Origin of the sequence: Castellaniella sp., assembly GCF_049651205.1 — a bacterium.
Taxonomy (GTDB): Bacteria; Pseudomonadota; Gammaproteobacteria; order Burkholderiales; family Burkholderiaceae_B; genus Castellaniella.
In genome coordinates, this window is record NZ_JBASBR010000007.1 from 228536 (window position 1) to 343878 (window position 115343).

Genomic DNA, 115343 nt, shown 5'->3' on the forward strand with positions numbered 1-115343 from the left:
CAGGCGCGGTTTATTGCCTGCTGCTGATCCTGCCCATTATCTTCCATGCCTCCCCCTGCGAACATACTATCTTCCCCGCGCCACCACGGCGCCAGGGAATCATAGCCCTTGAACCTCGCCATTAATATGCAGAAATTATGTTTTCTGCCAAGTCATGCAGCTCCTTCGACTGCTTGGCGCACGTAGATAAGATTTCCATTCCCTCGTGCGCCACCTTTGCCGTTGTCAGGATGTTGTCAATATGAGCGCATAGCGCCCACGCGTATGAAACGGCATTCGATGTTCGCCCATCCGCCTCTTCTAGAACATGGAATTTCCCCATAAGCGGCAGCATAAAACTTGGGTCAATCATCTTTCTTGCAAGCTCGATCATGTATTTATCGTCTCGAGAGAATGGCTTGCCAATCTCTGTCTTCGCCAACATATCAAAGTGCTTGGACAAGAGATACGATCCGGTTTTGACGCTTCCGGCCCATCTGCACGTCGCCCATTTCAGTGATGTTGCTTGCTGTCTTTTTTCTTTTAGAAGGCGCATCTCTGTTTGGCTGGCAATTACCACTGCGGCAATCACAGCACCAACAGTCCCTACGGCTGTAGCGATGCTCCACCAATGCTCATAGCTTGATGCATGCATCCATCCTGGCGCAGTGGAGATAACCCATCCGCCAGCCAGTCCGATTGCCAACATCACCCACTTATCGACTTTGTCTGTCACGGCACCCTCCTTTTTGGAGGAATGATACGCCGCCCAACAAAACTTATCCCCACCCTCTGTGAATAACCCCTGTTGTTATCCGCAGAACATCCTCCCAAACCCTAATAGCGACGCCATTTGATCGGTCATGGTCAAGGTGCGCGCACCCAATTGGAGATCAAATGAAAGGAATCGCACTGGCCGCCATCACTGCAATCTTCCTGGCGGGCTGCAACGACGCCGACATTGCATCCAGCAACCTGTCAAAGGCCGCCGACAACTTCGAGATCAATCGTCGAGTCGCTTTCTACAACGGCATCACTGGCGAATACATGCTGTCGATCGAGGGCCTGTGCGCCCTGGGTAACCGAGACGACCCGCGCCAGCGCACCATCACATGCAAGATCAGGCCGGACACGTACAAAAAGCACTTCCTCGGGCTATCGGACAACGTGACGTACTTCGTCGAGCAGATCGACGGTGCGTACGCAAACGCCTATCACTATCGCGTCATCATCAAGCCTCAGACCATCCTGCCCGACATTGATTTTCGAGGTAGCGTGGGTGCGGCGACGGATGCTGTGACGCCGGATTCACGGGACTGACAAGGCAAGCGGCGGATGGTTGTCTCCGCCAACTTTCAGCTCATTACCTCACGAAGGCGTGAAGCGCGATCACAACCATCAGCGCAACACAAACCGCCTGCGGGCCGCCCAGTCCTGCGGACAAAACGGCACTACAGACAATCGCAAAGCCTTTGCACGCGTCAAACAAGTTGACCGTGCCGGAGCTGCCTGTCTTTTTGGATTGCATAAATGCCACCTCCAAAAATCGCTCGGGGACCCTTGATGAGCCTGGGTTCCGAGCACAGGCCTTCCCTCTCTATTGCAGTGTCAATGTCCAGCCACTGTAGGCGAGAGAGAACCAGGCTGGTAGGTACGGGCTTTCGCCCAAATCCTAATGGAACCAAATACTACATCAATAACGGCGCTTGGCCTACATGCGCCCGCCCACCAGATAAGGAAATGACATGCGAGGTGCACGAAACCTACAAGTGCGCGCGCTGTGGCGCCCCTTTTGTGGCCCTCGTAGCCGACCGCAAGCGCGACTGGACGCGGTTTTGCAGCAAGGCCTGCAAGGCCCGCCGTCAAGAGCAGCGAACTGGGCAGTATTCGGCCCATCTGCGACGGCAAGACGGAGACGAAGAGCCGACATTTGCCACCGCCCACCTTTTCAGCAATGAGGAATGACATGGACATCAACAAAGCAATCTCAACTGTGGAAGCGCTGCGCCGCCAGATAGACGACTTGGACAAAGCCCTGGCCGCATCGGAGAAAACTGAGTACGGCAGCCCCGTCAGGGTAGAAACCACTGTGCGCATCTATTCCCACGGCTCACAAGCCGTGCACCTGGATCGGGAGGCCGCTATCTAACTGCTGCGGATCACAAAGGCCCGCGCCGAAGCGAGGCTGGCCACCCTGCAGCCGGTTATCGACATGGCGAATGCCGCACTCAAGGGGATTGGAGCATGAACACATACAAGATCAAGCTGGAGCGCAACACGGTCAAGACCGAAGTCACGACCATCGAAATCAAGGCCGATAACGAGGCAGATACTCGGGTGCTGGTGAAGTACCTCGGGATTAATGAGTGGAGTTGGGCGGGCGACGGCCCCGAGAAGACGAACAACCACATTATCCGGTCAATTGAAGTTGATCACCACGAAGCCGATGGCGGGGAGCAGATCACCGGCAAGACGAAATACAAGGCGCAACTGAGGGCCCTACGAGAAATGAGCATCCCACACATGGCCCGCAGCACTGACGGCAGCCCGCTGGTGGCCGTCGCGGTTGTCGAAGCCATGCGGGGAGTTAGAGTGGCCAGTCGTGGCACACCTGCGCCGCAATTGCTACGGCCCGCGGCACTGAAAGGATCAGGCTATGAGGCCACGCAAAAAGGATAGTCAGGCGTGTAAAAAGGACTTCACGAGCACCCAGTGTGCCCCTGCCCTGCCAGCCCGCCTATTCGCAGTTTCCGCCCTGGATAAATCAGGCCTGGACGATCGTGACACGCAATGTGCCAAGGCCCTGTATCTGTGCCTCAAGCTGATCGCCAGATACCACAGCACCTACACCTGCTGGTGTACCGGTAAAAATCAGATCGCCTGCACGCAACTCGAACAGTGTGGACAGATAAGCGATGGCTTCAGGCACCGACCAGATCATGTCGGACAAATCGCCCGTCTGGCGCTGTGCCCCGTTGATGGTCAAGCCAATATGGCCCTTGGTGAGGTCTCCGGTGGCTGCCACCGGGTGCACGGGGCCGATGGGTGCGCTGTGGTCAAAGCCCTTGGCGGTTTCCCAGGGGCGCCCCTGCTTCTTGGCCTCAGCCTGCAAGTCGCGGCGTGTCATGTCCAGGCCAATGGCATAGCCCCACACGGCGCGTGCAGCTTGCTCGGGGCTCAGGTTATGCCCGCCCGCACCCAAGGCCGCCACCAGCTCTACCTCGTGGTGCAGATTATGCGTCTGTGGTGGGTAAGGCATCTGGCCTTCGGTGCCTTCTGCCACATTCAGTACGGCATCGGCCGGCTTGCCAAAGAAAAAGGGCAGCTCTCGGCCGGTAGCGCCCATCTCACGTGCATGATCCGCATAATTGCGGCCCACGCAATAGATGCGGCGCACCGGAAACCGGGCGGATGAGCCTTGCACCGCCAGGGTAACCGGCTCGGGGCGGGGAATAACAGTTTCTTGCATAAGTACCTCGAGAAAAAATCCGGCGTAAAGCCGGATTTATGGGTGTGCCTGATTAAAAACGCACCTGCACACCCAAAGGGTTAAGCCTTCTTGCCTGCTTGATAACGGGTGACGGAGTCGCGGATTTCTTGCTTGGCGGCATCAATGCCCGACCAGCCTTGCACCTTGACCCATTTGCCTTTTTCAAGATCTTTGTAGTGCTCGAAAAAGTGCTGAATGCGCTGGAGTTCTTCAGCCGGAAGATCGGCGGTGGACTCGATGTGACGATAGGGAGGATAGAGCTTGTCTACGGGGCGAGCCAGCAGCTTGGCATCCTTGCCCGCTTCGTCTTCCATGTTCATCACACCCAGGGCGCGGCAGCGGATGACGCTGCCCACCTGTACAGGGAAAGGAGCCAGCACCAACACATCAACCGGATCACCGTCTTCGGAGAGGGTTTCAGGGATGTAACCGTAATTGCAAGGGTAATGCATGGCCGTCAACATGAAACGATCGACAAACACAGCACCGCTGGTCTTGTCGACCTCGTATTTCACGGGATCCGCATTCATGGGGATTTCGATGACGACGTTGAATTCTTCTGGCAGCTTGTCGCCGGCCGGGACACGATCTAGGCTCATGAGGTTCCTTGGAGAGTGAATCTGAAAATATGCATTTATTTTGAACGGCTGTGATCCGAGGTGAGCGACATGTCCACCCCCGGGATCGGGGCCGTATCGAAGTAATCGTCCTCTGGGCCGGACACCGGGCGAGCCGGCCGGGCCTTGTCCGTCTTGACTTGAGGCACCGGACGATTATCTTCAGGGGAGTCTGGAAGATATACACCACTGGCGGCTTCTGGCACTTGCACCGATTGATGATCACCCTCTGTTCTTAGCATGCCAAAGCTTTCGGCCTCGTGACGTATGAAATCGGGGTCGCCGCGGGTATCTGCCGCCGGCAGCGGCCGCTGAATCAGGGGCAGCTCGACATCTGCGGCTTCGCACGCCTTACGCCAGTGCGACAACGCTTGCTCTGGGTGGCCCAGTGCGTCATGCAAATTGCCCAACAAAGCGTGGATATGGATATCGGCACGAAGATCCAGGCTGCGCTCCAGATAGTGCGCACCCTGTCCCCACAGCTGGGCGGCCAGGCACAATTGCCCCAAGGCGGCCAGCAAGCCGGGATGATCCGGGTTGGATTTGAGCCAAAGCTCGGCGTGCCCCAAACGTTGGCGTGCCTGATCGGCATCGCACTGCGCATAGGCACGCAACAGGCGATCGTCAAGCCCACGATTAAGCGCCGCCTCGAGGATACGGGCAGATTCTGCTGGCCGGCCAAACCTGAGCTGCGCGCGAGCACCCGCCAGAGCCACCTCGGGAGACAGGCGTTCATCGGCCTGCAAATCACTCCATAAGCTGTTCCAGTCTTTGGCCTCGACGACATCCAGCTGATGGGCGGCAGACTCCGCAATAAACACTTTGGCCTGCGTCTCGTCGATGGCGCCACGGCGCAACAACAGGCGCGTAAGCTGGTAGACCTGACGATAATGACCTAATTGACGATGAGCCCGCAAACTCAGCCGGTTGGCATGCAAAAACCGCGTTGACGTATCTTGCAGCGGCTCGAGCAGCTCGAGCGCTTCTTCGGCTCGATTTTGATCGAGATACATCTCGGCGGTGACAACATCCACTGCCTGACGCAGGCGGCCGTCCTCGCCTGCGCTTTCTTGCACCAGCTGCAGGGTTTGGTCGCGACGGGGGTATTCACCCAGAAGATGCAGAGCCCTGGCGGCACTGAGTCCGGCCAACACCTTGCGGTCGGTGGATCGGGTACGGGACAGCAGCTTGGAAAGTTCTTTTTCGGCCTGCACATAGCGGCCTTCAAGTACATTAATCCAGCCACGCTCGAGAAGCTCTATATCGCGACGCTGGGCACGCCGCCCACGCCAGTTGCGAAACCGCCCGGGGCTGTTACTCATCCAGTGCAGCAGGCGCAACAACCAGTGGAATACCAGAAAAGCCAGTATCCCCAGCACGATCGCCAGCGGCAAGGAGAGCTCTACGCGCCACGGTTGCGCAAGAATGATGACGTTTCCGCTGTGCTCTTGTACGGTTAAAGCCAGCGCCACAGCCACCGCCAGCACAATCAAGGTCCAGATCCAGGATCGCATAAGGCCTCCTAGACGGTGCCGTCAGTTGCAGGTGACTGCACTGCCGGCGGGGTCGTATCTTCGGAAGGATCTGGCGCGGTATCAGGGGCAACCTCTTGGGCGGCTTCAGCATCCCGGGCGGCGGCAATGGCTGCCAGGCTGTTATCTACCGTGGGCAGAGAGATTTCGATGGCGGTGTCGTGCAGCGAACGGGCCAGCTTTAATGCCTGGCGGGCGGTCTCGGCCCGCATGTCATAACGCTGATCGAGTGCCTGGGCAATACGGGCGAGCTCTGATTTCCAGATTTTTGACTGGTGCATCATGAGCGCCAGCTGTGCCGTAATTGCCCGCTGTTTGAGCCCCTCGCGAAAACGCTGGGCCTGATCCGGAGACATCAGTAAGGCGGCAGAATCATCCACCCGCCGGATATCGAACAGTTTTTTGAGATCGTGAACCACCTGCTGCCCAGCCCCTTGAACCCATGTCCAGGAATCCTGCAAGGCAGCTTGCCAGCCGCTGTTGGAGTGAGCAGATGCGGCCGGTGCCACTGTGCTTGCCTGAACGGGTGAGGATGTGGTGGGGGCAGTAGCCACGGCGGTTGCCGTATCAGGCATCAACAGAGGCGCTGAACCCAGCCAGTCGGAGAGCTGATCGAGCTGTGCCGACAGCGCCGCGACATTGATGGTGGCCACCGCCCGGAGACGATCGATGTCGCCATTGATGGATTGCTGCAACGCAGCCAGGCCAGGCCGATTGGCGCGTGCCAGCTGTGCCTGAGCGGCCTCCAGCGAGATGATGGCATTGGCCACGTTGCCACCCAGGCTGAGCTGCTGCTGAGCGATGGTAACCAGGTGGTCAATGTCATTGAGCAGTAAAAGATCCGAGCCACTGTCTGTCATCAGTTGCAAAGCCTGGTCGAGCTCTTGCACCTGACTGCTGGTGTCGTCCAGTGCGCTGCGGAGGTCTTCGACCTGTGCGGCCTGAGCACGGGCAAGAGACAGGGCTTGCTCGGCTTGCTGGCTGGTTTCCTGGGCCAGCTGAGCATTTTGGCTATGCTGCTGCTCAAAATCCGCCTTGAGAACCCGGTACTGGCGGTTTTGCTCGTATAAGCCAACCCCCAAAGCAATGGCCAGCAGCAACACCACGACCAGCAAGATGCGCCCTAACCTGCCAGACGACCGAGAGGCCGACTGTGCATCCGCCAGAGCGGAAGTGGGTGCTGCAGAGGGTGCAGAAACAGTAGAGGTGCTTTGATCAGATTCACTCATGACGGCGTTCGGATCCTTCGGGAAAGCAGTCGGATGCTGCCACTATAGCGTGAAACAAGGCAGCTTCTTGGGGGCTGCTCAGGGTAACGTGCAAGTGCATGTCAGCCTGGGCTGCGTAGCGACATTGTAAACGCCGCACGATGCGTTCGTGCAGCGATACCACACCAAGCCGGCGTGGCCAGGGCAACCGGTGATGCACCAGGCTGCTCTCGATGGCGGCCAGCGCCTGGCCGCTTGTCAGGAGAAGAATTGTGGCCGGGCCGGCAGACAAGTCCTGGCAGGTGGCGAGATCCCATAGACAGGCAAGCCGGCGATAAAGGGCGTGACACTGTACCTGCCAGCCTCGCTGCGACAGTTGATCCGCCAGCCATTGACGGCCCTCAGTGGCGCGCAGGATATGGGCCTGTGCGGGGGGCAAACCCCGCGCATCCCAGGCAGCCAGCAGCGCTTCTGAATCAGGCGCCTGCTCTGACGAGGGGGCAAGGATTTGATTCTTGGGTACAAAGGCCTCAAGTGCCTGCGCCGTCGCTGACCCCACTGCAGCGGCCCAGGCGCCCTCAGGCCATGCGGATCGGCCAGGATGAAAGAGGCTCAGGGTATCGGCGCCGCTGCCGTCAGCGGTGCCGGGCCCACCAAAATAGGCCTCCACTGCCTGCCTGCTGACAAATACCAGCACGTCTCCGCACCGGGCCACCGGGCGAACCGCATCCAGTGCCTCAATCTGCAGGGCCGGCGCGTCAAGCACTGGATAGCCATGCCGTTCAAGTGTGCGCGCCAAGGCGCCATTGCGCCCTTTGGGCCGGGTCAGGATCACCTGAGGCATCATGCCAGCACCCAATAGAGAGACAGCTCAGGACACTGAAAGCCGGGAAAGAATGTCATCGGCACCCTGCCCAAGCAAATCTTGCGCCACCGTTACGCCCAGGCTTTCTGCCTGTGCAACCACACCGCGAATCCCGGCCTGCAGCACACGGCTGCCATCGGGCTCGGCCACCAGTGCACGCAGGTAAAGCTGGCCTTCATCAATGACGGCATACGCGGCCAAGGGCACCTGGCACGAGCCTCCCAGTGCTTTGGAAACTGCGCGCTCAGCCAAGGTGCAAGCGGTGGTCTCGGGGCTGGCCAGTGGCGCCAGCCATTGCTGAAGATCGGTTCGCGAATCCAGGGTTTCGATTCCCAAGGCACCCTGCCCAGCGGCCGGTAAGCTGAGATCTGCGGGCAAAATGGCCCGAATACGCTCTGCAAGGCCCAGCCGCTGCAAGCCTGCGGCAGCCAGCACGATGGCCGAATAATCGCCACGATCCAGCTTGGCCAGACGCGTATCCAGATTGCCGCGCAGGGGTTTTACTTCGAGATGCGGGTAACGGGTTCTCAGCTGCGCTTCACGACGCAAGCTGGAGGTGCCCACCACCGCGCCGGCAGCCAGCTCGCCGAGGCTAGACACCGTATTGGAGACCAGGGCGTCGTGGGGATCTGCGCGCTCAAGCACCGCTGCCAGCGCAAAGGGCTGCTGCATGTCCACCGGCACGTCTTTTAGCGAATGCACGGCCAGGTCGGCCCGGCCATCCAGCAAGGCGGTTTCAAGCTCTTTGATAAACAGGCCCTTGCCGCCCACCTTGGACAGCGTGCGATCCAGGATCTGGTCGCCCCGGGTAGTCATTTCGAGAAGCTCGACCTGGCATTGCGGGTAAAGGGCAAGCAGCCGCGCCTGTACATGACGCGCCTGCCACAAAGCGAGACGGCTGGCGCGGGTGGCAATGACCAGCTTTTTGGGGTGAGATGCAGACATCAGAGGGTCATCCTGGAAAGCACTAGACGGGCAATCAAGCCCACGGCAGCCAACACCATTAGGGCTTGAAGCAAAGATGGACGTTTGATTTTCATGCCGGATATCCATGAAAAAGGCCCGTTTGGCGGGCCTTTTTTGAGACTGGGGGCCAGCCGCGCCAGCCCCCCGCCATACACACGATATTACAACACGGTCTTGAGCAGCTTGCCCATTTCCGAGGGATTGCGTGTGGTACGGATCCCGCAGGCTTCCATGACTTCCAGCTTGGCGTCCGCCGTATCGGCACCACCGGAGATCAGGGCACCTGCATGGCCCATGCGCTTGCCGGCCGGTGCGGTAACGCCCGCAATAAAGCCCACAACCGGTTTCTTCATGTTGTCCTTGGCCCAGCGTGCAGCATCGACTTCATCGGGGCCACCGATTTCGCCAATCATGATGACGGCGTCTGTGTCGGGGTCGTCGTTGAACATCTTGAGGATGTCGATGTGCTTCAGACCATTGATGGGATCGCCACCGATACCCACGGCGCTGGATTGCCCCAAACCAAGCTCGGTAACCTGAGCCACGGCCTCGTAGGTAAGCGTGCCGGAGCGGCTGACGATACCAATACGACCCTTGCGGTGGATATGGCCAGGCATGATGCCGATCTTGATTTCATCAGGGGTAATCAGGCCCGGGCAGTTGGGGCCCAACAGCAGGGTTTTACGGTTTTCAGCGCGCATGCGATTGCGTACTTCGAGCATATCGCGCACAGGGATGCCTTCGGTAATGCAGATCGCCAGATCGAGATCGGCTTCGACTGCTTCCCAGATTGCAGCGGCTGCGCCTGCCGGCGGCACATAGATGACGGACACGGTGGCGCCGGTGGCGGCCTTGGCATCTTTCACCGAGCTGTAGATTGGGATGCCTTCGAAATCCTGGCCTGCTTTCTTGGGGTGAACCCCGGCGACAAAGGCCGCTTTGCCATTGGCGTACTCACGGCACATGCGGGTATGGAACTGACCGGTCTTGCCGGTGATCCCCTGGGTGATGACCTTGGTGTCCTTGTTGATCAGAATAGACATGTCTTTTTCCTGTGATGCTTATTTAGCAGCAGCGACAGCAGCGGTCGCGGCCTCGGCCATGGTGTCAGCGCTGATGATGGGCAGGCCCGAAGCCGCCAGCATCTGCTTGCCTTGTTCTTCGTTGGTACCGCGCATGCGCACCACCAGCGGCACGCTGAGGTTGACGGCCTTGCACGCTGCAATCACGCCTTCTGCAATCACATCGCAGCGCATGATGCCACCAAAGATATTGACCAGAATGGCCTTGACGCCTTTGTTCTTGAGCATGATCTTGAAGGCTTCAGTCACTTTCTCGGCTGTGGCGCCACCGCCGACGTCGAGGAAGTTGGCGGGTTCGCCACCAAAGAGCTTGATGGTGTCCATTGTGGCCATGGCCAGCCCGGCACCGTTGACCAGGCAACCGATGTTGCCGTCCAGCTGGATGTAGGCCAGGTCGAACTTGCTGGCTTCGATCTCGGACGGATCTTCCTCGGCGAGGTCGCGGTATTCGACGATTTCAGGATGACGGAACAAAGCGTTGGCGTCGAAGTTGAACTTGGCGTCCAGTGCCTTGATATTGCCGTTGCCTTCGAGGATCAAGGGGTTGATCTCAGCCAGAGAGGCATCGGTTTCCCAGTATGCCTGATACAGCTTTTGAAACTCGGCAGCCGCCTTGGCCACCGACGCGTCGGGCACACCAATGCCGCGCGCCAGCTGCGCGGCGTCTGCGTCGTTCAGGCCCGTGGCCGGATCGACAAATACTTTAAGGATTTTCTCGGGTGTTTTCTCGGCAACGACTTCGATCTCCATGCCGCCCTCGCTGGACGCCATGACGCACACACGCTGTGAAGCGCGGTCGGTGACAATGCCGACGTAATATTCTTTCTTGATGTCCGCGCCTTCTTCGATGAGCAGGCGTCCCACCTTCTGGCCTTCTGGGCCGGTTTGGTGTGTGACCAGTTGCATGCCCAGAATCTCGGACGACAACTGGCGGACTTCTTCGATGGAACGTGCCAACTTGACGCCGCCACCTTTTCCACGACCACCAGCATGGATCTGCGCCTTGACCACCCACACAGGGCCGCCCAGTTTCTCGGCGGCTGCCACTGCTTCGTCGACCGAAAACGCGGGGATGCCGCGCGGGACAGTCACGCCAAACTTCTTCAGCAATTCCTTGCCTTGATATTCGTGAATTTTCATGAGTTACCTGTCATTGAAGAAAAAAGAAAACCACCCGTAGCCCGTTTCGGACCACAGGCCTGGGCCAGGCCCGGAAGTCTAGCCTTCATGTTGCGCATCCGGAGGAACATACCAGGGTGCGTAATGGGCTTGCACAACAGGCCCATCGACCCGCAATGCATGGCAGCCGTCCAGCTGAAAAGGCCGCTGGCCGTCTGTTTGCTGCCGGCGCTCACCAGCCATTGTCTGGATGGCAACCGTCGGTAATACATTAGTGAGCTCGGTGACATGCGTGCAGCCGGCCGTGCGGCCAAAGCGCTCGCGCACCTGATGGCGAAACTGCTTGAGAAGATTAAGGCCCACCAGCCGTTTGTAGTCGGGTGCAATCGCACTGCAGAATTCGCCGTAAGGCGCCGCGTCGTAAGCAACTTCTGCGTCGGTGATGGTGTAGTGCGCATCGATGGTGACACGCAGATGCATGTGGTGAACAGGCACACCCGTTTTATGGGTGCGCCCGCTATGCATGGGGAAATCGTAGGCCTTGGTGTCGATCAGCTGGGCTTCGAGATCCCACAGCCCGTCCTCCCGTGCATAGGTTTGCACGCGAATAGTACGCGTATGCACGGGTTGACGGGGACACGCCGGGTCGGACAAAGCCATGGAAATGCAATCGACTAAAAACTGGTTAATCTTTCGATTATAACGTGCATACCATTTTGCTTATGTCCGTGCCCCTTAAGCTGCCTGACGCAAGGTCTTGGCGGCGTGCACCATGGATTCCAAGGCCGCCCTGGTTTCCGGCCAGCCCCGGGTTTTCAGGCCGCAGTCCGGATTTACCCATAGGCGCTCGGCCGGCAAACGCTGCGCTGCCTTGCGGATCAGCTCCACCATCCATGCTTCTTTGGGAACATTGGGCGAGTGAATATCGTAGACCCCTGGCCCGATGTCGTTGGGATAAGCAAATGCCTCGAAAGCGCCCAAAAGCTCCATATTGGACCGTGACGTTTCGATCGTGATGACATCGGCATCCATGGCGGCGATTGCTTTGATGATGTCATTGAACTCGGAATAGCACATATGCGTGTGAATCTGAGTGTCGTCCCGTACACCACTGGTGGCCAGCCGGAAGCTGTCCACCGCCCACGCCAAATAGGCGGCCCAATCACCGTGCCGCAGGGGCAAGCCCTCCCGAAACGCCGGCTCATCAATCTGGATCACGGTGATGCCTGCCTGTTCCAGATCATGCACCTCATCACGTAATGCCAGGGCAATCTGCCGGCAGGTTTCCTCACGCGGCTGATCGTCGCGCACAAAAGACCATTGCAGGATGGTTACCGGGCCCGTCAGCATCCCCTTGACCGGTTTGTCGGTAAGCGACTGGGCATATGCAGACCAGGCGACCGTCATGGGTGCCAGGCGGGCAATATCCCCAAAAATAAGAGGTGGTTTCACACAACGCGAGCCATAGCTTTGCACCCAACCATAGGCGGTAAACGCAAACCCGGCTAGCAACTCGCCAAAGTATTCCACCATGTCGTTGCGCTCGGGCTCGCCATGTACCAGCACATCCAGCCCGATCGATTCCTGGAAGCGGATGACCTTCTCGATTTCTTCGCGGATGGACTTCTCATAGGCAGCATCTCCCAGCGTGCCTGCCCGCCAGTCACGGCGCAGGGCACGGATATCGGGCGTCTGCGGGAACGAGCCGATGGTGGTGGTTGGAAACCGGGGCAAGCCCAGGCGTTGTTGTTGCACACGAATCCGCTCATCAAACGGCGCACGTGCGCGGCTGATGGTGTCTGATGTCGCCAGACGGCGCGCAACATCTTCACGGTGAATACGGCGCGATCCGGCACGATCCTTCAGCGCTTGCCTGGCCACCTGCAGCGTCGCCTGCTCGGAGGCGTCTGCACCGCCACTAAGCAAAGCCTTGAGCAATTTGAGCTCATCAAGCTTCTGGATTGCAAAGGACAGCCAGCTGCGCAATTCGGCATCCAGGCCTGTTTCCAGGGCCAGATCAATTGGCGTGTGCAGCAACGAGCACGATGGCGCCAACCAAAGCCGCTCGCCCAACTGGTCCCGCGCATCAGAGATTTGCACCTGAATACCGTCAAGATCCGCACGCCAGACATTGCGGCCATCCACAACCCCCACCGAAAGGATCTGTTGCGGCTGCAAAGCAGCCAGAACCGGGGCCAGTTGCCCCGGAGCCCTGACCAGATCAATATGCACACCCTGCACGGGCGCCGCACGCAATGCGTCGAGATTGCCTTCGATGCTGCCAAAGTATGTGGCCAGCAGCAGCTTGGGCCCTTTCTGAGCAAGGCGTTGATAGACGTCGGCAAAGGCGTGCTTCCAGCTGGGCGGCAGATCCAGCACGAGAATCGGCTCATCGATCTGCACCCAGTCCACACCCTGCTTTGCCAGACGCTGCAACACTTCTTCATAGACCGGCAGCAGCGCAGACAGCAGCTCAAGCTTACGGCTGTCGGCAACCCCTTCGGTATAAGCATCGCCCTTACCCAGCCACAACCAGGTCAGGGGCCCCGGAATAACGGGCCGCGCCTGATAGCCCAGGGCCTGAGCCTCGGCCACCTGATCAAAGAGGGATTCCCGGGCAATGCGATACGTCTGGTTCGGGTGTAGCTCGGGCACGATGTAGTGATAGTTAGTATCAAACCATTTGGTCATTTCGCAGGCGGCTGCAGGCGTACCGGATGGCGCCCGGCCACGAGCCATCCGAAACAAGGTATCGAGCGTCACAGGGGCATCATCGGCCTGACCAAAACGGGCTGGCACTGCGCCCAGCAAGGTCGTCCACTCGAGAATGTGGTCGTACCAGGCGAAATCACCCACCGGCACCCATTGCATGCCTGCTTGCGCCTGGGCTTCCCAATGGCGGGCCCGCAAGGCGCTCCCGGTATCCAGCAAGCTCTGCTGGTCTGCTCGCCCTGCCCAATAGGCTTCCTGGGCGCGCTTGAGTTCGCGCTGTGCGCCAATACGCGGAAAGCCAAGATTATGAATAACTGTCATGTTTATCGCTCATTTGATTTAGAATTCTTCAACCAATGATATTTTGCCTATGGTTCAAGGAAATAAAAAACTAAATCCTGCACTCTTAACATGAGAAAAATTCATGATAGAAGTTAGACATCTGGAAACCTTGCTAGCCATCCGCGACGGCGGCAGCCTGCAGGAGGCCGCCGAACGCCTGCATCTCACCCAATCCGCCTTATCCCATCAGTTGCGCGATCTTGAAGTGCGACTAAAGACACCTTTGTTGAATCGCCGCACCCGTCCGGCAGGGCTTACCACGGCCGGCCTGCGGCTGGTGGCTCTGGCTCAGGATGTGCTGCCGCGGATTCGAGCCACGGAGCTTGAGCTGCGACGCCTGGCGGCCGGACGAGCGGGCCGCCTGCATGTGGCCATCGATTGCCATTCGTGCTTTCAGTGGCTGATGCCCACGCTGGACACCTTTCGCAAAGACTGGCCGGAGGTCTCTCTGGATCTGTCTGCCGCGTTTTCATTTGCGCCGCTGCCTGCGTTGACCCGAGGTGATCTGGACATTGTGATCACCTCCGACCCCCAGACGCTGGATGCAGTGGATTACACACCGCTCTTTACCTACGAACTGGTGCTGGCAGTGCCCAGACAAAGCGACATCGGCCAAGCACGCCCGGTAGAGCCGGAAGATCTGGCCACACAGGTACTGATTACCTACCCGGTTGAACGCAGCCGATTGGATATCTTCACTACCTTTCTGGATCCCGCCGGCATCGACCCGGTGGGCATCCGTACAGCAGAGCTGACCCCTATGATCGTGCAGCTCGTGGCCAGTGGTCGTGGGGTAGCCGCCCTGCCCAGCTGGGCACTGGATGAATACAAAAACCTGCCAGGCTTGAGAATCTGCCGTCTGGGCCAGGGCATCTGGCGCACTCTGCAAGCAGGCCGGCGAACCGAGGACAACGACACACCCTATATGCAAGCGTTTGTGGAGCAGGCCAGACGCACCTGCTTTGAGACATTGCCGGGCATCCGGCAGGCACGCCAGTAAGGCAGGCACGCCAGTAATTTTGGTGGGCCGCTGGCAGAGAAAGGCAGGCGTCAGGACGGGAGCCAGGGCAATTGCAGCAAACCCTCGCGCAGCAGACGTACGCGCAAGAGGTTAATAATCGCCCGGCTCGTCAAGGATGACGTCGTCGGGGCTGCTGCCAGAGTGCCCGGTGAAATCACCATCCATGTCACGGCCAGACAGCAGCCTGGAGATGACACCAGACGAAAACCCCCGGCCGGCCAGGAAACGGTACTGCCGCGCGTAGTCTCGGGCATCGGCCGGCAAGGCGCCAAACTTGCGTTGCCACACTTCTTGGGCGCGCTGGGGCTCGGTGGCTTGTAAGTTTTCTTGGATATCGGCCAGCTGCGTGTCTGAGAGGCCCTGCTGACGCAGGGCACCCATGATGCGGCGGGCTCCCTGACGCGCAGCCGTACGGTGTGCGTAGGCCTGCGCATACCGGGCATCGGATTGCCAATGCTGGTGTTCGAGTTCGTCGAGAACAGCCTGGATTTCGGTGGGGTCATCGGAATAAGCAGACAGCTTGCGCTGGAGCTCCAGACGAGAGTGCTCTCGCCTGGATAGATAGCCGATAGCCCGGGCCTTGAGGCTAAGCGCAGGACGGGATGCCTTAATCGGCATCTGCCTTGGCCGCAACGTCGCCGGCAGGGGTGGCCCGAAGCGAAATGCCCATGTGCTCTCGAACACGGTTTTCGATATCGAAGGCCATGTCGGGGTGCTCTTTAAGGTACTCGCGCACGTTATCCTTGCCCTGACCGATGCGCTCGCCGTTGTAGCTGTACCAGGCACCGGATTTATCGACTAGGCCCGCCTGCACACCGAGGTCGATGATCTCGCCTTCTCGGGAGATGCCCGTACCATACATGATGTCGAACTCGACCTGCTTGAACGGCGGCGCCACCTTGTTTTTGACAACCTTGACGCGGGTTTCATTGCCCACGACTTCGTCGCCCTTTTTGATGGAGCCAATGCGGCGAATATCCAGACGCACTGAAGAATAGAACTTGAGTGCATTGCCGCCGGTGGTGGTTTCGGGGTTGCCAAACATCACGCCAATTTTCATGCGGATTTGGTTGATGAAGATCACCATGCAATTGGCACGTTTGATATTGGCTGTGAGCTTGCGCAGCGCCTGGCTCATCAGACGGGCTTGCAGGCCGGGAAGGGAATCGCCCATATCGCCTTCGATTTCGGCCTTGGGCACCAATGCAGCGACGGAATCGATGACGATAAGATCGACCGACCCCGAGCGCACCAGCGCATCGGTGATTTCGAGGGCTTGCTCGCCAGTGTCGGGCTGAGAAATGAGGAGGTCTTCGAGGTTGACCCCAAGGCGGGACGCATATTGCACGTCGAGTGCGTGCTCGGCATCGACAAATGCGCAGGTACCGCCAATTTTTTGCATTTCGGCAATGACCTGCAGGGTAAGCGTGGTTTTACCTGAGGACTCGGGGCCGTAGATTTCGACGACCCGGCCGCGCGGCAGGCCGCCAACACCCAATGCGATATCCAGCCCCATGGAACCGGTAGAGACCACCTGGATGTCGTGCTCGATCTGATTATCGCCGTAGCGCATGATCGAGCCCTTGCCGAATTGCTTTTCGATCTGTGACAGCGCGGCAGCCAGCGCTTTGGCGCGTTCGGGGTTGGCCTTGCTGGTGCGTTCGTCCATGGGTGGGTTCCTTTTACGTAAAACAGGTTTGGCTGCAGTCATGAGAGAAATTATTGCATTAAATTATACTGGATAAAACACCAGTTATGACACTGTTGTCCAGAATCCGCTGTATAAACGGCCATCGTTAACCCTAAATGACGCAGGGTCGGGGCCCATGCGACAATCCGAAACAACCGGGTGCCTGGCACCCCAACCCTTCCAATCGATGTCATCTCCGCCATGCGTATCCTGATTGCCGAGGACGACAGCATTCTTGCGGACGGGCTGTCCAGATCGCTGCGCTACGACGGCTATGCCGTGGACGTGGTCCACGACGGCTCCAGCGCCGACTCCGCCCTGCAGCTGCAAACCTTCGACCTCCTGATTCTTGATCTCGGGCTCCCAAGACTCAACGGCTTGGCGGTGCTGCGCAAATTGCGCCAGCGAGGCACCCCTTTACCGGTACTGATCCTGACTGCAGCGGATTCCATCGAACAACGGGTCGAAGGCCTGGATCTGGGCGCCGACGACTACATGTCCAAGCCCTTCGCGCTCACCGAGCTCGAAGCCCGCGTGCGCGCCCTGATCCGCCGCCATGGCGGGGGCCGGGCCTCGGTGCTGCGTCACGGGCGCCTGCAATTCGACCTTAATGGCCGGATCGCCACCATCAACAACGTCCCCATCGAGCTCTCCGCCCGCGAAACCAGCCTACTGGAAATCTTTTTATCGCGCAGCGGCCGCATGATCAGCAAACACCAGTTGGTAGACCTGCTATGCGAATGGGGCGAAGAAGTCACCACCAACGCCATCGAAGTCTACATTCATCGGCTACGCAAAAAAATCGAGCCTGCCGATCTCCATATCCTTACTGTGCGAGGCCTGGGATACTGCCTCGAGCCTGAAAGCCGTCACCAAACGGCAGACGCCACGGCGGTCGACTGACGTCGCCCATGTTCGCGTCCTCCCCCAACAGCCGCCGCTGGCGCCGCACCGGCCGGCACCCCACCCTGCTGGGACGCATCCTGCTGTGGATGATTGTGCCCTTGTTTGTGATGTGGTCCATCGGCATCGTCATCACCTACTTTATTTCTCTCAATATCGCCAACTCACCCTACGACCGCACACTGGCCAGCCATTTGCGCCTGCTGCGACACGAAGTTGAGCAACAACGCCTGAGCAAGCCAATTACGCTGTCAGAATCCGCCCGAACCGTACTGGCCGGCAGTGGTGAAGACAGCCCCACCACCTGGCAGATCCTGGATGCCAACGGCCACCTGATGGCCGGAGACCCCCTCATCCCGACCCCCGAGAACTGGGCCTACGATATCGACCAGATCCGCTACCGAAACGCCACGCTCAACCACCAATCATTGCGTCTGGCCTATCTATGGGGCGGGCGCGACCAGGACGGCCTGGGGTTTCTCGCGGTTGTGGCCGAGCCAGCCGAAGCACGCGCCACCTTGCAGCAAGAAATTCTCACCGGCATGCTTACCCCGCAGCTGATCATCCTGCCATTGGCGGCGATGCTGGCAGGGCTTGGCCTCACCCAAGGCCTCGAGCCCCTCAGCCTGTTGCAAGAGCACATGCGCAGGCGCAAGCCCAGCGACCTCTCCCCCATCCGCGACGACCTCGCCCCGGCAGAAATCGTGCCCCTGATTGCTGCCATGAACAATGTGCTGCATCGCCTCTCCGCGTCTATCGAATCCCAACGACGTTTTGTGGCCAACGCGGCACATCAGTTAAAAACGCCACTGGCGGGTATCCGCACGCAGTGCGAAATCGCCTTGCGCGAGCACGAGCCTGATCGCATGCGCGCAAGTCTCAGTCAACTGATCACGGGCTCCCAGCGCGCCACCCGCCTGGTTAACCAGTTGCTGCTGCTGGCGCGCGCCGAATCCCTCGACCCCAATCAGTCGCGCACCACAGAACAACTGGATCTTGGGGCGCTAGCCGAGGAAGCCACTGGCCAATGGGTTGAAACGGCCATCGGCCGCGGGCTCGATCTGGGCTTTGAAACCGACGGCGAGGCCCTGCCCGTCTTTGGCAATCCGGTGATGATTCGCGAGCTTATCAACAACCTGGTCGACAATGCCCTGCTGTACACCCCGGCAGGCGGCCAGGTAACGGTTCGCACCCAGGCCGACAAAGACTGGGTGTGTCTCGAAGTGCAGGATAACGGTCCGGGCATCCCACAAGAAGAACAAAGCCGCGTCTTCGACCGCTTCTATCGTATTTTGGGCCACGAGGCCGAAGGCAGTGGCCTGGGGCTGGCCATCGTCCGCGAAGTTGCAGATCACCACCAGGCACGTATCGACTTCCTTCCCCCGGGCAACCATCGGGACCCCTACAGCGCAGGCACCCGGCTGCGTGTGTCGTTTCCACGAGACTATGTTCCCCAGGTTCGCACATGAACTTTTCCCAAACCCTGGATCCCGACCCAACGGAGGATGACCGCCGCCCCATGACGCATGAAGAGCGTCGGGTGATTCTCGCATCCTCCATGGGTACGGTCTTCGAGTGGTATGACTTCTACGTCTACGGCTCTCTGGCCGCCATCATTGCCCAGCATTTTTTCTCGGGGGTCAACCCCACTGCAGGCTTTATTTTTGCCCTCCTCACCTTTGCCGCCGGGTTTGCCGTCCGTCCGTTTGGGGCACTGATCTTTGGCCGACTGGGCGATATGGTGGGGCGCAAATACGCGTTTGTCGTGTCGATCCTGATCATGGGTCTATCCACTTTTCTAGTGGGCGTACTGCCAGCATCTACCTCCATTGGCATCGCGGCACCCATGATCTTGCTGTTGTTGCGGCTGTTGCAGGGGCTGGCCCTGGGTGGTGAGTACGGCGGCGCAGCCGTTTACGTTGCAGAACACGCACCCAACCACCGACGCGGCTTCTTTACCAGCTGGATTCAGACCACTGCCACCACCGGGATGTTTCTGTCGTTGGTGGTGGTGCTGGGCACCCGGGCCACCCTGGGGCAAGAAGCCTTTGAGTCCTGGGGCTGGCGCGTGCCTTTCCTGATCTCCGTCCTGCTGCTGGTCATTTCGGTGTGGATCCGGCTGCGCCTACACGAGTCGCCCGCCTTTACCCGAATGAAATCTGAAGGACGGGTATCGCGCGCCCCAATCAAAGAGGCCTTTGGTCAGTGGCGCAATCTGCGCCTGATCCTGCTGGCTCTGATCGGCCTGACCGCCGGGCAAGCGGTGGTGTGGTACACAGGACAGTTTTACGCACTTTATTTTTTAACTGAAAGCCTGCGAGTAGATGCCAACCTGGCCAATATCCTGGTGGCTTTATCCTTACTGCTGGCCTGCCCGTTTTTCCTGGTGTTTGGAGCATTGTCCGACCGCATCGGCCGCAAACCCATCATTATGGCCGGCTGCCTGATCGCCTGCCTGAGCTACTTCCCGGTGTTCAAGGGGCTAACGCACTATGCCAACCCGGCACTCGAGCGTGCCCAGCAGCAAGCCCCCGTGTATGTGGTCTCCGACCCCAATGCGTGCTCGCTGCAATTCAATCCAGTGGGAATCGCGTCGTTTACCAACTCCTGCGATCTCCTGAAGGCCTTTATGGCCAGCCATTCGGTGCATTACATCAATCAGCCGGCGCCGCCTGGCTCGGTGGCCTACGCGATGGTGGGCGACCAACGCATTGATTCATTTGAAGGCACCGGATTGTCACGTGCCGAATTTGCCTTGCGAGAATCCGTGCTGCAAGCCAGCCTGCGAGAAGCCATCCGCAGCCACGGCTATCCAGCGCACGCAGACCCCTCGCAAATCAATTACATCATGGTACTGTTGCTGCTGTTCTTTTTGGTATTGCAGGTAACCATGGTGTATGGGCCCATTGCAGCGATGCTGGTAGAGATGTTTCCCACCCGCATCCGCTATACCTCGATGAGCGTGCCTTATCACATTGGCAACGGCTGGTTTGGCGGCTTTTTACCGCCGGTGGCTTTTGCTACGGTAGCAACCACCGGCGATATGTACGACGGCCTGTGGTACCCGGTGATCGTGTGCGCCATGACGCTGGTCGTGGGGATGCTCTTTATTCGCGAAACACGCCATAACGATCTCAACGCCCATTGATACACACCAAAACCCGCGCGTTGATTCAGAGTTTCGTCAGGCACTCTTCATTAAACTGCGCCTGTGCAACAAGCCTGTGCCCTGGTTCTCTTGTTCCCCCTTGCGTCCCAGGCCAGATCCCGCTTGTTGCACCGCTGTCCTGGCACCCCCCGCGAGCCTTTTTGTGTCAGGACTTTGCTTCTCAGGGCCCGGTCTCGACCGGGCCACTTTTTTGTGCCGGCATTGCATGATCCATGCCCGCACACGCTTGCGGCAGCCAACCGCACCCATCGCGTACAATCAGGGCCCTGTTTCCAACGCCCTCTCTTGCTGACTGCCATGTGGTTTAAGAATCTGAAGCTGTATCGTCTTGCCCCCAATGCCTCACTGTCCCTGACAGACCTGGACACCGCCCTGGAGCCCCTGGCGTTTCGTCCTGGCAGCAGCCAGGATAGCCAGGTATCCGGCTGGATGCCGCCGCGCGATGACAGTGGCCTGGCCTATGGTCAGCACGGCCAGATCTTGCTGCGACTGCAAACAGAAAAAAAACTTCTGCCTACTACCGTTATCAACCAGGCCAGCCGTGCCCGGGCTCAACAAATCGAAGAGCAGCAAGGCTACAAGCCCGGCCGCAAGCAAATGAAGGACATCAAGGAGCAGATGACCATGGAGCTGCTCCCGCGCGCTTTTGTGATCGCGCACGACACCCATGTGTGGATCGATACCATCAACCATTGGGTTGCCATCGACGCGGCTGCAGTGGCCCGCAGCGATGAGGTCCTGAGCCTGTTGGCCAAAACCCTGACACCTTTTCCCATTTTGCCTTTGCATGTGCAGACCTCGCCTGGGGCTGCCATGACGCGCTGGCTCAGCGAAAACGAAGCTCCGGACGGCTTTACCATCGATCAGGACACCGAGCTGCGATCCAGCGGAGAATCCCGCGCGACAGTTCGTTACGTGCGGCAAACCGTAGACCCCGACGAAGTGCGACGCCACATTGAAGCCGGCAAACAGTGCACGCGCCTGGCCATGACATGGAATGATCGCGTCTCGTTTGTGCTGACCGACACACTGGACATCAAGCGCGTGGCGCCCCTGGACGTACTGAAAGAGCACCAGGATGCCCAGACAGCGAACGAAGCCGAGCAATTTGATGCCGATTTTTCCCTGATGACGGGAGAGTTGGCCCGTTTGCTGGACGATCTGGTGACCAGCCTGGACGGCTTTCGGACAGACGGCCAGTAAGCCTGGCCGTCCATCTGCAGCGCCACAAAATGATTGTGGCGTTAGTCCAGGCCGTGAAACACGCTGTCGTCGGGTCCGATATGAGAGGGCGGCAACCAAGTGACATCCCTTAGCGAGTGCTGCACCAGCCCCTCGACACCCAGCAGGACTGCAAAAATGGCCATCCGCAAAGGGATGCCATTATCCGTCTGACGGAAAATCGCCAGGCGGGAGTCGTGATTGAGATCGGTACTGAGATCATTGGCACCTTCACGGCTATCCCGTGGCAAAGGGTGCATGACAATCACATCCGGCCCACAACACGCGTCGACAATCGCCTTGTTTACCTGAAACTCGGCCGAATACCCCTCCAGGCTCTCACCCGTGAAGCGCTCTTTTTGCACCCGCGTGGCGTAGATCACATCCGCCCCTTTCAGGCCGGACGCCAGATCATGTGTCTGCTCGATCACATGGCCATTGCGGCTGGCTTTCTCAAGCAGATAGTCGGGCATCTCCAGCCCCGGCGGCGATACCAGGGTGAACTTCAGCCCCCGATACAAAGCCAGCAACTTAATAAGCGAGTGCACGGTGCGGCCGTATTTGAGGTCGCCCGCCATGACGATATGTGCGCCATCCAACAGCTTGCCCAAACGCGAGAACTCGGTCAGGATAGTGTAGAGATCCAGCAGTGCCTGGCTGGGGTGCTCGCCGGCGCCATCACCGCCATTCACCACAGGGATATTGGTGGCAGCCGCGAATTCTGCAACCGAGCCCTTCTCTGGGTGGCGGATCACCATGGCATCCACGTACCCACTCATCACCCGGCTGGTGTCATATATAGACTCGCCCTTGGCCATCGACGAAAACGTAAACCCGGTGGTATCGCACACCGAGCCGCCCAGGCGGCAAAATGCGGCCCCAAAGCTTACTCGCGTGCGGGTGCTGGCCTCAAAAAACAAATTGCCCAGTACAGCGCCCTCAAGGACACGAGACACTTTGTGCCGCCGGGCGATGGGCTGCATCAGATCGGCCACACGGAACAGGTCTTCCACCGACTCGCGGCTGAACTGATCCACAGACAGCAACTGATGTTTATTGTCTACAGCAATGCGGTCGCGCAAAGAGCCACTTTGTGCGCTTTGCGCATACTTTTGCATCAGGGTTTCGTTTTCAACGATTTCCGTCACAAACCGCGAGACCACCTCGGGCATGCTACGGGCTTCTTGAGAACCTTCGGGTAGAAGCCAGGTATCCAGTGCACGGCGCTTGACGCCAATGCGTCCGGCAAAGACATCCCGGGTGAGGTTCAGGCGACGCATGGCATCGCGCAGAAAAACTTGTTGGGAAACGGCCATGATGAGTTCCTATATACGCAATGCGTAGATTTTCACTGATCACACGCCATTCAGGCAAGCAAAATTTGGGCCGATCCCGGCCGAGTTGGGGTAGAAGCAACAAAACAGGCTGGCGGAAACAACACGCCAGCCCGGAATTGTCAGCACAACCCTATATGTGCAGATGAAAAGGCATCTGCACTTTTACCGAAAACCGCTTAGGGCTGCTGAAGCCCGGCAATGGATCGCGCAGCCAACTCGGCGTTATGAACGGATCCAACCCCAAATGCCACCTGCTGCTGGGTAATGGGCGATGTGTATTGCGGTGCAGCCAGCATCACCTGCCCCACCACAAGGGCCAGATGCAAGCCTGGGTGAGCCTTGGTTTGCGCATTAAGCTTCTGCAAGCCATCGTTGCTGAGGATCAGAACCAGCACGCCACCACCGGCCTGATCTGCAGCTGATTGCACGCCCATGAGATCACTGCGATCGACGATGGCATCTGTGCGCACATACAACAGCCCGGAGGGCTTGAGCGGTACGGGGGTCCACCCCGGATGCGCATGCGTATCGGCTAAAAACACCCTGACATCCGTTGCCTGCGAATTTGCCGCAAGCGTTTGTACTGGCCCTATTTTGCGGGTTGTAGGAGCGTTCAGGCCGGAGGCAGGGGCTGTTGGGGCCGTAGACACCGCAGAACCAGAGGTGGCTGCCTGCTGATGCTGCGGCACGGCCTGGCATGCTGCCAGCAAAGCCACCAAAGCGGCCATCCCCGCTGCCCGGACAATGCGGGCGGACACGGTTGCAGACGACATCAAGATTCTCATTTCCCAGTTCTCCCATCTACTTCTCATGGCCTTGATGATGACACATTTTGGCCGAAAAGCCGGATCAAGATGCCGGCGCACCCGGCGGCGCTATCGCGCAGCCCTCATCCAGCAGATGATCCTGTGCGATAATTGCCGCTTTCCAGGCAGGCCAGATTGGCTGTCCAATCCGCGCCTCCAAGGCCCTCTAGCTCATGCTTGGTTAGAGCAGCGGACTCATAATCCGTTGGTGCCGTGTTCGACTCACGGGGGGGCCACCAATAGAATCAAGCACTTACGCCAATCCCTAGGGGTTGGCGTTTTTGCTTTCCGGCTCTATGCAAGCACTATGTAAATACTTTTGACAAATGCCGCACTGACTGCACATAAATAAAAACCCCACTAGGGGGCGCAAAATGATCGCTTGATGGTGTCCAGCAATTTGGCCTACCGTTTGCGGCGCTCGGGTGTCCCAGGGTTCCGAGAATGGCTACTCGAACGGTCATATGGAACTAGCTACTGCGCAGGGTAAGCGATTCCCGCCAGTCACCGGTATAGTCAAACGTGGGGGCATCGAAACTCTCCTGCACCCAGTCAAGCGAGAAGTCGTCGGCTCTAGGCCCGCACAGCCAATAAGCATAGCCTTCCCCGTCTACCGCCCACCATTGCGCAGCCTCGGGGGCATCAGACCAATCAACCTTGTCATAACTCATAAGCATCTCCTTGTAGATGTGAAAAACATCTTACCTTAACCACCATGAGGCGCCCGGCCCAAGCAGCCGGGCACTGCAGCCACATGAGCAACCCACATCGTAAAGCAGCCAAGGACAAGTCCCAAGGCCGATACGTCCCGCCAACCATATCCATCAATACATTCACTACTACAATCACGAACGCGTCAGGACAAAACCAAAAGGCCTGAGTCCCGTGGCAATACCGAACTCAGGCCTTGGCCAACCAACCTGTGACCGTCCAACTTCCGGAGGTCAGTTCATCAAAGGCGAGGCGCATTTGTCACTTGCCGATCACTACCTCTGGGCGTGCTTGAATGCCGCCACGGTTAGCTGGGCGGCGACCTCGTCGAGGTCATCAATCTCATCGCCGCCCGCTGCAGCTTGTTTCAGGCTGGCTCTGATCGCAAGGAACTGCCCCACAACATCCGCTGCTCGAGCACGATGCTTACGGCTGATCTTGCTTTCTTGAATCTTGCTTTGCGCGTCTGACATACAGACCTCCGATGAGTTGATCGGAGCCAGTATGCCAGAAACAAAAAACCACCTCATCGGGCAGATCGGGAAATCGAGGATACACAGCACGCTGTTCCATGCCTCTCTGCCGATCAGCGTCCGTCGCCCCGCCGACGCTGCCAGAAAAGCTCGTCAGACCAGCGCTGCTGCTGCGCATAATAAAAATTGCGCTGCAGCACATAGTGGTTCCAGCGTTGCGCCTGGCCGGCCAGATAATGTTGTATCTGGATCTGCGCATGGCCTGCAGGCACAGCTGCCTGCAACTGATAATGCACCTGATGGCCGGCTTCGCTGCCACTGTCCAGGGCCTTCCAGATACCCTGGGATGACAGAGGGTCATAGGCCTGGGCCGCATCCCCCACAGCCAGCCAGTCCTGTCCGCCAAAATCCTGCAAGCGCTGGCTGCCTGCCGATGCCCCCCGGATCGGGGTGTCGTCCGCCACATACCCTTTGGCCTGCAGCAGAGGGCGCAAATGGGTGGAGGCCTGCAACACGGCATCAAAACCCGTTTGCTGCACAGCCAGGTGGGCGGCAGGCAAATCATGATCCGTATGAAACACCAGCAAACGCCGGGATTTTTCACCGGGCAGCCGATTGCTGTACCACCAGCCCGAAGGGCCGGATTCTATTCGGGTGAACCTATCCTCATCCGGTTCAGCGGTGTCATACCACCGGGCGTAGGCAAACAGGCTGTCCAAGGAATGAAACGCCACCCCTAGGGCACGGCCCACGACAGCGGCACGCCCGGAAGCATCTACCAGAAAGCGAGCCTCATGCATGGACTCTCCGTCAGCCTGGGCCAGCTTCACCCGCCAGCGCAGCGTACCCCCCACTTGCAGGGCACATGTTATAAAGCGCCCACCCATCATTAGGGTCGCCCCGGCAGCAACCGCCTGGTCGCGCAGAGATTGATCAAAAGCCAGGCGGTCGACACACAGGCCGTGGCCGCTGGCGGTATAGAAAAAATCCGTGGTGTCAGGCTGTGTCTCGACCCATACAGACACATTGCCAGCTGTCTCAAAACTACCGGAGGCACCTCCAAGTGCCTCCATCGACGCCCCCAAAAACTGCCGCACCAAGCCCATGGCCCCGGGGGCAATGGACTCCCCCAGCTTGAAACGCGGCGCGACACGGGCTTCTACCAACAGTACACGCCAGCCAAAGCGTGCCAGCGTGACAGCGCTGGCGCAGCCTGCGGGCCCCGCCCCTACGATGACGACATCCCAGGGCGTGCCCGCCACTGAGGCCTCTGGGGCCATCAGCTCGCTTTGCCGGGTGGCCGATCCAGAGCCGGGTCGCGCTCTTGCTCGATAAAGACAACTTCGCCGTTATCACGCATCAGTTCACCATCGGCGGATTTCAGCGGCAGCACCATCCCCAGCTTGGGCCAGGCATACAGCATCTGGTCATACCCGTCAGTGGACGACAGTGGTTCACCGGTTTCGTCATAACCCCTGAACCACTCACGGTGCGTACGTTCTTGGGTTTTGCTGTCGTACTGGAACACGACATCAGGCCGCTGCGTGGGCCACCAGGCCGTATTGCAAGACCAGAAGTCTCCCTGCCAGGGGCTGGACATATAGGCACTGAGTGCGCCGGGCTCGATATCTCCCGCCACGCGGAAGGCAGCGGCAAATTTCTCGCGGTAGATGATCAGGTAGGGAAACTCGATACCCGGGTGGAACCCCCCACCAATGGTGGGTTCGAGCGCGGCAGCATCCAGGGCATGTGGTTGTTGAGCCAGTGGCAACTTATCCAAAGCCGCCGGGGCCTGTAGGGTGCCGGTTTCAAAATTGCCTTCGGCCCAGTCTTGCAAATGGCGCAACTGCCAATCGGTTAGGCTCAGAAACTGATTGGGGAAATTGTCCCCCAGTTGCTTGTTTTGCGCAGGCTTCCCACCCGACCCCCACAACTTGGGCATCTGATGCTCATCTTCGTTGCGGGAGAATTGCGGATCCTGCCAACTGTCGGGTCGCATCGGCGGCGCAGGTAACAGAGAGTCGACCAACCGGTGACGCGTGCCGGCAGAATGTCGCATCAAAGTATAAATACGCTGGCGCAACGCTTTGAAGTCTTCGCCAGGATTGGACAACACCTTGATGTAATCCGGGCTAAGCAGATTGCCGGGCTGTTTGGGGCCATGCGCCAGGTTCTTGGTGCTGGGGTCTACCCCTGCCGCCTGGGCACTCACCCAGCCGTAATTTACCGCCTTGGCAAACACAGGATAGACGTCCCGGTAAAAATTGGTTTTCTGGCCCATATACGGATAGACCTCCGGAAAGGCTTCGTAGACGCGATCCAGAATGGACACCACATGCATCATATGTGGCGCATATTTGGGCGGTGCGGTCACAACCCAGGCACCGCGCACAGGATTGCGGCTGCCCTCATCCGTCGCAGCGGTCACGCCATCGCGCGTGCTAAGCACTGTACCGTCGGCCAAAGTAACCGTGACATCGATTTCGCCGCCACAGGTATCATCCCACCAACCGGGAATATTGAAATACGCAAACTGGTTGGTCAGCGGGTCTTTGCCGCCCTCCGGGCCATTGGGCGGGTTATGGAATTCACTGGGATTGGAAAGAGCCACCTTGGGGGTGGTGACACATTCACCCCCGCCAGGCGACGCGATAAACAGTAAGCGGTCGGCTTCGTCCAATCGTAGCTGGCCAAGCTCGATATCATGCACCGGGGTATAAGTAACCTCTACATCCTGGGTGACATCGGCAGGTGTATATCCTTCATACCGCAAGGTGCCAGGCAGCATGCCCTTTTTGATGCCAGTGAAGACATCCCCCTTCAACACCACCGCATCACGCTGCCCGGAGGCGATCGTCTGCACACCAGGATCAATGATCAGTTGATCACGTTCGCTGGGTTTCAAGCCCGGCTGAATGCCCGGATTACGCAACTGGTCGGGGTCAAACAGATAAGCCCCCTGAAACGCATAATTGGCCGCTTTCATGTTGCGCACATGGACGCGCCAATGCAGCGACTTCACTTGATCGGAAGCAGTGGAAAGCTCACCTATGACCTTGTCATCGGAATCATAGGCATACACACGATAGCGCTGGGCCTGACGCTTCAGGCGCATATCGGCATCGCGATAGCTACCGCCATCGGGCCCAGGCCCGCCCTTGCCACCGGGATCCACCACTACCCCAGGTGCCTCGGGGCCAATGAAGAACTCGTCGCTGTTGCCCATCCGGGCCATGCCGATACCGGGATGAATGCGTATGCTTTTAATGGATGTAGACATAAGCCCCTCAATCATTTGCTGGACACGACGGCCCAATCGAGCAGGTTATTGGATACCACGACATAACGACGGCTGCCATGGCCAATGGTGGCCTGTATGGTGCCCTTGCCCCGGGCCTGCTGATACACCGTGAAGCCTCCCCCAAACCCGGCTTTGATGGATTTTTCTACCTGATCAGGGCTGCTGTTTGCCAAAACCGGCATCAATCGGCCTTCAGGCCAGGCCGCTGCCATTCCTGGCACCAGCGATACCCCGGCCGCACCTGCGCACACCTGCATAAACGTTCTGCGTCTACTGTTCATCCTGAACCTCCTGTGTTGGCAACAACGACAGTCCAATAGGTATGGATAGTATGGACTTCAACCAATGTTATCGCAGATCAGGCGGAACCTTTGAAGCCTTTCGATTCCATGCGATGAAAAAACCATACTCGTCATGATACTAATTTATCCAACAAATAAATATTTTAGTGATATTTAGACTTGAATCATATATTAGGAATACAAATAAATAAATTAGCTTAGCTCATAATTAATTGCTCGTTTACCCGTATATCTGTTAGATATTAGCCATCTTGTATTGATCTGCTAAATCATTTCCTCTACATTTTTATAGATACAAAACATCATTATTTTTCAATAAATTTGTAATATAAAAGGGCATCTGGCGGATCACGCTCTTCCCCAGCCCCGTAGGAGACTCTCGTGCAAGCAGAATTTCTGCAGTTCCTGTTTTCAGGGCTCACTGTTGGGGCAACCTATGCCTTGGCTGCCCTGGGCTTTAATCTGATCTATAACGCCAGCAACGTTATCAACTTCGCCCAAGGCGAGTTCATCATGCTGGGTGGCATGCTGGCCGTGTATTTCACACAATCAGGGATGCACTGGGCGCCCGCTTTTGCGTTAGCGGTTTTTCTGCCCGCGATTGTTGGGGTACTGATGGAAAAGCTGACCATTGAGCCCATCAAAAACGCTGATACCGTCACCCTGATCATCATCACCATCGGGGCATCACTTGTGATTCGCGGGCTTACCCAGGTATGGCTTGGCAAGAACGCCCACAGCCTGCCGCCTTTTTCGGATCATGCCCCCTTGAACGCTTTAGGCGCTGTCTTGCTACCCCAAAGCCTATGGGTGTTCGGAATTACGGCCATTGCCGTGGCACTGCTGTGGTATTTCTTCACCCGCACCCTGGCAGGCAAGGCCATGTTAGCCACCGCCATCAACCAAGCTGCGGCGCAGTTGGTAGGCATCAGCACCGGCTGGGTACTGCTCATGAGCTTTGCCCTGGCGGCTGCCCTGGGCGCTCTGGGTGGCATCCTGATCACCCCAATCACATTAACGTCCTACGACGTCGGCATCATGCTGGGCCTAAAAGGCTTTGTTGCGGCGGTGGTTGGCGGGCTGGGCAACGGCCTGGGAGCTGTGGTTGGTGGGCTGCTGGTGGGTATCCTCGAAGCAATGGGCGCAGGGTACATCTCGTCGGCCTACAAAGACGCAATCCCTTTTGTACTGATTCTGCTGATCCTCTTCTTCATGCCGCGCGGTCTGTTCGGCGGTCGCTCAACCGATCGGGTGTAAGCACATGAACCGTCGTTCTGTTATCGGCCTGGCCATATTGGTTGCTGTTCTGTTCGTTGTGCCTTTTCTGGTACCCAACAGCTTCTACCTCGACATTGCCATCCGCATGGCTATCAATGCCATCATCGTATTGAGCCTTAACTTACTAGTGGGCTACGCCGGGCAAATCAGCTTGGGCCATGCCGGCTTCGTAGGTCTGGGCGCGTATGCCAGTGCCGTGCTGCCTACGCACTTTGCAATGCACCCACTGCTGGCCCTACTGGTAGGGGCCGTGGGTTCGGGCATCCTGGCATTGTTGGTAGCCCGCCCCATTCTGCGCTTGAAAGGCCATTATCTGGCCATGGCCACCCTTGGGCTAGGCATCATTATTTACATAGTCATCACCAACGAAGCCGCTCATACGGGCGGGCCAGACGGAATGCCCGTACCCACCATGGAGATCCCGGGTTTCTCCCTCATGCTCGACCGCCAATGGTACTGGGTAGTGGCAACCTTGTTGGTGTTAAGCGTCTGGGGTGCTCTGAATCTGATCAACTCACCCTTTGGCCGAGCTTTGCGGGGCCTGCACGGCTCGGAGGTCGCGTCCCAGGTGGTGGGTATCGACGTCCCTCGTTATAAAACAACCATCTTTGTCCTCTCGGCAGTCGTAGCCAGCATTATGGGCAGCATTTTGGCTCACTACATTGGCTTTATCACTCCCGACGTCTCCAATTTTTTCCACTCCATCGAGCTCATCACCATGGTGGTAGTGGGGGGCATGGCTTCGGTGTTCGGTTCGGTGCTGGGAGCAGTACTGCTAACCGCCCTGCCCCAATTGCTGGCGACCTTTGAAGGTTGGGAGGTCATCATCTACGGAGCCATCCTCATCCTGTGCATGATTTTCCTGCCTCGCGGCATCGTCCCCACGCTGGCAGCCCGTCTGCACCTGGAGAACTGACACCATGCCCTTACTCGAAGTCAATAACTTATCCATTCACTTTGGCAGTGTCCGGGCCGTGCAGGATGTCAGTTTTTCAGTAGATGAAGGCATTGTGTATTCCGTCATCGGCCCCAACGGCGCAGGCAAGACCACGCTGTTCAACTTGATTACAGGCCTGTACTCTCCCACGGCTGGCAGCATTCGCTTGAGCGGCCAGGATATTCAGGGGCACAGCCCCTGTGATCTGGCTTGGCGCGGCATAGCGCGTACTTTCCAGAACCTGCAAATCTGGATGAACATGAGCGCGCTTGAAAACGTCATGGTGGGGGCTCACCAGCACTTGGATACCAGCCTGCTTAAAGCCCTGTTGCGGATACGCTCCCTTAGTCGTGCAGAAGCCGAACTGCGTCGCCAAGCCGCAGACTTGATGGGTTTTGTTGGCTTGGCTGCCTACGTTGGTGCCCGTGCGGACAGCATGCCTTACGGAGCCTTGAAGCGCCTTGAAATCGCCCGAGCCCTAGCCATGAAGCCTCGCCTGCTGTTCCTGGACGAACCTGCTGCGGGGCTAAACCCGAAAGAAACCCAGGAAGTCGATGGCCTGGTGCGTCGAATTGCGGACACCGGGATCACCGTCGTGCTGGTTGAACACGACATGAAAATGGTCATGAACCTATCCGACCGCATTTTGGTCCTGGACTACGGCAAACGGCTGGCTGAAGGCACCGGAGCTGAAGTTCGGCGCAACCCAGATGTTATTGCTGCCTACCTGGGCGGCCACGCCTGATCAGAGGTCACAGATGCACGCACTTGAAATCATCCAGGAAGAACACCGCAATCTTTGGCGTATAGCCAGAACCATCGACCTGGTTATCGATGAACTGCAAGCCGGCACCCAGGTGGATGCTGCCTTTTTTTACGCCCTGTTCGACTACATCCAAGAATTCATGGATGGCTGTCACCATGCCAAGGAAGACCTATACCTATTCAAAGCCATGCGCCTGCGCGCACCTGATGAAGTTGCGCCGGTACTGGACGCCCTGGAAGCCGAGCACATGAACGGCCCGAGCCACCTGCTTGCCATGCGCCAGTTGCTGGAACACGGCCAACCGACCACCCAGCCGGAATTCGTCATCGCCCTACGACAATATATTGACAACCTGAAGCAACACGTCACCACTGAAGAAACCAAGGCCTTCTCCCTGGCCAAAAAATATCTTTTGCCAGAAGACTGGGCCGAAATCCTGGTGGCATTTTCCAATAACCAGGACCCTTTGTTTGGCGAGGATGCCCGCACCGAATACCGCGAGCTGCACCATCGTATCGTATCTCTGGCGCCGGATTCCATTGGGCTGGGCGCCACCCAGGCCGGTGGCTTCCGGCATCTGGCCGCCAGCGCGCCCAGCCAGAAACCGCTGCTGCAGGTCACCGATCTCGAATCCAGCTACGGCCGCATCCAGGCCCTCAAAGGCATCAGTCTCGAAGTCTATAAAGGTGAACTCGTTTCTCTGGTCGGAGCCAACGGGGCCGGCAAAACCACTTTCCTACGCACACTCTCAGGTATCCAACCCATGAGCGGAGGAATCATCCAGTTTGCCGGGCAGGACATTTCCCGCTTGCCCGCAGACCGCCGTGTTCAAGCGGGTATCTGCCACAGCCCCGAAGGGAGGCAAGTGTTTGGCCCGCTGTCAATCGAGGACAACCTGCTCCTAGGAGCCTACTTACGGGCCAAAGACAAAATCTCACGTGACCTGGATCGCATCTACGAGATGTTTCCAATCCTGCACGAAAAACGTCATTTACCTGCCGGCACCCTGTCGGGAGGGCAGCAGCAGATGCTGGCCATCAGCCGGGCGCTGATGGGCGGCCCCAAATTACTGTTGCTGGACGAACCCTCTATGGGATTGGCGCCCTTATTGGTAGACGAAGTCTTTAATGTCATCCAGACCTTGAAATCCCAGGGCATCACGATCCTGCTGGTTGAGCAAAACGCATTTTCCGCACTGGGGATTTCAGACCGGGCCTATGTGCTGGAAACCGGCAACATCGTGCTCTCGGGTACTGGCAAAGAAATGATCAGCAACGAGCAAGTTCGAGCCGCCTATTTAGGCATGTAGTCCAATGACACACACCTACCAACCGCAAAAGCAAGCCTGCCGGCCAGCCCCGGAGCCACATGTCACAGAACTCGTGCGCCATCCTGTGGTGATTGTGGGGGCCGGGCCCGTGGGCCTGGCCTGTGCCATCGATCTGGCTCAGCACAGCATACCTGTTGTGTTGCTGGATGAGGATAACGCCCAAGTCGCGGGTTCACGCGGGATCTGCCTGGCCAAGCGCACACTGGATATTCTGGATCGCTTGGGAGTGGGAGATGAGTGCGTCGATAAGGGAGTGGGTTGGGACGTTGGGCGTACTTTTTTTCGGGATCAAGAAATTTACCGTTTCAACCTGCAGCCCCAACCAGACCACCGTCGCACCGGCTTGATCAATCTGCAGCAATATTACCTGGAAGACTTTCTATTGCAACGGGCGAAATCACTGCCATTGTTGGATATCCGTTACCAGAACCAAGTGTCCGCCGTGCGATCCGACGCAGACGGCGCATTCTTGCAAATTGACACTCCCGAGGGTGCTTATTCAATCGCCGCGGATTGGTTGGTGGCTTGCGACGGAGCGCGCAGCACCGTCCGCCGATCTTTGGGGCTGGACACCGAAGGCACGCCATTCATGGATCGCTTCCTGGTGGCCGACATTACCATCAAAAGCGACTTCCCTTCCGAACGCTGGTTCTGGTTCGATCCTCCGTTTCACCCGGGACAATCCGTGCTGTTACACCACCAGGCCGATAACGCCTGGCGGATTGACTTCCAGCTGGGATGGGACGCAGACCCTGAGCTCGAAAAGAGACCAGATCACGTTATCCCCCGGATCCAGGCCATGGTAGGTGAAGACCACGACTTCGACCTGAAATGGGTCGAAGTCTATACCTTTCAATGCCGCCGCATGTCACACCTTCGCCATGGCCGCGTGCTGTTTGCCGGCGATGCAGCCCATCAGGTATCGCCTTTTGGCGCGCGCGGCAGCAATGCAGGCATCCAGGATGCAGACAACCTTGGCTGGAAACTGCGTTTGGTGACTCAAGGGCTGGCTCCCGAAAACCTACTGGATACTTACTCGACTGAACGTTTAAAAGCAGCCGAAGAAAATATGCAGAATTCGACCCGCTCAATGAGCTTTATCACCCCAAAGACCAGGATCACCCTGGCCTTTCGCGATGCCGTATTGGGCTTGGCACGGCATTATCCCTTTGCCCGGGCACTGGTGAATTCTGGGCGACTTTCTGTTCCTACCGTACTAAAGGAGTCTACTTTGAATACCCCCAATACCACCCCATACGTTGGCGATATGGTGCCTGGCGCCCCTTGCGACGATTGTCCCATGCGCGCCCAGGTCGATCACTTCTGGCTGCTCAGCCGCTTAGGCAATGATTTCAAACTGCTGGTGTATGTTGAAGACCCTACCCGGGTCGAACATGGCACTGCTCTACAAAGTCTGCATGGCGGCCATCTGTCCGTCGATGTCATGCTGGTTACCCCAAAGGGTGGGCGCTCGCTACATGGCCTGATGGTCATCGAAGACTACACCGGGCGTTTCGCCGAACGCTATGATGCACAGCCAGGCTCAGTTTGGTTGATCAGGCCCGACCAGCATATTGCCGCCCGCTGGGATCATCTGGACATCGCACTGGTACGCGAAGCAATCAGCCAGGCAACCGCCCAGGCATAGCATCATGAACCTGAATGTGAATCTTAATTTTCACGAACCGGGGCGGCAATACCTGCGCCCATACGCACCCGGAGACCAATTCTACGAAGCACTGACGCAGTTGCACCACGGTTTGAATGATGAACAGAGCACGCAGGTGAATGCCCGTCTGGTCTTATTGCTGGCCAACCACATTGGCAACTTAAGTATCCTGCGCGAAGCAATGGCGATTGCCCAGGAAGACATTTAAATAAAGCACCAAAGAAATTCCATTAAAAACGGTACGGGCCTTTCAGCACCGTACCGTTTTTTTAAACCCGATGTTTAGCCAGACGCCAGGTTTCAATCTACCAATGTCCATTGGCCATTTTTAATTTCCAGCAGGCGAAAGGCTGTCAAATCCAAACCCATGTGATCTGTTGGCGAAAGATTAAATTCGCCTCCGGTACCCATTACCCCTTTGGTACTATTCAACGCTTCCAGCACCTTGGCCGTATCAGTTGTGCCGGCACGCTTGACCGCGTCAATATAAAGCATTAAAGCGTCATACGCGTGGCCACCAAAAGCCGACACGTCGGTTTTCCAGCGTTTCTGGTATTCATCAGCGTAGGACGTAACCACCGATTTTTGGCGATCAGAATCTGGCAGATCCTCGGCCACAATCAGTGCAGAACAAGGCAGGCGGGTCCCTTCAGCAGCCTCTCGCGCCAATTTGATGAACTCATCTGAACAAACACCATGCGACTCATAGATTGGAAAAGTGATGCCTAGCTGCCTGTAATTGCGCTGCACCAAAGCGGGCCCCTGGCCCAAGCCAAAAACCAAGACGGCCTGGACATCCGGGTTATTTTTGATATTGGTCAGCTGCGGCGTCATGTCGGTATCTTTAGGGCCATAGGTTTCCTGGGCCACGATCTCAATACCATACTGGGGTGCAACGTGCTCAGACTCTTTCTTGCCTGACTGGCCATACCCACTGGTTTCGCTCATCAAGGCAATTTTAGTCAGCCCCCGTTTTTTCATGTCCTCAAAGACTTTTTCAGCGGCCATACGATCTGTATGGGGAGTCTTGAAGACCCATTTTTTGACGGGATCGATAACAACCACAGCCCCGGCCAACGACATAAAGGGGATTTCGGCTTTCTGAACCAAAGGCACCATAGACATGGTGGCTCCAGTTGTGGTTCCACCAATGATGGCATCGACCTGATCGTCATGTATCAGGCGCTTGGTAAAACTATTGGCCTTGCTAGCATCTGTACTGTCGTCATAAGACACAAGTTCTAGCTGACGGTTCAGTATGCCACCTTCCTTGTTGATTTTTTCAACATACATCTGCAAGGTTTTAGCTTCTGGGTCGCCCAGGAATGCGGCGGGGCCCGTGATGGATAATACCGTGCCTATTTTAATCGGATCAGCTGCCTGCGCAGTCAGCCCAAACGAAACCAGGGCAAGCCCGGCCATCCAACGCCATGTTTTAGTTTTCATCAGTTGTCTCCTCGGGTAGCGGTAAGGTTTTCAATAATCATGGCAATACCCTGTCCCACACCAATACACATAGTGCACAAGGCATACCGGCCGCCAGTCCGCAGCAACTGCGCACTGGCGGTTGCCACTAGCCGGGCACCGCTCATACCCAACGGGTGGCCCATGGCGATCGCACCGCCATTAGGATTCACATGAGGCGCATCATCAGCCAAACCCAGATCGCGCATCACTGCCAGCGACTGGGCCGCAAAGGCCTCATTGAGTTCAATCACATCCATTTGATCCAGGCTGAGCCCGGTCTGGGCCAGGACCTTGCGCGCCGCAGGCGCGGGCCCCATTCCCATGACGCGCGGGGCAAGCCCGGCCGCCGCCATCCCCAGAATTCGAGCCCGGGGTGTCAACTGATATTGCCGAAGGGCTTGTTCAGAGGCCAACAACACTGCACAAGCACCATCGTTAACTCCGGACGCATTACCCGCTGTGACAGTCAGATCAGGACCATTAATGGCTTTGAGGCCAGCCAGCGCCTGGATAGTGGTATCGGGGCGTGGATGCTCGTCAGTATCAATCACTAGATCTTCAGCCTTACGGCGAGGGATGCGCACCGGAATGATTTCATCAGCGAACACCCCGGCAGCCTGGGCCTTTGCCCAACGTTGCTGGCTACGCACAGCAAAGGCGTCCTGATCCTCACGCGAAATGCTGTAATCACGCGCCACGTTGTCTGCCGTTTCAGGCATAGAATGAGTGCCATACGCTTTTTGCAGCAGGGGATTGATGAAGCGCCAGCCAATAGTCGTGTCATACATCGCAGCTTGCCGCGACCACGCTTTATCGGCTTTGCCCACCACAAACGGCGCACGTGACATGGATTCGACTCCACCAGCCAGCATCAGGTGGGCTTCGCCCGCCCGGATCGTGCGCGCGGCCAGGCCAATGGCATCCATACCTGAACCGCACAGGCGATTGACCGTAGTGCCCGGTACGGTTTCGGGCAAGCCTGCCAACAACACCGCCATACGAGCAACGTTGCGGTTGTCTTCGCCTGCCTGATTGGCGCAGCCCATGATTACGTCATCAACAGCCGACCAGTCCAAGTTGGGATGACGTTGGATCAAGGCCTTCAACGGCAGTGCGGCAAGATCATCAGTCCGTACAGACGCCAGGGCGCCCGCATAACGTCCTATCGGAGTGCGCACGGCATCACAGAGATATGCATGCATGGCTATTCCTGACGAGGACGTTGATCGAATACACGCCGCGCCTTGCCAGTTAGCGAGCGCGGGAGTTCACCGTAGCGCAGCACTGCAACCTGGGTGCTGATACCGATATTTGTCTTGATCTGATGTTGGAGTTTTTTCGCACTCCGCGCTATGGTCTCTGCAGAAACATCATTCGCCTCGTGCTGCAATTCGCAACGGATTTCCACATTGTCCAGATGACTCGCTTTGGAGACCACAATCTGATAATTACAGCTGAGCAGCGGATCACGCATGATCTGCTCTTCGACCTGGGTCGGGAACACGTTGACACCGCGAATGATCAGCATGTCATCGGTGCGGCCGGTAATATGACCCATGCGTCGGAAGCTACGCGAGGTGGGTGGCAACAATCGCGTCAAATCGCGGGTACGGTAGCGAATCACCGGCAGCGCTTCTTTGGTGAGGGTGGTAAAGACCAGCTCGCCCTCTTCACCATCGGCTACAGATTCACCGGTTTCCGGGTTAATAATTTCGGGATAGAAATGATCTTCCCAAATGACAGGCCCATCTTTGGATTCGATACATTCGGAGGCCACACCGGGCCCCATGACTTCGGACAGGCCATAAATATCCACGGCATCCAGGCCCAGCCTATGCTGAATTTCGTTACGCATGCCTTCGCCCCAGGGCTCAGCACCGAAAATACCGACCTTTAATGAAATTTCTTCCGGGGCAATCCCCTGGCGGTCAAATTCTTCGGCAATTACCAAGGAATACGATGGCGTCACCATGATGATGTCGGGCCTGAAATCCATGATCAGTTGGACTTGCTTTTCGGTTTGGCCACCTGACATCGGTACCACCGTGCAACCCGCCCGCTCAGCCCCATAATGGGCTCCCAAGCCTCCGGTAAATAAACCATAACCGTAGGCAACATGCACGGTGTCGCCAGGCCGACCGCCCGCTGCCCGGATAGATCGGGCAACCAGCTCGGCCCACGTATCAATGTCTTTCAGGGTATAGCCGACCACGGTGGGTTTGCCGGTGGTGCCGGAAGACGCATGCAGGCGAGCAATGCGATTACGCGGGACAGCAAACATCCCCATGGGGTAATTGCGACGCAGGTCTTCTTTGGTGGTAAAGGGAAATTTGCTGATATCCGCCAGGGTTTTCAGATCATCGGGATGAACCCCCTTGGTATCAAATGCCTGACGATAATGCGGCACGCTATCGTACACATGACGCAAGGTATGCTGCAGGCGTTGCAGCTGCAAGGCGGCGATCTCGTCGCGGCTGGCAGTTTCGATGGATGCCAATTCCCCAATTTGGGCCGTGTTTACGGACATAGTTTGTCTCCTATTTCATTTAAATTTGTTTTCAGCTGGCTTCAGCTACCAAAGATTCAGTGACCAGGCCCTGGATACGGTGTGATTTACCCCGAAACAGCGCCACATCACGCCCGGATGTCAGGTTATGCACGGTGATGTCATAGACTCCTGTGCGCCCTCCTTGGGTGCGCACCTGAGCATGCGCCTGCAGGCGATCCCCCTGATGTGACGGCGCCAGGAAGTCGATATTGGCCGCCGAGGCCACGGTGTTGTGGTTGCCGCTATTACAGGCATAGGCAAATGCTGTATCTGCCAGCGTAAACAGCATGCCGCCATGACACATGGCATGACCATTCAGCATATCGGGACGCACTGTCATGGACAGGCGTGCGCTACCTGGGGCGATGGAATCCAGACACATGTCCAGGGCATGGGCGGCATGGTCACGCGACCACATGGCCGTTGCTACGGTCTCGGCTAGGGTTTGAGGGTCTAGGGCATCATGCGACATGGATAGGGATTCCTGAATAAATGGAGGATTGCAAGGCTGCACAAGGCAGATAGCGATCGCCGTAAGCGACCTGTAAATGCGTCAGTACCATCCCTACGGTGGCCGCGCCAATACGGGCCCCCCATTCCAAAGGGCCTAACGGATAATTAACGCCCAGACACATCGCCCGATCTACATCTGCCGCTGTGCATACCCCCTGGCTGACCGTATCGGCTGCTTCGTTGACCAGCATGGCTACGGTGCGCATGACCACCATGCCAGGCACATCACGGATGGGCACGACATCCAAGCCTGCTGCCTGCAATAGCCCCGTGGCCGCGGAAACTGCTGCTGAGGGGCATCGGCGACCCGCGGCCAATGGTATACAGCTCGCCGTGTCAGGATCCAGCAACAAATCCAGCAACACAGTCGCGGGCTCGTTGAGGTCGTGGGCCCGTTGGGTAGCCGAACGGCCATCAGTCAGGTACACCACGGCCTGATCCGCCTGGGCGATACGCCCATCGCTATGCTCGGCAGACAGCTGTAAAACCACACCGGCGGCCTGTAGGCGTTGGCCCAAAGCCCGGGCTAATGGGCTACTTCCAAATAAAGTGATGTGTGTTGGACACGGCTGCGCCTTTGCCAAAGATGGTGCGAGGACAGCCGCACCTGCAGAGTAGTCAAAGAAGCCTCGTCCGGATTTACGCCCCAACCGCCCCCCATCCACCAGGGCTTGCTGCACCTGGGAAGGCTCAAAGCGGGGGGCATAATAAAACGCGGTCCAAACGCTGTGGCTAACCGCCGCATTGACATCCTGGCCAATCAAGTCGGTAAGTTCACAGGGGCCCATGCGAAACCCACCACATGCCCGTAGGACGTGATCCAGCGTAGCCGCATCCAGTGCCTGCTCTTGCAACAAACGCAGGCCTTCACCATAAAAGGGACGTGCCACCCGATTGACGATAAAACCGGGTGTAGAACGGGCCAGCACCGGGGACTTGCCCCAAGCCGCTGCCGTATCGAATAGACATTGCGCAGTGTCGTGGCTGGTATCCAGGCCAGACACGATTTCCACCAACGGCAAGCGTGGAGCAGGATTAAAAAAATGCATCCCGCCTAAACGCCCCGGGTGCTTCAGGGCAGCACCAATCGCTGTCACCGGAATGGACGATGTATTGGTTGCCAGCAAGCAAGTGGGTGACACAATATTTTCCAGGACGGAAAACAACCGCGCTTTGATATCCAGGCTTTCGACAATTGCCTCGATCAACAGCCCACAATCCGCCAGTGCCTCCAGATTTTGAGCAGGCCGTAATGCAGCAATCGCCCGAGCAGCCTGATTTGCATCGATTTTCTTCCTGGCAGCCAGCTTTTCCAGGGAAACAGCGATACCTGCGATGCTGCGATCAGCAACACCCTCACGGGTGTCGTACAGGGCGACCGGGTGACCTGCCATCGCCGCCACCTGGGCAATTCCGGCACCCATGGTGCCCGCCCCAATGACGCCAATCGCAATACCGGGATCCAGTGCAGCCATGGTTTACTCCCCTGTAAAGCATGGAGAACGCTTTTCAAGAAAGGCAGCGACCCCCTCGGCGTAGTCGTGCCGCCAGCCGAGTTCACGCATAAAGCCGGCCTCCATGGACAGTTGTTGCTCCAGCGTGTGCGATGCCGCCGCCTGCATGGCCTGACGGGTACGCACCAGCGCCTGGGTTGGGGCCTGGGCCAATAAACCAGCCAAACGGTTGATTTCATCCTGGAATGCGGCATCAGGCACGCAAGCCCAGATCAAACCCCACTCCGCTGCCTGCTGAGCGGGCAGCTTTTGTGCAAGCAGTGCAAGCCCCATGGCTCGTGCCATGCCGATGCGTTGAGGCAACAGCCATGTCCCTCCAGTATCTGGAATCAGGCCGACTTTGCTGAAAGCCTGCAGAAAATAGGCAGATTCACTTGCCACCACCAAATCACAGGCCAGGGCGAGAGACGCCCCGGCACCCGCGGCAATACCATTGACTGCCGCTAGCGTCGGTACCCTCAGGTTCTGCAGGGACAGGATCAGCGGTTTATAGAATTTTTCGACGGTGGCGCCCAGGTCGGGCGCCTGGCCCACCGCGATCTGCATGCCACGGTCGCCCAAGTCTTGGCCAGCACAAAACCCACGCCCGGCTCCCGTGATCACCAAGGCCCGCGCGTCAATACTGCTCTGCACCTGGGTCAACGCATCGCGGAGCTCGAGGTGCATGTCCTCGGTGAAGCTATTGAGCTTATTTGGTCGCGCCAGCATGATGCGTGCGACCCCATTCTGTATCGAGAACTGTATGTGTTGATAAGTCATGTCGAATAGAAATGCAGTAGTTAGGGATGACGGCGGCGCTGAACCACACGGAAGCGATTTGCCACGAAAGCCGAGTCTGCATATGAAGCGTTGGCTGCCGGATTACCTCCTGTGCCGTGAAAATCCGAATATGCGGCGGATTGGTTAACAAACACCCCCTCAGTCAAATTAATTGACAAGGCGACTTTGGCCCGCCAGGACACCTGAATGGCAGAATCAATCACAGTTTCACTTTGGCTATAGATACCCAAAGTCAAGGCGCCATGCTGGCGGGTAAGGGATTCAATCAGGGTCAGAGCAGCAGAAGTGTCGGCCACTTTGACCAGAAAACTGATCGGGCCAAATTGTTCTCGGGCATAGTGCTGTGCATCGACTGCATCACACGCGACCAAAACAGGCGTACGCACCCGGGCTTGAGGAAATTCTTCGTATTGCAGGGTACGTGGCGCCAGCACCACATGACCCATTTCCCCCTGAGCAGCCTGTTCGATACGCGCCAAAGTAGCGTCAGACTGAATCGCACCCAGTACCGCCTGGGCGACTTCAGCTTTAGATAGAAATTTAGTGACGGCATCGGCCAGATCCCGGCAAACCCTGTCATAAGACTTGGGGCCATCGTTGGTATTTATGCCCCCGGCTGGAATAACCAGCACTTGAGAGGTTGTGCACATCTGGCCCGAATACAAAGACAGCGTAAATGCCAGATTACGCAGCATGCCGGTGTAATCATCGGTGGAATCAATCACGATGCTGTTGACCCCAGCGAGTTCGGCATACACCTGGGCCTGGCGACAGTGGTCGATCAGCCACTGACCAAAGGCATTACTGCCGGTGTAATCGATGGAGTGCACGTCGGGGTGCTGATACAAGGCTTGTGCAGTTTGACGATCTGGCGGCAGACACAGGCTGACCAGATTCGGATCCATACCGTTCTCAGCCAACACCGCCCGGATGGTACGCACGGTAATGGCGGCGGGCAGCACGACATTGCCGTGTGGTTTCATGATGACCGGATTGCCTGTAGCCAAGGTGGCAAACAGGCCAGGGTAGGTATTCCAGGTGGGGAAAGTGGCACATCCAATAACTACCCCAACACCTCGGCCCACTACTTCGTAGTTTTTTTGCATGACCAGGGCAGGATGCTTGCCTTGAGGTTTCTCCCACGAGGACTGTGCCGGAATGAAGGACATCTCGCGCCAGGCATAAGCCACGGCTTCCAGCCCTCGATCCTGGGCATGTGGCCCCCCTGCCTGAAAGGCCATCATCCACCCCTGCCCACTGGTCATCATGACAGCATGGGCAATTTCGAAGCTTTGGCGGTTCAGCCGCTGCAAAATCTCGAGACAGATCCCGACGCGGCCTCCGGCCCCCAGTGCTTGCCAAGCTGGCATGGCGGCCTGTGCAGCCTCCACCAAAGCAGCAGGATCGGACACTGGATAGCGGACCCCCAAGGGGCACCCATACGGTGAAGCTTCCTGGTCGTGCCAGCTCACCTGCCCAGGCTGATTGAGCTCGAACGGTCTACCCAGATGGGCCTCGAAAGCGGCCCGGCCCTCTGCCGGTGCGGTTTCGCCATACGCCCGGGGGCTGGGGGATTCGGAAAAGGCTGACCAATAGTCACGCGTGGCAATGGCGTCCAGGGCACGATCCAATAATGCACGATGCTGATCCAGCAAGGGGTGAGACATGAGTCCTCCGGTGCCGGTCAATTCCCGGCTTATTGACATCAAAATACTAAATAAACTTGTTTTGCACGAATAATGTATCACTTTTTGGTGGGAATTTTTCAAGTGCCTTCTATTTATCTGATCTGCTAATGAATGCATCAGCATAACTAATATCCAGTGTTTACTTGAACTTATGAGTTATCTGGAAGAAAAATCAGTCAATGTTCTTTATGGTTAAGGAAAACCCTAATCATTAAATGATACAAATAATTTGACAAACATGATTATTAAGTAACATGATGTCGATATGCACGGCACTCGCCGGGCGTACATGATTCGAATCAGCCTGAACCACGCTACCTCACCCCATTCAAGGAGAGTATTTATGTCCAGCAAGGAACGTTTCGCGGACAAGATGGAGTTCCCGCCCGAAATTGAACAACCCAACGTCTACCCACTATCCTGGGTACGCAAGACCACCAAGCTGCAAGAAATCTGGGAAGCCTCACTGCGCGAATACTGGAAGCCAGAAGAACTGCCCTGGGACACTTTCGACGTCGAAAGCTACACCTGGGAAGAACGCGAAGCCATTGCCTACTGGTGGACGTTGCTGTCAGTCTTCGATGCTTCTGCCCCCCCGGTTTTTGCCGCAGCCCTCATCAAAACCTACGAAGACCACGAAGAAGACCCCGTTCGCAAGTGCTTTTTCTCCGTCACAAGCGACGAACAGAACCACGAGATCATGTGTGGCCTGTCAATCACCAAACTTCTGGATCACTCCGATCCGCTCACCTACGAGCCCAAAACCGATCTGGGCCGCCGGCTGCAAAAAAATGCCAAATGGCTGTACTTCAACGGTGCACGCTACTGGAACGGCTTCAAGACCGCCGCCCCAAAATACGATTTGGCGGTGTTGTTCAGTTCGTTCCTAATGGGCGAAATCGCGGCAGCAACCATCTTCAAACAAATGCACGAAAACACCCGTGAACCCGTTTTCAAGGAAGCCTTTAAAAACGTGGGCCGTGATGAAGGCCGCCATATGGCGATCTGTATGGCTGTGATGGAACGCGACTATCCAGGCTTATCCGAAGAAAACCGCGCTATCGTTACCAAGCAGATTCGCGCTGGCTACCTATTCTTGTCTGCCGTACTGTTCGAACCGCCCGCAGATTTTTGGGATCTACCGCCTGACTTCATCGAAAACCAGCGAGCAGGAGAAGAAGTAGCCCGCAACGCAGGCTTTGGCATTCCCACCTACGACGCCAAACGCGAGAACTGGCGCAACGCCATCATCAACCTGAAGGGCGTGCTGGATCACTACAACATCCCCTTCCCTGCAATTCCCGAAGTCGGCATCTCCGGCGAAGAAATTTCGGACATTGCAATGGATGACATCATCCCGGTGTTCTAAGCCGCTGATCTCTATTCCATACCCAGGCCCGGTCGCAGTGCGTCGCACTCGGCCGGGTTCGCACTTCAAGTTTTACTTATCTCTACGGAAGCACTTATGGCACGCATCGTCATCCAACCCTCCGGCAAGGTCGTCGACTGGAAAGAAAGTGACACCGCCCTCATGGCCCTCGAACGCGCAGGCTACGCCCTGCCCAATAACTGCCGGGCAGGCACCTGCAGCGAATGCAAGGTGAAAGTCTTGGAAGGCCAGTACGATCAAGGCATGGTTATGGATATGGCCCTCACTGCTGAAGAGCGCCGCCAGGGCTATGGCTTGATGTGCATGTGCAAACAGATTTCCGAGGAAATGATCATAGAATGGGGCACTGCTGATGCCCGCCCCAAACTATTCCCTCCCCGGGAAAACGCCCTGTACGTGCTGGTCGATCGTCGAGAGGTCGCCAGCCGAACCCTGGAAATCCATTTGCGTCCAGTCGGCAAGGCCATCCGCTACTGGCCCGGCCAATACGTCACGCTGGGCGACGACCGGAATGGCATTCCCAACCGGGCCTATTCCATTGCCAACGCGCCACGCTCCGATGGCGAAATCATCTTGCAAGTGGCGCGAGCCGAAGGCGGCATCACCAGTACTTGGGTGCACGACACGTTAAGAATAGGCGATAGTGTCAAGCTCAATGGCGCCTATGGCACATTTATTGGCGACCCATCCGCCGAAACCCCGGTGTTATGCCTGGCTGCCGGTACCGGCTTAGCCCCGATCATGGATCTCGCCGAGGCGGCACTGGCACGCGGATACCGTAAGCGGGTAGACTTGATATTTTCAGCGCGCACGGAATCCGACGTATATGGTCAAGGCCTGATGTCTTGGTGGCGCACCAAGCATCGTAATTTTGACTATAAAATCACACTGACTCGCGAGAAAAAAGAGGGTTTTTTGCACGGTCGCATCAATACGTTGCTCGCTGGCTTATATCCCGATCTCTCCAGCCACAGCATTTTCATTGCTGGTAGCCCAGAATTCGTCGACGACTGTCTGGCTGCGGTTCACGCCCTGGGTGCCCAGAACGAACTCATCCACAAGGAAGGTTTCTTCCCCATCCAGAATACGGCCATACAGGGCCGCTAACCTAAAACCAAAGGGCATTGACGCCCTGCTTAATCCGTTGATACCCACCATCCAGCACCGCATCGATACCTTTCACCAACAGCAGCGCGTGCGCGCAGGCTCATTGATCATGTCGTTTTTTGGTGATGCGGTACTGCCCCGTGGGGGACGCATCTGGCTGGGCAGCCTGATCCAATTACTGCAGCCCTTGGGGCTAAATGAGAGGCTGATCCGCACGTCGGTATATCGCCTAAGCAAAGAACAATGGTTGCACGCAGATAGCCATGGCCGCCGGGCAGACTACGTATTGACCGATTCTGGTCGCCGGCGCTTCGAAGAAGCTTCGCGACATATTTATTCGTCCCATGCACCCATCTGGGATCGTCGCTGGCGCCTGATACTGCTTGTGGGCGAACTTGATACCCGTCAGCGCGAACACCTGCATCAGGCCCTAAAATGGCAGGGATTTGGCTCATTGGGCAACGAATGCTTTGTGCACCCATCTACCCAATTAGAGGCTGCCTGCGATACGTTGGTAGCCGACGGGTTGGGCGATTTAGTGGGCCACTTATTACCACTGCTAGCAGCAGACGCCCATATTGCTCTGACGGCATCGGATGCCGATTTGGTTTCCCACGCCTGGAACCTGGATCGCCTGGCTGAATCCTACACCGCCTTTGTGTCGGACTATCTACCGATTCTGGCCGAACTGCGGCGCGACCGCCATACCCTCCTGGAGCCAGAAGAATCCTTTTTGCTACGCATTCTGCTGATTCACGACTACCGCCGCCTGCTGCTACGTGACCCCGAACTCCCCGAGGTCTTATTGCCCACCGATTGGCCAGGGCAAACTGCCCGAATGGTCTGCCGGGAACTTTACCGTCGTTTGGCCGAGCCATCCGAGCGCCACCTGGATATTCATATGCGCCTGGCCGATGGCAGCATTCCTCAAAAACTAAACGATGGCACTCCCAGGTTCCCTTCAGACGACCCCCTGATGGCAATTTCGTTATAGGTATGTAGGGTCTTCTACCTGCGCCATTTTTACTTCGCCCAGCAATGAGCTCATTTATTCTGGCCGTTGGGTTACGGCACTAAAGGGGCAACCCACCTAACCCATGCCATCCGATTTGTATCAAGACGTAGGCATCCGGGCCTATTCGTCTTCTCCACACGCAGTACGGCTTGACCTGCCTTTCTGTGCAAAACAACGAGCCGCCAATTGTTACAACTTCCCAAGTTTGCAATGAAACGGGGTATTAATAACCATGATGCCCGTGTTACCGTAATTGCAAGCCAACGAGATTCAAGCGTAAATCAATTTACCCGAATCAAAATCCATCAATACGGAGGTTCAGCATGAAAACATGGACACGAATTTCGAGTCATATTGCGATTGCTGGTTTGCTGCTTAGCCTGGGCGCTTGCAGCGGGATGTCCGAACAGGGAAAAAACACCGCCATTGGTGCGGGGGTCGGGGCTGCCGGTGGCGCCATCCTGACCGGTGGCAGCACCATCGGCACGCTGGGCGGAGCTGCCATTGGCGGCGTAATCGGGCACGAAGCCACTAAATAAACAGCACGCTTAAAAAGCCATCATCTGAATCAAAATTTGTCTTAATTTTTGGGGAAGAGATATGCTGCATTACGCACTGGTTTTTTTAATTATTGCTCTGATAGCAGGCTTTTTGGGATTTTTTGGGATTGCCGGAATGGCAGCCAGTATCGCAAAAGTATTGTTTCTGATTTTTATCGTGCTATTTGTCGTCTCCCTGATTTTCGGCCGCGGCCGAACGTAGATTTATAGCTGACGTACTGCCTGCGAAAGCGGCACTTGACGCCCCATGCATCTGCTGGGGCGTTTTTTTATGCACGATGAGTTTAATCAAGCATCAGCCAAAGACCGATTCCGGCGATCAGGGTGCCGGCTGCGCGATTGAGCAGCTTGACATTGGCTCGGCTGGATAACAGCTTGCGCGCTACCGAGCCACCCATGGCATACAGAATCAGGCTGCAGAGCTCGATACTGAGAATAATGCCCAGTAATAGCGTCAGTTGTGGCGCTATGGGCTGATTAAAATCAAGGAAAGGAGGCAGCAGTGCGATAAAAAAGGCCCAGCCTTTTGGATTGGCCACTGCAGTAATAAAACCCTGCATCACCAGTTGCAGCCGCCGCGGTGCTTGCTGCTGCTGGCCGCAAGTGACATCTGGAATAGCCAGGCTGCCTTTGGAGCGCCACATTTCGATGCCCAGCCAGATCAGGTAAGCCCCCCCACCCCACTTGAACGCAGTGAACAGCGGTGGATATTGCAGCAGAACAGTGGCTGCTCCCAATACAGACCCCAGGGCGACGATCCCGACGCCCACCAGTTCTCCGAGCCACATCCAGCTGGTGCGCCGGACGCCAACCGTCATGCCCAGGCTGAGCGACAGCACCATGCACATGCCAGGTGTAAGGGAAACGAGCAGAAACGTCAGAAAAAACAGAGTAAATGTAGCGGTTGTCATGGTGATCACGGCAAAGGGCCCCCGGCAGCGCTTTCCCAAGGGCAAGACAGGCGACTACATTACGCTTTTGGCAGACACCCGGCAAGCTGAACGAAAATTGAACAAATCCCACACAGGTTTGCCCGCACCCTGATAAAATTTTTGCCCACAATCGACGGCGATCGCCTGATCGTACCCACAATGCCACACGCCGAACTTCAGCATCTAATCGAATCCGCCTGGGAGGATCGCACCTCCCTCAACCCATCCAGTGCCGCCAGTACCTTACGCGAAGCCGTCGACCACATCCTGGCCGGGCTGGACAACGGTTCTTTACGGGTAGCCGAGAAAACGGCCGATGGCCACTGGCAGGTGCACCAGTGGCTGAAAATGGCGGTTCTGCTGTCTTTTCGGCTGACCGAAAACCGGATCATGGGGACACCACCGCAGCAACACTACGACAAGGTCCCCCTCAAGTTCCAGGATTACTCCCCGGCCGACTTCCAGCAAGGCGGCTTTCGGGTAGTACCAGGCGCCATTGTGCGCCGGGGGGCTTATGTCGCCTCTGATGTGGTGCTCATGCCTTCTTACGTCAACATCGGTGCCCGGGTGGGCGCAGGCTCGATGATCGATACCTGGGCCACCGTAGGATCCTGCGCACAGATCGGTGCCCATGTGCACCTGTCCGGCGGCGTGGGGATTGGCGGGGTGCTTGAGCCCCTGCAGGCAGGCCCCACCATCATTGAAGACAATTGCTTTATCGGCGCGCGATCCGAAATTGTGGAAGGTGTGATCATTGAAGAAAATTCCGTGCTGGCTATGGGTGTTTTTATCTCGCAAAGCACCAAAATTTACGATCGCACCACAGGGGACATTTATTATGGCCGTGTGCCCGCTGGCTCGGTGGTGGTGCCGGGCTCTTTACCCGCAGCAGACGGCAGCCATAGCCTTGCCTGCGCGGTCATCGTCAAGCGGGTAGACGCACGCACACGTGCCAAAACCAGCATCAACGACCTTCTGAGGACATAAGCGTGGCCGACCAGGACGTGCTGGATCTGGCGCGCGAGCTGATCGCCAGACCATCGGTGACCCCCGATGACGCAGGCTGCCAGCATCTGATTGCCTCGCGGCTGCAGCCACTGGGTTTTCACTGCGAATCCCTGCCCGGTGGTGCAGTCAGCAATCTGTGGGCTCGACGCGGCACAGAAGGCCCTGTGATGGTATTTGCCGGGCATACCGATGTTGTCCCTCCTGGGCCCCTGGACACCTGGGCACAAGACCCGTTTACGGCTACTGAAACCGATGGCTGGTTGGTGGGCCGCGGCGCCGCCGACATGAAAAGCTCTTTGGCGGCCTTTGTGGTGGCCCTGGAAGAGTTTGTGGCTGCACACCCTTCGCACAGCGGCTCGGTCGCATGTCTGCTCACCTCAGACGAAGAAGGCCCTGCCACCCAAGGTACGGTACAGGTGGTACGTACACTGCAGGCCCTTGGCGAAACACTGGACTACTGCATTGTCGGTGAGCCCACCAGCAGCCAGGCACTGGGAGACACCATCAAGAACGGCCGGCGAGGGTCTTTATCCGCACGTATCCAGGTACATGGGATTCAGGGCCATGTGGCCTATCCCCATCTGGCACGCAACCCCGTACACCAGCTGGCGCCAGCCCTGACCGAGCTCTGCAACACAGTCTGGGATACCGGCAACGAGTATTTCCCGGCAACCTCGTTCCAGGTGTCAAACCTGCATGCAGGTACCGGCGCAAGCAACGTCATCCCGGGGGTCGCCATACTGGATTGCAACTTCCGCTTCTCCACAGCCAGTACACCAGACACCCTCAAAAGCCGCACAATCGCCATCTTGCAGCAGCATCAGCTGGATTTCAGCATCGAATGGACACTGAATGGCGAGCCATTTCTTACCCCCCAAGGGCCACTCTGCGCTGCGCTACAATCGGCCATCGCGGCAGAAACCGGCACACAAGCACAGCTGTCGACCACCGGGGGAACCTCCGATGGCCGCTTCATTGCCGCCATCTGCCCACAAGTGATCGAATTTGGCCCGCTTAACGCCACGATTCATCAGGCCGGCGAGCGCATTCCGCTAAACCAGCTGGCCCCTCTTAAAAACATTTATCGCAGAGTGCTCGAAACCCTGCTGCCCGACCCGCCTGCCACCTGACAACTGCAGCCAGGCGGACGCCCTGCTCACTGAACGGAATTCGCCCTGATGGCTGCTCCACATACTGAACTGATTACCCTGCGTGACATGCTGCGCTGGGCTGTAACCCGCTTTCGCGGTGCCAACCTGGTGTTTGGCCACGGAAGCGACAACGCCTGGGACGAAGCTGCCTATCTGTTGTTGCATACCTTGCACTTGCCACTGGACACGCTCGAACCTTTTCTGGATGCCCGACTGCTGGAGCGCGAACGCTTGCGCTGCGTCGACCTGATCCACGAACGTGTCACCAGCCGCAAACCTGCCGCCTACCTGACGGGCGAAGCCTGGTTGCAAGGCCAGCGCTTTTTGGTGGACGAGCGTGTGATTGTGCCGCGATCACCCATTGCCGAGTTGCTGACAGAGCAATTGCAGCCCTGGATCGCAGACCCCAGCGACGTCACCCGGGTGCTGGATCTATGCACGGGCTCAGGGTGCCTGGCAATTTTGGCTGCGATGGCGTTTGATGGGGCAACGGTGGATGCCGTGGATCTGTCGGCAGACGCACTGGCGGTGGCCCAAGCCAATATTGCCCTGCATGCGATGCAAGGCCGCGTCCAGGCACTGCGCAGCGACCTCTTCGCGCAGATCCCGGCTGATCGCCGCTATCAGCTTATTGTCTGCAACCCGCCGTATGTCAACAGCCAGTCGATGACAGCACTGCCCCCCGAATACCGGCACGAGCCCGCGCTGGCATTGGCCGGCGGCGCCGACGGGATGGATCTGGTGCGACGCATCCTGACACAAGCACCCAACTTTCTGGATGAAGACGGAGTACTGGTACTCGAGATCGGCCACGAGTACACACATTTTGAAGCGGCCTTTCCGCATCTCGACCCTGTCTGGTTAAGCACTGAAACCGCCAGTGATCAGATCCTGTTGTTGCGTCGCGCGCAGTTGCTCACATGATTCGTGCCAATGGTTTGACCCTCAGGCGCGGTATCAAGGTACTGCTGGACGAGGCTGATTTTGTGGTCCACCCCGGCGAGCGGGTTGGTTTTGTGGGCCACAACGGGGCGGGAAAATCCTCGTTATTTGCCCTGCTGCAAGGGCAGATCGACGCGGACGCCGGCTCGGTCATGATCCCTGATGCCTGGCGTATTGCCAGTGTCGAACAGATCCTGCACGACACCCATCGGGCCGCGCGAGAATTCGTCATTGACGGCGATCGCCACCTGCGGGATATCCAGGCCCGGCGCGCCGCTCTGCGCCCCGACGAAGGGCAAGCCATCGCCGAACTCGAGACGGCACTGATCGAAGCCGATGCCTGGAGTGCACCGTCACGTGCCGAGCAGCTGCTGGCGGGCCTAGGATTTGCTCCCCAGCAATGGAATCAGCCTGTGGCCAGTTTCTCGGGTGGCTGGCAGATGCGCATCGCCCTGGCGCGTGCGCTGATGGCCCCCTCCGATCTGTTGTTGCTGGATGAGCCCACCAACCACCTTGATCTGGATGCCATGCTCTGGCTGGAGCGCTGGCTGACCAGCTACCCGGGCACGGTCTTGCTGATCTCGCACGACACCGAGTTTCTGGATGCCGTCGCACGCACCATCCTGCATTTTGAAAACGGTAAACTGGTCCGCTACAAGGGCGGCTACGAGGATTTTGTCGAGCAACGCGCAGAACGGCTGCGCCAGAATCAGCTGGCACGTCAGAAACAGGCCCGCGAGACGGCACATCTGCAATCATTCATTGATCGCTTCAAGGCCAAGGCCACCAAGGCAAAACAGGCCCAAAGCCGTGTCAAAGCCCTGGCCCGCATGCAAGTACTGGCACCCCTGGCGGTAGAATCCGGCATCGACATCCGCTTGCCAGAGCCCGCACACACCCCAGACGTACTGCTACGGCTGGAAGACGCCACCCTGGGCTATGCCGGCACCGGCGATCAGCCACCAAAAACCATCCTGCAAGACATCAATGTGTTGGTGCGTGGTGGCAGCCGGATTGGTATCCTGGGTGTCAATGGGGCCGGCAAAAGCACGCTGGTCAAGACACTGGCGCAAGAGCTGGCCCCTGTGGCAGGCAATTACCAGCCGGCCAAGGGGCTGGAGATTGGCTACTTTGCCCAGCAACAGCTTGATGTACTGGATCCGGAGTCCAGCCCCCTGCAGCATTTTGCCCGGATCGCACCCAATGTCCGCGAGCAGGAATTGCGCAATATGCTGGGCCGCTTCGGGTTTGGCGGCGATATGGTCAACCAGCCAGTGGCACCATTTTCCGGTGGAGAAAAAGCACGCCTTGCCCTGGCCCTGATCGTGTGGCGCAAGCCCAATTTGCTCTTGCTGGACGAACCCAGCAACCACCTGGATGTGGACACACGAGAAGCCCTGGCCCGAGCCCTGGCCGAGTTTCCCGGCAGCGTGCTGCTGGTATCACACGACCGGCACCTGCTGCGTACCACCGTGGATACTTTCTGGATTGTGGCGGATGGTCGTATCGAACCATTTGATGGCGACCTCGAAGACTATCGCGACTGGCTGCAACAGCGCCAAAGTCAACTGAATCAAGCCAGCCGCACGCAAACCACACCAGAGAAAGACCGCAAGGCGCAGCGTCGGGAACAAGCCCAGGCTCGGCAACAGCTGGCGGCACAGCGCAAGCCGCTAGAGACGCGGCTGAAAAAAATTGAAGATCAGATGGCGCGCACGCAAAAGCGGTTGGCCGAGCTGGATGTCCTGATCGCAAGCCCCGACTTCTATACCGACGCACATAAAGACACCCGCCCTGGCGTTCTGGCTGAGCACGGTGAGCTCAGCAAGGCCTTGCAAACACACGAAAACGACTGGCTGGAAGTACAGACTACCCTGGAGACCCTGCAAACAGATCCCATTTGATATTTCAAATCTGAATAATGTAATGCAGTAATAGTTGTTCGCTATCGAAGGCTGGCTCCCTAGAATAAAAAGGTCATTACTTTTTCAGTTCGCCTGCCATGAGCCGCCTTCCTATTCAGTCCGTCGAATCCGCCCACCCCGAGGCGCAGGAGCGCCTGCGCACCGCCGCCAAAGCCAGTGGGTTTTTGCCCAATTTGTTGGGCGTCCTGGCCAACGCCCCCACGGCGCTGGAAACCTACCAGGTGGTCGGCGCCATCAACGGGCGCAACAGCCTGAGCCCCACCGAACGCGAGATCGTTCAGATCACTGCGGCCACCTATAACGGCTGCGGTTTTTGCGTGGCCGGCCACACCAAGATTGCCTCCCAGAAGCTGAAGTTGCCTGCCGACTTGGTGGATGCGCTGCGCCGCACCCAAGCCCTGACAGATGCCAAGCTGAACGCCCTGGCAGTGTTCACATTACAGGTACTTGAGCACAAAGGTCAGGTGGGCGATCAGGCCCTGGCTGATCTGCGCGCCGCGGGTTACACCGATGCTCAGGCACTGGACGTCGTACTTGGCGTCAGTTTGGCCACCCTTTGCAATTACGCCAACAACCTGGCCGGCACCCCAATCAACCCGGAACTTCAGGCCTACGCCTGATTCAGTTCACGCACGATCATGTCTGTCTCCAATTTTTCTGCACTGCCCACCCAGGCGATCGATACCCTGATCCAGTCAACGCTGGCACCTCATGTCCAGGCTATCGACCAGGATGGGTTGTTTCCGCGCGAGTTCATGCACGCACTGGGCAATCTGGGCGGGTTTGCAGCAGCATTACCATCCACATCTGGTGGTTTAGGCCTTGATCTGGCCAGCCAGATCGATCTGATCTCCCAGGTTGCCCGCACTTGCGGCTCCACCGCCTTTCTGGTCTGGTGCCAGGCCACCTGCGCATGGTATTTGCAGCACAGCGACAACGCAGCCGTTCAGGCGCGCTATCTGCGGCCTGTCGCCCAAGGGCAGGTGCTGGCCGGCACCGGCATGTCCAATGCGGTCAAGCATCTAGCCGGCATCGAGCGCATCAACCTACGCGCCCAAAATGATGGTAACGGCTATCGCATCAACGGCGCCCTGCCCTGGGTTTCCAACCTGGGCCCCAATCATCTGTTGATGGCCGCTGCAGCCCTGGAAGACGGCGGCTATCTGATGTTCGTGGTTTCCACCGACACTGCCGGCCTGAGCCTGCGGCCCTGCCCGACGTTCTCCGGGATGGAAGGCAGCGGCACTTACGGCATCCGGCTCAAGGATGTTCATATTTCCGTTGAGGATGTCCTGGCGCACCCCTGGCAGTTCGAGGCTTATGTCGAGCGCTTCAAGCGCGGCTTTTTGCTGATGCAAACCGGCATGGGCGCAGGGCTTGTGCAGGCCAGCCTGGAGACCATCCACGCCAGCAACCAGCGGCTGAGCCATGTCAATTGCTTCTTGGACGACCAGGAACCTTCATTGGGCCAGGAACTCCTGGCACTGCAATCCGATATCGCACACCTGGCGGCACAGGGTACCGAAGCCCCCTTGCTCAACGTATTACGAGCACGGGCCCGGGGTTCTGAACTGAGCTTGAAAGCCACGCAATCAGCCGCACTGCACGCAGGTGCGGCAGGTTACCTCATCAGCAGCCCGGTACAGCGCCGCTTGCGAGAAGCCTTGTTTGTCGCGATTGTGACGCCTGCGCTGAAACACTTGCGCAAGGAAATCAATGCGCTGGAAGCGCTGCAGGCGGCCTGAAATGGTTGAAGCGCTGGCCACCGCTGCCCCATCTGCTGCCTTGGCACCCCCGCCATGTGTGCTGGATGCTCGGGAAATCTCTCTGGCTTACCACCAGCAGCACGGGCCCGATACCCCGGTGCTGGAAAATTTTTCCCTTAGCCTGCATGCCGGCGAAATCGTCGCCCTCCTGGGCCCCAGCGGCGCAGGCAAGTCGTCGCTGCTCCGGGTACTGGCCGGATTGCAATCCGCCCAGGCAGGCGATGTGCGGGTGCAGGGGCGGCCGCTGCACGGCCCTTCACCCGCTTTGGGCATGGTCTTTCAGGATCCCTGCCTCTTGCCCTGGCTGACGCTGGAAGAAAACGTGGCCTTCGGGCTGGATTTCAAACACCAGCCCACGCTAGATGCAGCCACACGCCATCAACGGGTGCACACAGCCATCTCCGAAGTTGGCCTGCAGGCTGCCCGCACACGCTACCCAGACGAGCTCTCAGGCGGCATGGCACAACGGACGTCGCTGGCGCGTACCTTGGCCCGTGCACCCAACATCTTGCTGCTGGACGAGCCATTTAGTGCCCTGGACGAAGTGACCCGGCACGAAATGCAGTCTCTGCTGCTGAGCATCACCCGTCGTCGCAGAGCCGCCGCTGTGATGGTGACCCACGATATCGACGAAGCCCTGCTGTTGGCCGACCGCATCTTGCTGATTGGCGGCCAGCCTGGCCGACTGATGGGCCAATGGCAGCTGACACAGGATCATCCACGAGATGAAACAGACGCAGCGCTCATGGCCCTGCGAGTCGACATTTTGCACACTTTGCGCGCTGCGCGCTCCTCTGGACACTCATGAACCGATACAAACTGATGGATCTCTGCTGCGGCACCGAAAACCAGCCCCAGGCACGCCGACGGCAATTTCTGAAGCTGTCGGCGATGTTTACAGCAGCCGGTGCCCTGCCTTTGCTGCAGGCCAGCCGCTTAGCGCGTGCAGCAGAACCGGATGCGCCGGTGCGCATTGGTTATCTGCCCATCACCGATGCCACCCCCTTGCTGGTGGCACATCACAACCAGTATTTCCAACAACAGGGCCTCACAGTCGAGCCCCCACGCCGCTTTCGCAGTTGGTCGCAAATTGTCGAGGCGTTCCTGGCCGGACAAGTCAATGTTGTGCACCTGCTGATGCCCATGACGATCTGGTCGCGCTATGGCAGCCAGGCCCCGGCCAAGGTGGTGGCCTGGAACCACACCGAGGGCTCCTGCCTGACCGTATTGCCCAGCATCCAATCACTGGCGGATCTGGGCGGCACCACTGTGGCGATCCCGTTTTGGTACTCCGTACACAACATCGTGCTGCAAGCGATATTGCGTGAAGCGGGCCTCGAATTCATCAGTGAAGGCGACCCCTCTCCCCGCCAGGTAAAGCTGGTGGTGATGTCGCCAGGCGACATGCTGCCCGCTCTGGGTAGCAAGCGCATCTCCGGCTACATCGTGGCCGAACCCTTCAACGCCAAGGCTGAAGAGCTGGGCGTGGGCAAGGTATGGCGGTTTACAGGCGATGTCTGGCGCAACCACGCCTGCTGCGTGGTAACCATGCACGAAGCAGATCTGCAGCAACGGCCAGAATGGTCGCAAAAAGTCGTCAATGGCATTGTGCAAGCACAGGCCTGGGTAAGAAACCACCGCGAGGAAACCGTGCAGATCCTTGCCCGGGGCAACCCGGCTGCGTATACGCCACACGAGCCCTCGACTCTGGCCCGGGTGCTGCTGCCGTCCGCCGAGCGCGACGCCGCCTACCTGGCCAGCGGTGCAATCCGTCATGCAGACTGGCACGAGCAACGCATCGACTTTCGCCCCTACCCCTACCCCAGCTATACCGAGAAACTGGTCTCCCTGCTGAAAGACACGTTTGTACTGGGCGAGAATGCATTTCTGAAGCAGCTCGATCCTGCGCATGTCGCTAAGGATCTTGTCGACGAACGCTTTGTGCGCCACGCCATCGAAGCCCAAGGTGGTTTGTCTGCCTTTGGCATTGAGGGTGGCTATACCCGCAGCGAAACTTTTGAGGTGTCCTGATGAAACGCGGCACAACAAACCTGTCGGCACGCCAGCGGCTGGCGTTTAGCGCCGGTGGCTTGCTTGTGCTGGGGCTGCTTTGGGCAGCGGGTATTGGCATTTTGGGGCAAGACCTCGCCATGGCGCGCCTGTTTTCACCAGGCCAGGCGCTCCCAAGCCTGGTCCATCTGGTGCTGGACAACCAACTGACGGTACATGCTCTGGTCAGCCTGAAACGGGTGGCCGTTGGCCTGTTTTGGGCGCTGTTCGTGGGTATCCCCCTGGGTCTGGCCATTGGTTTATCCCGCCGACTGGAATCCAGCACCACCGGCGCATTTCAGTTTCTGCGCATGGTCTCGCCTTTATCGTGGATGCCGATTGCAGTGATGCTGTTTGGCGTTGGAGATGCCCCAATCTATTTTCTGCTCAGTTTTGCAGCAGTCTGGCCGATTATCCTGAACACATCGGCAGGCGTGCGCCAACTGGACACCCGCTGGCTGATGCTGGCCCGCAGCCTGAGCGCCACTCGCGGAGAGATCCTGCGCAAGATCATCTTGCCAGGCGCCATGGGACACATCCTCACAGGTTTGCGCCTGGCCATTGGCATCGTCTGGATCATCCTGGTGCCTTGCGAGATGCTGGGCGTGAGTTCTGGCTTGGGCTACTTTATTTTGGACACGCGCGACCGGCTGGCGTATTCAGAGCTGATGGCCGTGATTGTCCTGATCGGCGCACTGGGCTTTGCCTTGGACGCCACGGCCCAGCGCCTGCACCGACACTGGACACGCAGCCGCTAAGCTAGGACAGGATCTCCAGCTTGGCCACGCCCAAGGCCAGGGTCTTGGTACCCACATCGGTAAACTCAATCCGTGCCTGGGCCTCGGTACCACTGCCGCTTAGGGCCACAATTGTGCCTTCGCCAAATCGGCCATGGCGCACACTGCCCCCGATCCTGAAGCATTGCTCACCCACCATTACGTCAGCAGTGCGCGTGCGTGGTGTGCGCGGTGCAAAGTGGCTGCCTGCATCGCCCTGCCAACCACCCGCGCCACGACGAAACGCACCTCGCCACGCCGGGGACTGCTCGGGCATGGCGGCCCGTTGCCGGGGGGTAATCCACTTCAGGTGCTCGTCCGGGATCTCATCCAGGAAACGCGACCGAAGGCCGTAGCGAGTCTGGCCATGCAAAAGACGGCTTTGCGCCAGTGTCAGGGTCAGGCGCTCGCGGGCCCGGGTGATGGCCACATACATCAGGCGCCGCTCTTCTTCCAGGCCGCCTGCATCCAGCAGGCTGTTTTCGTGGGGAAACAGGCCTTCTTCAAGGCCGGTGACAAACACCACATCAAACTCCAGGCCCTTGGCTGCGTGCACAGTCATGAGCTGGACAGCGTCCTCGCCTGCCTGTGCCTGATTATCACCAGCCTCGAGAGAGGCATGGCTCAAGAACGCGCCCAAGGGGGACATCACCGCAGTTTGTTCCGGCACCGCATCAGCAAGCACACCTTCGGAGATTCGGCCGGCTATCAGGCCTGCATACCCTTCTTCGGCTACAAATGCAGCGGCGGCATTGACCAGCTCCTGCAGGTTTTCCAGACGCTCCTGACCTTCACGATCAGCCCGATAGTGGGCTTCAAGGCCGCTGTGATGCACCACATGACCGATAAGCTCGGGCAGATCAAGCGACTGCGCCGCCTCGGCCATCTCACGGATGAGAGTAGCAAACCGCGCAAGGCTGCTGCCGCCTTTGCCAGGCACATAGGCCACGGCACCTGCCAGGCTGGTGCCGTACTGGGCAGCTGCATCCGCCTGTTGCTCGATGGTGCGTGCGCCAATGCCACGCGTGGGAAAATTGACCACCCGCATCCACGACGTATCATCGTGCGGGTTATCGATCAGGCGCAGGTACGCCAGCACATGCTTGATTTCCTGGCGCTCAAAAAATCGCTGACCGCCATACACCCGATAGGGCACGCGGGCCGAAAACAATGCGTGCTCGATGGGGCGCGACTGTGCATTGCTGCGGTACAAAATCGCAATATTATGGGCATCCCGCCCTTCACGGATCAGCGCCCGGATATCATCGACCAGCCACTGGGCTTCTAGTTGGTCGGAGGCTTGCTCGACAACACGCAAAGGCTCGCCCTCGCCTGCGTCCGTCCAGAGGTTTTTACCCAGGCGCTGGGCATTGTGGGCAATGAGCGCATTGGCTGCATCCAGAATATGCCCTTGAGAGCGATAATTTTGCTCTAGCCGGATCACGTTTTCTTTGGCGTACCGCTGCTGGAAATCAGCCATATTGCCCACATTGGCGCCCCGAAACGCGTAGATCGACTGATCATCGTCACCCACCGCAAAGACGGGGGTGTGGGCCCCGGCCAACAACATCAGCCAGCGGTATTGCAACACGTTGGTATCCTGAAACTCATCCACCAAAATGTGCTGAAAGCGGCGCTGATAGTGTTCCCGGATGGGTGCATCACGCTGCAAAAGCTCGTAGGCACGCAGCAGCAGTTCGCCAAAATCCACCACACCTTCGCGGTCGCATTGATCCTGGTATTGCTGGTAAAGCTCTGCCAGACGGCGCGCATGGCTGTCACTGACATCCAGATCCTTGGGGCGCATGCCGTCTTCTTTGGCGCTGTTGATCATGCGCTGCACATCGCGGGCGGGAAAACGCTCGACATCCACCCCGTGCGTTTTCAGCATACGCTTGATGGCAGAGAGCTGGTCGGCACTGTCCAGGATCTGAAAGGTTTGCGGCAACCCCGCATCGCGATAATGGGCACGCAACAGGCGATTGCACAGGCCATGAAACGTACCAACCCACATGCCACGCGTATTGATGGGTAAAAGCGCAGACAGGCGTGAAAGCATTTCACGTGCTGCCTTGTTGGTAAACGTGACCGCCAACAGGCCAAAGGGGCTTACTTGCTGCGCCTGGATCAGCCAGGCCATACGAGTGGTCAACACCCGGGTTTTGCCGCTACCGGCACCTGCCAGCACCAGTGCATGTTGGGGGGGCAGCGTCACCGCTGCACGTTGTTGCGGGTTGAGACCTTCAATCATGCGGCATAAGAGCGTAGTCGGTACGCAAATTGTTCAAGCCCTTCGATGCCGCTGGCCTGCGCCCGCTGGCACCAGGCCCGTAAATCAGCCAGGAGTTGGTCGCTGCTGACGGTGGAGGATTCCCAGATGGCAGTGAGCTCGTGGCGCATCTGCAGCAAGGTGGACAAGGTGGGCGCAATGGTGAGCGCACGGGCAACCTCGGCCTGTTGCAGCGGTGCCAGGGCTTGTGGGTCGCGCAGCAGCCACTGACGACAGCGGCGCAACAAGGTGCGCTCGGCCTTGCAGCGGCGCAGCTTGAGCACCTTGATTTCGTGCGCCACCGCAGACTTGATCATCCGTGAATACCGCGCCAGGACATCATAGCGGTGGGCAATGATCTCTTGCAGCTGCTCTTGGTCCATGGCCTCGATGGCCACCGGGCCATTTGCCTGCCAGCGCAGGCGCGGTGCCACACGACGCACCTTGGCCAGCCCAAAAAACTGCAGGATGCGGATATATCCCCAACCCAGATCGAACTCGTACCAGCGTGAAGAAAACTTGGCAGAGGTGCCGTAGGCATGATGGTTGTTGTGCAGCTCTTCTCCACCAATCAGGACACCCCAGGGCACGACATTGGTGCTTTGGTCGGGACATGCAAAATTGCGGTAGCCCCAGGCATGGCCCAGGCCGTTAACCACTCCGGCCGCCCAAAACGGGATCCAGGCCATCTGTACGGCCCAGATGGTTAGCCCCACCACGCCAAACAGTGCCAGGTCGATCAACAGCATCAGCATGATCCCCAGCAGGTTGTGCCGCGAGTACAGGCGGCGTTCGATCCAGTCGTCCGGAACGCCGTGCCCATAACGCTTGAGGGTGTCGGCATTGCCTGCTTCATCGCGATAGAGCTCGGCACCACGGAAAAAGACCTGTCCCAGACCAAATACCACCGGAGAATGAGGGTCGCCCTCGCGCTCACATTTGGCGTGATGCTTGCGATGAATGGCCACCCATTCGCGCGTCACCATCCCGGTGGTGAACCACAACCAGAAGCGAAAAAAATGCGCCACAACGGGATGCAGATCAAGCCCGCGATGGGCCTGACTACGGTGCAGGAACAGGGTAACCGCCGCAATAGTGATGTGCGTCAGCACCAGCGTCACCGCCAGCAGGGCCCAGGGGCCCCACTGCAAAATGCCACCGTGCAGAAACGTCAGCCAGGAAAATGTCATGGGAAATCGGAACCAGGCCCCGAGAATTTAGGAGAGGCCCTTTAGTGTAGTCCAGGTGGCAAGTAGCCAACAGTCAGTCAACTGCTGTGCGTCTCTGGCCCCTCTTGGTTGGCAGACTCATCAATGAATGCCGGAGAAGCCGTTTCCGCCGGCGCTTCTGGCTGAGCCGCATCTGCCTGGGCAGCCGCAGTGGCCGGATCGGCAGGCTTATCCGCACTGGCGAGATTTGTCTCATCAGCCACCTTTTCTTTAGTGGCCGACGGCGCGCTACGCCGCTGCATCACAGCGGCAAAAAAGCCATCCGTGCCATGAACATCAGGACGCAACCGCAGCCAGGGGCCTTCTAGAGGCACGCGAATATCGCGATCAGACAGCACTTTGCCCGCATCCAGCAAAGTGAAATCAGGGTTTTCGGCCAAAAACGCTTCTACCTGCTGCTCGTTTTCTTCGGGCAAGAGGCTGCAGCTGGCATACACCAGCCGCCCCCCCGGACGCACGCACGAAGCTGCATCCCGCAAAATAGCCGCCTGGGTGGCACACAGTTCTACAAGAGACTCCGGGTGCTGACGCCATTTGAGATCGGGGTTGCGCCGCAAGGTGCCCAGACCGCTGCAGGGTGCATCCACCAATACCCGATGGGCTTTGCCGCGCAGGCGCTTGACCCGTTGATCATGGCGCTCGGCGATCACCACCGGCACAATATTGGATAAACCGCTACGGGCAAAGCGCGGCTTGGCTCGTGCCAGGCGGGCGGTAGAGACATCAAATGCGTACAGCCGCCCGGTAGATCTCATCAGCGCACCCAGCAACAGGGTTTTGCCCCCTGCTCCCGCGCAATAGTCGATGATCATCTCGCCGCGCCGGGGTGCCACCAAGGCGGCCAGCAACTGGCTGCCTTCGTCCTGAACCTCGATTTCACCGCGTTCAAAGGATCTCCACCGATTGATGGGCGGCCGCCCCTGGATGCGCATGCCCCAGGGTGAGTACGGGGTTGGCTGAGCATCCCAGCGTGCCTCCGGCCCTTGTGCCCACGCGGCCAACACGGTGTCGCGATCTGTTTTTAACGGGTTGATGCGCAAATCGAGTGGCGCCTGGCGGTTGAGGGCCAGCAAGAGGGATTCGGGCTCCGGCAACGTTTGCAATCGTTCCATCAGCCAATCCGGCACGCTGTAGCGCACCGCTAGCGGCAACGTGGTGACATCGAATTTCTGGACATAATCCAGCCAGCCTCGTTCGGGTTCTTCGAGACCCGTATCCAGAGTGCTGCGTGGCCACACCGAGGCCAGGCCCAGGACGGCCAGGCGGCGGGTGGCCGCACCCTGCCCGCTTTCGGCAAACTGGCGGTAGCGACGCAGATGCCGCAAGACATCAAACACGGCTTCGGCAATCTCGCCACGGTCGCGCTGACCCACCTGGCTATGTGCACGAAACCAGTGCGACAGCACTGCATCAGCGGGATAGCGCCATTGCAGCACCTCTCCGAGCACCTGACGTACTTGCTCGATGCGAGCGGCTGCCATCACGTAAGGCCGTGACGGCGCGTCGGCTTTTGGCGACCGGCGCCGTGAATCATGGGTTGCCATGCGAATCCTGTTAATTGAAGAGATTGGGCCCTGCCCAGGCCCGATGCGGCTGATCCCGCACCTGAACCCGACCATCGGCCAGCAATGTGACACGGTCTTGTGCCAACCACCGCAGCACCTGGGTGTAGAGGGCATGCTCGACAGGCAAAAGGCGTGTGGCCAGTGTGTCGGGCGTGTCATCATGGTGCACCGGAATCACCCCTTGGGCAATGATGGGCCCGTGATCGAGCACCGGCGTGACATAGTGAACCGTACAGCCATGCCACTGCACGCCCTGAGCCAGCGCCTGCTGATGCGTGTGCAGCCCCGGGAAAACCGGCAATAGCGAAGGATGAATATTGATGATCTGGCCTTCAAAGTGACGCACCAGGCTGGTACCCAGCACACGCATGAACCCAGCCAGCAAAATGTAATCGGGTGCCAGCGCATCCAGTTGCGCCTGTAAGGCAGTGTCGAAAGCATCCCGGGTGGGAAACGCATGGTGTGACAATGCATACGCGGGCAAGCCCTGCGCCTGCGCCCACGCCAGTCCGGCCGCTTCCGGGCGATTGGAGATCACACCACAAATCTGAACCGGCAAGTGCTCGGCTTGCACGCACTCAGCCAGGGCCTGCATGTTTGACCCCCTGCCCGAGATCAGGATCACCACGCGTAGCGGCTTTTCGGGGGTATGCTTCATGCGTCCACACTCCGACATAAAATTGACTGCTTTGTTTGCGCGCCAGGGCGTCTGCCCAGCCACGCACAAGACCAAACCCGAAATTGTAAACTGTCTGACGTGAACCCTGCTGCCCACCTCTATCGCACCCTACCGCGCCAAGTACCTCTGGCGCCCGGCGCGCTCACTATTGGCAATTTCGACGGCGTGCATCTGGGCCATCAGGCAATCCTGCAACAGGTCTGCCAGCACGCCAGGATACAGGGGCTGGTTCCCAGTGTGATGACGTTTGCACCGCACCCCCGGGCCTTTTTTGCCCGCAAGGGCGGGCGCCCCGAGCTCATCCCCACACAAATCAGCACGCTGCGCGACAAAACCGCCATGCTGGCAGCACATGGCATGCAGCGCATCGTGGTACAGCGCTTTAACCAGCAACTGGCCGACATGTCAGCCGAAGACTTCATCCGCAAATTGTTGGTAGAGGGGCTGAACACCCGCTGGCTGCTGGTGGGCGAAGACTTCCGCTACGGACACAAGCGCAGTGGCGATGTCGCCTTGTTGCGGCACATGGGCGAAACCCACGGCTTTGAGGTACAAACGCTGGCCGATGTCAACGACCGCCATGGTCAGCGCATTTCAAGCTCGGCATTGCGCACCGCGCTGGCAGTGGGCAACCTGGATCACAGCCGACAGCTTTTAGGTGCGCCGTTTCGCATCAGCGGACACGTCATCCACGGACAAAAACTGGGCCGCAACCTGGGGTTTCCAACACTTAACCTGCGGGTACCCGCGCCTTGTGCTGCCCGCTCGGGCATCTACATTGTGCGTGTTCATGGGCTGCAAGATCAGCCCATGCCCGGGGTAGCCAGCCTGGGGGTACGCCCCACAGTGACACGAGATGGGCCGCTGCTGCTCGAGACTCACATCATTGATCAAGGCGTCAATGCCTACGGTAAACTGGTGTGCGTCGAATTCCTCGAATTTTTACGCGACGAGGAATATTTCCCCGATTTAACCACCCTGATCGCCGCCATCCAGCAAGATGTGCAAGGCGCTCGCGACTATTTCGCCTCCCATGGACTATAGAGACACCCTGAATCTGCCAGAATCCCCCTTCCCAATGCGGGGCAACCTGGCCAAACGTGAGCCAGGCTGGATTGCCGCCTGGGAAGAAAAAAAGATTTACGCAGTCATCCGGGAGGCGGCCCAGGGGCGGCCCAAATTCATTTTGCACGATGGCCCCCCCTATGCCAACGGCGACATCCATATCGGCCACGCGGTCAACAAGATCCTCAAGGACATCATTGTCAAAAGCCGTGACATGGCAGGGTTTGACGCGCAATACGTCCCCGGCTGGGATTGCCACGGCATGCCCATCGAAATCCAGATCGAGAAAAAATACGGCAAGCACTTGCCGGTCGCCGAGGTACAAGCCAAGGCACGCGCCTATGCCGCCGAGCAGATCGAGCGCCAACGCACCGATTTCAAGCGCCTGGGCGTGCTGGCCGAATGGGATAACCCCTACCTCACCATGAACCCGCACAACGAGGCGGACGAACTGCGTGCCCTGGCACACATCATGGAAAAAGGCTTTGTATTCCGTGGCCTCAAGCCGGTTAACTGGTGCTTTGACTGCGGCTCGGCGCTGGCCGAGGCTGAAGTCGAGTACGCCGATCGCAAGGACGCATCGGTGGATGTCGCCTTTGCATTTGACGACCACCAAGCAATAGCGCACGCATTTGGCTTGGCTGAAGCCACCGAGGCCGGCGCCATCGTCATCTGGACAACCACCCCCTGGACCATCCCGGCCAACCAGGCTCTTAACCTGCACCCCGACCACGAATATGCCCTGGTACGCCTGGCTCAGCCGCTACCCACTGGCCGGATGCTGATTTTAGCCAGCGAGTTGGTTGAAAACTGCCTGCAGCGCTGGGATCTCCAAGGCGAAATCATCGCCCGAGCCTCGGGGCAGGCACTTAACGGGCTGGCCTTCCGTCATCCCCTATACGATGTCGATCCCGGATACCGGCGCCTGGCTCCCGTGTACCTGGGAGACTATGTCACGCTCGAGTCCGGCACCGGTGTGGTGCACTCTGCGCCTGCCTATGGCGTCGAAGACTTCATCTCTTGCAAAGCCCACGGGATGACCGACAGCGACATCATCAGTCCGGTGATGGGCAACGGGCATTACGCTGAGAGCCTGCCGCTGTTTGGTGGCCAGATGATCTGGAAAGCCAATCCGCTCATCATCGAGGCCTTGCGTAACGCCGGCAGCCTGTTGCATACCGCCACCCACACACACAGCTACATGCACTGCTGGCGCCATAAGACCCCCATCATCTACCGCGCCACCAGCCAGTGGTTTGCGGGGATGGATATCACGCCAAACTCAGGCCCATCTTTGCGCGAAATGGCGCTCAAGGGCGTGGACGACACGGCCTTTTATCCAGCTTGGGGGCGCGCGCGCCTGCACGCCATGATCGCCAACCGCCCCGATTGGACACTCTCGCGCCAGCGGCAGTGGGGGGTGCCCATGGCCTTTTTTGTCCACAAAGAAACTGGTGCCCTGCATCCCGACACACCCAAGCTGCTCGACCAGATCGCAGAGCGTGTCGAGCGCGAGGGCATCGAAGCCTGGCAGACACTCGACCCTCGCGATCTGCTGGGTGAGGACGCCGATCACTACGAAAAAAACCGTGACACCCTGGACGTCTGGTTTGATTCCGGCACCACACATGCCACGGTGTTGGGTGGTCAGGATCACGTGCTCAAGGGCTCGCACGCCCAACAACTGGCCTGGCCGGCCGACCTCTACCTCGAAGGCTCCGATCAGCACCGCGGGTGGTTCCACTCCTCACTGCTGACGGGCTGCATGTTGTATGGGCGTCCGCCCTACAAAGCCTTGCTTACCCACGGCTTTGTGGTGGATGGCAAAGGCAAGAAAATGAGCAAGTCGGTGGGTAATGTGGTGTACCCCCAAGAGGTTTCAAACTCGCTCGGGGCCGAGATCCTGCGCCTTTGGACGGCTTCTACCGATTACTCTGGTGAACTCTCCATCTCCAAGCAGATTCTCGATCGCGTCGTCGAATCCTATCGGCGCATCCGCAACACCTTGAAATTCCTGCTGGGCAACCTGGCCGACTTCAACCCGGCAACAGACGCAGTCGCCCTGGATCAGCTTCTGGAAATCGACCGCTATGCCCTGCAGATGACTGCGGGCATGCAAACCGAGGTGCTGGCCGCCTACGATCGCTACGAATTCCATAGCGCTGTGGCCCGGCTGCAAATCTTCTGCTCAGAAGACCTTGGTGCGTTTTACCTGGATATCCTCAAAGACCGCCTGTACACCACGGGCAAAGACAGCCTCTCGCGGCGTGCGGCACAAACAGCCTTGCATCACATCACGCAGTCGCTGCTCAAGCTGCTTGCACCCATCCTCTCCTTCACGGTCGAAGAAGCCTGGGCCGATTTGCAAGGCAATCCAGGCTCACCCACCATCTTTACCGAGCTCTTTCACGTGTTGCCGCAACAGGCAGATACGGGCCCCTTGCTCAGCCGCTGGACACGCCTGCGCGAGATCCGCGCAGACACCATGCGCGAAATCGAAACCGTCCGGGCACGCGGAGAAATCGGCTCATCCCTGGCTGCCGAGATCGACTACCACGCCTCAGGCGAAGACCTTGCCCTGCTGCAAAGCCTGGGCGAGGATCTGCGTTTTGTGATGCTGGTCTCGCGGGCAGATGTCCATTCTGCCGAGGGCGCACTGGGCATTCAGGTTCATGCATCTTCACACGAGAAATGTGGTCGCTGCTGGCACCATCGTGCCGATGTCGGCCACAACACCACTCACCCGCAGCTTTGCGGGCGCTGCGTCGAAAACCTGTTTGGCGATGGCGAAGTCCGTCACCATGCCTAAGGTACCCACGCCCGGCCAGAGTGCATCCTCAGCCGGACGGGCAGACGCCCTCACAAGCCGCACACGCGTCCGGGCCTGGCTGATTTACCTGCTTTGGGCGGTACTGATCATTGTTCTGGACCAAGCCAGCAAGGCCTGGATCACCGACCACTTCAGCCACGGCGAGCGCGCCAATGTACTGCCGTTCTTCGATTTCACGTTGCTGTACAACACAGGTGCCGCATTCAGTTTTCTGGCTGACGGCGGCGGCGCCCAGCGCTGGCTGTTTACCGCCATTGCCTTGCTGGCAGCAGGCTTTATCCTGCGCTGGCTATACACCCAGGCAGAACAGCGCCTGCTGTGCACCGCCCTGATTTGCATCCTGGGCGGGGCATTGGGCAACGCCATCGATCGCCTGCTTCACGGCCACGTGGTGGATTTTTTGCTGTTTTACTGGCATAACTGGTTTTTCCCGGCCTTCAATGTGGCAGACATTGCAATCACCTGCGGCGCGGGGCTGCTGATTCTGGACGAGATCCTGCGCGCCCGGCGCGCCCGCTGAAAAGGAAAACGCCATGCCTGAACTCTCTGGCAAACATATTGTTCTCGGTCTAACCGGCGGCATCGCCTGCTATAAAGCAGCCGAACTATTGCGCCGCCTGCAAGATGCAGGCGCCACCGTAGACGTCGTCATGACCGAAGCCGCCACCGGCTTTATCACCGCCGCCACGTTTCAGGCGCTATCAGGGCGCCCGGTGTGGGCGGATACCTGGGATGCCCGGGCCCCCAACCGGATGGCACATATCAATCTGGCCCGCACGGCCGATGCCATCCTGATCGCACCGACCAGCACCGATTTCATGGCCAAGTTGGCACACGGCATGGCCGACGATCTCCTCAGCACGCTGTGCGTTGCCCGTGGGGCTGTGCCCTTGCTGATTGCACCGGCCATGAACCACGAAATGTGGACACATCCAGCCACCCAGCGCAACGCCAGGCAACTTCGCCAAGACGGCATCACCCTGATCGGGCCGGCCGAAGGCTACCAGGCCTGCGGCGAAACCGGCTCTGGGCGCATGATGGAAGCAGCACAGATCCTGCAGGCCTTGGTCGCATTTTTTCAGCCCAAGGTATTGGCCGGAAAACGCGTTTTATTAACCGCCGGCCCCACCAGCGAGATCATCGATCCTGTCCGTGTACTTACCAACCGCTCGTCGGGGCGCATGGGATATGCCCTGGCGCAGGCCGCTGCCGAAGCCGGCGCCCAGGTTACCCTGGTTTCAGGCCCCACCGCATTGCCCTGCCCCGATGACGTTACCCGGATTTCTGTCACGCAAGCACGCGAAATGCATGCCGAAACCCTTGCCCGGGCCCCCAACACCGAGATCTTCATTGCCGTCGCCGCCGTGGCTGATTGGGGTATTGCCAACCCATCGGCCCAAAAACTCAAGAAACACGATGACGATGCACCACCCGTTATCCAGTTTGTACCCAACCCCGATATCCTGGCCGATGTGGCTGCCTTGCCGGCAGGCCCCTGGTGCGTGGGTTTCGCCGCCGAAACCGAGCACCTGCACGAACACGCCCAGGCCAAACGCCAGCGCAAGGGCATCCCGGTCATCGTCGGCAACCTGGCTCAGCAGGCCATGGAAGCCGCAGACACCGAGCTCATCATCTTCGACCAGCACGGTGCCTATCCGCTGCCTCGTCAAGACAAACTCCAGGCGGCCCGCCAGCTGATCAGCTGGATTGCTGCGCACTTGCCCGCCTGAATCCCCTGCTTTGCCGCACCGCCCTCCACCAGGCGGTGCGGGAAGCGATTTTCTGGAAACCACCATGCAAAGAAGACTCATCCAGGCCCGTATCGTCAATCCACTGCTGGGCACCGAGGCCATCCCTCGGCCCGATTACGCCACCGGGGGCTCTGCCGCTATGGATCTGCGTGCCTGCCTGGAAACGCCCCTGCGCCTGTTGCCCGGCCAGCGGTTGCCAATACCCACCGGTCTGGCCCTGAACATGATGGACCCAGGCCTGGTGGCCATCGTGGCTTCACGCTCGGGCCTGTCACTCAAGCACGGCATCCGTGTCGCACAGGGCATTGGCGTGATCGACGCCGACTATCACGGCGAGATCAAGGTGCTGCTGGCCAATGACAGCACCGAACCCTATGACATCCAGCCCGGCGACCGCATTGCACAACTGATGTTTCAGCCCGTGGTACAGGCAGACCTGCTTCTCACTGAAACCTTTGACACTGAAACCGAGCGCGGCACCGGTGGTTTTGGCAGCACGGGCAAGCGGTAAACACCGTACCCATCAAAGGGGCTACCTCAATCCTTCGATAGGTAAACCCCTTCCCTCGCCATACTAGGGATATTAGTGAAACCTCTAGGTTGTACCAAAAATTGACGATGGTTAAACTTCAACCAAGTTCTCGGCCAGCACAGTGGTTGTACCTTCTGTTTGCTGTTCGGGAATACCCCCATGGTACGTAATAGTTACTCTTAATATATTACGGATATATGGCTCCATCCGGGTCCATGCAAAGGAGATCCCCACATGAGCAGGCTGACAAAAATTTCCACGCTTTCTGCTGCGGTTTCACTGGCCCTGATGGGTCTGGGCACTGCCGTCGCGGCAGACGGCCCCATCAAGATTGGCGTCCAGGCACCTATCACCGGCGAATACGCCGCTGAAGGCCAAGGCATCGAAAACGGTGTTCGGCTGATTGCCAAGCAACACAACGACGCCGGTGGCATCCTGGGACGCAAGATCGAAGTTACTGTTTGCGACGACGAAGGCAAGGCCGCGCAAGCTGCCATCTGCGCACGTAAGCTGGTTAACGACGGCGTCATCGCCGTCATTGGCACCTACACCAGTGGCGCAGCCCTGGCCGCTGCTCCCATCTACTCGGCCGCCAACGTCATCCAAACCTCCGATGGCACCAGCGACGAGCTCACGCAAAAAGGCTGGAAAACGTTCTTCCGTAATGCGCCTCCCAACAGCGACGAAGCCGAGTTCGTGGCCAACTACTTCGTCAAGGTCAAGCAATACAAGCGTATTGCCATCCTTAGCGACCACTCCAGCTACGCCACAGGCCTGGCCAAAGCCACCAGCTCAGCCCTTAAAAAGGCCGGTGGCAACATCGTGGCCGAAGACTTCATCAATGCCGGCACGCAAGATTACAGTGCCGTGCTTACCAAGCTGAAATCCGAGAAGCCCGACGTGCTGTTCTTCTCGGGCTATTACACTGACGGCGGCCTGATCCGTGCGCAGATGAAGCAACTGGGCATGAATGCCGTGTTTGTGGGTGGCGATGCCAACCAAAACGAAAACTTCGCCAAGATTGCAGGCAATGCCGCAGCCGGAGCAGTGATCGTCAACGTGCCTGCTCCCGAAAACCTGCCCTACCCCGAAGCCAAGCAGTTCCTGGCCGACTACACCAAGGCATTCGGCGCACCGCCCCCCAGCATCTATACCTTCACCAATGCAGATGGCCTGCGTGCTGTGCTGGCCGGTATCGAAGCCACCAAAAGCACGGATACCGCCAAGCTTATCCCTTGGCTGCACAACATGAAGCAACCCTTCAACGGCCTGACCGGCCCGTTTACATGGGATGACAAGGGCGAACGCATCGGCAGCCCGATGTCCGCCTTCGAAGTCCAGGCAGGTGGTGGCTACAAAACCATCTACCCAGAGGCCAAGTAAGCCGCATCACCCCTGACACCGGGCCGCCAGTTGCTGGCCCGGTGCTCATTCTCCCGCTATCACTGGCGGGGGCCTGCATTCCTCACGCACGGCTGCCTGCCTTTTACCCACGGCACCTGGCGAACCACCACGGAAACCGACCGATGGACTTTATCCTCCAGCAATTCATCAACGGGGTGACGGTTGGCGGCATCTATGCGCTGATTGCCCTTGGGTACACGATGGTCTACGGGGTGTTGAAGATGATCAACTTCGCCCACGGTGACCTCTGCATTCTTGGTGCCTTTATCGGGCTCACCACACTGACATCCGGCGCCCTGGGCGGCTTGTCCACGGTTACTCTCCTGGTACTGGCCTTCGTTGTCGCCATGCTGGTTGTGGCCGTCGCCGGCACCCTGCTCGACCAACTGGCCTACAAACCCTTGCGCAAGGCCCACCGCCTGTCGGCAGTGGTGTCTGCATTAGGGGCCTCGATGCTGATCGAAAACGGCATCATGCTGATCTGGTCGCCCAACGTGCAGGTGTTTCCCAGCAACCTGCTACCCAATATCAACTGGCAGATAGGCGGTGCCTACCTCAGCTTTGTGCAGCTGCTCATCATTATTTCAGCGTTTGTGCTGATGGCCGGCCTGTACTTTTTCGTCCACCACACGCGTCTGGGCACCGCCATCAGGGCATCCGCCATCGATCAGGATGCGGCACGCCTGATGGGCATCAACGTCAATCGGGTGATTGCCCTGGTGTTCATCATTGGTCCCGTGCTGGGCGCCATTGGCGGCTTATTCATTGGCTTGTATTACCGTCAAACCTATTTCACCATGGGCTGGTCGTACGGCCTTAACGCCTTTATTGCCGCCATCATCGGCGGGATTGGCAACATCCCCGGAGCCATGCTCGGCGGGCTGGTGCTTGGGCTGTTTAACGCGTTTGCAGCCGGGTACATTTCCAGCTCCTGGCAAGACGCCATCACCTTTGCTCTCTTGATCGGCATCCTGCTGGTTCGTCCGTCGGGCCTGCTGGGCGAACGTGTTGCTGAAAAGGTCTAAGCCATGAATCAAACTTCGCAAACTTCCAGCCAGCCCGCAGCCTCCGAGCACGCCGCCAAAGGTGGCGGCATCCGATTTCTCACCATTCTCGGGCCGATACTGTGGCTGGCCGGCCTGGCCATCCCCAGCGTGATGTCCCCCGCCTGGATCACCATCGGTGGCATCTTCGCCATTTACGCCATCGTCGCACTATCACAGGACATCGTCCTGGGGCGCGCCGGGATGTACGACATGGGCCATGCGGTGTTCTTTGGCGTCGGCGCCTACACCAGCGCCATCCTGTCGCTGTCGTTCAACTGGCCCATCCTCTGGACAATCCCTGTAGCCATCATCATATCCGCTGCACTGGGTGGCATTTTGTCTGCCCCCATCGTCAAGCTGCGCGGAGATTACCTGCTGGTGGTCACCATAGGCTTCAACGCGATTTTTGTGCTGGCCATGAAAAACAATCTGTTTGGCCTCACAGGTGGCGCCGACGGCCTGTTTGGCGTCAGCGGGCCCACGCTGTTTGGCCACATGTTTGGCTCACAAAGCCACCTCTTCTACCTTAACTGGGTGGTGCTGGCAGTGGTCCTGTGGCTGATGCGCAATCTGGATCGCTCGGCACTGGGACGCACCTTCCGGTACATCAAATACGACGAACTGGCTGCCACCACGCTGGGCGTCAATGCCCGAAACTACAAAGTGGCAGCGTTTGCCCTGTCTGCAGGCATTGCCGGCCTGGCAGGCACCCTGTTTGCCATGCAGCTTTCAGCGGTCAGCCCGGGGTCTTTTCAGTTCACGGATTCTGTCGTGCTGTTTGCCATCGTGCTGGTGGGCGGACAAGCCTCGGTACCCGGGGTGTTGCTGGGCACCGCGATGATGTTTGTCGTGCCGCAGATTTTCACTGAGTTTGCCCAGTACCGCTATCTGGTATTCGGCATCGCCATGATTCTGGTCATGATCCTGCGCCCCCAAGGTATCTGGCCTGCACGCAAGGGAGTCCTATGAATTCGCCCCTTCCTACTTCCGGCTCCTCGGACATTCTCCTCGAGCTTGATCACGTTGGCATCAGCTTCGGCGGCCTGCGTGCAGTGGACGATCTCAGTTTCAAGGTCCACCGCGGTGAGATCGTCGGTTTGATCGGCCCCAACGGCGCAGGCAAAACCACGGTTTTCAACATCATCACCGGGGTCTATCAGCCCACGGACGGACATATCCGCTGGCATGGCAAGGACGTCACCGGCCAGCCTCCCCATCGGGTGGCACAGGCCGGCATCCGCCGTACCTTCCAGACCATCCGGCTGTTTGCCGACATGACTGTGCTCGAAAACGTCATTGCCGGGCAACATCTGCTGATGCAGCAATCGTGGTGGCAAGGCTTGCTGCGCACCCCGGCACAGCGGCGCGAAGAACGCCAGCTGATCGAGCGCGCGATGGCGGTACTCAAACAACTTGACCTGGCCGACGTGGCCAATGAGATTGCAACCTCGCTACCCTATGGTGCCCAGCGCCGGGTTGAGATGGCGCGCACGCTGGTGGCCCACCCCGAGCTCATCATCCTCGACGAGCCCGCTGCAGGCCTCAACGAGCAAGAATCTGCCGCCCTGAACGACACCATTCGCGGCATCCGCGACCAAGGCATCACCGTCATTCTGGTAGAGCACGACATGAGTGTGGTGATGAACGTCACCGACAGCATTGTGGTCATCAACTTCGGCAAAAAAATTGCCGAAGGCAAGCCCGAAGAAATCCGAGCCAATCCCCTGGTGATCGAGGCCTATCTGGGCCAGGACGATGACGACGACGATGATCCCCTGACCCAAGCGATCCACGAAGAACAGGCCCAGTCATGACACCATTGCTGAAGATCGAAGATTTACGCGTCAACTACGGCCAGATCCAGGCACTCAAGGGTATTTCCCTGCAAGTGCAAGAACGCGAAGTCGTCGCAATCCTGGGAGCCAACGGCGCCGGCAAAACCACCCTGATGCGTACACTCAGTGGCCTGATCGCGCCAAAGGCCGGCAAAATTACCTTTGCTGACCACGACACTACACACATGGGGGCCGATCGTATCGTGCGCCTGGGCATTGGGCAGTCACCCGAAGGCCGGCGTGTGTTTGGCACGCTGTCCGTGGCCGAGAATCTGCGCATGGGCGGCTTTACCCGCCCGCCCGCAGAAATCACTGAAAGCTGCGAACACGTCTACAAGATTTTCCCCCGGCTCTACGAGCGCCGGGCACAATTGGCCGGCACATTGTCGGGTGGCGAGCAACAAATGCTGGCCATTGGCCGCGCACTGGTGATCAAACCACGCCTGCTGTTGCTCGACGAGCCCAGCCTCGGCCTGGCGCCAATCATTGTGCGTAATATTTTCCAAGTACTGCGCGAGGTTCGGGAAACCGGCGTCACCATTCTGATCGTCGAGCAAAACGCCCGGATGGCCCTTAAACTGGCCGATCGTGGCTACGTCCTCGAGGTAGGCAAGCTGTCCCACGAAGGCCCGGCGCGTGAGCTCCTGGCTTCGCCGGAAATTCAGGCGGCTTACCTGGGACACTGACGTAAGGATTGCGTTATCCTTTAGCGTTTTTACCCCTCACAGGAGCCATCAATGACTCAAGCCACAGCCCGCCATATTTTGGTGGATTCCGAAGCACTTTGCCTGAAACTGAAAGACGAAATCGCCGCTGGTGCCGACTTTGCCGCAGTGGCCAAAGAACACTCCAGCTGCCCCTCCAGCCGTGATGGCGGCAACCTGGGTACGTTTGGCCGCGGCCAGATGGTGCCTGAGTTCGATACGGTGGTGTTCAGCGCCCCCGTGGGCGAAGTCCAGGGCCCGGTGCGCACACAATTTGGCTACCACTTGCTGGAAGTCACCAGCCGGCAAGATTAAGCGCACGCTACGTCGCTGACATAAATCAAAGGGCCCGCTGGGCCCTTTGATTTTTACAGGTGTATCGACATCACCCTACCATCATGAGAGTAGCGTTCCCGCCGGCGGCAGCTGTGTTGATGCACAGGGAGACCTCGCGCACCAGCATCTCCAGAGGGTAGCCCTGACTGGCAAACAGCTCCGGCGTCCGGCGGGCCAGCACAGGCACAATCGGGCCTGGGCGGGCAGCCACGACACGCGATAAGGCTAGAAGATCGTCGCCGTCACCTTCAAACAGCACCACCTGATACTCAGCGGCCTCCAACGCACCAGTATCCACCCAGCGTACATCCGTCAGGCCTGCCTGTTGATGAAGCGCCCGAATTTCCGGCGTATCCACCCACAGCATGGCGTTTCCGGTTTGCTGGCAGGCCTGCAATTGCGCCTGCACACCGGCTTTGCTGACAGCCCGGCACAATACTGTGCCTCTGGGCTTGAGGCGGTAGCGGTTGGTTTCTCCGGTTGGGCCCGGAAGCTCAAGCGGCTGTGCATCCTGCCCAGGGGTTCCCGACACGGGGAGCTCGCTGGGTGCAACTGACAGCAAACGATGCAGGTACAAGGGGCCGCCAGCCTTGGGGCCAGTGCCCGACAGGCCTTCGCCACCAAAAGGTTGCACCCCTACGGTTGCGCCGACGATGTTTCGATTGACATAGATGTTGCCCACCTGAATACGCTCGGTGACATGCTGCACGGTTTCATCCAGGCGGGTGTGTACGCCAAAGGTGAGGCCATAGCCGCGTGCATTGATGGCATCAATGACGGCATCCAGATCTTGGCGCCGGTAACGAAGCACATGCAGCACGGGCCCAAATACCTCTCGCTCAAGTTCGGCAATGTCTGAGATTTCAATCAGGGCAGGCGCCACAAAGGTACCAAACCGGGTTTGGCCAGCATCGCCCACCTGACGGTCGACGGCATGACCTGCCGACTGCATGGTTTGGATATGGCGCTCGATCATATCCCTGGCCTCGACGTCAATCACCGGGCCGATATCCGTAGACAGCAGCTCGGGGCGGCCCACGCGAAGCTCTTGCATGGCGCCTCGCAACATGTTCAGGGTACGGTCGGCACAGTCTTCCTGGACACACAAAATACGCAAGGCCGAGCAGCGCTGTCCAGCCGAATCAAAGGCCGAATTCAGCACATCGTAGACCACCTGTTCGGTAAGCGCGGAGGAGTCGACAATCAGGGCATTCTGGCCACCGGTTTCAGCGATCAGAGGCACGGGGCGCCCCGTGCCGTCCAGTCGCTGCGACAAGGTGCCTGCAATCAGCTTGGCCACCTCGGTGGATCCGGTAAACATCACACCACGCACCACCGGGCTGGCCACCAGAGTGGCACCCACGGTTTCGCCGCGCCCGGGTAATAGCTGTACAGCATCCGCCGGCACACCGGCACGATGCAGTACCGATACCCCGTAGGCTGCGATCAGATTGGTTTGTTCTGCGGGTTTGGCCAACACCACATTACCGGCTGCCAGCGCAGCACTGACCTGGCCTGTGAAAATAGCCAAGGGGAAGTTCCAGGGGCTGATGCAAAGCACTGGTCCCAGAGGGCGATGGCTGTCGTTGGAGAACTCGGTTTCGATGCGGGTGGCGTAATAGCGCAGAAAATCTACGGCTTCACGTACCTCGGCCACGGCATTGGGAAACGACTTGCCTGCTTCCCGGACAATCAGGCCGATGGACACTTGCATCTCGTCCTCAAGCAGCTGTGCAGCATGACGCAAACATTGTGCACGCTCGTCTGCCGGCGTGGCCTGCCAGATGGGTGCCGCATACTCGGCGCGTTTCAGGGCCGCCTGCACGTCGGCATCAGAGGCTTCAATGACTTGACCCACGACATCCCGATGATCGGCTGGATTCAGCACGTCCCGGGCACGTGTCAAGTCATCTGCCAAAGGAGGTGTAGCCAGCCAGTGCTGATCGGCACTACCCAGCAGGGCAGCTGCCAAAGAACTCAGGCGGTGCTCGTTGCTGAGATCCAGGCCGGCAGAGTTGGCACGGTTCTCGTGGGCCTGATAGAGGTCTCGTGGCAAGGGGATACGCTCGTGCGGCGCCCCCAGGGGTTGTACGGCCCGCGCCTTGTGCACCGGGTCTTCGATCAGGCGCTCGATGGGAAAGCTTTTATCGCCGATCTGATTGACAAACGAAGTATTGGCACCATTCTCAAGCAGGCGCCGCACCAGATAAGCCAACAGAGTTTCATGTGTGCCTACCGGGGCATACACCCGGCAAGGGCGATTGAGTTTCCCTTTGGAGATCGGCCCAACCACCTCTTCGTAGAGAGGCTCGCCCATACCATGCAAGCACTGGAACTCGTATTGGCCAGGATAATAGTTTTCGCCGGCCAGATGGTAAATGGACGCCAGGGTTTGGGCGTTATGGGTGGCAAACTGCGGGAACACAGCCTCGGGAGCCGACAGCAGCTTGCGCGCGCACGCCAGGTAAGACACATCGGTGTGCACCTTGCGCGTATATACGGGATAGCCTTCCAGGCCATCCACCTGTGCACGCTTGATCTCCGAATCCCAGTACGCCCCCTTGACCAGCCGCACCATTAGGCGGTGCTTGCTGCGCCGGGCAAGGTCGATCACAAAGTCGATGACAAACGGTGCGCGTTTTTGGTAGGCCTGAATGACAAAGCCAATGCCGTTCCAGCCGCGCAGGCGGGCGTCAAAGCACAGAGCCTCCAGCAAATCGAGCGACAGCTCGAGGCGATCAGCTTCTTCTGCGTCGATGTTCAGGCCAATATCGTACTGGCGCGCCAGCACCGAGAGCTCGACCATGCGAGGCAGCAGCTCGGCCATGACACGATCGCGCTGCGCGCGCGAGTAGCGCGGATGCAAGGCAGACAGCTTGATTGAGATCCCTGGGCCCTCGTAGATGCCCCGGCCTTGAGAGGCCTTGCCAATCGCTTGAATAGCCTGCTCGTAGGAACGATAGTAGCTGGCGGCATCTTCGGCTGTCGTGGCAGCTTCGCCCAGCATGTCGTAGGAATAGCGAAAACCGATTTCCTCGAACTTGCGGCTGTTGGCCAGTGCCGACGAGATGGTTTGTCCGGAGACGAACTGCTCACCCATCAATCGCATCGCCATATTGACGCCACGCCGGATCAGCGGCTCACCGCCTCGGGCGATCAAGCGGGTAAGTGCCTGTGAAAGGTTTTGCTCGCTGTTGACACTGACCAGTTTGCCGGTGACCAGCAGCCCCCAGGTGGCCGCATTGACAAACAGGGAGCGGGACTCGCCCACATGAGCCCGCCAGTGGCCCCGGCTGATTTTATCCCGGATCAGCGCATCACGAGTGGCCTGATCGGGGATACGCAGCAAGGCTTCGGCCAGGCACATAAGGGCTACGCCCTCTTGGCTGGACAGGGAAAACTCTTGTATCAGGCCCTCGACACCGCCACCCGTACGCTTGTCGCGAAGCGTCTGTACCAGTTGCTTGGCCAAAGTCTGAACCTTGTCTGACTGTGCCGCACCGGCATGATCCAGCAACATTGCCACGCACTCGGGCTCGGGCCGCCGATAGGCAGAAGTAATTGCTGCTCGCAACACAGATTGCGGCTGAATCTCCTGGGCAAACTCTTGAAACGGCGTTTGCAGCTCGGTTTCGGTAACAGGCCCCGGCTCGGAGGTGTCCGTACGGTGATCGATATCTGCCGGCAATTGGCCGCGTTCGATGGCTTCTACGTATGTTAGCAAGGCTTGCTTGTGCAGCCAGTGCGGGGTACAACCCAGCTTTTCTGCCTGTACGCGAAGACGTTCTCGCAAGGTCTCATCGACCTTGACTCCCAGTGTCACAGTGGCCATGTTCGGGTTCTCGGGTTCATGAATGCCCCGCTCAGGCTGCACGCGGGGCCGATGATCAGTGAGAATATAAGGTTAACCCGATTTCAACCATTATGGATAACCCGAAACCCAATTAGGTACAACCTATATGGTTTACCTGCGTATCATTTGGTAAACCCGCCGCAAGGGCGTCGGCCGGATCCGCCATCAAAGATACCAGCGCGGCAAGGCTACGCTTCTGCGCGTCGACAAGATTGGCCACGCCAATCGGCGCCTTGGATTGCACTGCCGCTTGGCACACCCGGGCAGGTTTCCCAGTCATCCCCTGATCTGTCCAGACAGCGCCCAGATACGCCCCCTGCCCCCAGATAAGATCAAATTGAGTAATGCGTACATCAATGGTGCGAACAGGCATGCTGGTGGCAGCAGGCAGGCGCTGCATATCGACCACGCCCAGGCGGGCAGCAACACCTGCCGCCAGGAGCCGCTGGATCTGCTGATCAAGCGGAGCCGACCAGATCGATTGATTAAGTACATCCACTGCGGGCGCACGAGCGGGATCTCTGACCACAATCTGGATACGATCAACATCGGCCGGGATACTGCGTACTTGCAGCTGCAGCCCATACGCCTGCCCGGATCCTGCCTTGTGCTCCATCCGGCTGGCAGCAAGGGCCAGTGCCGGGGCATCCTGGCCGGCCAGGCTGTAATAATGGCTGGGAGGCGTACTGGCACAAGCCGCCAGCAGCAGCGCCATCCCCCCCCCCGTTGCAAACATCCGTACCCTCATGGGCCCTCCGGTATCAATGGCGCAGTAAAAACACTGGGCCGCTACTGCAGGCGATCGGGCGGGGCGCCCTTCAACAACGCCTCTGGACGAGCCTGCAAGGTATCCGCCAGCAACTGCAAGCCGCGAGCCGCCCCATTCAGTGCCTGCAAGGTATCCTGAACATTGCCCAGCAAAGGCGCACCCGGCCCCAGTACAGTGCTGACGCGATCCAGCGAACGGCGGGCCGATTGCAGTGTCTGGCTGGCCTCAGGAGCCACCTGGGTATCCAGACGTTTCAGCAGGGTGCGCAGGTTGGCAAGACTGCCTTCGAGTTCGCTGCCGATGGATTCAATCGGCAGCTTGTCGAACTTATTGATAATGCTGCCAACCTGGCGCTGCAACTCGGCAAAGTCTCCCGGCACTGTGGGGATCAAATAACCGGACGTATGCTCGGTGTCGCCTGGAATCTCGACCTTGCTGTATTTGGGATCAGAGAAGAAATCCAGCGCTACATACTGTTGCCCGGTAAGCAGGCTGGCCGATCGCAACTGTGCTCGCAAGCCGTGCTTAACCAGTGGATCAATCAAGGCATCACCCTGGGCCCCATGCGCCGCCTGTACCAGCTCGCGATAGGCGCGGTCGAACCGATGCGGATACAGCACAGCCCGGACCCTGGAATAGAACCGTTTGCGCTTAGGATCCAGTTCGAGATCGATGTCCACCACTTTGCCAATCGCCAGCCCGTGGTAATCGACCTCGGCGCCCACCTTCAGGCCGCGAACAGAACCCATGAACCGTAATTCAACATCCAGGGGTTCTCCATCCGGATCAGCCAATGCGTCTTCCCGGGAATCAAACAGGGTAAACGTTGCCCCTTCGGTCGCTGGAGTTGTATCGATTTTTCCTTCATACGCGCTGGATTCATCGGCTTGGGCAAACGTCACTCCGCCGTTCAGGATGGCCGACAAGCCGCTGGTGCGCACTTGCACACCATCAGGCGAAAGAGACATATCCACACCACTGTCATTCCAGAACCGCGTGTCTGGCGTGACGTAGCGATCGTAGGGTGCTTGGACAAAGATCTGCAGATTCACCTCGCGCCCGTCCTTGGACATCGAATACCCGACCACCCGGCCGACTTCGATACGACGGTAATACACCCGCGAGCCCACGCTCAGGGAGTCGAGCGAATGGGCGTTTAACTGAAAACGGGTCCCCACCTGGCCACTCAGCACTTCGGGCGGATTGACCAGCCCCTTGAAGCTTGTCACAGAATCTCCCTCAGGCTCTGTGATGGGCGCATCCACACTGAGATATACGCCCGACAGCAGGGTATCAAGCCCCGAGACCCCGGCCAGACTGACACGCGGGCGCACAATCCAGAACTTAGCGTCCTTTTGAGTGATATAGGGCGCACCATCACGCACCAACTGGACATCCACCAGCACGTGTTCACGATCGGAAGCCACCCGGACGGACTTGACCTCACCCACCACCACATCGCGATAACGCAGTTTGGTTTGCCCGGCCTCGATCCCTGCGGCGGAGGGAAAGCTGATGGTGATCACCGGCCCCGTGCGCACCCATACCGACGCCAGCAGCGAGACACCCACCAGCAATGCCAGCAAAGGCACCAACCAGACCCACGACCAATGTAACGCCCGCCCGGCACGAATCACCGGAGTGGCGTTCTGATCATCCGCCGTACTATTTTCTTGCTCAATGCTCATGGTGCCCCCTAGAGGCTGCTGTTATACGCAGCAAGTCCCAACCCAGCCGGGGATCATAACGCATGGCCGCACACATGGTCAGAACCACCACCGCGCCAAAGTTAAGCGCCGCGGGCCCAATGCTGATTTGTGAAAGGCCGGGGAAATTGGCCATGGCTGCCATCAGCACCACCACAAACACATCCAGCATCGACCACTGTCCAATGAACTCGACCACGGCGTACAGCTTGGTGCGCTGCCGTTGAATCTCGGGGCCCAGCGGCTGGCTCCTGAGCAGTAAAAACGAAAGTGCCAGCAGTTTGGAGACCGGCACCAGCACGCTGGCCACAAACACGATAATGGCGAGATCCCAGGAGCCCAGGCGCCAGAGTTCGATGACACCCCCCAAAATGGTGTGATTGCTACTGCCGATCAAGGTTTGCACGCGCATCACTGGCAGGGCATTGGCAGGAATATAAAAGATCGCAGCCGCCAATATCAGCGACCAGACCTCTGCTGGACTTCCACGGCGCATGGGCAGCACCTTGGCATCGCAACGCAGACAATGGCCATCAGCTGGCACAGCCTGTACACAACCACAGGTTTCGCAGGAAATTGCTCGACCAGACGCCCCCGAGCGCGCAACCATCCCGGCATCTTCTGCCGCCCGCCAAAGGGCTTTGGCATTCCATCGCCCCAAGCCAGACAGCAGGAAGCTGAGCGCCAAAAATCCCAACAAACCCGGTTGAACCTGTAATTGGGCCATCCCGGCCACCTTGACGATGGCAACCAGAATGGCCAACACCAGCACAGAAGCCATGGACCACGGCGCGAGATGATCTAGCCAGCGCAAGATACGCCCAAAATCCGGCGGCAAACGACGTCTTGTGACCGCCTGCATGATCCAGAGCGTCAGGGTGATTTGCAGCAGGGGCATCCAGAAGCCGGCCATACCTGTCAGGACCGACACACCGTAATAACCGCGATCCCAGGCCAGATGCAGCGCACCCCAAAAGGTTAGGCTGACGTCAAGACCTTGTACGGTGAGGTGCGCAATGGGAAAGCCCTGGGCAATGGCAAAAACAATCAGGGTCGCCCACGCCAGCGCCTGCCAGGCAGGGAGATCAAGGTAGCCGCGCCGATACAGCACCGTGCCACAGCACCGGCACAAGGCCTGACCGCGGGCAGCTAGCGGCAGGCGCTGATGTACCGTATCACAATGTGGACAGGCAATCAGCGCCGGCACGTCTTCAGGAAGCATCAATCCACAAGCTCAGGCTCTGGGTGCGATGGTGAGGGCACCGAACCGGAACTCGGCGGATCGTCGGGAAAATCCAGCACCACTTGCGACTGGCTATCGACGTCCACCAGCACCTTGCCGCCATGCACCAAGCGCCCAAAGAGCAGCTCGTCGGCCAAGGCACGACGGATCGTATCCTGGATGAGCCGCTGCATGGGACGCGCGCCCATGGAGGGATCGAATCCCTCTTGGGCCAGGTGCTCGCGCAGGGCTTGCGTAAAGACGACCTCGACGTGTTTTTCGTGGAGCTGGTCTTCGAGCTGCATGAGAAATTTGTCGACCACGCGCAAGATGATGTCTCGGGGCAGTGCCGCAAAACCAATGATGGCATCCAGCCGGTTACGAAACTCGGGCGTGAACTGCCGTTTGATTTCGGACATTTCGTCGCCCGTGCGCGCTGGCGCTGCAAACCCGATGGTATTGCGATTGAGCGTATCCGCCCCTGCGTTGGTGGTCATCACCAAAATGACATTGCGGAAGTCGCTCTTGCGCCCGTTGTTATCCGTGAGCGTGCCATGATCCATCACCTGCAGCAAGATGTTGTAGACATCCGGATGGGCTTTTTCGATCTCGTCGAGCAGCAGCACACAGTGGGGCTGCTTGGTAACAGCCTCGGTAAGCAAACCGCCCTGGTCAAAGCCCACATAGCCAGGTGGCGCCCCGATCAGGCGCGACACGGTGTGGCGCTCCATGTACTCGGACATATCGAAGCGCAGGAGCTCGATCCCCAGGACAAAGGCCAGTTGGCGGGCGACTTCGGTTTTGCCTACGCCAGTGGGGCCAGAGAACAGGAAACAGCCAATGGGCTTGTCTGGCCGTCCTAAGCCCGAGCGTGCCATCTTGATGGAGGCAGCCAAGGCGGCAATGGCCTGATCCTGGCCAAACACAACGGATTTGAGGTCGCGTTCTAGTGTGGCCAACTTGTTGCGATCGTCATTGGACACATTTTGCGGCGGAATCCGGGCTATACGCGCCACGGTGGCCTGAATATCTCCGCGCCCGATGACTTTCTTTTGCCGCGACTTGGGCAACAGCCGCTGGGCGGCGCCAGCCTCATCAATGACGTCGATGGCCTTATCGGGCAAAAAGCGATCGCTGATATGGCGGGCAGCAAGTTCGGCCGCAGCCGTGATGGCAGCTGCCGAGTAGCGCACCTGATGATGCGCCTCGAAGCGTGACTTCAGGCCCCGCAGGATGCGAATGGTTTGTTCAACGGAGGGCTCGGGCACGTCAATTTTTTGAAAACGGCGAGCCAGTGCGTGATCTTTTTCGAAGATACCCCGGTATTCGGTGTACGTGGTGGCACCGATGCATTTGAGCTGACCCGATGACAAGGCCGGCTTTAACAGGTTGGACGCATCCAGGGTGCCACCCGAGGCCGAGCCCGCACCAATCAGGGTGTGGATCTCGTCGATGAACAGCACCGCACGAGAGTTATCTTTGAGCGCCTTGAGCACCAGCTTGAGGCGTTGCTCGAAATCACCCCGATATTTGGTGCCTGCCAAAAGCGCGCCCATATCCAGCGCATACACCTGGGTTTCATTGAGTACCTCGGGCACATCACCTTGAGTGATACGCCAGGCCAGACCCTCGGCGATGGCTGTTTTGCCCACACCGGCCTCGCCCACCAACAAGGGGTTGTTTTTACGCCGGCGGCACAGCACCTGAATGACACGCTCAACTTCATCTTCGCGGCCAATCAGGGGATCGATGTGACCTTTAAGGGCCTCGGCGTTGAGATCGGTGGCATAGGTTTCGAGTGGCGACTTCTGCTGCTCGGTTTTAGGATCTGCTGCGGGAGGCTCCGCACGCATCCCGTCGGGGGATGCAGCATCGTCTTGCGCCTTGGTAATGCCATGAGACAGGAAATTGACGACATCCAGCCGTGACACACCCTGCTGCACCAGGAAATACACCGCGTGGGAGTCTTTCTCGCCGTACATGGCCACCAATACATTGGCGCCAGTAACCGCCGTTTTATTGGAACCATTGGACGACACATGCATGATGGCGCGTTGAATCACGCGCTGAAAACCCAGAGTGGGCTGCGTGTCGACTTCACCCTCGCCCGGAAAAACGGGGGTGTTTTCGATGATGAACTTACGCAGATCCTGGCGCAGGAGTTCGATGTCGGCTGCGCAGGCGCGCAGCACCTCGGCGGCCGATGCATTGTCCAGGAGGGACAGTAGCAGGTGTTCGACCGTGATGAATTCGTGTCGGGCCGCGCGGGCTTCGACAAATGCCATATGCAGGCTGACTTCAAGTTCTTCGGAAATCACGCTTCCTCCATTGATTCGGAGCGGACCAAGCCATCCGTTAGGTCTATTCTATGACTAAAACCCGCTGCTGTTCTGGCCGGCAGTGTTGGGAGAGTCCCTAACATGCTTAAAACAGGGGTACTGGTTCCATCAGGCACTGCAAGGGATGTTGGTTATCGTGGGCCAGCCGCAACACGGTTTCAACCCGGGTGGCAGCGATGTCCCGAGTGTATATCCCGCACACCGCCCGGCCCTGATGATGAACCTGCAGCATGATCTGTTCTGCCTGCTGTTCAGTCTTATGAAACACATGACGCAGCACAAACACCACGAATTCCATAGGCGTGTAATCGTCGTTGAGCAACACCACCTGATACATCGGAGGTGGGGCCAGCCGGACGGGCAATACCTGCCCGGCAGTTTCATGCTGATGTTGAGTTATGGTTGGCATGCAGACCAAAACCTAGTGGTTTCCATAGTTGACTGAAGGCAGTGGAATTCAGCATGATCGTCGTGTCCCGCAGGTTGGCGCCATTGTTGTGCTTGGCTGGGGCCGCTTAAACCCACTCATAGAGGCAGTTTGCATGTCGGAATCCATCGAAAATACCGGAGAATCACAAAAATTAACCGGCACCGTAAAATGGTTTAATGATGCCAAAGGCTTTGGCTTCATTACCCCGGATAATGGGGGCGAAGACCTTTTTGCTCATTTTTCATCGATCCAGATGAACGGTTTCAAGACCCTTAAAGAAGGTCAAAAGGTCGCTTTCGAGATCGCGCAGGGCCCGAAAGGCAAACAAGCCCTGAACATTACCGCCGCCTGATCCTCCGGGATACTTCCCTGGCATTTTACCGCGATGCAGGGCCTTCATAAGGCCCTGCTTTTTGCATTGGACCGATGTCCGCATATCCAAAGAACCACTACCCACGTGCCCGTGGCCGGCTGGTAGTTGCCGCGATGCTGGCAATTGGCTGTCTGGCCTGCCGCCCGGCAGCCGCGCAAGACCTCCTGCCCACCGTTGCGCTACAGATCGGCCCGCACGCACTGACAGCCGAACTGGCCGATACGCCCGATCGCCTGCGCGAAGGCCTGATGCACCGCACAAAGCTGGCCAAGGACGCCGGGATGCTGTTTATGCTAGGCGCTGCCAACCACTACTGCTTCTGGATGAAAAACACACTGATCCCGTTATCCATCGCATTTATTGATGAGACAGGGACAATTGTGTCAATTCAGGAGATGCAGGCCGGGTCGCTGGATCTACATTGCACGCAGGAACCAGCAACAGCAGCACTGGAAATGAGCCAGGGCTGGTTTGAGCAAGCGGGAATACGCAAGGGCAACCGGGTGCAGGGCATCCCTGCAACACCGGTTTTGCAAGATCGCAATGAGCCCTAGCGCTTAAGAAAAGGCTGATCAGCCCAGGTTCTTAGCCGCGAAATCCCAGTTGACGAGATCCCAGAAATGCTCGAGGTACGTGGGGCGCGCATTGCGGTAGTCGATGTAATACGCGTGCTCCCAGACGTCACAGGTCAGCAGCGCCTTGTCGGCGGTATTGACAACAGTGGCTGCATTGCTGGTGTTCACGATATCCAGCGTGCCATCGGCCTTTTTCACCAGCCATGTCCAGCCTGAACCAAAATTACCGGCGGCCGACTTTGAAAAGGCATCTTTGAAGGCATCTACGCTGCCCCATTTGGCTTCGAGCGCCTGACGCAGTGCACCACTGGGTTGACCACCACCATTGGGTGAGAGGGAGTTCCAGTAGAAGGTGTGGTTCCAGACCTGAGCAGCGTTGTTAAACACACCACCGGTTGCCTTGCCAATGATTTCTTCGAGGCTAAGGGACGCAAGCTCGGTGCCCTCGACTGCCTTGTTGAGATTATTGACATAGCCCTGATGGTGCTTGCCGTAGTGGTATTCGAGTGTTTCTTTGGAGATATGAGGTGCCAGTGCATCGAGAGCATAGGGCAGCGGCGGAAGCGTAAAAGCCATGACTTTTCCTTCTAAAAACGTGACACGAACCAAAAGGGGGTCGTAAGCCTACAGCAGCGCATCTGTTCGGGTAACAGTGGCCTGGGCATGCCCTTGGCCAAACTCGATGTCGATGCGTTCTTGAACTTTTAAGTCTAACGCATTTTTGATGATCTTCCCGTCCTCTCCGTGGACGATGGCATAGCCTCGCGTGAGCACCGCACGGGGATTGAGAGCATCCAGCGTCCCTTGCGCCAGGGCCAGCCGGCGGCTTTGTCGCTGCAGCAGCCGGTCGACGGCGTGCTGCGACTGCTGCACTGCCCAGCGCAGACGCTGCACACCCTGCTCCAGGCGCTGCTGCACTGGTGGCCGCAGCGCGGTGCAGGCAGCGTCAAGCCGCTGGCGATCCATGCGCAGCCTTTGTGCCGGCGACACCAACTGCGCGGCAGCACGATCCAGACGCAAGGCACAATAATCCAGCCGCCGGCGCTGCGCCCGCGATGTTTCGCGGATGGCCACTTGCCACTGCGACGTCAGCGCATCACGGCTTTCGCAGCAGAGCTCAGCCGCGGCAGTTGGCGTGGGCGCACGAAGATCCGCCACAAAATCTGCAATGGTGAAATCTGTCTCGTGGCCCACGCCACTGATGACCGGCATCGGGCTGGCCGCAATGCGTCGCGCAAGCGCTTCATCGTTAAAGCACCAAAGATCTTCAAGACTGCCGCCCCCACGCACCACCAGCAGCACGTCCACTTCGGCACGCTCGTGAGCCTGATCCAGCGCCTGACACAATTGCTTCGCCGCATCCCGCCCCTGCACAGGCGAAGGGTAGACAATTACGCGGACATGTGGCGCACGCCGGGCCATCACTGATAGAACATCCTGCAGGGCTGCCGCAGCCAGCGAGGTGACAACCCCGACCGTACGCGGCAGGCGTGGCCAGTTGCGGCGGCGAGCAGGATCAATCAGGCCTTCTTGGGTGAGCTGTTCTTTAAGGCGCAAAAATGCCTCGTGCAGCCCGCCACGGCCCGCCTGACGCATAGACTCCACCTGCACCTGGTAATCGCCACGAGGCTCGTATAGAGACACCTGCACGCGAAACTCGTAGCGTCCGCCCACTTCGGGGACAAACCCGACGGCCTGAGCCCGCCCACGAAACATGACGGCTCTTACGGCAGCGGATTCATCCTTGATGGAAAAATACCAATGACCCGAAGCCGCCCGCGTGAAATTGGAGATTTCTCCAGCCACCCAAAGGCGGGGAATGCCCGCCTCAAGCAGCCTGGCCACCTGATGGTTAAGCTGGGCAACGCTGAGTACAGTCTCGTCGTCTGGAAGGCCCATATTATTGGGCACTGTGCCTGCAAAATGCATGAAAACCTATCCACAGAAATCTATTTCTTGTCAAACAGGCCTGTTTTTGGGCCTGACCAGAACTCTCATGAGATGAACTATGAAGAAATTACCTTAAGTATTTGATTTATATAGATCGATAGTCTTTATGACCAGTGTGCAAAAATTAGCCAATCGACCTCTGGCTGGCTTGAATCATGCGCTTGCGCAATCTTATGCACAGAATTATCCACAGAATCTGTGGATACCCGCTAGAAAGCCTTATGGTCTGGGCATCTGGCTTTTTTTTAACAGCATTTCTGCGGCTTGGCACCCGTGTCTGACACCAACCACGCACACGCACGCGCCACCAAGGATAGAATAAAGAATTGCCGCGCAGCGGTATCCAACAAAGGACGACTCTTGCTGGACATTATCCATTCCGCCGGTTGGCCCATCTGGCTACTGGTGGCCACTTCGGTCATTACGCTGGCCATCATCATAGAACGATTTTTCGCCCTGCGCGCCAGCCAGGTAATGCCGTCCGGCTTACCCGAACAAGTCCTCGAACTCATGCGCAGACAGCAGGATGAACCCGATGCAGTCTTGCGCCTGGCCCGCAACAGCCCCATGGGCCGGATCCTCGCCGAAGTAGCGGCCCATCGGCAACAAGAAGACGTCTGGCGTCAAGCCGCCATCGAAGCCGTGGGACGCGACGTCTCCTGGCAGCTGAACCGTTACCTGGCAGGCCTGGCAACGCTGTCGGTTATTGCACCGCTATTGGGGCTGTTTGGCACCGTGGTTGGCATGATCGAGATTTTTGGTGCCTACGACCCCACCGGTGGCAACCCTGCCTTGCTGGCACACGGGATCTCCATTGCGCTGTACAACACCGGTTTTGGCATCCTGATCGCGATCCCTGCACTGGCATTTCATCGCTATTTCCGTTCCCGGGTCGAGTACTTTCTGCACACCATGGAACGCGAGGCAGGCACACTTGACCGCCTCATCCACCGTCGCACCTCATGAATTTCCATCACCACCGCACCACCAACGACGATCCGGACATCAATCTGATTCCCCTGATCGACGTACTGCTGGTCATTCTGATTTTTCTCGCAGCTTCAACCTCGTTTACCACCGTGCGCGAGTTACCTGTGGTGCTACCCCAGGCGCAGGCGCAGGTGCCTGAAGCCCTGGCAACGATGGAACTGGTCATCAGCCGTGACGGCCAGTATGCTCTGGATGGGCAGCGGCTGGATACGCCGGATGACGCCACTCTGGCCAGCGCGTTGCAGCAGGCCGCACACGCGCGCCCCCAGGCAGTCCTGCGCATCAACGCCGATGGGCAAGCCACCCATGCAGCCGTCGTTCGGGCGCTTGAAGCCGCCCGCCTCGCCCATATCCCGCGTGTCTCTTTCCTAACCGAAGGCCAGCGATGAAAGCCGGGCTGCGCCGCCGACTTGAAGACAGCCTGCAAACTATCTGGCGTACCCGCGGCCTGATCAGCACCCTGCTGTTGCCCATGTCGTGCCTATATGGCGTAATCGCCGGCCGCCGCCAAGCCAAACAAAAACAACAGGCCTGGCAAGCACCCGTGCCGGTGATCGTCGTCGGCAATATTCTGGTCGGTGGCACAGGCAAAACACCGGTCACCGAAGCCATCTGCCAATTTTTACGCAGCCATGGATGGCACCCGGGCATCATCAGCAGAGGTTATGGTGTACAGGTCACCACCCAGGCCCACCTGAGCGACCACCGCACAGACAGCAGCTACTTGGGCGACGAACCCGCTTTGCTGCACGCCACCACCAAAGCTCCGGTGGCCGTGCATCCCCGGCGCGTGCTGGCCGCACAGGCGCTGCTCAAGGCCCACCCCGAGATCGACGTATTGGTGGCCGACGACGGCTTGCAGCATCACTGGCTGGCGCGGCAAATTGAGATCATCGTGCAAGATACCCGCGGCACAGGCAACGGGCGCCTGCTCCCCGCCGGCCCTCTGCGCGAGCCCGCAGCACGCCTGCAGCACGCCGACTGGCTGATTACACAAGGGACGGCCGACGACAGCCGGCACACTCAGGCACCCGGGCAAATTTCAGTGTACTTGCAGCCAGACACCATCGAGCATCTGGCCAGTGGCCAGCGGCAAGCCTGGACCTCGTGGTGTGCGGCTCACGGACAGCAACTGTGCAGTGCCGCAGCGGGCATTGGCCGGCCCCAGCGTTTTTTTGACATGCTGCACCATGCGGGCCTGGCACTTGCCCAAACACTGGCCAGCCCTGATCACCAGGCGCCCTCGGCTCAGGCCCTGCAAGGCCTGCCCGCCGGGCCGATACTGATTACTGCCAAGGATGCCGTCAAATACACGCCACCCCACGACCCCCGCCTTTGGGTGGTTCATCCCAAAGCGGTATTTTCCAACCCGCTGTGGCTGGATGCGCTAGAAGCGAGGCTGCGCGAGCAAGCGCACAGTTTGCCGCACAACGTTGCCAACAGGCATTAAACTGTTCTCTTTTGTCATCCCCACCCGACGTTCGCCCCATGGAAAATCGTTTGCTGCAGATTCTTGTTTGCCCGGTCTGCAAAGGCACCTTGCGCCACGACCGCGAGCAACAAGAGCTTATCTGTCAGGCTGATCGCCTGGCCTTCCCCATCCGCGATGGGGTGCCTGTGATGTTGCCCGAAGAGGCCCGGCCTCTGAACCCCACTCCGGCACAACCATGAGCTTCCTGGTTGTCGTCCCGGCACGGGCAGGTTCTACTCGCCTATTGGGCAAGCCCTTGCTGGATATTGCCGGCTTGCCCATGGTGGTACGCACTGCGCAGCAGGCTGCCAAATCCAGCGCCAGCCGCGTGCTGATTGCCACCGATCACCTCGATATCCAGCGCGCAGCCCAGGCACACGGGATCGAATCCCTCATGACGCGTACCGACCACGCCACAGGCACCGACCGCCTGTCCGAAGTCGTGCAGCAGCTGGGGCTGGCAGATGATGCCGTGGTGGTTAACGTACAGGGCGATGAGCCCCTGATCGATCCCGCGCTCATCGATGCGGTGGCTGCCTTGCTGCAGCAAAGCCCCGAGGCCGCCATCGCCACCTGCGCCGCCCCTATCCAGGACGCCGCCACCCTGTTTGATCCCAATGCAGTAAAAGTAGTGTGCGATAGCCGCTTTCGGGCCCTGTATTTCTCGCGTGCCCCTATCCCCTGGGCGCGCGATGCACTGGCCGACGGCAAGCAGCGGGTAGCCCCTGGCCTGCCCGCCTGGCACCACATCGGCCTGTATGCCTATCGTGCAAGCTTTCTGCAAGAGTTTCCACAACTGCCCCCGGGCCAGCTCGAGCGCATCGAGTCTCTCGAGCAACTGCGGGCACTTGAACAGGGCTACCCCATTTTTGTGCATCCTACCCAGGCGCTACCCGCGCGCGGCGTAGATACCGAAGAAGACCTCGCCCGCGTGCGAGCCTGGTTTGTCCAAGAAGACAGCCAGCACTGAAGGACCCATCCTGCAACAAATGATGCGTTGCGGCATAATCGGAAAAATTTAAAAGATACTTACGGAGGAAATTATGCGCTTGATTCTGCTGGGCCCCCCCGGGGCGGGCAAAGGCACCCAGGCCGCGTTCATCACTGAAGCTTTTGGGATTCCACAAATCTCAACAGGCGACATGCTGCGAGCGGCCGTCAAGGCGCAGACCCCCTTAGGTCTGGAAGCCAAAAAAATCATGGATCAAGGCGGCTTGGTGTCCGATGACATCATCATCGGGCTGGTGCATGATCGCCTGGCGCAGCCGGATTGCCGCGATGGCTATCTGTTTGATGGCTTCCCGCGCACGATTCCGCAGGCAGATGCACTGAAAGATGCCAAAATTCACCTGGATTACGTCATCGAAATCAGCGTCCCCGAAGAAAACATCATCGAGCGCATGAGCGGTCGACGGGTGCACGTGGCCAGCGGCCGCACCTATCACGTCAAGTTCAACCCGCCCCAACAAGAGGGGCTGGACGACGAAACCCAAGAACCCCTGATCCAACGGGATGACGACCGCGAAGAAACCGTCCGTCACCGGCTGGCGGTTTATCGCGAGCAAACCCGGCCCTTGGTGGATTACTACTCGCAATGGGCCAGCACAGGCGATTCCATGGCACCCCAATATGCCAAGATTTCCGGCGTCGGCTCGGTGGACGAAATCCGCCAGCGGATTCTGGACATCTTGCGCGCACATACCGCTGCCTGAGGCCAAGTCGATGGATATTCGTGATCAGGTCTTCATCGTTACGGGCGGGGCCTCCGGCCTGGGGGCTGGCACCGCACGGGCACTGGTGGCTCAAGGCGCGCAGGTTGTGTTGGCCGATGTCCAGGACGAAGCCGGCCAGGCACTGGCTGCCGAACTTCACCAAACCTACGTACATTGCGACGTCACCCTCGAGGCCGACGGCCAGGCCGTGATTGACCAGGCCACGTCACAAGGCACATTGCGCGGCCTCATCAATTGCGCGGGTATTGCTCCTGCGGCCCGTATCGTCAGCAAAAACGGCCCACACGATCTGGCCCTGTTTCGCCGGGTCATCGACATCAATCTGGTGGGTTCGTTCAATATGGCGCGCCTGGCCGCTTCAGCCATGGGCGCCAACACACCGCAGGCCACCGGCGAGCGGGGGATCATCATCAATACCGCCTCGGTCGCTGCCTACGACGGCCAGATCGGACAAAGTGCCTACGCAGCATCCAAAGCCGGCATTGTTGGCATGACACTGGCCATCGCTCGAGATCTCTCCCGCGTGGGGATCCGGTGCATGACCATCGCGCCTGGCATTTTTGGCACGCCCATGCTGTTTGGCATGCCCCAAGAAGTACAAGACTCCCTGGCGGCCAGCGTGCCCTTCCCGTCCCGTTTGGGCAGGCCCGAAGACTACGCCAAACTGGTGCTCAGCATCCTCGATAACGACATGCTCAACGGCGAAACCATCCGGCTGGATGGGGCTATCCGCATGGCACCCAAGTAAGCAAGCCATGGGCTTGCTGCGCTCGGCCGCTACCATTAGCGGCCTTACTTTGTTTTCACGCATCACCGGCATGCTGCGCGATGTCCTCATCGCCACCATGTTTGGGGCGGGCCCCCTGACAGACGCATTTTGGGTCGCGTTTCGCATCCCCAATCTGTTGCGCCGCTTATTTGCCGAAGGCGCGTTCTCACAGGCTTTTGTGCCGATTCTGGGCGAGATACGCCAACGAGGCGACCACGACACATTGCGCCGCCTGCTTGATCGCGTTGCACTCTTGTTGTTTGTCACATTGTGCGGCGTCACCATCGCAGGGATCCTCGGTGCCAGCTGGGTGGTTACCGCCATGGCCAGCGGCATGCGCACCGCCAGCCGGGCCACCGAGTTTCATGAGGCCATCTGGATGACGCGGCTGATGTTTCCCTACATCATCTGCATGTCGTTGGTGGCGTTTGCCTCAGGCGTGCTCAATACTTTCAGCCGCTTTGCCATCCCCGCGTTTACACCCGTCCTGCTCAACCTCTCGATGATTGGCGCCAGTGTCCTGCTCAGTCACCAGATGGCCCAACCCATCCACGCCCTGGCGGTGGGCGTGTTGGTGGGGGGGTTCCTGCAGTTGGCAGTGCAATGGGTGGCGTTGGGGCGCCTTGGTCTACTGCCCCGTTACGGTGATGGCATCAGGGCGGCCTGGCAAGACCCCACTGTACGACGCATCATGCGCCAGATGCTGCCCGCCACCCTTGGGGTATCAGTGGCCCAGCTGTCCTTGCTGATCAATACCAATATCGCCACCTGGCTGGCCCCCGGCAGTGTCACCTGGCTGTCCTTTGCCGACCGCCTGATGGAGTTTCCCACCGCCTTGCTGGGCGTTGCCCTGGGTACGGTACTTCTGCCCAGTTTGTCCGCCGCCCATGCCGACAACAACCAACACGCCTACAACGCTCTGCTGGATTGGGGCCTACGCCTGGTACTGCTGCTGGGGCTGCCCGCCGCCCTGGGCATGGCACTGCTATCTGATGGCCTGGTGGCCACGCTGTTTAACTATGGGGCTTTCTCAGCCACGGATGTGGCCCAAACCCGCTTGGCCGTTACCGCCTACGCCGCAGGCCTGCTGGGCCTTCTGGCCATCAAGATCCTGGCGCCCGGCTTTTACGCCAAGCAGGATATCCGCACGCCGGTTCGCATCGCCATCGCCGTACTGATATTTACCCAATTGATGAATCTCATCCTGGTGCCTTGGCTGGCACACGCTGGCTTGGCCTTATCCATCGGCCTGGGGGCTAGTGCCAACGCACTGACGCTGGTGGTGCTATTGCGCCGCCGCGGGCTGTACACCCCCCTGCCCGGCTGGACACCGTTTACAGCGCGAATACTGCCGGCGCTGGCCGTCCTGGCCGGGGTGCTGGTATGGGCCAACCAGCAGATCGATTGGATCGCCCTGGGCGCCCATCCGGCCTCACGCGTTGCCTGGCTTGGCGGCGTTTTGGCCCTGGCGATTGGCGCCTACTTCAGCACCTTGTTTTTATTCGGTTTTCGGCCAAGAGACTTTACACGCAGGCGGGCGTAGGATAAACTTACTGTCTTTGCTTTACTGTACAAGCACCCGTTTCCATTTTTGCAAACCAGATAACACCCTATGGCAAATTCTGCACAAGCCCGTAAACGCGCCCGCCAGGCCGTTGCCCATAACAAACACAACGCTAGCATGCGTTCGATGCTGCGCACCGCCATCAAGCGTGTTCGCCAAGCCATCGAAGCCGGCGACCAAACCGCTGCCAACGAAGCCTTTCGCAAAACCAGCAGCGTCATCGACCGCGTTGCCGACAAGCAAATTATTCACAAAAACAAGGCTGCCCGGCATAAAAGCCGTTTGTCAGCTGCCATCAAGGCCCTGGCCTAATCCAGAAACGCAGCTTGTACTGTAAAAAAGGCGCCCCAGGCGCCTTTTTTGTGGCCACAAAAAGCGCCACCATATCTTTTTATAATCTGCACATGACCCCCTGATGTAAGAGGAGATCTTGTGGTCGCTTTGTATGGCCGCCCTACTGACGGCCCAACAGCAAAAACTCCATCAGCGCTTTTTGTACATGCAGACGGTTTTCAGCCTCGTCCCACACCACGCTTTGGGGGCCGTCGATGACCTCGCCCGAGACTTCCTCGCCCCGATGCGCCGGCAGGCAATGCATAAAGATGGCATCCGGCTTGGCGGCAGCCATCATCGGTGCATCCACACACCAGTCGGCAAACGCCAGGCGCCGGGCTTCGTTTTCGGTTTCGTAGCCCATGCTGGTCCAGACATCGGTAGTGACCAAATCTGCGCCCCGGCAGGCCTCGGTGGGGTCGTCAAACTCTTTGAGGATGCTCTCTGGCTGCTGACCTACCCGCAGTGGATCAAGTCGGTAGCCGGCCGGCCCTGACACATGCAGGGTAAAGCCCAGAAGCTCGGCGGCCTGCAACCAGGTGTAGGACATATTATTGGCGTCACCAATCCAGGCCACTGTTTTGCCACGAATGGATCCGCGGTGCTCGACAAAGGTAAGGATGTCAGCGAGGATCTGGCAAGGATGGTATTCGTTGGTCAGGCCATTGATTACCGGCACCCGCGAGTGCGCAGCAAAGCGCTCGATACGCGTTTGCTCGAAGGTGCGGATCATCACCAGATCGACCATGCGGGAAATCACCCGCGCGGTATCCTCGATGGGTTCAGAACGCCCCAGTTGGGAGCCCTCGGTGGTGAGATAGATAACCGAGCCACCCAATTGATACATCCCGGCCTCGAAGGACACCCGGGTGCGTGTGCTGGCTTTCTCGAACACCATCGCCAGGTTGCGGTCGTGCAGCGTGTGGTGAGGCTGATAGCGCTTGAATTTATCTTTAATGAGACGCGCGCGCTCGATGACGTAATGAATCTCGTCTTCAGAAAAATCACGCAACTGCAAAAAATGCCGCAAAGGCCCGGCCGGTAGTGCTGCTGACATGGGAAACCCTGTGCAAAGGGATCATATTACCGTGCGGCAGCACGACGCGCAAAACGCTGATCGGATACAATGCGCGGCGTAGGGGATGTTGCGCACCTGGGAGCCAGGCGTGCCCCGTCTTTGGAATCCACATGAACAACCCTGTCCAGCACTTGATCATCCACGGCAAAACCTTGGATGGCCAACGCTTCCGTCCCAGCGATTGGGCCGAACGCCTGGCCGGCGTCCTGTCTCAGTTTCGCCCGGCCGGCTCAATCCGCAATCCGCTGTCGTACTCGCCCTACGCCATGCCGCGCCAGCTAGAAGGTACCCCCTGTGTCGTCATCGACCACCGGCTGCGTCAGCTAGAGCCGCTGGCCTGGAAGTTTGCCTGTGATTTTGCCGAAAGCAACCATCTGCAAACCACAGATACGGCGGAACCCATCGCCGGCCTGCCCGAAACCTGAGCCCACGGCACACCCTACCGCCTGCGCACAGGCGCCCGCCCCTACCCCTCTGCTTGCGCCGCCAGACGCCCATAAATAAAGGCCAGCAATGCCGGCCTTTATTTGTTTGGTTCACCAGCCCATCGGCCAGCCTGGTTTAGTGCTCTTTGCCTGTATCCTGGCGGATCTGCGGAATATCCGACTGGCTGGTTTTGGCCAGCAAACCCACCTGGGTATATGTAAACAGTTTTGCGCGGGTATCCACGATATCCAGGTTGCGCATGGTCAGCTGCCCAATACGATCCAGAGGCGAGAACATGGACTCACCTTTCTCCATCGTCAGGCGATCCGGGTGATAGGTAAGATTGGCCGACTGCGTATTGAGGATCGTGTAGTCGTTGCCACGGCGCAGCTCAAGGGTGACTTCACCGGTAATGGCTCTGGCTACCCAGCGCTGGGCGGTTTCGCGCAGCATGATGGCCTGGGGATCAAACCAACGGCCCTGATACAGCAAACGCCCCAGACGCAAGCCATTGATGCGGTATTGCTCGATGGTGTCTTCGTTGTGGATGCCGCTTACCAGACGCTCGTAGGCAATGTGCAGCAAGGCCATGCCCGGGGCTTCGTAGATGCCGCGGCTCTTGGCTTCAATAATGCGGTTTTCGATCTGATCGCTCATCCCCAGACCATGACGCCCGCCGATCCGGTTGGCCTCCAGCATGAGCTCGACCGCATCGGTGTACTCGACGCCGTTGAGCGCCACCGGATGCCCTTCATCGAAGCGCACAGTGACTTCTTCGGCCTTTACCTCGACTTCGGGTTTCCAGAAGGCAAGCCCCATGATGGGCTGCACGATACGCATGCCCGAATCCAGGTGTTCAAGATCCTTGGCCTCGTGGGTTGCGCCCAGCATGTTTGAATCGGTGGAATATGCTTTCTCAGCCGACATCTTGTAATCAAAGCCGTTTTCCTGCAGATACTGCGACATCTCGGCGCGCCCGCCAAGCTCGTCGATAAATTGCTGATCAAGCCACGGCTTATAAATCTTGAGCTCGGGGTTAGTGAGCAAACCATAACGATAAAAGCGTTCGATATCGTTGCCCTTGAACGTGCTGCCGTCGCCCCAGATATGCACGTCGTCTTCACGCATGGCCGACACCAGCATGGTGCCAGTAACCGCACGGCCGATCGGCGTGGTATTAAAGTAAGTGACACCACCCGTCGAGATATGAAACGCGCTGCACTGCAAGGCGGCAATGCCTTCAGACACCAGTTGCGCGCGGCAATCCACCAACCGTGCCCCTTTGGCGCCATAGCGCAACGCCTTACGGGGGATCTCATCGTAATCCGGCTCGTCGGGCTGGCCCAGGTTTGCCGTGTAGGCAAACGGGATTGCGCCCTTGTTCTTCATCCACAGCAAGGCAGCGCTGGTATCCAGCCCGCCCGAAAAGGCGATGCCGACCTTCTGCCCGACCGGCAGATTTTCGAGAATGGTTGTGCTCATGGGGATCCGGACAAATCAGTAAAAAAGAGACAAACGACCATTATACGGCCTGCCTGATGCTGAACCTGGGCAGTGGCTGCCCGAAACCTCTTCAGGAGAATCGCTCGTCCAGCCAATCAAGCGCCACCGCAGCCGAAATGGCCGGGTTGGCATTCTGGCAGTGCCCATCGGCGCCTTCGGCCGCTGTAAAGATATGCGAGGTAGACGGCCCGCCTGTACCCTGCATAAATACACTTAGCTGACGCAGGGGCTCCGCCCCCTCACCTTCGCCGGCAAGCGCAAGACTTGGGCAGGCAATCTGACTCAAGGCCTGGCTATCCACCCGAAACTGGCGTAAATAACGATAGGTGTCTGCAAACCCCTCTTGCCCGAAGCGGCACATCAAATTACCCGCCATCCCGCGGGTTTGCGCATCCATCACACTATCTGGGATATGCGGCAAATCTGCCAAGCGAAAATCATCTGTCGTGCTGAGCTCAGCAGGATCCACACCCGCAAAAGACACCATATAGGCATGCAGATCGGTAATGGGAGAATTGGCAATCAGTGCACTGAAACGAGGCTCGTGTGCCGCAATACGGGTTGCAAAGTACCCCCCGAAACTGATCCCCATCAAGGCCAGCCGGCCTGTATAAACCTCGGGCACAGACATCACATAGTCGGCCACTTGTCTGCCCACCTGCTCAAAGTCTGGCGCAAAGTGGCTGTTCTCATGAAAACGCCAAGCATCCATCTGTCCTGGCCCGGTAAACAGCAGCAAATCGTAACCACGCTCAAATGCGGCAGCGCCGTACATGATCCAGGACTCTTCAAGGGTGCCATCGAAGCCACTGACGATGGCCAGTATCTTGGCTGAACCGACACCGCTTGGCTGACGGATGTGATATGCAGGCAGCGCCAGCCCCTGGTAATGAAACCAGAGTTCTGTCCCGTGAATCCCTGCCATTTGTAAAAACGCCATAAAACAACGCCTGCTGGATACACCCAGTGCCCGGTGCCGGGCGTCTTGAATCGATGCGTAGTACTCTGCCGCCCGGTAACTGTTGCAGGCCTCAAGGTATTGGTCTCGCGCACTGATGGCATGCCCACGCGCCGCACGGCCCTCTGCATCGGCCTGGTGGCGTCGGCCAGATGCCTCGAAGGCATCTACCCAGGCAGCCGGGTTGGCGTTACCAATCTGCTGGGCCAAAGCCAGGCACTCGCCCACCGACGCACCCCCATAACGAGCCGAGCCCAGCTGACGCATCAACTGATAATCCATTTCGGGGTTTACAAAGCCCCGAACCCGCGTGTGCCCTCGTTCCAGATCATCGGTCATGACATCCATCTCCAGGGGGTCTGAGACAGTGATTGCCGGCCAGTATACCGGCCACAAATAGCTGGCGCCCACATCAACTTAGGCCTGCCAGACGTAGTAATAAGCCACATTTATGCTAGAATTGCCGTCTTTCGGGGACGTAGCTCAGCTGGGAGAGCGTCGCGTTCGCAATGCGAAGGTCGGGAGTTCGATCCTCCTCGTCTCCACCAGAACACCTTAAACCGCTTGATTTTTCAGGCGGTTTTTTTCGTCTGTCGTGGGCAGCGTGATCAGGTAATGGCCTCGACCCGCCCCGTATCCAGGTGATACACCCCACCCACAACCCTGAGTTTCCCGTCCTGCACTGCTCGGGCAAGAATGGGCGTAGCTTCCTGCAGGCGTTGCACGTTTTGCCGGACATTTTCGATGGTTGCCGCATGCAGCAAGGTGCCGCCTTTGGGCGCCTGGCTCGCGGCGGCGCGTACTGAGGGCATCAGCTCGGTGACAATGTTCTGGATATGGCCGGGAAATTCGGCCTGCTTCTCATAGGCGCTCACTGCCGCCCCCACCGCGCCGCAACTGGTGTGCCCAAGCACCATGATGACCGGTATGTTCAACACCGCAACGCCGTATTCCAGGCTGGCCAAAATATCGGTGCTTACATAGTTGCCCGCTACGCGCGACACAAACAGATCACCCCGTCCTTCGTCGAAGCATAACTCGGGGCCCACCCGTGAATCCGCACAGCTGAGGATACTGGCATAAGGATTCTGTCCGCCCGTCAATGCTTGGCGCGTCGCGGCGAAGTCCCGTTTTTTGGTCTTGCCCGAGGTGTATCGCTGGTTCCCTTCGAACAAACGCTTGATGGCCTGATCGGGAGAAAGCACGTTTCCCGGCTTTGGAGGGGATTTTGCGTACGCATGCGCATATCCCGTGGACATGCCCAGCAACGAAAATGCAGCAATTGCGCCAAGGGCGGTACGGCGAGATCGCGATTCTGGTGCCCCATCTATAGAACGACGGCCTGTACACAATTTACACATGTCCATCTCCCCAACCTTTAGATTGTTCGCGGTACGTTACTGTCTGGATGCAAATGTGGCAATCAAAATTTGTACCCTCGCCCGGCGGCTTACACCTCATCAAACACACGCGGCCAAGCGTCACAGAACCACAGTACACTGTTTGCTTTATTGACCTGGGATCGTGCGTCATCATGGGTAGTGCAAGCGTCTGGCTGGAAGCCACCATTCTCGGCTTGGTTCAGGGTCTCACCGAGTTTTTGCCAATTTCCTCCAGTGCCCACCTGCGCATCCTGGGGCCGTTACTCCCTTCGGGGGGTGACCCAGGCGCTGCTTTTACCGCCATCACACAGATTGGCACCGAAACGGCCGTGCTACTGTATTTTCGCCATGACATCCTACGCATCCTGAAGGCCTGGCTGGCGTCACTCACCCCCACCGGGCCGCGCGGCAACCCGGATGCCCGCATGGGCTGGCTGATCATCATCGGCACGCTGCCCATCGCCGTACTGGGTTTATTGTTCAAGGATGCAATCGAAGGCAGCCTGCGCAATCTGTACATCACAGGTACAGTGCTTGCCCTGTTTGCGGTGATTCTGGGCGTGGCCGATTACATCGGCCGCAAGCAGCGTCCACTAGATCAACTCAGCTGGGGCCACGGCCTGCTGTTTGGCTTGGCGCAGGCCATGGCGCTGATCCCCGGAGTGTCCCGCTCAGGCGGCACCATCACCGCTGGCTTGCTATTGGGCTACACCCGAGAAGCAGCCGCACGATATTCATTTTTACTGGCTCTGCCAGCCGTCTTTGCAGCCGGTTTCTATCAGCTGTTTCGCAGTTGGGGGCAAGTCGGGCCCATCGGAGCCGGGCCTACCGCCTGGGCCACGTTGGTGGCGTTTTTTGTTGGGTATGGTGTGATCGTGGCCTTTTTGCGATTCATCTCCACTCACAGCTTCATGCCCTTTGTGGTTTATCGCATCGTACTGGGCGTTGCTGTCATAGCGCTGCTTGCGGGCGGCGTTTTAAGCCCGCTTTAACGAAGCTGCGGTCACCTCTATACCAACCCGGCGGGCGCATCGCCCTGATCGTCCGCCAGCACTTCGCCCATATAGTCCAAAAACGAACGCACCGCCGGCGACATACCACGACGTGACATATAGGCGGCATGCACGATGCCAGAGCGAAGCGACCACTCGGGCAGGACCTGCTCCAGACGGCCCTGGGCAATACCCTCACGGCACATGTAATCGGGCATAAAACCGACACCAATACCTTCTTCGATGGCATAACGTAGCGTCACCAAGTCGTCCACGATATAGGCCGCAGCGCAATCAATCTGTTGATGCGCCCCCTGTGGACCATCCAAAGAAAAATGAATCCTGCCGGCCTGCGCTGACATCCCCACTGCATCAAAGCGTTTCAGATCAGCAGGCTGCTCGGGGCGGCCCACACGCTGAAGCAGTTCGGGGCTGGCAATCAGCCAGGTGCTACCCCGACCCAGCCGCTTGATGATGGCGCTACCGCTGTCATCCAGACTAAGCCGGACACGCAAAGCGATATCCACACGCTCACTGACCAGATCAACCACGCGATTAGTGACCTCCAGGTTCAGTTTGACGTACGGGCAGCGCTTTAGGTACGCCGGGATCAGCGGCCCGATCACTGTCTGTGCAAGCGTCACAGGGCAAGACACCCGCAAACCGCCACGCGGTTCGGCCACGATTCGGGAAATCTCCGCATAGGCCTGGTCGGCGGTGTCTCGCACAGCAATGCAATGGCGGATGAACTGCTCACCCGCCAGCGTCAGGGACAGCTTGCGCGTCGTGCGGTTCAACAGCCGCACGCTCAGTTCGGCTTCAAGCCGCCCGATCCGCCTGGACAGGCGTGAGGTTGGCAGATCCAGCGCACGGGCTGCACCTGAGAAGCTGCCGCGTTCCACGACTTCAGCAAAATAGCGCATGTCGTTCAAGTCATGCATGATGGATCCACCTCAAAAATAGAATACTGTTTGCCTTGTTGAATGGATTATCAATCATTGAAGCTTAATGGAAAATAGCACTAATCACATATTCAACCCATATTTCTCATCCAAATAAGGCCTTCCAATGAAATTGCTGCACATCGATTCCAGTATCACTGGCCCGGAATCCGTCTCCCGTCGCCTGTCTCGCGACATCGTCGCGCAACAACAGGCCTGGCATTCCGGCCTGCAGGTTGATTACCTGGACCTGGCGGCCCAGGCGCCCAACCCACTGTCGCTGGATGCACTTGGCTTCCGCATGCCCGATTCGGCTGATATAGTCACCGAGGCCCAGCGCCTCGAAAACGAGGTCTCCGAAGCACTGGTCAGCCAGCTGATCGCTGCGGATATCGTCGTCATCGGCGCACCCATGTACAACTTCACCATTCCCGCCCAACTCAAGGCCTGGCTGGATCGCATCGCCCAGGCAGGGCGCACCTTCAAATACACCGAAACCGGCCCGGTAGGCCTGCTGGGCGACAAAACCGTGATTCTGGCACTGAGCCGCGGCGGCATTTATTCCGCCAATCCTGCCATGGAACACCAGGAAAGCTATCTGAAATCGATATTCGGTTTCATGGGTGTCACTGATATCCGCACGGTACGTGCCGAAGGTATGAACATGGGCCCAGAGCACCGCGAACGCGGCCTGGCACAGGCTCAGTCCGACATTCAGGCTTTGATAGCAGCCTGACCCCGATCAAGACAGGCGGGACGCATCACTGATCACTCAGCGTCCCACCCTCTGCCTTAAACCATCTTGCGAACCTTGATAATTGACACCAAGCGACCAGGAAGCACTATTCTGCATGTTCAGACGGGCCACGATCCATTGGACAAACATGATGGACGATCAGGAATAGGCTTGAAACCGCTCATCTCGTTGTAGCAAGGGTTACAGCTTGCGCCGCCCCCAAGCGTATAGGGCTTATTTGACGCTTCTGTAGACGTACCGAACGCAACGCGCAGGATGGACGTCAATCTACAAGGAGCTCGCGTGAGCACAGCAATGGCAGAGTCTTTAGGGGACGATACAAAGCCCCTTTCACCGTGGTGGGTACGGTGGTTCATCATTGTTTTTGTCATTGGGGCGGCGGTACTGGTTGCCATGACCGTGCTGGGCTACAAGCACGCACCTCCGATCCCGCAATCAGTCGTATCCAGCGACGGCACCGCACTTTTCACCCGCGCGGATATTGAAAACGGGCAAGGCGTGTTTCTGCGCTACGGGCTGATGGATAACGGTTCCATCTGGGGCCATGGCGGTTATCTGGGTATTGATTACTCCGCCGAGGCACTGCACCAAATGAGCCTGCAAACCGCCGAAGCATTGGCGCAGCAGCAGTACGGCAAGCCCATGGCTGCCCTTGATGCCACCCAACGGGCGGGCGTGCAAGGCCAGGTAGCACAATTGCTGAAGACCAACCGCTACGACGCCGCTACACAGGTGCTCACCCTCACACCACCAGAAGTGGCCGCATGGAAGGCGCAGCTTGGCTACTGGACCACTTACTTCAAGGATCCCGAAAACAACGGCGGGCTCTCGCCCAACTGGATCACTGACCCGCAACAGTTGCGTCAGTTCACCGCATTTGTCACTTGGGCGGCATGGGCTTCAGTGGCCAACCGGCCAGGTGAGAGCTATTCCTACACCATGAACTTCCCATACGATCCGTCGGTGGGTAATGTACCGGCGGGCGATGCAACCTTCTGGAGTGCGCTCAGTCTCGTGGTATTCCTGATCGGTCTGGGCGCAGCCCTGCTGGCCTCTGGCCGTTTTGAATACCTGGGCTGGATCAGCGCCGGCAAAATCGAACCGCGCGTCACACCGGGCGTGTCCACCAAAGGGCAACGCGCGCTGGTCAAGTTCTTTGTCATCGTCGCTGCCGTCTGGCTGTTTCAGACGCTGGTGGGTGGCGCTACTGCGCACTATCGCATCGAACCAGGCGGCTTCTACGGCATTCCGCTAGAACGCATCTTTCCAAGCAACCTGATGCGCACCTGGCACCTGCAAAGTGCCGTCATGTGGATTGCCACCTCGTACGTGGCCGCCGCCCTGTTCCTGGGTAGCACGCTGCGCAAGCAGGTACCCGAAGCCCTCACACGCTGGGCCAATCTGCTGTTTGCCGCCTTTCTTATCGTTATCGTCGGCAGCCTGGTGGGCGAATGGGCCGGCATGCTGCAATGGTTTGGCAGCTGGTGGTTCTGGCTTGGCAACCAGGGCTGGGAATACCTGGAGCTCGGCCGCCTGTGGCAGTACGTTCTGGTGATCGGCCTGGTGGTGTGGTTTGCCGTACTGTGGTGGCTTGCGCGGCCGCGCGACAACGCCTCGGCCGAGGCCAGACCCGTTGTGCGCATGTTCCTGCTGGCAGCGCTGTCAATCCCCTTGTTCTATTTGCCGGCGCTGTTCTACGGTGCGCACACCAACTTCACGGTGGTGGACACCTGGCGCTTCTGGATCATCCACCTGTGGGTCGAGGGCTTCTTCGAGTTCTTCGCCACCACCGTAGTAGCCATCGTGTTCTACCAGCTTGGGCTGGCACGGGTTAACACCGCGCTGCGCGTCATCTACCTGGATGCCATCCTGTTTTTCCTGGGCGGGCTGGTGGGCACCGGCCACCACTGGTACTTTAACGGCCACTCAAGCTTCAACATGGCGGCATCCGCGCTGGTCTCGGTGCTCGAAGTCGTGCCACTTACGCTGCTCACCCTGGATGCCTGGGGCTTTATCAAAACCGCGCGCGGTGGCGATCAAAATACCCCTCGTGCCAAGATCGCACACGATCACAAGTGGACGCTGTTCTTCCTGATTGCCGTCGGTTTCTGGAACTTCCTCGGTGCCGGTGTGTTCGGCTTCCTCGTCAACCTGCCCATCGTCAGCTATTTCGAGACCGGCACGCAACTGACCCCCAACCATGGTCACGCATCACTGATGGGCGTATTTGGCATGCTGGCCATTGCGCTGATGGTGTTTGTTCTGCGCCAGACTGCCTCTGACCGCGATTGGCCGGGCATCGAGCGCTGGGTCAAATACACCTTCTGGGGTGCCAATATTGGCCTCATGATGATGGTGGCCTTCAGCCTGTTTCCCAGCGGCCTGCGCCAGGTGTGGGATGTAACACAACACGGCTACTGGCACGCACGCAGCATGGCGTTCATCCACGAGCCAACCGCCCTGATCATCGAGTGGCTGCGCCTGCCGGGCGACCTGGTGTTCATCATCTTCGGCTCCATCCCGCTCACCATCGCGGCATTCAAGGCCTGGGCGGGGGTGCGGCGCCAGGAGGCCGATTGATGGCGATTATCTAGCGGGCACCCTCTGGTAAGGCTTGGGCTGGCACTTCCAATGTGCCGGCCCAAGTCTCGCGTAGGGATACCCATCTGCTAGACTTCACGGGTAACAAAATATGCCGTAAATATCCAAGGGCATAAGCCCTATCAGGAGTCAGCCTGCCGTGCCTGCCAAACCACACGCTTCAGCCAATGCAAAAACCGGTGATCAGGACGATTTTTCGCTGGAAACACAGCAGGTAACCGATACGCCTAGCAAACCACCGAAGCCCGCCAGCCGCAAGACAAAATCGACACCCGGTAATAGCCGAGCTACTGGCGACGACGCCCAGATCCTATCCTACCGGCACGCCGACAAGCGCGTGAATAACCCGGAGGTAGGCATGGTGACACCGGCAACGGATCCCGAAGCAGGTAAAACAAAATGGGCGTACGACCCCCATCTGGATCCGGCCTTGGGCTTCGACCCGCAACGCGGCCAGATTGAAACCCTGATCGATGACGCGCTGGCCTCGGGTGACACAGCCCAGATGCGTGCAGCCTTGGAAGAACTGAAACGCCTGCAAAGCCCTTACCTGAACTGGGCAGGTAAAGCCGAACGCACCAGCTTTGATATCGATATCGTCAGCCTGCACGTGCACGAGCGTATCGACCCCGCCAGGATCCTGACGGCCGTGCGCAAGGCAATGAGCACCACGGCCAAAAAAAAACAGGCAACCAAAGCCGTACAACCTGGGCTGTTTGATGCGCCATTTGAGAACCTGCCGCTGCGCGATGCCATCGATTTCTACCGCCACGAGCGCGGCTGGGCCAACCGATTGATCTCCGGCGACAGCCTACTGGTGATGAACAGCCTGCTGCAAAAGGAAAACATGGCCGGCCGGGTGCAGATGATCTATATCGATCCCCCCTACGGCATCAAGTACGGCAGCAACTTCCAGCCCTTTGTGGGTAAACGGGATGTGAAGGATCGCAAGGACGAAGACCTGACCCAAGAGCCGGAAATGATCAAAGCCTTCCGGGATACCTGGGAGCTGGGGGTGCACTCATACCTGACGTACCTGCGGGACCGCCTGTTACTGGCGCGGGAATTGTTGAATGAAACAGGTAGCGTGTTTGTGCAGATTTCGGATGAGAACCTGCACCATGTTCGAGAGCTAATGGACGAGGTATTCAAACCCGAAAATTTTGTTGCCCAAATAACTGTTCAAAAGACATCCGGTCAAACATCAACCTATTTATCCGGTACTGTTGATTATCTTCTTTGGTATGGACTAGAAAAGAGGGTCACTAAATACAATCCCCCACTTTCTTTAAAAGAAATGGGAGGTGTTGGCGGTAGTATGTACCAATTTATTCAACTATCAAACGGCAGTTGCAGACGCCTCAACTCCTCAGAGATAGAGCACCCAAAATCACTGGGACGAGACAGCCTGATATTTCGACTTGGTGACACAACCTCACAGCGACAAGGCCGAAGCGCCGGCCCTGGTTCAGCCATGTATTTTCCAGTGCACGTAGACGGCCAAAACTACTTTCCTCCGATGTCCAGAGGCTGGACTTCCACCGCCGACGGCATGAGTAGGCTTGCAAAGGCGGGGCGCCTCAATCCACAGGGAGAGCGGCTCGCTTATAAGCGATATTTAAATGACTTCCTTGCCTACCCATTGGGCAACAATTGGGTGGACACAGCCGGAGCAACTGATCGACTCTATGTTGTTCAAACTGCAGACAAAGTCATCGAACGCTGCCTCCTGATGACCACCGACCCCGGCGATCTGGTGCTGGATCCCACCTGCGGCTCGGGCACGACGGCCTTTGTCGCCGAAAAATGGGGCCGCCGCTGGATCACCTGCGATACCTCACGCGTGGCAGTGACACTGGCCAAACAGCGGCTAATGACGGCCAGCTACGATTACTTTGACTTGAAATACCCCCAGGAAGGCCTGAAAGGCGGCTTCATCTACAAGACAGTGCCGCACATCACCTTGAAGTCGATTGCCAACAACCCTGAAATCGATACCATCTACGAACAAAAACACCCGGCTATCGAATCTGCGCTGGAAAAACTGAACCAGGCCCTGCAACACGCCAAGGCCCCTGCTTTTGCCGTTACCGAAGGTGGCCGCAAAGGCCAGACGCTGGATTTTTCAAAGGGCGACACCCTGCTTGAATGGGAAGTGCCTTTCGACTACCCAAAAAACTGGCCAGCCAACGTGCAGGACGCCCTGGCAGCCTTTCACTCATGCCGGCAGGCGATGCAAACCCAAATGGACGCCAGCATCGCCGCGCATGCCGACCAGGAAACGCTCTACGACCAACCGGCCATTGCGCGAGACAAACTGCGCATCACCGGCCCCTTTACGGTAGAGGCCGTCCCCTTCCCCAGCGTCAAATCGCTGGATGAAGCAGACGGCCCGGCCGAAGCTGACACCAGCATCGCCCGCACGGGCGAATCCGGCCGTCAACATCAATGGCGCGATGAGCTGCTCAAAGCCGGCATTCGCGGCAAAGGCGGCCAAAAGCTGAACTTTGCCGATCTGGAACCCCTACCCACAGACGAGGGTATGCAACACCTGCATGCCACCGGCCATCTGGATTCAGGCGAGCGCGTGGTGGTGAGCTTTGGCCCGGAATACGGCGCACTGGAACAGCGCCAGGTAACCAATGCACTCACCCAGGCGGGCAATCTGTTTCCTTTACCCAAGATGATTGTGTTTTGCGCCTTTGCCTTCGATCCGGAGGCCGCCAAGGATATTGATGCCCTGCGCGGCATCACGGCGCTAAAAGCACAGATGAATACCGACCTGCTGACTGACGACCTGCGCAAGGCACGGGCCCACAACCAAAGTTTCTGGCTGATGGGCCAGCCCGAAGTGGAAGTACGCAAAACCAAAAACGATCAATACGTGGTGGAGGTTCACGGCTTTGACTACTTTGATACCGTCAAAGGCGAATTGATCTCTGGTGGCAAGAAAAAGATCGCGATGTGGGCGCTGGATACGGATTACGACGAGCGCAGCCTGTTTCCACACCAAGTGTTCTTTCCCATGGCTGGGCGAGGCGAAGGCTGGGAGAAACTGAAGAAAAACATCCGGGCAGAACTGGACGAATCCCGGCTGAATGCCTTCCACGGCACGGTCAGCCTGCCTTTCGAGGCCGGAGACAACCGCAAGATCGCGGTCAAGATCGTGGATGACCGCGGCATCGAATCACTGAAAGTTATCCCGTTGGGTTAAGGGAAGAATCGTGGCACAGCCTTCCCTGATCATCAGCTCTCCCTTTGAGGCCCCCACGCATCACTGGGCCCGTGAGTCTGACAACAAGCTCAAGCTAAACACGGGCCGCCGGCCGGCAGGATACGAAATCTTTGATACCCGCAACAACACGGTTCGCGGGGTAGAACTGGATCTGGTCAACCGCATCCGCGAACGCGTAACCGCATGGCGTCAGGCAGATTACCCCGGTGTGACGGCCATTACCCGCCAATTGCTGGAACACTGGCACGACAACGGCGCGCGGCAATACACGTTTTATTTTTGCCAGCTGGAAGCCATTGAAACACTAATCTGGCACGTCGAAGCGCCGACAGAATACCAACAAGGAATCGCCATCCCCGGAGATGGCGGTGCCTGGGAGCGCCTATGCAGCAAGATGGCAACCGGCACAGGCAAAACAACGGTAATGGCCATGATCATCGCTTGGCAGGTGTTAAATTCCCTGGCCTACCCCAAGCGCAATAAAGATTTTTCGCGTGCCATCTTTATTGTGGCACCGGGCCTGACGGTTAAAGAACGGCTGCAAGTACTGCAACCTGGGCATCCAGAAAACTACTACGACCAATTTGCTATCTGCCCCAACGAGGCCTTGCGCCAGAGGCTTAATCAGGCGGTTTTGCTGATCGATAACTGGCACAGCCTGATGCCACTTAAGGATGTCACCCGATCCATCATAAAAAAGGGCGCCGAAAGCGATGAGGCCTACGTGCGCCGTATCCTGGGGGCCTTGGCGAGCTTCAAGGATATTGCGGTCATCAACGACGAGGCCCATCACGCCTACCGCATCCGGCCCGAGACCAAAGTCAGCAAGAAAGATGCTGAGATGCTGGGCATCAACCTGGACGATGCCACCCGCTGGATTGAAGGGCTTGACCGCATCCACAAAACACGGCGCATCAGCCACTGCTTTGATCTATCTGCCACCCCCTTTGCGCCCACCGGAAAAACCAGCACCGAAACCGCCCTGTTTGATTGGGTGGTCTCCGATTTTGGCCTGAACGATGCGATTGAATCGGGATTGGTCAAAACGCCACGCGTCGTCATCCGCGACAACGCCTTGCCCAATGCCAAAACCTATCGCAGCAAGCTATATCATCTGTACCGCGAACCCGAGGTTCAGGAAGATCTGAACCGGCGCGGGGCTGAGCCTCATGAAGCCCTGCCCCAACTGGTGCAACAGGCCTACACATTGCTGGGGGCAGACTGGCGTGAAACCCGGGCCGCGTGGCAAGCGGCTGGCCATGTCTCTCCACCCGTCATACTGACTGTCTGCAACCGCACGGAAACAGCCGCCCGGCTTGAGCACTATTTTCGCCAGGGCGATGCCCACTGGCCCGATCTGCAGGCCCCCACCCGCACGCTAAGGGTGGACTCCAAGGTGCTGAACAAGGCAGAAAGTGGGGAATCGGCCACAGCGGACAAAGCCTACGAAGAAGTTTTGCACGACATCCTTGAAGCTGCCGACATCCCGGAGATCACCAAAGCACGCCTGCGCCCGCTGAAAAAAGAAGAACTGCTACGCGCCATTATCGATAACGTGGGTAAACGCGGCACAGCGGGTCAGGATCTACAAAATGTCATTTCCGTAGCCATGCTGTCTGAAGGCTGGGATGCCAAGAACGTCACCCATATCATGGGTCTGCGGGCCTTTACCAGCCAGTTATTATGCGAGCAAGTGATTGGTCGGGGATTACGGCGTGTGTCATATGACACCGAGCCGGCGCAATGTCCGGACGGCCAGGTGCGCGATCTGTTTCGGCCAGAGTTTGTCAACGTCTTTGGCGTCCCTCTGTCGATTTTCCAGGATGTGGACGACAGCGGCGAGGCCCCGCCGCCACCCAAACCCAGTATTCAGGTCGAATCACTTCCAGATCGTGCAAGTCTGGAGATCAGCTGGCCCAACGTGCTACGTGTGGACACCGTCATCCATCAAGCACTCACACTCGACTGGGACAACCACAGTGCCTTGCGGCTGAGCATCGACCCTGCTCGCATTCCTGTCAGCGCCGACCTTGCCCCTGCCCTGGGCGGCGCAACGGATATGTCCAAGATTGTGCCGATCGATCTGGAAAAAATCCCCGAGGGGTTTCGCCAGCAGCGACTGTTATTTATGGCAGCCCGCAAAGCGATGGAAAGCCTGGGCGGCAGATTTTCCGGGGGACGCGAACTGCTGGTTCAGCAATTGGTGCGCCTGGTAGAGCGGTTTTTTAATTCAGATCACCTGAACATTCCATCGCTGTTTCACCAGGAGCCGCTACGTAAACGCATCCTGATTGCACTTTCCATGGATACGATCGTCCAGCACGTAGTGGCTTTGATCGAACAGCACAACAGCCAACAGCTCGAACCTGTGTTCGATCCGGAGTTTCCGATCGGCTCTACCCGGCTGATGCGCACCTGGTACACCACCAAGCCATGCATTGAGACCGTGAAATCGCAGATCAGCCACGCTGTAGCGGACAGTACCTGGGAAGACTATGCTGCCAAGCGCCTGGAGGCCAGCACAGAAGTCTCGGCCTACGCCAAGAATGACCACCTGGGCTTTCAGATCTATTATCTGTGGCGCGGCAGCAAACGCAAGTATGTGCCGGACTACCTGGTGCGCCTTGCCAACGGCAAAATGCTGGTGCTGGAAATCAAGGGTGAGGATTCTGAGCAAAACCGCAAGAAGCGGCTGGCGCTGGACGCATGGGTTCAAGCCATCAACACACGCGGGAGCTTTGGCGTGTGGTGCTGGGATGTGGTGATGGGCGAGCCTGCACAGATGGATGATGTGATCAACCACCACGCATCCTCAGCCCGTTATTCGGAACCTATACGAAAGCCCACGAGTCAAAGGTAGCGATAAAAAACCACCCTTAAGCTTGCGATACAAGGTGCTGCAATGAATGTCGTGGCGCCGGGCCGACTCGGCAATCTCTGGTGTCATATATGCGCATATAATATGTAGCATCAAATGTGCATATTTGTATTATTGGATAAAGGAGAATTGCTATGTTGGCCAGTAGCCGTCCCCGTGGGGCAACCAAGCGTGCCACCAATGTGTCACTGCCCGAAGACCTCCTTTCCCAGGCTAAAGCCCTGCAAATCAATATTTCTCAAGCCGCCGAGGCTGGCGTTGCCCAGGCCATCGCCCGCACACGTAGCCAGCGTTGGCTGGCCGAGAACCAAGCAGCCATTAAAAGCTCCAACGCATTTGTCGAAAAACATGGCCTGCCCCTGGCGAAGTACCGGATGTTCTGATGGGCCGCCACGACGTCTATCCCAATCCGTCAGGGCCTGGATATTTTCTTGATGTCCAGGCAGACATCTTGCAACCCCTAAATACACGGGTGGTTGTACCCTTGGTGCCACTGGATGCAGCGCCCAAGCCCGCTAAAACGCTTAACCCGGTTTTTGACATTGGTGGTAAGCCACATGCGATGGTGACGCAATACATCGCTGCGATCCCGGACAGGGAACTACAAAACCCAGCCTGCAGCCTCCAACCGCAACACGACGATATCGTGGCCGCCATCGACTTTTTATTTCATGGGTTTTAGTACGCGGTTGTATCTGAGGATCGTCACCGCCTCGGCGCCTGTGATGGTGGGGGTGCGGCGCCAAGAGGCCGATTGATACGGCCAGGCTGTGCGCGATCAATCACGTTCGCTCGTGGCCCACAAAGACAACCGTGAAGAACTAGCCCTTCAGCTTGCGATACAAGGTGCTGCGATGAATACCGAGACGCCGGGCCGCCTCGGTGACATTGCCGGCACAATCGTGCAAGGTTTGGTAAATGGCAGACTGCTCCAGCTCGCTCAGCCGGCCAGTTGTGCCAACGACCCCTGGCACCGGAGACGATGATGGTGATGCAGAAAACGGGATCGGTATGGCGGGCGCTTCAGCCTGCATGGCTGGGCCGTGTGGCGCATCCGTGGCCCAATCGCGCGTGGATCCCAGGCACATCGAGACAACCGCCTGGGGCAGTTGCTGCGGCAGCAACGGGCCATCCTGGGGACACTGACAACGCAGACGTCGCAACAGGCTGTTTAACTCGCGATAATTGCCCGGCCAGGAATAGCCTGCCAGTATCTCAAGCGTCTGGGTGGCCAAGGCCCCGCCCAGGCCGGCATACTGGTTGGCGATGAAGTGCGATAAATCGGGGCGCCGCCGCAAAGGTGGCAGCTCTATGGGAATACCCTGCAAACGGTAATAAAGATCAGCGCGAAACAAGCCCTCAGCGACTCGTTTGCTTAGATTCTGGTGGCTGGCACTAACCAGGTTGAAATCAAGTGCAATGCGCTTTTCAGAACCCAACGGCTGCACCTCACGTTCTTGCAGAACGCGCAACAGCCGCGTTTGCAGGCCCAACGGCATATCACCGATCTCATCCAGAAACAGGGTGCCTTCGTGTGCCTGGCGTAGCAGGCCACGGGCGCCTTCACGCCGCGCGCCCGTAAAAGCGCCTGGCTCGTAGCCAAAGAGCTCGGATTCGATCAGGTGCTCGGGCAAGGCGGCGCAATTGACGGCCACAAATGTCCCCGCATGATGCTGGCTTCGGGCGTGAATATGCCGTGCCATCACTTCCTTGCCCGTACCGGTTTCGCCATGCAACAAGACGGCCAACTGGCTGTCGACCGCGCGAACCGCTTGCGCAAGCAACGGACGGCTGATGGTATCGGGCTCCGGGAGCGTGTCTGCCGACCGCTGCAAGGCAACTGGTTTGGCCGGCCACTGTCTGAAGAGGCTACCTGGTTGGATGCCAGAAAGCAGACGCCCGGAGAGCATCAGGCCATCGTGGCGATGCAATAAGGTGCCACCGGAATGCAAGTCACCCTCTATCCATTGGGCACATGGCGTGCCCAGCAGCCGCCAGTCGGTGCCCAGAACATGCAGGGCGGCTTCATTGGCACCCGCGATGCACTGCCTATCGTCCAGCAACAAGATGGCGGTTGGCATACCGCGGGTGTGCGGCTCACCCAGGTGGAATTCAAGCCGCTGCAGCGGGCTCTCAAGCATCATCAGATTGCTGATACCGGTAGCAAGCTGCTGCACCAGGGCCAAGGCATAGCCACACAGTACGTTGGCTGGGCTGGAAAGGTCGAGGACACCAAGGATGCTGCCGGTGGCCGAGAGGATGGGGGCCGCATGACAACTGAGTACCTGATTACGGGCAAGAAAATGCTCCGCGCCGTGAATGCGGACGGCACGACCATCGTACAGCGCTGTGCCGATCGCATTGGTGCCGCGCTGGGACTCGGCCCAATTGACGCCAGGCCGCAGGGCAACACGCTGCGCCTTATCAAGAAAATTGGGGTTGCCCTGCTCGTGCAGGATGAGGCCATCAGGTGCTGCCAGGATCGCAATACCATTGTTGGCCTGCGCCAGTGCGCCCAACGCGCTCAGGCTGGATTCTGCGTGCCGCAGCAAGGCCTGATTGGCTTCGATCTGAAAGGTGAGATCCGCCCGCGACAAGGGGTTGGGATCAACCAGCAGATGCGGATCGAGCTTGGCGCAGCGTGCCCAGGATCGATGGATTAAAGAGGATGCATCAATCTGGGCGCCTGCGGCGAGGGTAAGCGGCATTGAATGCGGCATGACGGTCTCTCCATCCGGGCCTGTGCCGGCAACGGTGCAGAATGCAACACACACGTCGCACGAATCACGGGCAAGTGTCGCAAAATGCGACAGTTCGCTGTTTTTAAACGTATTTTTAAACCAGTATGCCATTGCAACGGCCATAAGAAAAGCTTGGATCCAAAGATAGGAAAACCGCAGTGGCCTCCTATATTGTGAAAGGAACCACACTTCACGCCGAAGGCGGCCAGACCCGGACGACGAGCACCGGATGGGCGTGTTGGCATCAATATTGCTTGGTACTCCATAAGCATCAACACAGATGCCCTGATGAATCGGCATTTGCCTCAACGATGCCATTACCCAAGGAGACAGCAATGAACATGACCGACCTGAAGCATTTCGGGATAGACCTGGACTTCCCCTATAAGAACCATTACGAGAACTACATCGGCGGGCGCTGGGTAGCACCTGTCAGCAAGCAGTATTTCGACAATCTATCGCCCATCACCGGGCAAGTGTTCTGCGAGGTACCCAGATCCGGGGCCGACGACATCGAGTTGGCCCTGGACGCCGCCCACGCGGCGCGCAAGGCCTGGGGCGAAACCTCGGTG

General features: G+C 58.3%; 107 protein-coding genes, 2 tRNA genes and 2 pseudogenes (2 of these 111 running past the window's edge). 64 read left to right on the forward strand and 47 right to left on the reverse strand.

Translation table 11 applies throughout. From position 1 onward, the window contains the following. Positions 1–47, reverse strand: the 5' end (the start) of a protein-coding gene (locus WA928_RS04700) for a hypothetical protein (RefSeq protein ID WP_424300235.1). Its footprint begins 253 nt before the window's first position; the window shows 47 of its 300 coding nt (coding positions 1–47); it begins with the start codon at positions 45–47; the stop codon falls past the left edge of the window. Between the two features lie 74 nt (positions 48–121). Beyond that, complete coding sequence (locus WA928_RS04705) at positions 122–715, reverse strand: hypothetical protein (RefSeq protein ID WP_424300238.1); 594 nt, start codon at positions 713–715, stop codon at positions 122–124. 161 nt (positions 716–876) lie between these two features. On the opposite strand from WA928_RS04705, the gene WA928_RS04710 reads away from it, so the two are divergent. The 4 genes from WA928_RS04710 (at position 877) to WA928_RS04725 (ending at position 2658) form a co-directional block, all read left to right on the forward strand. Beyond that, positions 877–1299, forward strand: coding sequence for a hypothetical protein (locus WA928_RS04710; RefSeq protein ID WP_424300241.1), 423 nt, complete (start codon positions 877–879; stop codon positions 1297–1299). A 420-nt stretch (positions 1300–1719) separates the two neighbouring features. Then, the gene (locus WA928_RS04715; RefSeq protein ID WP_424300244.1) at positions 1720–1944 is read left to right on the forward strand and encodes a hypothetical protein; all 225 of its coding nucleotides are present in this window, start codon (positions 1720–1722) and stop codon (positions 1942–1944) included. A 1-nt stretch (position 1945) separates the two neighbouring features. Continuing rightward, complete coding sequence (locus WA928_RS04720) at positions 1946–2128, forward strand: hypothetical protein (protein WP_424300247.1); 183 nt, start codon at positions 1946–1948, stop codon at positions 2126–2128. 95 nt (positions 2129–2223) lie between these two features. Continuing rightward, complete coding sequence (locus WA928_RS04725) at positions 2224–2658, forward strand: DUF4224 domain-containing protein (protein ID WP_424300250.1); 435 nt, start codon at positions 2224–2226, stop codon at positions 2656–2658. Between the two features lie 85 nt (positions 2659–2743). Here the strand turns inward: WA928_RS04725 and WA928_RS04730 are convergent, their stop codons facing one another. From WA928_RS04730 to metE, 10 genes are all read right to left on the reverse strand, one after another. Further along, a complete protein-coding gene (locus WA928_RS04730; RefSeq protein ID WP_424300253.1) occupies positions 2744–3448 on the reverse strand; it encodes a fumarylacetoacetate hydrolase family protein in 705 nt (234 codons plus the stop codon). A gap of 80 nt (positions 3449–3528) precedes the next feature. Next, positions 3529–4068 carry an inorganic diphosphatase gene (gene ppa, locus WA928_RS04735; protein WP_424300256.1) on the reverse strand — a complete coding sequence of 180 codons (540 nt, stop codon included), beginning with the start codon at positions 4066–4068 and terminating at the stop codon, positions 3529–3531. A 35-nt stretch (positions 4069–4103) separates the two neighbouring features. After that, a complete protein-coding gene (locus WA928_RS04740) occupies positions 4104–5600 on the reverse strand; it encodes a heme biosynthesis HemY N-terminal domain-containing protein (RefSeq protein WP_424300259.1) in 1497 nt (498 codons plus the stop codon). A gap of 8 nt (positions 5601–5608) precedes the next feature. Continuing rightward, complete coding sequence (locus tag WA928_RS04745; RefSeq protein WP_424300262.1) at positions 5609–6847, reverse strand: uroporphyrinogen-III C-methyltransferase; 1239 nt, start codon at positions 6845–6847, stop codon at positions 5609–5611. Further along, positions 6840–7673 carry a uroporphyrinogen-III synthase gene (locus WA928_RS04750; RefSeq protein ID WP_424300265.1) on the reverse strand — a complete coding sequence of 278 codons (834 nt, stop codon included), beginning with the start codon at positions 7671–7673 and terminating at the stop codon, positions 6840–6842. Before WA928_RS04750 ends, WA928_RS04745 begins: the two co-directional genes overlap by 8 nt. Before the next feature lie 24 nt (positions 7674–7697). Next, positions 7698–8636 carry a hydroxymethylbilane synthase gene (gene hemC, locus WA928_RS04755; protein WP_424300268.1) on the reverse strand — a complete coding sequence of 313 codons (939 nt, stop codon included), beginning with the start codon at positions 8634–8636 and terminating at the stop codon, positions 7698–7700. A gap of 182 nt (positions 8637–8818) precedes the next feature. Then, positions 8819–9700, reverse strand: coding sequence for a succinate--CoA ligase subunit alpha (gene sucD, locus WA928_RS04760; RefSeq protein WP_350382445.1), 882 nt, complete (start codon positions 9698–9700; stop codon positions 8819–8821). Positions 9701–9718: 18 nt separating this feature from the next. Continuing rightward, complete coding sequence (gene sucC / locus WA928_RS04765; RefSeq protein WP_350382446.1) at positions 9719–10879, reverse strand: ADP-forming succinate--CoA ligase subunit beta; 1161 nt, start codon at positions 10877–10879, stop codon at positions 9719–9721. 78 nt (positions 10880–10957) lie between these two features. Then, a complete protein-coding gene (locus WA928_RS04770) occupies positions 10958–11518 on the reverse strand; it encodes a DUF2889 domain-containing protein (RefSeq protein ID WP_424300272.1) in 561 nt (186 codons plus the stop codon). A gap of 75 nt (positions 11519–11593) precedes the next feature. Beyond that, positions 11594–13891 (reverse strand): 5-methyltetrahydropteroyltriglutamate--homocysteine S-methyltransferase, encoded by a 2298-nt coding sequence (gene metE / locus WA928_RS04775; RefSeq protein WP_424300274.1) that lies wholly within the window; start codon positions 13889–13891, stop codon positions 11594–11596. 103 nt (positions 13892–13994) lie between these two features. Here metE and WA928_RS04780 point away from each other — a divergent pair, with 103 nt between their 5' ends. Next, the gene (locus tag WA928_RS04780; protein ID WP_424300277.1) at positions 13995–14912 is read left to right on the forward strand and encodes a LysR family transcriptional regulator; all 918 of its coding nucleotides are present in this window, start codon (positions 13995–13997) and stop codon (positions 14910–14912) included. 111 nt (positions 14913–15023) lie between these two features. Here WA928_RS04780 and recX read toward each other — a convergent pair whose 3' ends face one another. Both recX and recA read right to left on the reverse strand, forming a co-directional pair. After that, on the reverse strand, positions 15024–15551 hold the full coding sequence (gene recX, locus WA928_RS04785; RefSeq protein ID WP_424300280.1) for a recombination regulator RecX: 528 nt from the start codon (positions 15549–15551) through the stop codon (positions 15024–15026). Beyond that, positions 15541–16602: a recombinase RecA gene (gene recA, locus WA928_RS04790; protein WP_424300283.1), complete on the reverse strand. Its 1062-nt coding sequence runs from the start codon at positions 16600–16602 to the stop codon at positions 15541–15543. Before recA ends, recX begins: the two co-directional genes overlap by 11 nt. A gap of 222 nt (positions 16603–16824) precedes the next feature. Between recA and WA928_RS04795 the strand changes: the two genes are divergently transcribed. From WA928_RS04795 to WA928_RS04810, 4 genes are all read left to right on the forward strand, one after another. Continuing rightward, positions 16825–17526 carry a response regulator gene (locus tag WA928_RS04795; protein WP_417276885.1) on the forward strand — a complete coding sequence of 234 codons (702 nt, stop codon included), beginning with the start codon at positions 16825–16827 and terminating at the stop codon, positions 17524–17526. 8 nt (positions 17527–17534) lie between these two features. Next, positions 17535–18995: a sensor histidine kinase gene (locus tag WA928_RS04800; RefSeq protein ID WP_417276886.1), complete on the forward strand. Its 1461-nt coding sequence runs from the start codon at positions 17535–17537 to the stop codon at positions 18993–18995. A 50-nt stretch (positions 18996–19045) separates the two neighbouring features. Then, entirely contained in the window at positions 19046–20674 is a 1629-nt protein-coding gene (locus WA928_RS04805; RefSeq protein ID WP_424301128.1) for an MFS transporter, read from the forward strand. Between the two features lie 318 nt (positions 20675–20992). Next, positions 20993–21898 carry a recombination-associated protein RdgC gene (locus WA928_RS04810; RefSeq protein ID WP_424300287.1) on the forward strand — a complete coding sequence of 302 codons (906 nt, stop codon included), beginning with the start codon at positions 20993–20995 and terminating at the stop codon, positions 21896–21898. Positions 21899–21939: 41 nt separating this feature from the next. Here WA928_RS04810 and WA928_RS04815 read toward each other — a convergent pair whose 3' ends face one another. Together WA928_RS04815 and WA928_RS04820 are read right to left on the reverse strand one after the other, a co-directional pair. Continuing rightward, entirely contained in the window at positions 21940–23232 is a 1293-nt protein-coding gene (locus WA928_RS04815; RefSeq protein ID WP_424300290.1) for an aspartate carbamoyltransferase, read from the reverse strand. Positions 23233–23429: 197 nt separating this feature from the next. After that, entirely contained in the window at positions 23430–24026 is a 597-nt protein-coding gene (locus WA928_RS04820) for a hypothetical protein (protein ID WP_350382462.1), read from the reverse strand. Positions 24027–24219: 193 nt separating this feature from the next. On the opposite strand from WA928_RS04820, the gene WA928_RS04825 reads away from it, so the two are divergent. Then, a tRNA-Ile gene (locus WA928_RS04825) sits at positions 24220–24298 on the forward strand. 231 nt (positions 24299–24529) lie between these two features. Here WA928_RS04825 and WA928_RS04830 read toward each other — a convergent pair. After that, positions 24530–24730, reverse strand: a complete 201-nt coding sequence (locus WA928_RS04830; RefSeq protein WP_350382463.1) for a hypothetical protein — start codon at positions 24728–24730, stop codon at positions 24530–24532. A 148-nt stretch (positions 24731–24878) separates the two neighbouring features. Here WA928_RS04830 and WA928_RS04835 point away from each other — a divergent pair. Beyond that, positions 24879–24969: pseudogene (locus WA928_RS04835) on the forward strand (IS3 family transposase); the annotation flags it as partial. Between the two features lie 76 nt (positions 24970–25045). Here WA928_RS04835 and WA928_RS04840 read toward each other — a convergent pair. The 4 genes from WA928_RS04840 to WA928_RS04855 all read right to left on the reverse strand — a co-directional run bounded on the left by WA928_RS04840 (position 25046) and on the right by WA928_RS04855 (position 28825). Next, positions 25046–25243: a hypothetical protein gene (locus WA928_RS04840; RefSeq protein ID WP_350382465.1), complete on the reverse strand. Its 198-nt coding sequence runs from the start codon at positions 25241–25243 to the stop codon at positions 25046–25048. A 113-nt stretch (positions 25244–25356) separates the two neighbouring features. Continuing rightward, complete coding sequence (locus WA928_RS04845; RefSeq protein ID WP_424300294.1) at positions 25357–26523, reverse strand: FAD-dependent oxidoreductase; 1167 nt, start codon at positions 26521–26523, stop codon at positions 25357–25359. Further along, a complete protein-coding gene (locus WA928_RS04850) occupies positions 26523–28523 on the reverse strand; it encodes a LodA/GoxA family CTQ-dependent oxidase (RefSeq protein WP_424300297.1) in 2001 nt (666 codons plus the stop codon). The genes WA928_RS04845 and WA928_RS04850 overlap by 1 nt, the downstream gene beginning before the upstream one ends. A gap of 11 nt (positions 28524–28534) precedes the next feature. Further along, positions 28535–28825: a hypothetical protein gene (locus tag WA928_RS04855; protein ID WP_424300300.1), complete on the reverse strand. Its 291-nt coding sequence runs from the start codon at positions 28823–28825 to the stop codon at positions 28535–28537. A 402-nt stretch (positions 28826–29227) separates the two neighbouring features. On the opposite strand from WA928_RS04855, the gene WA928_RS04860 reads away from it, so the two are divergent. The 7 genes and pseudogenes from WA928_RS04860 (at position 29228) to WA928_RS04890 (ending at position 35034) form a co-directional block, all read left to right on the forward strand. Further along, positions 29228–30103, forward strand: coding sequence for a branched-chain amino acid ABC transporter permease (locus WA928_RS04860; protein ID WP_424300303.1), 876 nt, complete (start codon positions 29228–29230; stop codon positions 30101–30103). A gap of 4 nt (positions 30104–30107) precedes the next feature. Beyond that, positions 30108–31040 carry a branched-chain amino acid ABC transporter permease gene (locus WA928_RS04865; RefSeq protein WP_424300306.1) on the forward strand — a complete coding sequence of 311 codons (933 nt, stop codon included), beginning with the start codon at positions 30108–30110 and terminating at the stop codon, positions 31038–31040. A gap of 4 nt (positions 31041–31044) precedes the next feature. Next, complete coding sequence (locus tag WA928_RS04870) at positions 31045–31806, forward strand: ABC transporter ATP-binding protein (RefSeq protein WP_424300309.1); 762 nt, start codon at positions 31045–31047, stop codon at positions 31804–31806. Between the two features lie 13 nt (positions 31807–31819). Continuing rightward, positions 31820–32212, forward strand: a pseudogene (locus WA928_RS04875) (hemerythrin domain-containing protein); the annotation flags it as partial. Between the two features lie 222 nt (positions 32213–32434). Next, positions 32435–33136, forward strand: a complete 702-nt coding sequence (locus tag WA928_RS04880; RefSeq protein ID WP_424301131.1) for an ABC transporter ATP-binding protein — start codon at positions 32435–32437, stop codon at positions 33134–33136. 4 nt (positions 33137–33140) lie between these two features. After that, on the forward strand, positions 33141–34805 hold the full coding sequence (locus tag WA928_RS04885) for an FAD-dependent oxidoreductase (protein ID WP_424300312.1): 1665 nt from the start codon (positions 33141–33143) through the stop codon (positions 34803–34805). Between the two features lie 4 nt (positions 34806–34809). After that, complete coding sequence (locus tag WA928_RS04890; RefSeq protein ID WP_424300315.1) at positions 34810–35034, forward strand: DUF2783 domain-containing protein; 225 nt, start codon at positions 34810–34812, stop codon at positions 35032–35034. Positions 35035–35126: 92 nt separating this feature from the next. On the opposite strand, the gene WA928_RS04895 is transcribed toward WA928_RS04890, so the two are convergent. The 7 genes from WA928_RS04895 to paaN are packed head-to-tail and all read right to left on the reverse strand — an operon-like array spanning position 35127 to position 43315. Continuing rightward, complete coding sequence (locus tag WA928_RS04895) at positions 35127–36272, reverse strand: ABC transporter substrate-binding protein (protein ID WP_424300318.1); 1146 nt, start codon at positions 36270–36272, stop codon at positions 35127–35129. Further along, positions 36272–37495 carry a 3-oxoadipyl-CoA thiolase gene (gene pcaF / locus WA928_RS04900; RefSeq protein ID WP_424300321.1) on the reverse strand — a complete coding sequence of 408 codons (1224 nt, stop codon included), beginning with the start codon at positions 37493–37495 and terminating at the stop codon, positions 36272–36274. The genes WA928_RS04895 and pcaF overlap by 1 nt, the downstream gene beginning before the upstream one ends. A gap of 2 nt (positions 37496–37497) precedes the next feature. After that, entirely contained in the window at positions 37498–38820 is a 1323-nt protein-coding gene (gene paaK / locus WA928_RS04905) for a phenylacetate--CoA ligase PaaK (protein ID WP_424300324.1), read from the reverse strand. A 31-nt stretch (positions 38821–38851) separates the two neighbouring features. Then, positions 38852–39313 carry a hydroxyphenylacetyl-CoA thioesterase PaaI gene (gene paaI, locus WA928_RS04910; protein ID WP_424300327.1) on the reverse strand — a complete coding sequence of 154 codons (462 nt, stop codon included), beginning with the start codon at positions 39311–39313 and terminating at the stop codon, positions 38852–38854. Beyond that, positions 39303–40829 carry a 3-hydroxyacyl-CoA dehydrogenase gene (locus WA928_RS04915; RefSeq protein ID WP_424300330.1) on the reverse strand — a complete coding sequence of 509 codons (1527 nt, stop codon included), beginning with the start codon at positions 40827–40829 and terminating at the stop codon, positions 39303–39305. Before WA928_RS04915 ends, paaI begins: the two co-directional genes overlap by 11 nt. Positions 40830–40832: 3 nt before the next feature. Next, the gene (paaG, locus tag WA928_RS04920) at positions 40833–41627 is read right to left on the reverse strand and encodes a 2-(1,2-epoxy-1,2-dihydrophenyl)acetyl-CoA isomerase PaaG (protein WP_424300333.1); all 795 of its coding nucleotides are present in this window, start codon (positions 41625–41627) and stop codon (positions 40833–40835) included. A 20-nt stretch (positions 41628–41647) separates the two neighbouring features. Further along, positions 41648–43315: a phenylacetic acid degradation protein PaaN gene (paaN, locus tag WA928_RS04925; protein WP_424300336.1), complete on the reverse strand. Its 1668-nt coding sequence runs from the start codon at positions 43313–43315 to the stop codon at positions 41648–41650. A gap of 364 nt (positions 43316–43679) precedes the next feature. Here paaN and WA928_RS04930 point away from each other — a divergent pair, with 364 nt between their 5' ends. The 5 genes from WA928_RS04930 (at position 43680) to WA928_RS04950 (ending at position 47610) form a co-directional block, all read left to right on the forward strand. Next, positions 43680–44705: a hypothetical protein gene (locus WA928_RS04930; protein WP_424300339.1), complete on the forward strand. Its 1026-nt coding sequence runs from the start codon at positions 43680–43682 to the stop codon at positions 44703–44705. Between the two features lie 96 nt (positions 44706–44801). Continuing rightward, positions 44802–45833, forward strand: coding sequence for a 2Fe-2S iron-sulfur cluster-binding protein (locus WA928_RS04935; RefSeq protein ID WP_424300342.1), 1032 nt, complete (start codon positions 44802–44804; stop codon positions 45831–45833). Between the two features lie 88 nt (positions 45834–45921). Further along, positions 45922–46827, forward strand: coding sequence for a phenylacetic acid degradation operon negative regulatory protein PaaX (gene paaX, locus WA928_RS04940; RefSeq protein ID WP_424301134.1), 906 nt, complete (start codon positions 45922–45924; stop codon positions 46825–46827). A gap of 344 nt (positions 46828–47171) precedes the next feature. Further along, entirely contained in the window at positions 47172–47387 is a 216-nt protein-coding gene (locus WA928_RS04945; protein WP_350382469.1) for a glycine zipper 2TM domain-containing protein, read from the forward strand. Positions 47388–47448: 61 nt separating this feature from the next. After that, positions 47449–47610 (forward strand): DUF1328 domain-containing protein, encoded by a 162-nt coding sequence (locus WA928_RS04950; protein ID WP_350382471.1) that lies wholly within the window; start codon positions 47449–47451, stop codon positions 47608–47610. Between the two features lie 82 nt (positions 47611–47692). Here WA928_RS04950 and WA928_RS04955 read toward each other — a convergent pair whose 3' ends face one another. Beyond that, the gene (locus WA928_RS04955) at positions 47693–48319 is read right to left on the reverse strand and encodes a LysE family translocator (RefSeq protein WP_424300346.1); all 627 of its coding nucleotides are present in this window, start codon (positions 48317–48319) and stop codon (positions 47693–47695) included. Positions 48320–48499: 180 nt separating this feature from the next. Here WA928_RS04955 and dapD point away from each other — a divergent pair, with 180 nt between their 5' ends. The 9 genes from dapD (at position 48500) to WA928_RS05000 (ending at position 57939) form a co-directional block, all read left to right on the forward strand. Beyond that, entirely contained in the window at positions 48500–49327 is an 828-nt protein-coding gene (dapD, locus tag WA928_RS04960; protein WP_424301137.1) for a 2,3,4,5-tetrahydropyridine-2,6-dicarboxylate N-succinyltransferase, read from the forward strand. A 2-nt stretch (positions 49328–49329) separates the two neighbouring features. Further along, the gene (dapE, locus tag WA928_RS04965) at positions 49330–50478 is read left to right on the forward strand and encodes a succinyl-diaminopimelate desuccinylase (protein WP_424300349.1); all 1149 of its coding nucleotides are present in this window, start codon (positions 49330–49332) and stop codon (positions 50476–50478) included. 48 nt (positions 50479–50526) lie between these two features. Continuing rightward, positions 50527–51423 carry a 50S ribosomal protein L3 N(5)-glutamine methyltransferase gene (gene prmB, locus WA928_RS04970; RefSeq protein WP_424300352.1) on the forward strand — a complete coding sequence of 299 codons (897 nt, stop codon included), beginning with the start codon at positions 50527–50529 and terminating at the stop codon, positions 51421–51423. After that, positions 51420–53345, forward strand: a complete 1926-nt coding sequence (locus tag WA928_RS04975) for an ABC-F family ATP-binding cassette domain-containing protein (protein ID WP_424300355.1) — start codon at positions 51420–51422, stop codon at positions 53343–53345. The genes prmB and WA928_RS04975 overlap by 4 nt, the downstream gene beginning before the upstream one ends. Before the next feature lie 98 nt (positions 53346–53443). Further along, positions 53444–53986, forward strand: coding sequence for a carboxymuconolactone decarboxylase family protein (locus WA928_RS04980; RefSeq protein ID WP_350382503.1), 543 nt, complete (start codon positions 53444–53446; stop codon positions 53984–53986). 18 nt (positions 53987–54004) lie between these two features. After that, positions 54005–55111 carry an acyl-CoA dehydrogenase family protein gene (locus WA928_RS04985; RefSeq protein WP_350382504.1) on the forward strand — a complete coding sequence of 369 codons (1107 nt, stop codon included), beginning with the start codon at positions 54005–54007 and terminating at the stop codon, positions 55109–55111. A gap of 1 nt (position 55112) precedes the next feature. Continuing rightward, positions 55113–55940 (forward strand): ABC transporter ATP-binding protein, encoded by an 828-nt coding sequence (locus WA928_RS04990; protein WP_350382506.1) that lies wholly within the window; start codon positions 55113–55115, stop codon positions 55938–55940. Continuing rightward, complete coding sequence (locus WA928_RS04995; RefSeq protein WP_424300360.1) at positions 55937–57163, forward strand: ABC transporter substrate-binding protein; 1227 nt, start codon at positions 55937–55939, stop codon at positions 57161–57163. The genes WA928_RS04990 and WA928_RS04995 overlap by 4 nt, the downstream gene beginning before the upstream one ends. Then, the gene (locus WA928_RS05000; RefSeq protein WP_424300363.1) at positions 57163–57939 is read left to right on the forward strand and encodes an ABC transporter permease; all 777 of its coding nucleotides are present in this window, start codon (positions 57163–57165) and stop codon (positions 57937–57939) included. The genes WA928_RS04995 and WA928_RS05000 overlap by 1 nt, the downstream gene beginning before the upstream one ends. Before the next feature lies 1 nt (position 57940). On the opposite strand, the gene WA928_RS05005 is transcribed toward WA928_RS05000, so the two are convergent. The 4 genes from WA928_RS05005 to purN all read right to left on the reverse strand — a co-directional run bounded on the left by WA928_RS05005 (position 57941) and on the right by purN (position 63678). Then, positions 57941–60208 (reverse strand): UvrD-helicase domain-containing protein, encoded by a 2268-nt coding sequence (locus WA928_RS05005; RefSeq protein WP_424300366.1) that lies wholly within the window; start codon positions 60206–60208, stop codon positions 57941–57943. Beyond that, the gene (locus WA928_RS05010; RefSeq protein WP_424300369.1) at positions 60205–61416 is read right to left on the reverse strand and encodes a DesA family fatty acid desaturase; all 1212 of its coding nucleotides are present in this window, start codon (positions 61414–61416) and stop codon (positions 60205–60207) included. The genes WA928_RS05005 and WA928_RS05010 overlap by 4 nt, the downstream gene beginning before the upstream one ends. 77 nt (positions 61417–61493) lie before the next feature. Continuing rightward, entirely contained in the window at positions 61494–62903 is a 1410-nt protein-coding gene (locus WA928_RS05015; RefSeq protein ID WP_424301140.1) for an RsmB/NOP family class I SAM-dependent RNA methyltransferase, read from the reverse strand. A gap of 106 nt (positions 62904–63009) precedes the next feature. Then, a complete protein-coding gene (purN, locus tag WA928_RS05020; protein WP_424300372.1) occupies positions 63010–63678 on the reverse strand; it encodes a phosphoribosylglycinamide formyltransferase in 669 nt (222 codons plus the stop codon). A gap of 99 nt (positions 63679–63777) precedes the next feature. Between purN and WA928_RS05025 the strand changes: the two genes are divergently transcribed. From WA928_RS05025 to WA928_RS05075, 11 genes are all read left to right on the forward strand, one after another. After that, entirely contained in the window at positions 63778–64743 is a 966-nt protein-coding gene (locus WA928_RS05025) for a bifunctional riboflavin kinase/FAD synthetase (protein ID WP_424300375.1), read from the forward strand. Further along, a complete protein-coding gene (ileS, locus tag WA928_RS05030; RefSeq protein WP_424300377.1) occupies positions 64733–67573 on the forward strand; it encodes an isoleucine--tRNA ligase in 2841 nt (946 codons plus the stop codon). Before WA928_RS05025 ends, ileS begins: the two co-directional genes overlap by 11 nt. Continuing rightward, positions 67566–68114, forward strand: a complete 549-nt coding sequence (gene lspA / locus WA928_RS05035) for a signal peptidase II (protein WP_424300380.1) — start codon at positions 67566–67568, stop codon at positions 68112–68114. Before ileS ends, lspA begins: the two co-directional genes overlap by 8 nt. A 13-nt stretch (positions 68115–68127) precedes the next feature. Further along, on the forward strand, positions 68128–69324 hold the full coding sequence (gene coaBC / locus WA928_RS05040) for a bifunctional phosphopantothenoylcysteine decarboxylase/phosphopantothenate--cysteine ligase CoaBC (RefSeq protein WP_424300383.1): 1197 nt from the start codon (positions 68128–68130) through the stop codon (positions 69322–69324). 64 nt (positions 69325–69388) lie between these two features. Next, a complete protein-coding gene (gene dut / locus WA928_RS05045) occupies positions 69389–69856 on the forward strand; it encodes a dUTP diphosphatase (RefSeq protein WP_424300386.1) in 468 nt (155 codons plus the stop codon). Positions 69857–70111: 255 nt separating this feature from the next. Further along, positions 70112–71260, forward strand: a complete 1149-nt coding sequence (locus WA928_RS05050) for a branched-chain amino acid ABC transporter substrate-binding protein (RefSeq protein ID WP_424300389.1) — start codon at positions 70112–70114, stop codon at positions 71258–71260. 143 nt (positions 71261–71403) lie between these two features. After that, entirely contained in the window at positions 71404–72306 is a 903-nt protein-coding gene (locus WA928_RS05055) for a branched-chain amino acid ABC transporter permease (protein ID WP_350382526.1), read from the forward strand. A 3-nt stretch (positions 72307–72309) separates the two neighbouring features. Next, positions 72310–73296 (forward strand): branched-chain amino acid ABC transporter permease, encoded by a 987-nt coding sequence (locus WA928_RS05060; RefSeq protein WP_350382528.1) that lies wholly within the window; start codon positions 72310–72312, stop codon positions 73294–73296. Continuing rightward, a complete protein-coding gene (locus WA928_RS05065) occupies positions 73293–74141 on the forward strand; it encodes an ABC transporter ATP-binding protein (RefSeq protein ID WP_417276911.1) in 849 nt (282 codons plus the stop codon). Before WA928_RS05060 ends, WA928_RS05065 begins: the two co-directional genes overlap by 4 nt. Before the next feature lie 5 nt (positions 74142–74146). After that, the gene (locus WA928_RS05070; RefSeq protein ID WP_350382573.1) at positions 74147–74848 is read left to right on the forward strand and encodes an ABC transporter ATP-binding protein; all 702 of its coding nucleotides are present in this window, start codon (positions 74147–74149) and stop codon (positions 74846–74848) included. Between the two features lie 51 nt (positions 74849–74899). Beyond that, complete coding sequence (locus tag WA928_RS05075) at positions 74900–75181, forward strand: peptidylprolyl isomerase (protein WP_350382531.1); 282 nt, start codon at positions 74900–74902, stop codon at positions 75179–75181. A gap of 70 nt (positions 75182–75251) precedes the next feature. On the opposite strand, the gene putA is transcribed toward WA928_RS05075, so the two are convergent. The 6 genes from putA to clpS all read right to left on the reverse strand — a co-directional run bounded on the left by putA (position 75252) and on the right by clpS (position 85500). Then, positions 75252–79034 (reverse strand): trifunctional transcriptional regulator/proline dehydrogenase/L-glutamate gamma-semialdehyde dehydrogenase, encoded by a 3783-nt coding sequence (gene putA, locus WA928_RS05080; RefSeq protein WP_424300394.1) that lies wholly within the window; start codon positions 79032–79034, stop codon positions 75252–75254. 112 nt (positions 79035–79146) lie between these two features. After that, positions 79147–79803: a PqiC family protein gene (locus WA928_RS05085; RefSeq protein ID WP_424300397.1), complete on the reverse strand. Its 657-nt coding sequence runs from the start codon at positions 79801–79803 to the stop codon at positions 79147–79149. A 41-nt stretch (positions 79804–79844) separates the two neighbouring features. Beyond that, the gene (locus WA928_RS05090) at positions 79845–81512 is read right to left on the reverse strand and encodes an intermembrane transport protein PqiB (RefSeq protein ID WP_424300400.1); all 1668 of its coding nucleotides are present in this window, start codon (positions 81510–81512) and stop codon (positions 79845–79847) included. Beyond that, positions 81502–82752, reverse strand: a complete 1251-nt coding sequence (locus tag WA928_RS05095; protein ID WP_424300403.1) for a paraquat-inducible protein A — start codon at positions 82750–82752, stop codon at positions 81502–81504. Before WA928_RS05095 ends, WA928_RS05090 begins: the two co-directional genes overlap by 11 nt. Further along, positions 82752–85070 carry an ATP-dependent Clp protease ATP-binding subunit ClpA gene (clpA, locus tag WA928_RS05100; RefSeq protein WP_424300406.1) on the reverse strand — a complete coding sequence of 773 codons (2319 nt, stop codon included), beginning with the start codon at positions 85068–85070 and terminating at the stop codon, positions 82752–82754. Before clpA ends, WA928_RS05095 begins: the two co-directional genes overlap by 1 nt. A 106-nt stretch (positions 85071–85176) precedes the next feature. Next, positions 85177–85500 (reverse strand): ATP-dependent Clp protease adapter ClpS, encoded by a 324-nt coding sequence (gene clpS / locus WA928_RS05105; RefSeq protein ID WP_424300409.1) that lies wholly within the window; start codon positions 85498–85500, stop codon positions 85177–85179. Between the two features lie 133 nt (positions 85501–85633). Between clpS and WA928_RS05110 the strand changes: the two genes are divergently transcribed. Continuing rightward, the gene (locus tag WA928_RS05110; RefSeq protein ID WP_350382543.1) at positions 85634–85873 is read left to right on the forward strand and encodes a cold-shock protein; all 240 of its coding nucleotides are present in this window, start codon (positions 85634–85636) and stop codon (positions 85871–85873) included. 74 nt (positions 85874–85947) lie between these two features. Beyond that, positions 85948–86448, forward strand: coding sequence for a DUF192 domain-containing protein (locus tag WA928_RS05115; RefSeq protein ID WP_424300412.1), 501 nt, complete (start codon positions 85948–85950; stop codon positions 86446–86448). A gap of 18 nt (positions 86449–86466) precedes the next feature. Here WA928_RS05115 and sodB read toward each other — a convergent pair whose 3' ends face one another. Both sodB and xseA read right to left on the reverse strand, forming a co-directional pair. Continuing rightward, positions 86467–87045 (reverse strand): superoxide dismutase [Fe], encoded by a 579-nt coding sequence (gene sodB / locus WA928_RS05120; RefSeq protein WP_424300415.1) that lies wholly within the window; start codon positions 87043–87045, stop codon positions 86467–86469. Between the two features lie 48 nt (positions 87046–87093). Further along, positions 87094–88398 carry an exodeoxyribonuclease VII large subunit gene (xseA, locus tag WA928_RS05125; RefSeq protein ID WP_424300418.1) on the reverse strand — a complete coding sequence of 435 codons (1305 nt, stop codon included), beginning with the start codon at positions 88396–88398 and terminating at the stop codon, positions 87094–87096. Positions 88399–88779: 381 nt separating this feature from the next. Here xseA and WA928_RS05130 point away from each other — a divergent pair, with 381 nt between their 5' ends. The 9 genes from WA928_RS05130 to rpsT all read left to right on the forward strand — a co-directional run bounded on the left by WA928_RS05130 (position 88780) and on the right by rpsT (position 95258). Beyond that, on the forward strand, positions 88780–89385 hold the full coding sequence (locus WA928_RS05130; protein WP_424301145.1) for a MotA/TolQ/ExbB proton channel family protein: 606 nt from the start codon (positions 88780–88782) through the stop codon (positions 89383–89385). Beyond that, the gene (locus WA928_RS05135) at positions 89382–89798 is read left to right on the forward strand and encodes an ExbD/TolR family protein (RefSeq protein ID WP_424300421.1); all 417 of its coding nucleotides are present in this window, start codon (positions 89382–89384) and stop codon (positions 89796–89798) included. The genes WA928_RS05130 and WA928_RS05135 overlap by 4 nt, the downstream gene beginning before the upstream one ends. Further along, entirely contained in the window at positions 89795–90859 is a 1065-nt protein-coding gene (lpxK, locus tag WA928_RS05140) for a tetraacyldisaccharide 4'-kinase (protein WP_424300424.1), read from the forward strand. Before WA928_RS05135 ends, lpxK begins: the two co-directional genes overlap by 4 nt. A 38-nt stretch (positions 90860–90897) precedes the next feature. Then, positions 90898–91080 carry a Trm112 family protein gene (locus WA928_RS05145; protein WP_424300427.1) on the forward strand — a complete coding sequence of 61 codons (183 nt, stop codon included), beginning with the start codon at positions 90898–90900 and terminating at the stop codon, positions 91078–91080. After that, the gene (kdsB, locus tag WA928_RS05150) at positions 91077–91850 is read left to right on the forward strand and encodes a 3-deoxy-manno-octulosonate cytidylyltransferase (protein WP_424300430.1); all 774 of its coding nucleotides are present in this window, start codon (positions 91077–91079) and stop codon (positions 91848–91850) included. Before WA928_RS05145 ends, kdsB begins: the two co-directional genes overlap by 4 nt. Before the next feature lie 73 nt (positions 91851–91923). Then, on the forward strand, positions 91924–92592 hold the full coding sequence (adk, locus tag WA928_RS05155) for an adenylate kinase (RefSeq protein WP_424300433.1): 669 nt from the start codon (positions 91924–91926) through the stop codon (positions 92590–92592). Positions 92593–92602: 10 nt separating this feature from the next. Next, positions 92603–93361, forward strand: coding sequence for a 3-hydroxyacyl-CoA dehydrogenase (locus WA928_RS05160; protein WP_424300436.1), 759 nt, complete (start codon positions 92603–92605; stop codon positions 93359–93361). A 7-nt stretch (positions 93362–93368) separates the two neighbouring features. Further along, entirely contained in the window at positions 93369–94925 is a 1557-nt protein-coding gene (gene murJ / locus WA928_RS05165; RefSeq protein WP_424301148.1) for a murein biosynthesis integral membrane protein MurJ, read from the forward strand. Between the two features lie 69 nt (positions 94926–94994). Beyond that, positions 94995–95258, forward strand: a complete 264-nt coding sequence (rpsT, locus tag WA928_RS05170; RefSeq protein WP_417251034.1) for a 30S ribosomal protein S20 — start codon at positions 94995–94997, stop codon at positions 95256–95258. Positions 95259–95400: 142 nt separating this feature from the next. Here the strand turns inward: rpsT and argF are convergent, their stop codons facing one another. Beyond that, the gene (argF, locus tag WA928_RS05175) at positions 95401–96336 is read right to left on the reverse strand and encodes an ornithine carbamoyltransferase (protein ID WP_424300439.1); all 936 of its coding nucleotides are present in this window, start codon (positions 96334–96336) and stop codon (positions 95401–95403) included. A 131-nt stretch (positions 96337–96467) separates the two neighbouring features. On the opposite strand from argF, the gene WA928_RS05180 reads away from it, so the two are divergent. Then, positions 96468–96782, forward strand: coding sequence for a DUF3579 domain-containing protein (locus WA928_RS05180; protein WP_424300442.1), 315 nt, complete (start codon positions 96468–96470; stop codon positions 96780–96782). A 136-nt stretch (positions 96783–96918) separates the two neighbouring features. Here WA928_RS05180 and argG read toward each other — a convergent pair whose 3' ends face one another. Further along, positions 96919–98265: an argininosuccinate synthase gene (gene argG / locus WA928_RS05185; RefSeq protein ID WP_424300445.1), complete on the reverse strand. Its 1347-nt coding sequence runs from the start codon at positions 98263–98265 to the stop codon at positions 96919–96921. Between the two features lie 91 nt (positions 98266–98356). Beyond that, positions 98357–99583, reverse strand: a complete 1227-nt coding sequence (locus WA928_RS05190; RefSeq protein ID WP_424300448.1) for an alpha/beta hydrolase — start codon at positions 99581–99583, stop codon at positions 98357–98359. Positions 99584–99716: 133 nt separating this feature from the next. Between WA928_RS05190 and WA928_RS05195 the strand changes: the two genes are divergently transcribed. Next, positions 99717–99792: transfer RNA gene (locus tag WA928_RS05195), tRNA-Ala, on the forward strand. 60 nt (positions 99793–99852) lie between these two features. On the opposite strand, the gene WA928_RS05200 is transcribed toward WA928_RS05195, so the two are convergent. Further along, positions 99853–100449 (reverse strand): carbonic anhydrase, encoded by a 597-nt coding sequence (locus WA928_RS05200; RefSeq protein ID WP_424300451.1) that lies wholly within the window; start codon positions 100447–100449, stop codon positions 99853–99855. A gap of 329 nt (positions 100450–100778) precedes the next feature. Between WA928_RS05200 and WA928_RS05205 the strand changes: the two genes are divergently transcribed. After that, on the forward strand, positions 100779–101618 hold the full coding sequence (locus WA928_RS05205; protein ID WP_424300454.1) for an undecaprenyl-diphosphate phosphatase: 840 nt from the start codon (positions 100779–100781) through the stop codon (positions 101616–101618). Between the two features lie 17 nt (positions 101619–101635). Here WA928_RS05205 and WA928_RS05210 read toward each other — a convergent pair whose 3' ends face one another. After that, positions 101636–102559, reverse strand: a complete 924-nt coding sequence (locus WA928_RS05210) for a LysR family transcriptional regulator (protein WP_424300457.1) — start codon at positions 102557–102559, stop codon at positions 101636–101638. A gap of 127 nt (positions 102560–102686) precedes the next feature. Between WA928_RS05210 and WA928_RS05215 the strand changes: the two genes are divergently transcribed. The 6 genes from WA928_RS05215 (at position 102687) to WA928_RS05240 (ending at position 112712) form a co-directional block, all read left to right on the forward strand. Then, positions 102687–103295 (forward strand): FMN-dependent NADH-azoreductase, encoded by a 609-nt coding sequence (locus WA928_RS05215; RefSeq protein ID WP_424300460.1) that lies wholly within the window; start codon positions 102687–102689, stop codon positions 103293–103295. Positions 103296–103598: 303 nt separating this feature from the next. After that, positions 103599–105896 (forward strand): nitric-oxide reductase large subunit, encoded by a 2298-nt coding sequence (locus WA928_RS05220; protein WP_424300463.1) that lies wholly within the window; start codon positions 103599–103601, stop codon positions 105894–105896. A gap of 160 nt (positions 105897–106056) precedes the next feature. Further along, on the forward strand, positions 106057–109131 hold the full coding sequence (locus tag WA928_RS05225) for a site-specific DNA-methyltransferase (RefSeq protein ID WP_424300466.1): 3075 nt from the start codon (positions 106057–106059) through the stop codon (positions 109129–109131). Between the two features lie 10 nt (positions 109132–109141). Further along, the gene (locus WA928_RS05230) at positions 109142–112012 is read left to right on the forward strand and encodes a BPTD_3080 family restriction endonuclease (protein ID WP_424300469.1); all 2871 of its coding nucleotides are present in this window, start codon (positions 109142–109144) and stop codon (positions 112010–112012) included. 152 nt (positions 112013–112164) lie between these two features. After that, the gene (locus WA928_RS05235; RefSeq protein WP_424300472.1) at positions 112165–112413 is read left to right on the forward strand and encodes a type II toxin-antitoxin system CcdA family antitoxin; all 249 of its coding nucleotides are present in this window, start codon (positions 112165–112167) and stop codon (positions 112411–112413) included. Next, the gene (locus WA928_RS05240; protein ID WP_424300475.1) at positions 112413–112712 is read left to right on the forward strand and encodes a CcdB family protein; all 300 of its coding nucleotides are present in this window, start codon (positions 112413–112415) and stop codon (positions 112710–112712) included. The genes WA928_RS05235 and WA928_RS05240 overlap by 1 nt, the downstream gene beginning before the upstream one ends. 139 nt (positions 112713–112851) lie before the next feature. On the opposite strand, the gene WA928_RS05245 is transcribed toward WA928_RS05240, so the two are convergent. Beyond that, complete coding sequence (locus WA928_RS05245) at positions 112852–114750, reverse strand: sigma-54-dependent Fis family transcriptional regulator (RefSeq protein ID WP_424300478.1); 1899 nt, start codon at positions 114748–114750, stop codon at positions 112852–112854. Positions 114751–115106: 356 nt separating this feature from the next. Here WA928_RS05245 and WA928_RS05250 point away from each other — a divergent pair, with 356 nt between their 5' ends. Further along, positions 115107–115343, forward strand: the start of a protein-coding gene (locus tag WA928_RS05250) for an aldehyde dehydrogenase family protein (protein ID WP_424300481.1). 1290 nt of this gene lie beyond the right edge of the window; the window shows 237 of its 1527 coding nt (coding positions 1–237); the start codon lies at positions 115107–115109; its stop codon lies off the right edge, out of view.

Bases quoted from the DNA above. Each gene is read 5' to 3' on its own strand.
- WA928_RS05110 (WP_350382543.1), top strand. From the start codon at position 85,634: ATGTCGGAATCCATCGAAAATACCGGAGAATCACAAAAATTAACCGGC.
- WA928_RS05235 (WP_424300472.1), top strand. From the start codon at position 112,165: ATGTTGGCCAGTAGCCGTCCCCGTGGGGCAACCAAGCGTGCCACCAAT.
- xseA (WP_424300418.1), bottom strand. From the start codon at position 88,398: ATGCATTTTGCAGGCACAGTGCCCAATAATATGGGCCTTCCAGACGAC.
- WA928_RS05205 (WP_424300454.1), top strand. From the start codon at position 100,779: ATGGGTAGTGCAAGCGTCTGGCTGGAAGCCACCATTCTCGGCTTGGTT.
- paaN (WP_424300336.1), bottom strand. From the start codon at position 43,315: ATGTCTCACCCCTTGCTGGATCAGCATCGTGCATTATTGGATCGTGCC.
- ppa (WP_424300256.1), bottom strand. From the start codon at position 4,068: ATGAGCCTAGATCGTGTCCCGGCCGGCGACAAGCTGCCAGAAGAATTC.
- WA928_RS04730 (WP_424300253.1), bottom strand. From the start codon at position 3,448: ATGCAAGAAACTGTTATTCCCCGCCCCGAGCCGGTTACCCTGGCGGTG.
- clpS (WP_424300409.1), bottom strand. From the start codon at position 85,500: ATGCCAACCATAACTCAACATCAGCATGAAACTGCCGGGCAGGTATTG.
- WA928_RS04725 (WP_424300250.1), top strand. From the start codon at position 2,224: ATGAACACATACAAGATCAAGCTGGAGCGCAACACGGTCAAGACCGAA.
- WA928_RS05215 (WP_424300460.1), top strand. From the start codon at position 102,687: ATGAAATTGCTGCACATCGATTCCAGTATCACTGGCCCGGAATCCGTC.
- paaI (WP_424300327.1), bottom strand. From the start codon at position 39,313: ATGTCGCATGATGCCCTAGACCCTCAAACCCTAGCCGAGACCGTAGCA.
- WA928_RS04750 (WP_424300265.1), bottom strand. From the start codon at position 7,673: ATGATGCCTCAGGTGATCCTGACCCGGCCCAAAGGGCGCAATGGCGCC.
- rpsT (WP_417251034.1), top strand. From the start codon at position 94,995: ATGGCAAATTCTGCACAAGCCCGTAAACGCGCCCGCCAGGCCGTTGCC.
- pcaF (WP_424300321.1), bottom strand. From the start codon at position 37,495: ATGCATGCATATCTCTGTGATGCCGTGCGCACTCCGATAGGACGTTAT.
- lspA (WP_424300380.1), top strand. From the start codon at position 67,566: ATGCCTAAGGTACCCACGCCCGGCCAGAGTGCATCCTCAGCCGGACGG.
- dut (WP_424300386.1), top strand. From the start codon at position 69,389: ATGCAAAGAAGACTCATCCAGGCCCGTATCGTCAATCCACTGCTGGGC.
- WA928_RS04810 (WP_424300287.1), top strand. From the start codon at position 20,993: ATGTGGTTTAAGAATCTGAAGCTGTATCGTCTTGCCCCCAATGCCTCA.
- coaBC (WP_424300383.1), top strand. From the start codon at position 68,128: ATGCCTGAACTCTCTGGCAAACATATTGTTCTCGGTCTAACCGGCGGC.
- WA928_RS05085 (WP_424300397.1), bottom strand. From the start codon at position 79,803: ATGAGGGTACGGATGTTTGCAACGGGGGGGGGGATGGCGCTGCTGCTG.
- WA928_RS05005 (WP_424300366.1), bottom strand. From the start codon at position 60,208: ATGATTGAAGGTCTCAACCCGCAACAACGTGCAGCGGTGACGCTGCCC.
- WA928_RS05060 (WP_350382528.1), top strand. From the start codon at position 72,310: ATGAATCAAACTTCGCAAACTTCCAGCCAGCCCGCAGCCTCCGAGCAC.
- WA928_RS05050 (WP_424300389.1), top strand. From the start codon at position 70,112: ATGAGCAGGCTGACAAAAATTTCCACGCTTTCTGCTGCGGTTTCACTG.
- kdsB (WP_424300430.1), top strand. From the start codon at position 91,077: ATGAGCTTCCTGGTTGTCGTCCCGGCACGGGCAGGTTCTACTCGCCTA.
- WA928_RS05180 (WP_424300442.1), top strand. From the start codon at position 96,468: ATGAACAACCCTGTCCAGCACTTGATCATCCACGGCAAAACCTTGGAT.
- WA928_RS04780 (WP_424300277.1), top strand. From the start codon at position 13,995: ATGATAGAAGTTAGACATCTGGAAACCTTGCTAGCCATCCGCGACGGC.
- lpxK (WP_424300424.1), top strand. From the start codon at position 89,795: ATGAAAGCCGGGCTGCGCCGCCGACTTGAAGACAGCCTGCAAACTATC.
- sucD (WP_350382445.1), bottom strand. From the start codon at position 9,700: ATGTCTATTCTGATCAACAAGGACACCAAGGTCATCACCCAGGGGATC.
- WA928_RS04830 (WP_350382463.1), bottom strand. From the start codon at position 24,730: ATGAGTTATGACAAGGTTGATTGGTCTGATGCCCCCGAGGCTGCGCAA.
- WA928_RS05000 (WP_424300363.1), top strand. From the start codon at position 57,163: ATGAAACGCGGCACAACAAACCTGTCGGCACGCCAGCGGCTGGCGTTT.
- WA928_RS05190 (WP_424300448.1), bottom strand. From the start codon at position 99,583: ATGACCGATGATCTGGAACGAGGGCACACGCGGGTTCGGGGCTTTGTA.
- WA928_RS05210 (WP_424300457.1), bottom strand. From the start codon at position 102,559: ATGCATGACTTGAACGACATGCGCTATTTTGCTGAAGTCGTGGAACGC.
- WA928_RS05095 (WP_424300403.1), bottom strand. From the start codon at position 82,752: ATGCTTCCTGAAGACGTGCCGGCGCTGATTGCCTGTCCACATTGTGAT.
- WA928_RS05160 (WP_424300436.1), top strand. From the start codon at position 92,603: ATGGATATTCGTGATCAGGTCTTCATCGTTACGGGCGGGGCCTCCGGC.
- WA928_RS04845 (WP_424300294.1), bottom strand. From the start codon at position 26,523: ATGGCCCCAGAGGCCTCAGTGGCGGGCACGCCCTGGGATGTCGTCATC.
- putA (WP_424300394.1), bottom strand. From the start codon at position 79,034: ATGGCCACTGTGACACTGGGAGTCAAGGTCGATGAGACCTTGCGAGAA.
- WA928_RS04915 (WP_424300330.1), bottom strand. From the start codon at position 40,829: ATGGCTGCACTGGATCCCGGTATTGCGATTGGCGTCATTGGGGCGGGC.
- WA928_RS04800 (WP_417276886.1), top strand. From the start codon at position 17,535: ATGTTCGCGTCCTCCCCCAACAGCCGCCGCTGGCGCCGCACCGGCCGG.
- WA928_RS04955 (WP_424300346.1), bottom strand. From the start codon at position 48,319: ATGACAACCGCTACATTTACTCTGTTTTTTCTGACGTTTCTGCTCGTT.
- WA928_RS04930 (WP_424300339.1), top strand. From the start codon at position 43,680: ATGTCCAGCAAGGAACGTTTCGCGGACAAGATGGAGTTCCCGCCCGAA.
- WA928_RS05075 (WP_350382531.1), top strand. From the start codon at position 74,900: ATGACTCAAGCCACAGCCCGCCATATTTTGGTGGATTCCGAAGCACTT.
- WA928_RS04990 (WP_350382506.1), top strand. From the start codon at position 55,113: ATGGTTGAAGCGCTGGCCACCGCTGCCCCATCTGCTGCCTTGGCACCC.
- WA928_RS04870 (WP_424300309.1), top strand. From the start codon at position 31,045: ATGCCCTTACTCGAAGTCAATAACTTATCCATTCACTTTGGCAGTGTC.
- paaK (WP_424300324.1), bottom strand. From the start codon at position 38,820: ATGTCCGTAAACACGGCCCAAATTGGGGAATTGGCATCCATCGAAACT.
- WA928_RS04805 (WP_424301128.1), top strand. From the start codon at position 19,046: ATGACGCATGAAGAGCGTCGGGTGATTCTCGCATCCTCCATGGGTACG.
- argG (WP_424300445.1), bottom strand. From the start codon at position 98,265: ATGAGCACAACCATTCTCGAAAATCTGCCGGTCGGGCAGAAGGTCGGC.
- sucC (WP_350382446.1), bottom strand. From the start codon at position 10,879: ATGAAAATTCACGAATATCAAGGCAAGGAATTGCTGAAGAAGTTTGGC.
- WA928_RS04980 (WP_350382503.1), top strand. From the start codon at position 53,444: ATGAGCCGCCTTCCTATTCAGTCCGTCGAATCCGCCCACCCCGAGGCG.
- WA928_RS04715 (WP_424300244.1), top strand. From the start codon at position 1,720: ATGACATGCGAGGTGCACGAAACCTACAAGTGCGCGCGCTGTGGCGCC.
- adk (WP_424300433.1), top strand. From the start codon at position 91,924: ATGCGCTTGATTCTGCTGGGCCCCCCCGGGGCGGGCAAAGGCACCCAG.
- metE (WP_424300274.1), bottom strand. From the start codon at position 13,891: ATGACAGTTATTCATAATCTTGGCTTTCCGCGTATTGGCGCACAGCGC.
- WA928_RS05135 (WP_424300421.1), top strand. From the start codon at position 89,382: ATGAATTTCCATCACCACCGCACCACCAACGACGATCCGGACATCAAT.
- argF (WP_424300439.1), bottom strand. From the start codon at position 96,336: ATGTCAGCAGCACTACCGGCCGGGCCTTTGCGGCATTTTTTGCAGTTG.
- WA928_RS04865 (WP_424300306.1), top strand. From the start codon at position 30,108: ATGAACCGTCGTTCTGTTATCGGCCTGGCCATATTGGTTGCTGTTCTG.
- WA928_RS04840 (WP_350382465.1), bottom strand. From the start codon at position 25,243: ATGTCAGACGCGCAAAGCAAGATTCAAGAAAGCAAGATCAGCCGTAAG.
- WA928_RS04745 (WP_424300262.1), bottom strand. From the start codon at position 6,847: ATGAGTGAATCTGATCAAAGCACCTCTACTGTTTCTGCACCCTCTGCA.
- WA928_RS05115 (WP_424300412.1), top strand. From the start codon at position 85,948: ATGTCCGCATATCCAAAGAACCACTACCCACGTGCCCGTGGCCGGCTG.
- WA928_RS04820 (WP_350382462.1), bottom strand. From the start codon at position 24,026: ATGTCGTCTGCAACCGTGTCCGCCCGCATTGTCCGGGCAGCGGGGATG.
- recX (WP_424300280.1), bottom strand. From the start codon at position 15,551: ATGCCGATTAAGGCATCCCGTCCTGCGCTTAGCCTCAAGGCCCGGGCT.
- WA928_RS04995 (WP_424300360.1), top strand. From the start codon at position 55,937: ATGAACCGATACAAACTGATGGATCTCTGCTGCGGCACCGAAAACCAG.
- WA928_RS04770 (WP_424300272.1), bottom strand. From the start codon at position 11,518: ATGGCTTTGTCCGACCCGGCGTGTCCCCGTCAACCCGTGCATACGCGT.
- WA928_RS05065 (WP_417276911.1), top strand. From the start codon at position 73,293: ATGAATTCGCCCCTTCCTACTTCCGGCTCCTCGGACATTCTCCTCGAG.
- recA (WP_424300283.1), bottom strand. From the start codon at position 16,602: ATGGACGAACGCACCAGCAAGGCCAACCCCGAACGCGCCAAAGCGCTG.
- WA928_RS04975 (WP_424300355.1), top strand. From the start codon at position 51,420: ATGATTCGTGCCAATGGTTTGACCCTCAGGCGCGGTATCAAGGTACTG.
- WA928_RS05145 (WP_424300427.1), top strand. From the start codon at position 90,898: ATGGAAAATCGTTTGCTGCAGATTCTTGTTTGCCCGGTCTGCAAAGGC.
- WA928_RS04985 (WP_350382504.1), top strand. From the start codon at position 54,005: ATGTCTGTCTCCAATTTTTCTGCACTGCCCACCCAGGCGATCGATACC.
- WA928_RS04950 (WP_350382471.1), top strand. From the start codon at position 47,449: ATGCTGCATTACGCACTGGTTTTTTTAATTATTGCTCTGATAGCAGGC.
- WA928_RS04850 (WP_424300297.1), bottom strand. From the start codon at position 28,523: ATGTCTACATCCATTAAAAGCATACGCATTCATCCCGGTATCGGCATG.
- WA928_RS05055 (WP_350382526.1), top strand. From the start codon at position 71,404: ATGGACTTTATCCTCCAGCAATTCATCAACGGGGTGACGGTTGGCGGC.
- WA928_RS04945 (WP_350382469.1), top strand. From the start codon at position 47,172: ATGAAAACATGGACACGAATTTCGAGTCATATTGCGATTGCTGGTTTG.
- WA928_RS04890 (WP_424300315.1), top strand. From the start codon at position 34,810: ATGAACCTGAATGTGAATCTTAATTTTCACGAACCGGGGCGGCAATAC.
- hemC (WP_424300268.1), bottom strand. From the start codon at position 8,636: ATGTCTGCATCTCACCCCAAAAAGCTGGTCATTGCCACCCGCGCCAGC.
- sodB (WP_424300415.1), bottom strand. From the start codon at position 87,045: ATGGCTTTTACGCTTCCGCCGCTGCCCTATGCTCTCGATGCACTGGCA.
- WA928_RS05245 (WP_424300478.1), bottom strand. From the start codon at position 114,750: ATGCCGCATTCAATGCCGCTTACCCTCGCCGCAGGCGCCCAGATTGAT.
- WA928_RS05010 (WP_424300369.1), bottom strand. From the start codon at position 61,416: ATGACATTTTCCTGGCTGACGTTTCTGCACGGTGGCATTTTGCAGTGG.
- WA928_RS05240 (WP_424300475.1), top strand. From the start codon at position 112,413: ATGGGCCGCCACGACGTCTATCCCAATCCGTCAGGGCCTGGATATTTT.
- WA928_RS04720 (WP_424300247.1), top strand. From the start codon at position 1,946: ATGGACATCAACAAAGCAATCTCAACTGTGGAAGCGCTGCGCCGCCAG.
- WA928_RS04895 (WP_424300318.1), bottom strand. From the start codon at position 36,272: ATGAAAACTAAAACATGGCGTTGGATGGCCGGGCTTGCCCTGGTTTCG.
- dapD (WP_424301137.1), top strand. From the start codon at position 48,500: ATGCCACACGCCGAACTTCAGCATCTAATCGAATCCGCCTGGGAGGAT.
- WA928_RS04855 (WP_424300300.1), bottom strand. From the start codon at position 28,825: ATGAACAGTAGACGCAGAACGTTTATGCAGGTGTGCGCAGGTGCGGCC.
- purN (WP_424300372.1), bottom strand. From the start codon at position 63,678: ATGAAGCATACCCCCGAAAAGCCGCTACGCGTGGTGATCCTGATCTCG.
- WA928_RS04815 (WP_424300290.1), bottom strand. From the start codon at position 23,232: ATGGCCGTTTCCCAACAAGTTTTTCTGCGCGATGCCATGCGTCGCCTG.
- ileS (WP_424300377.1), top strand. From the start codon at position 64,733: ATGGACTATAGAGACACCCTGAATCTGCCAGAATCCCCCTTCCCAATG.
- murJ (WP_424301148.1), top strand. From the start codon at position 93,369: ATGGGCTTGCTGCGCTCGGCCGCTACCATTAGCGGCCTTACTTTGTTT.
- prmB (WP_424300352.1), top strand. From the start codon at position 50,527: ATGGCTGCTCCACATACTGAACTGATTACCCTGCGTGACATGCTGCGC.
- WA928_RS04935 (WP_424300342.1), top strand. From the start codon at position 44,802: ATGGCACGCATCGTCATCCAACCCTCCGGCAAGGTCGTCGACTGGAAA.
- WA928_RS04885 (WP_424300312.1), top strand. From the start codon at position 33,141: ATGACACACACCTACCAACCGCAAAAGCAAGCCTGCCGGCCAGCCCCG.
- paaG (WP_424300333.1), bottom strand. From the start codon at position 41,627: ATGACTTATCAACACATACAGTTCTCGATACAGAATGGGGTCGCACGC.
- WA928_RS04740 (WP_424300259.1), bottom strand. From the start codon at position 5,600: ATGCGATCCTGGATCTGGACCTTGATTGTGCTGGCGGTGGCTGTGGCG.
- WA928_RS04795 (WP_417276885.1), top strand. From the start codon at position 16,825: ATGCGTATCCTGATTGCCGAGGACGACAGCATTCTTGCGGACGGGCTG.
- WA928_RS05090 (WP_424300400.1), bottom strand. From the start codon at position 81,512: ATGAGCATTGAGCAAGAAAATAGTACGGCGGATGATCAGAACGCCACT.
- WA928_RS04710 (WP_424300241.1), top strand. From the start codon at position 877: ATGAAAGGAATCGCACTGGCCGCCATCACTGCAATCTTCCTGGCGGGC.